Origin of the sequence: Duganella rivi (genome assembly GCF_009857435.1) — a bacterium.
Taxonomy (GTDB): domain Bacteria; phylum Pseudomonadota; class Gammaproteobacteria; order Burkholderiales; family Burkholderiaceae_D; genus Rugamonas; species Rugamonas rivi.
On record NZ_WWCK01000008.1, the window covers coordinates 172485 to 287827 of the forward strand.

Below are 115343 nucleotides of genomic sequence, written 5' to 3' on the forward strand. Positions count from 1 at the left end.
CAGCTGCCCTTGACGCGCAGCGCGGCGTCGAAATCCGGGTTGGCGGCACTCAGTTGAATCACGTGCGCCGAGCGGGTGCCGCTGGTCTGCAAGCGCAGCTTGTCGAGCGAGATGGCGGGCGACACGTAGCGCGTGATCTCCACATCACTGACCAGCGGCACATCGGCGGTTCCAGTATTCGCCATCGCAATCGTATTGCCGAGCGTTGCGCTGCCTTTGATGGTGCCGATTTCTTGCTGGCCGGGGGCGCGCAGGTTGGCGCCGTTGAGGGTGAGCGCGAGGGCGGGGCGGGCGCTGGTGCCGGATACTGTGCCGTTGGCGTGCAGCGCGCCGCCGAACTGCGGCCCGAGCGCGCCAAGCTGCGGCGCGTCGAGCTTCCACTCCAGCTTATCGAGCGCGCTGCCAAAGCTGCCTTTGGCCTGCAAGCTATTGGACGCCAGATGCAAGTCTACATCTGCGCCGCTCACGCTGCCCTTGGCCGCCATCAGCTTGGCATAGCCCGACAACGGCGCATTGGCAAACGTCGACGGCTGCAGGGTCAGATTCACGCCTGCGCGCCAATCGCTGGCCAAGTGCGCATCCGCGCTGAAGACCGCATTCACCGATCCCGCCTGCGCCGCGCCAAACGACGCCGGATTCAAACGCTGCACGCTGCCGTTCATCTTCAACTCCGGCGTGCCTTTGACCACGACCACATCGCCGCCCGCGTGAATCAAGCTATCGGAAGGCCGCTTGGCGGAAGCAAAGCCCAAGCCTTTAGCGTCGGCCTCAAAGCTGCTGCGCGGTGCGTCCATGCTGCCGGTGACCACGCCGCTAGCCGTAATCGCACCGAGCAAATCGCTGCTCACTGCCGACAACTGGCGTGCATCGATCTTCCAGCGCAACTGTTCGCCCGGTGCGCCGAAACTGCCGCTGACGTCCACAGCGTTCTGCGCCAGCAACAGATGCGCGTCCACGCCGCTGATGTGCTTTGCGTCTGCATTCAGCTTGCCGTTGCCGGTTAATGCTTGGCCCATCAACTTGCTGGCCTTGACCTGGAAGCCTGCGGACACTTGCCACGCTGGCGCCAGCGCGCCGTTGGCGTTGACGTCTGCATTCAAGTCCGCAATCGGATAGCCGGTGCCCAGTGCGGACGGGTCGAAATGATCGGCGGTGAGTTTGGCGCTGAAGGCTTGCTTGTCTTTGAGTGCCAGCTGGCCGGTGGCGCTGATGCTGCCTTTCTTCGCTTGCAGGCGCGCTTGATGCAGTTGCAGCATGGCGTCGGCCAGCGTGGCTTTCAGGTCGAGGCGCAGGCCCTTGTCGGCTAGCGCGGCGCTGAGTTCCTGCTTCTTCGGCGTGCTGGTGAGGATGATGTCGCCGGCGATAGCGGTTTTGTTGATGCTGGTGTGGAGGTTCTTTAAATCGACACGGTCGGTGTGCAGCTTGAAGGTGGCGGCATCGATGCCGGCTTCCGGGCCGCTGCGCTGGACTTTGCCGCCGCCGGTGAATTTGCCGGCTGGGCCAAGATCGAGCAAAACGTTGTCCAGCAGGGAGACGGTAAGCGTGCCATCCAGGCGGCCGCTGAAGGCTTGCACCGGCAGGCCGTCGCGATCCAGCGGCGCAGCCTTGCCTTGGTTGAGCAGCGAGAATTGGCCGGAGAGTTTTTGGTCTTTCGCGATGGCGGCGGAGAGCTTGAGGCCGAACTTAGCCTGCGGCCAGCTGGCGTCAAAGCCGGCGGGATTAAGGTCGCGGCCAGTCAGGTCGATGGTGCGCAAGATGATCGGATCAAATGGCGCCAACGCCACCACGGCCTCGCCATTCGCGCCATGCGATGCGCCTTGCGCTTTTAACGTCAGCAGCGCCAGATCGCCGCTAGCCTGCACCGCCAGCCGCGCACCACCCGCAGCAGTTGCGTCGGGTGCGCCGTACACCAGCGTCGCCTTGCCTTGCAGCGCGAACGGTTTTGCGCCGGCGATGGAAGCGTCGGCCTTGATATCGCCAAACGCGGTATGCGCCGACGCTTCCTGCACGCGCCACGCCGTGCGGTCGCCATCCAGCTTGAAGCGCAAACGCTCGATCACATCGCTGCCAGTCTCGCTGGCCAGCGTCAGTTTATCGAGCCGCCCATCGGAGATACTGAGCTTGATCGGCGAGGCCAGCGAGTCAGGCATCTTCGACGGCGTAGACGGCCCGATACTCTGCACCAGCAAGCTGCGCGCATGCAGCTCGCTAATCGTCAGCCCATCCGAAAAATACTGCAGCGGCGACCAGTTGATATCAATCTGCTCCGCCGTCACCACCGTGCCTTCGCTGCGATACACCAGCTTATCGATGTGCATGCGGTGATACAGCGAGCCACTGACGCCGCTGACCGTAATCTGCCCGCCACTGGCATTGGAAATCCGCTGCACCAGCTGCTGCAAGGTCGACTCGCGTCCCAGCAGCCAGAATGCGCCCAACAACAGCGCGGCCAGCAGCGCAAAGCCGATCGCCACACGCCGCGGCCAACGCCGGACTGGCACAACTGGTTTGTCGTCTTGATCAGCCATCAGAAAGTGAATCCCAGCGAGAAGTGCAAACGATATTTTTGAACAGCATGTCCATACGCGACATCGACATTGATCGGCCCGACGGGACTCTTCCAGCGGCCACCGACGCCGTAGCCCGATTTCGGATGCAAAGCGTTTACCGTATCGCCCGCGTTACCGGCATCGTAAAACACCGCCACGCCGTACGCCGGCTTGAACCAGTACTGATACTCTGCGCTGGCCGTCGCCAGATAGCGTCCGCCGGTGGTCGCGCCGTTGACCGGCACGCCCAGCTCCTGGTACGCATAGCCGCGCACCGATTGATCGCCACCAGCGCGGAACAAGTACACCGCCGGCACGCCGCTCTTATCGCGCGACGCCAGCGCACCAACCTCGCCACGGAAAATCGCATTCGACTTGGAACCCAGCGGCAGATACGCCACGCCGCGCAGATAGCCGCGCACAAATGCTTCGTCGGTCAGCAGCGGCAGCAACGCGCCGCCCAGCTGCGCGTTCAAGGCATAGCCCTTGGTCGGGAACAGCAGGTTATCCAGCTTGCGCCACGTGACGCCGTAGGTCAGCGGCAAGCTCTTACTCTGGCTGGACGGCACGCCGCCCACCGTCTTGGTTTCGGTCAGCAGTTCCAGCGTCAGATTACGTTCCAGCAGCGGCGTGCCCCACGCGCGCTTGGCAGCGAGGCTGGCCACGCTGGTCACCTCGCCCGAAATATCGCTGCGCTCAAATGAGGCGCCGATGCTGTCGTTATAGCCTTCCGGCGTTACCGGGAAATAGAAATTGGTGTTGGCGGTTTGCTTCTTGGTTTCCAGCGTCAGCGCGCTTTTCATGCGCAGGCCGAATACCGACAAATCGTCATAAGTCAGCGAAGCGCGGTTACCGGTGTTGGTCGAATAACCGACACCGGCGCTGACGTTCTTGCGCTTGTTCTCCACCACGCGCACCAGCAGCGGCAGCGGCGCCATGACGGCGGCTGCATTCTGCTCCGGCGTCATCGCCGCCGCATCCAGCTGCTCGTTGAGAATCGCGCTCATGTCGCCGCTGACTTCCACGCTGGCGAAGTAGCCGGTGTCCTGCAAGCGCGATTGATACGATTGCAGCGCCGCCTCGCTGTAATAATCGCCCGGATGGATTTGATTCAGATTGCTGACCACCGAAGCAGGGTAGCGCTTCAAACCCTCGATGCGCAGCTCACCGAAACGCATTTCCGGGCCGCTGTCGATCACCACCCGCAGGTTGGCGAGATGCGCCTCCGGGTCGACCGTGGCCTGGCTCTCCACCAGTTGCGCGCGCGGATAGCGCGTCTGCACCACCGAGCGCAGAATCGCGCGCTTGGCGCTTTCCCAGTCCTCCTGCCGGAACACCGCGCCTTTTTTCAGCGACCATCCGGCCTTCAGCGCGGTGGTGTCGAATTGCTTGTCGGCCGGCTGATCAGGATTGGGCGCAAAGCCTTGCAGGGTTAAATCGATCTCGCCAACCCGCACAGGCTCGCCCGGCTCCACCTTCACTCGTACCACCGGCGTGCCGGATTCGCGGTCGACGCGCGCGCTTACAACCGGCGAGTAGTAGCCATCGGTCGCCACCAGCGTGCGGATCTGCTCCGGCGCCACCCGCACCAGCCTTTGCAGCTGTTCGCGGTCGATCCGGTCATTGCCGCGAAAGCGCACCAGGTCGAGGTTATGCTCGAGCAGTTCGCGCACCTCGCGCGGCGCGTCGATATGCACCTCGTATTTGAACCCTTCCGCCGCTTGCGCCGATACGGCCAGCATGGCCGCAACAAGGCCGCCGGATACTTTTGTCACAACTTGTGCCAAAATTCGTGATCCTGCCCATTTTTTTGCTGGCGGTGCCGGTAACATGAGACTCCATAAGGTGTACGCTAGTGAGTATGTTACCGGATCGCCCCAAAAGATGGCGTACTAATAATATTGCATCATCTGGAAAAACTATGCTGCCTACCGATTCCGCCCTCGTCCTGTTTAGCGGAGGTCAAGACTCCACCACCTGCCTGGCCTGGGCGCTGAAAAATTACGCGCGCGTTGAAACCATCGGTTTCGACTACGGCCAACGCCACGCCGTCGAACTGACGGTGCGTCCGCAACTGCTGCAAAGCCTGCGCGAACACTCGGCTGAGTGGAACGCCAAGCTGGGCGAAGATCACATGATCGACCTGTCGCTGATCTCGGCCATTTCGCAAACCGCGATGACCCACGATATCGCCATCGAAACCCAGGCCAACGGCCTGCCCAACACCTTTGTCCCCGGCCGCAATCTGCTGTTCATGACGGTGGCCGCCACGGTGGCGTATCGCCGCGGCCTGACGGTGCTGGTGGGCGGCATGTGCGAGACCGACTTCTCCGGTTACCCGGACTGCCGCGACGACACCATGAAGGCGCTGCAAGTGGCGCTCAATCTCGGCATGGACACCCGCATCAAGCTCGAAACGCCGCTGATGTGGCGCGATAAAAAGCAGACCTGGGAACTGGCGCAGGAACTGGGCGGCCAGCGCCTGGTGGATCTGATCCGCGACGGCACCCACACCTGCTACCTCGGCGAGCGCGGTGCGCTGCACGACTGGGGTTATGGCTGCGGCACCTGCCCGGCCTGCGCATTGCGCGCCCGCGGCTATCATCAGTTCGTGGGCACCGAGGTGTAAATGCCCACCGACACCCAGGCACGGCTGCGCCGCTTGCTGCAGGATCTGCTGTCGCCAGTGATCCTGCCGGCACTGGTGCTGACGGGATGCTTGGGTGTGACGGCGGCGCTGTGGCACAGTGCCAGCACCGATGCCGAACAAGACGCGCAGGCCGATTTCGACGGCCGCGTGCGGGAGCTGGTCAACAATCTCGATCAGCGCATGCAGACCTACGTGCAGGTGCTGTACGGCGTACAGGGCTTGTTCGCCAGCTCGCAGCATGTAGACCGCGACGAGTTCCAAACCTATCTCGCCGGCCAAGACCTGAACCACCACTTCCCCGGTTTGCACGGCGTCGGCTACATGCAGCTGGTGGGGCCGCGCCAGATCGAGGCGCATGAAGCGATCGTGCGGCGCAGCGGCTATCCAGGCTACCGCGTGTTCCCCGCCAGTGAGCGCGAGTGGCATGCGCCCATCGTCTATCTCGAACCGTTCAACGAAAATAACCGTCAGGCCTTTGGTTTTGATGCGGCCTCGGAACCGCGCCGCCGCGCCGCGCTGGAACAGGCGCGCGATTCCGGCCTGCCTGCCATGAGCGGCAAGATCCGGCTGGTGCAGGAAGCCGGCGTGCCGGCGCAGGCAGGCTTCCTGGTGGTGCTGCCGGTGTATAACCATCCGCAGCCGACCAATACGCTGGCCGCGCGCCGCGCCGCCATCAATGGCTGGGTGTATGCGCCATTCCGCGTCGGTGATCTGATGGCGGGGCTGGGCGGCCCGCGCGCTGCTGCGCTGGATGTGGAAATCTACGACGGCGACGCCATCATGCCGGAGGCGCTGATGTATGACAGCGCGCCCAACGCCGGCGACCAGCTGCGCGCCACGCGCCAGCAGATCAGCATCGCCAGCCATCGCTGGACGCTGCGCATCGCGATGCTGCCGGCGCCGGCGACGGCGCGCTACGACAAGGCGCAGCTGACGGGCGGCTTCGGCGTGGCGCTGAGCGTATTGCTGGCGTGGCTTACGTGGCTGCTGGCGCGCGGCCGGGTGCGCGCGCGCGAAGGCCTGGAGCGTAGCCGCGCGCTGGCGGAGGAATTGAAGGAGGGCCAATCGACGCTGATGGTATTGGCCGACAGCGCGCAGCGCAGCCAGGCGGTGTTGCGCAGCATTCTGGACTCCACCATCGACGGGATTTTGGTCGATAACCTGAAAGGCACGGTGCTGAATTCCAACCGCCGCTTCCGCGAGCTGTGGAATGTGCCGGAATACCTGGACTGGCAAAGCGACGGCGCGGTGCTGATGGCGCATATGTGCGCGCAGCTGCGCCATCCCGAATGCGGCTTGCGGCTGGACCAGCCGGCGCAACTGACGCTGCCCGGCGTGCAGCGCGGCACGCCGCTGCAAGAGGAGCACGAGGTGCTGCAATTGAAGGACGGCCGCGTGATCGAGAAGCACACGCGCGGCCTGCAGCTGGGCAGCGAGCCGGCGCGCATCTGGTCGTTCCGCGACATCACCGAGCGCACCCGCGTCGAGCAGCGCGAGCAAACCCGCCGCCACGTGCTGGAACTGCTGGCGACCGGCGCACCGCTGCAAACCATTCTGGAAAGCGTGGTGGCCGGCGTGGAAGCCGACAACGAGGATATGTTGTGCAGCATCCTGCTGCTCGACGAGCAGGGCGAGCATCTGCTGGTGGGCGCGGCGCCCAGCCTGCCGGCTTTCTTCAACGCGGCGGTGCATGGCAAGTCGATTCACAGCGGCTTGGGCGCGTGCGGACAGTCGGTGCTGACGCGCAGCCGCGTGATTGTGGAAGACATCCGCAGCGCGCCGTCATGGGCGGAGTATCGCGACCTGGCCGTGCAGGCGCGGCTCGGGTCGTGCTGGTCTGATCCTATTTTTAGCGCCAACGGCACGGTGCTGGGCACCTTCGCCATCTATCACCGCGAAGCGCGCTTGCCGAGCATTGCCAACAGCGCCTTGATCGAGCAGGGCGCGCGGCTGGCCGGCATCGCGATCGAGCAGGCGCAGGCCGCCGTGGCGCTGCGGGCCGGCGAGGCGCGCTTCCGCAGCCTGTACGACCACGCGCCGGTGGCGCTGTGGGAGCAGGACTGGTCGGCGGTGCGCAGCGCCTTGGCGGAATTTGAATTGTCCGGCATCGATGATTTGGCCGCGTACTTGCAAGCCAATCCTAGCCAGCTGCGGCGACTCGCTTCGCTGGTGCGCATCATGGACGTCAACGCGGCAGCGCTGGAGCAGGTGGCCGCGCCGCCGGGCCGTAAAGACCTGAAGGAATTGACGCTGGCGCAAAACTTCGATGCTGCCGCCATGCCTAATTTTGCGCGCGCGGTGACGGCGCTGGCGCAGGGCCAGCACTTCTTCGCCTGCGAGGGCAGCTTCGAGCGGCTGGACGGCGTGGCGCGTCTCAATGAACTGACCTTGCTGGTGATGCCGGGGCATACGCATAGCCTGGACTTTGTAATCGTCTCCACGCTCGACATCACCGAGCGCCGCCGCATGGACGACGAGCTGCGCGTGCTGGCCACGACCGACTTCCTCACCGGCTTGCCGAACCGGCGCGAGTTCATGGGCCGCTTGCAGGAAGAAGAGGGCCGCTTGCAGCGCGACATCGGCGCCTGCGCGGCGGTGCTGCTGCTGGACATCGATCACTTCAAGCGCATCAACGACGAACACGGTCACGCGGCCGGCGACGCGGTGCTGCGCCAGCTGGCCGACTTGATGCGCGAGTGCCAGCGCAAGATCGATATGCTGGGCCGCATTGGCGGCGAGGAGTTTGCAATCCTGCTGCCGGGTACCGATCTGGATGCGGCGGCGGTATTTGCCGAGCGCCTGCGCCAGCGGGTGGAGCAGACGCCGATGCAGCTCGATGACGGCATGGCACTGGACATCACGGTCAGCATCGGGATTGCGGCGATGGGCGGCAAGGCGCCCGGTGGCGACCCGGCCCTGATCCGTGCCGATCAGGCTTTGTACTGCGCCAAGCGTGGCGGGCGCAACCGGGTGGAATTGATGGACATCGAGGCGGATCGGCCGGGGCTCCCCGCCCCGGCCGCTTCCGGTTGAAACTTCAGACTGGTTGTTGCAGCGTGGCTTGCTGGCGTTGCTTGCGCGGGCGGCTGACGAAGATCCAGTACAGGCCGATCGGGATCAGCAGCGGCAGCAGCAGGGGCGAGACCGCCGCCACCGCCACCACGGCGGCCAGCGCCACACCGAACACGGCCAGGATGCCGAGGCTGGCGAACAGCACGCACAGGAAGATCGCCACGCACACCATGATCACGCCGGCCAGCAGCATCCCCGCGCCGCCGAACGTCATTGCCAGGATGGCGCCCAGCGGGCCGTCAATTTCATCGCCGTCGATGTTGACGGACATGCCGTCGCCAAACACCGACTGCCATGCAGCAATGGCCAGCAGGAAGATCACGGCGGCGAAGATCAGTTTTTTAGCGGTGGTGTTCATGGCGTTCCCCGATTCCTTATGTAGTTGATGCCGTTTGGCATGGTTGAACTGTAGCGAAGCACGGCCGCGCCAACCATCGGATTGCGACAGACCGGCAGATTTGAAGGATGGAACGCAGGTGGGCGGCGACGAGCCGCAGGAGTTGACCGATTGCACCTTGATTTAAAGTCATGGTGGTCTAAACTGATAATCTCACTTGCGATTGGAGGGCATTAACATGGCTTGGCTAGCAATGAGCGAGGGGCAATCGATCCCCTCGGTATGCAAACGTACGAGGCGCCAGCGCAGCGCCCAGCGCTTGTCCGGCGGAGGCCCGAAAGGCCCGCCATCGGCGCCCCCCACCATACCGCCTATCATCATCACGCCGTTCAGCTACCAGACGCCGGAGCCGGCCATCGATCCGCGCATCACGCCGCTGAAGCCGCCCATTACCGAGCGGCCACCTTGCATGACCTGCTGAGGTTGTCTTAGCGCCAAAAGAAAAGCCCGCATGCGTTGCGGGCGTTTGCGCTGGGGACAGCGTGCTTAGGACTGCTTGCGGCGGCGGGCCAGTGCGCCGACGAGGCCGAGGCCGGCCAGCATCATGGCGTAGGTTTCTGGTTCCGGCACGGCCGCGATGTAGGAGTGGTTGTCCGACTCGAACGCGTCCTGGCTGCTGGCGAAGGTCACCTTGGTGATGCCAATGCTGCTGGTGAAGTTCATGTAGAAACCGTTACCTTGGTTGCCGTCGCCCATCATGCTGGCGGCGGCTGCCATTTGCCCGCCGTCCAGCGTCAGCAACACGGTATTGCCGCTGTACAGGGTGACGGTGTTGTAGTTGTCCGGCGAGCCCATGTAGAAACCGAAGTAGCTCACGCCGTAGCCGCCAAAGTTGACGCTGGCCGATGACAACTGGCCGTGGGTGGTACCAACCGAGAAGAAGTCGGTGGGATCGTTGGGCGGCTGGGCCGCGTAGCTGCCGTCGCCCGGATGGGCAATCAGCACGGCCAGGTTGCTGCCATAGTCGGCAAAGCCGCTCGGCAGCACCATGCCGTCAAAGGTGTTGGTGACGAGGCCCGGGCCGGGATTGGATGAGTACGGGCCGCTGGTGGCGTCGTAGCTGACGACAGCGGCATTGGCGCCAAGGGCGGCGGCAGACAGCCCCAAGCCCAGTAAGATTTTTGCGATGGTCATGAACGCTCCTCTATTTTTCACATGGGAATTGGTAATTCCAAATTAATAATAGAAGTGTCCGAATGACAATACAAATTTCGTTTTAGAATGTTTCGTCGGTAAGTGTGTCTTTTAACACGAGACCGTGTCAGAAGTTGTGGCGTACACCCAGCACTACGCCCTTAAGCGTGGCGCCCGGCTGGGCCCCGAGGCTGTTGATGGCAAAGTCGACTACGCTGTTGCGCTGGTTCGACAGGTGGCTGTAGTAGGCGTACACGGCGCTGCGCTTGGAGAAGGTGTAGTCGTAGCCGGCAGTGACGTGGGTGGCGCCGCTATCCGTGCCCTTGCGGACGAAGCCGATGGTGGCGCCATCGCGCGCGCTGCCTCTGCCGTCACCGGCGTGGCCGACGCCGAGCTTGAAGCCGTGGCGACCCATCTGGTGCGTGAGCGACAGGTAGACGTCGTCGCGCTCCAGCGTGCCGGCGGCGGTTTCGTAGCGCAGTTGCTCGGCCGCCAGCGCCACGCGGGTGTCGCCCCAGCGGTAGGCGAGGCCGAGCTTGGCGGCGTGGTCATTGAGGCCGGGGCCCTGGTACTCGTGATGGCGCTCGTAGGCGGCGGTGGCGTACCACGCGCCCTGCTCGTAGACCAGCGCGCCCGAACTGAGCGAGGGCTTGGCGCCGCTGGCCGGGCGTTCTTCGCTGGCGCTCTGGGCCAGCCGCAGTTGCAGGCCGTGCCACACCGGCGTCCAGTAATGCACGCTGTTTTGCTGGCGGCGGTCGAAGGAAGAAACGTCGCTGGTGTTGCTGGCGGTGGCGGCGGCGCCGTTGCCCATGATGCTCATGTAGCCGGCCGTGGTCGGGTAGAACGGATCGAGGCCGGCGGTGGAACCGTTGTAGGGCGTTACCCAGTTGCCCGCGAACAGCGTGCCGGCCGCGCCGCTGATGCCGATGCGGGTGTCTCGCGCGGCCGGGCTGCCGGCGCCGGTATCGGGCGACAGCGTGCCTTCAATCTGGAACAGCACTTTGACGCCGCCGCCCACGTCTTCCTCGCCGCGAAAACCCAGCACCGAGCGGTTGTTGCTCAGCCGCGTGACACGGGCGCCGTCGTTCTGCAAGCTTTCCAGCCCGACGTTGAGGCGGCCATAAATCTGCACTGCCTCTTGGGCGTGCGCGCTGCCGCACAGCGCGGTCAGCAGAACGGGAAGAATCTTGCGCATGGTTGCCGGGTTCCTATTGTTGTTACGGGGCTGGCCCCGTATTATTCCACCCCGACCGATCTTTCGAAACGACCATAAGTATGAGCAACGATTACCCCGAATCAGACGACGCCGAACTGGTGCAGGAAGACCGCCTGTGGCAAGGCAATGGCTGGACTGCCCGCGTGATTAAAAACGAAGACGACGACGGCTGGGCGGTCGCCATGATCAAGGACGGCGAGCCGGAACCGGCGCTGGTCGGCCCATGGACGATGGGCCGCGACAAGAAAAATCCCAAGCCGCTGGATGTCAACGCCTTCAACACGCTGGTCAAGACCGCCAATGAAGTGATCCGCCGCCACGAGCAGCAATTGCACGCACAGTTGCATAAGAACGTCACTGTCGGCACCGACGAAGGTCCGGTCAAAGTTTGTCTCGACATCACGCCGGACGAAGACGACCCGTACGCCACGCTCACCGCGTTTGACTCGTACGGAGAGGAGCTGGCCAAGGTGCGCGTCGCACCGACTTTTAAACTGACAGCAACAAGCGCTTCCGCGTGGATAGAAAACGGCTTCCGTAGACCGTAGGAAACGTGTAAGCGGATGTAACATTCAATCGTGCGAGCCCTGTTTCACAGAGCTCGGCTGCTAAATTTGGATCTCCTTGCGGTGTAATTTTTACATCGTTTCTTTTAAATACAGGAGGTTTAATGAAAACAGCAAAACGCATAGTCAGTGCCGTCGCATTCGCCACGGCATCCCTGCTGGCACAGGGCGCCATGGCGGCCGACGTCAGCACTGAAACCGCGCTCAGCCTGCCCGGCGCTACCACCTACGGCCACGCCTTCAACATCGACAACGCCACCAACAGCTTTGCTGACCGCTACACCTTCTCGGTGGGCGCGGGCGGCATGGTGACCGCTGACGTGTTCTCGCTCGGCGGTACCGACCTGACCGGTCTCGACATTCTCGGCTTGTCCTTGTTCAACACCAGCACTGGTCTGGTATTGAAAGGCACCCAGCTGTCGACCGGCACCATCGATATCTGGAGCCTGAAATCGGCTGCGCTGGCCGCTGGCGACTATCTGTTGCTGGTAAGCGGCACCGTGCTGTCGAACGACCTGGCCGGTTACAGCGGCACAGCCACCGTGACGGCAGTACCGGAACCAGCCACCTACGGCATGCTGCTGGGCGGCCTGGGCTTGATCGGCGCGGTCGCTGCGCGTCGTCGCAAGGTCTAAGCAAACCCGCGTTGTACACCGGGCGGCGTTGCCTGCCCGGCTCCTGACTGCTAGTATTTCCTATGCGCATGCATTGCATGGACACACACATAGGAAAATTGATGGAAAGTCGACTCTCCCGGCTGGAAGCCGTTCAGAACGTGCTGCTCGAAATCGGGCAAAAATCCAGTAGCTGCACCGATATCAGTGAATTCCTGCAAGCCGTGCACGCAGCGCTGGGCCGCATCATGTATGCCGCCAACTTCTTTGTGGCGCTTAGCGATCACGAACGCCCAGCCAATATGGTGCGCTTCGTGTATTTCGTCGACGAGGTCGATGATCCGCCGAGCCGCGATGAGCTGTTCGAGCTGGAGGCCGGCGAATCGCCGACCGCCGCCGTCATCCTGAGCCGCGAAACCATCGTCATGACGGCCGCCGAGCACCACTCCAAGCGCGAAGACAACGCCGGCTTCGGCATCGGCACCGTGGCCGAGCACTGGATGGGCTGCCCGCTGCTCGATCAAAATCACCAGGTGCTAGGCGCAGTGGTGATCCAGAGCTACGACAAGGAACACACCTTTAGCGACGAAGACCAGGCGCTGTTTGCACTGATCGCCAACCACGTCTCCAGCGCCCTGCAAGGTTTGCAGAGCATGGACAGGCTGGAACGCGCCGTGCTCGAACGCACCGCCCAGTTGCAGCACGAAGTGGCCGAGCGCCGCCGCGCCGAAAATATCCAGCGCGGCTTGTACGAACTGGCCAACCTGTCGGCCACGGCCACCGGCGGCAGCCGCCTGAACATGCGCCTGCACCAGATCATCAGCGAGCTGGTGCCGGCCAAGAATTTCCTGATGGCGCTGTACCACCCGGACACGCAGGAAATCAGCATTCCGTATTTCGTCGACGAGAAGGACGAGCAGGCGCCGGTCAAGCGCTTCGATTACGGCGTCGGCATGTCCTCGTATATTTTGCAGCGCAAGCAAGCGATGCTGCTGGATCGCGAGGGCTTCCGCGCACTGATCGAAACCGGCGAGATGGAACACCCGTTGGGCAATGTCGATATTTGCAGCTGGATGGGCGCGCCGATGCTGCTGGGCGACCAGGCCTACGGCGTGATCATCGTGCAGAGCTACGACGACAGCGTGCAATACACGCAGGCCGACCTCGATATCCTTGCCTTCATGGCCAGCCACGTGGCGGTGGCGATTGCGCGCATGCAGGCCGACCGCCAGATCCGCCTGTCGAAAGAGCAGCTGGAAGAGCAAAACGCCGCGCTGGAAAGCGCGCTGACCTCGCTCAAGGACGCGCAGGGCGAACTGGTGCGGCAAGAGAAGCTGGCCTCGCTGGGCCGGCTGGTGGCGGGCGTGGCGCACGAGATCAACACCCCGCTCGGCATTTGCGTGACGGCCACCAGCCACCTGGTGGAAGAATTGAAGCTGACCCGCGAAGACCTCGCCAACGGCACGCTCGATGAGGACGGCTTGAACCAGTTCTTCGAAATCATCGATCAGTCGCTGAAAATCATGACCACCAACACCCAGCGCGCGGCCGCCCTGGTGCGCAGCTTCAAGCAGGTGGCGGTCGATCAATCGTCGGACGATATCCGCAGCTTCAACCTGCGCAAGTATCTGGACGAAGTGCTGCTGTCCTTGCAGCCCAAGCTCAAGGGCAAGCCGATCAACGTCGAGATCAATTGCGAAGACCAGATCAATATGGCCAGCTTCCCGGGGGCGATTTCGCAGATCGTTACCAATATGGTGGTCAACTCGCTGGTGCACGGCTTTGAAGAGGGCCAGTCGGGCAAGATCAAGATCACTGGCAAGGTGGATGGCGATTTTGTCGACTTCGAGTACAGCGACGACGGCGTCGGCATGGATAGCGGCACGCTGGCGCAACTGTTCGATCCCTTCTTCACCACCAAGCGCGGCTCGGGCGGTAGCGGCCTCGGCGCGCACATCCTGTACAACCTGGTGACCGGGGCGCTGGGCGGCACCGTCAAAGTGGCCAGCGCGCCGGGCATGGGCTTGCATTACAAGCTGCGCTTCCCCAAGGTCAAGCGCAAGTAAGTTTACCGAGGTAAGTTTAACGAAACGGCTGGTCTCGTCGCCTGTATGAAGTGACCAGCCTTTCGAGAGACTTACCATGTTCTCCATACCACCCATCAGTTCCACGTATTCCAGCGACGCCTTCCAGGACTTGCTGGATAAGCAACTTGAGCAGATCAAGAAGAACGCCGCCACCATCGACGGCCTGTCCGCGCGCATGGATCAGGACAAGAAAGCCCAGGCCCGCCAGCGCGTGGAAGAAATCAAGAAGGAAATCGAGGCGCTGCGCAAGATGCTGCTGCTGTATGGCGATTCGGACGCCAAGGCAGTGCTGCAGCAAATCAAGCAGTTGGCTAGCGAATTGAAACAGGCGGCCGGCGTGCTGAAGACCTCGTCGGAATCGGGCGTGCCCGATGTCACCACCACGCAGCCGGTGGACGGCTATGCGGCCTATGCGGAGCAGCAAGCGTCGGCGGATGCAGAAGCGGCGACCGCTGCCCCGGCGCCAATCGCCATCCCGGCGACGGATATGCAGCGCGCGAAGGATGACCAGCAGGTGGAATATGTCACCCAGTCGCTGAAGTCATTGAAAGCCATGACCGAGCGCATGGTGAAGAAGCACGAGGGCCGGCTGTAATTACTTCCTGGCCTTGCTGATTTCGACTTCCCAGTCTACGCCCGAGTCTATCTTGTACTTTGCGGCGTAATTGCCTTGGCTGATGGCCACGGCCACATCGAGCAAGCTGTTGAGATACACCAGCGGCTTGCCCTTTGCCACACCGCCAAAAGTGTGTTCAAACGGCGCCATCACCTTGTTGACCTCCTTGCCCTTATGCAGGATGCGCACTTGCACCTTGTCGTGCAGGCCGATGCCCAGTTCGGCAAACAGCGCTTTTGGCACATTCGTCCAAATATTGCCGTACTTGATGTCCAGCACCGGGATGATGCCTCGGATGGTGTCGCCGTTGCGCACCGCTTTTTGATACGGGATCTTGATCAAGGACTCGCTGGGCAGCAGCGGGCCTACTTGCTGGTAGCTGATTGCGCCCGAGGCCAGGCGCGCGCCCACGTAGGCGTACACGTCGCGGCCGTGGAAGGTGTAGGACTCGCCGGAGCCGGCCAGGCGATTGACGGATTCATCGATCTCGCGCAGCTCGGCCACGCCGTCGCGCTCGGCAATGAGGGTGAATTGGCCGTTGTTGGGGCCGACGAAGTAGCGGCCGGCCTTGGTTTTCAGTACCACCGACTTGCGCTCGGTGCCCACGCCCGGATCGATCACGGAGACGAACACCGTGCCTTCCGGCCAGTAGTTCGCGGTCTGGAACAGTCGGTAGCCGCCGACCCAGATGTCGTAGTCTGGAATCTCGTGAGTCAGGTCGGCCACAGTCAGGCTGGCGTCGACACCGTAGGCCACGCCGCGCATGGCGGAGACGGCGCCGTCGGCGGTGCCGAAGTCGGTTTGCAGCACCAGTGCGTTTTTAGCGGCGAAAGCCGGCGCGACCAGCGCGGCTCCCAGGAATAGGGCGGCGAACAGGGCGCGTGCGTGCATGGCGGAGTTAGTCCGGTAGGCGTTCGTTGATGGCTTGGGCTTTGTCGATGTTCTTGATCAGCAGGTCGACGTAGAACGGGTCGAGGTGGTGGCCCGACACTTCGCGCAGGTGTTCGATCACCTTGGCGATCGGCCACGCTTCCTTGTAGCAGCGCTTATGCATCAGCGCGTCGAACACGTCGGCCACGGCGACGATGCGCGCGTACAGGTGGATGTTCTCGCCCTTCAAGCCTTGCGGGTAGCCGCTGCCGTCGTATTTCTCGTGGTGCTGGTGGGCGATCACGGCCGCTGCTTTCAGGATCGGGCGCTGCGAGCCGTCGAGGATGGACAGGCCGACGGCCGGGTGCTGCTTCATGATTTCCCATTCGGCCGGATCGAGCTTGCCCGGCTTCAGCAGCACTGCGTCCGGGGTGGCGATCTTGCCGATGTCGTGCATCGGCGCGGCGTGGCGCAGCACCGCCACTTCGTCTTCCGGCAGGCCGGCCTCGTGCGCCAGCAGGTGGCACACTTCCGACATGCGGCGCACGTGGTTGCCCGCTTCGTTGGAGCGCGATTCGACCACGTCGCCCAAGCGCATGATCAGCTCGGCCTGGGTGTCGGTGATTTCCTGATTCAGCAAGATGTTGTCGAAGGCGATGGCCACGCCGGAGCAGAACACTTCCAGCAGCTTGGTGTCGATCTCGGAGATTTCTTCCACGCCCTTGAGGATCAGCACCGACGCCTTGCCGCTGCTGTTGGGGAAGTAGCCGATGTAAGTGTCGCCCTGCACGCGCGAGATTTTGTTGCTCTTGGCTTGGTCGAGCTGGGCCAGCACATCGTCCGACAGCAGGGTGCCGTCTTCATCGCCGATCTTGGCGAGGATTTCGTAATCGTTCTCGCCGCTGATGGCGGTAGCGCCGCGCAAGCGCAGCAGCATGCTGTGCTCAAGGCGCAGCAGCGCCACCACTTGCTGCAGCAGGCCGTTGGCGAAGTCTTTCAGGTTGCGCTGGCGGAAAATGTGCGAGGAGGCGGCAATCACACGCTCCAGGCCTTCGCGGTAATTGGCTTGCGCGCGGTGCGCTTCTTCCACCTTCATGATGTCGCGGTAGGCGCGCAGCGCGGCGAAAGTGGTGGTGAACAGCTTGGTGCGGTCGAGCTCGGTCTTTTCCTTGTAATCGTTAATGTCGTAATTAACAATCACTCGCTCTTCCGGGGCTTGTCCAGGCTGGCCGGTACGCAGCACGATGCGGGTGAACTGGTTGTCGAGGTCTTCGCGCATCCAGCGCGCGACTTCTAGGCCGCTGTCTTCCTTTTCCATCACCACGTCGAGGAACACCAGCGCGATATCGGTCTCGCGCGACAGCACTTCCTTGGCTTCGGCGCCGCTATACGCGTGCAGGAAAGTCAGGGCGCGGCCGTCGAGGCGGAAGCGGCTCAGCGTCAGCTTGGTGATGTCATGAATGTCCGGTTCGTCGTCGACCAACAGAACTTTCCATGGTGCTAACTTGGGCGAAGCAGAAGACAAAAAAGACATATGAACGAGTTCCGCAAAATGACACGACAGAGATGAATTTTCCGATTGTAGTCTGACCCACAGCCATTAACAACAGGCAATAAATGTTCCTGTTGCTGTGCACAACACTTATTGGGAATTATTGTACGTCGCGGTAATTTTCGACGGCGCGGCGTTAGTCTTCTGTAACGCTTATGTGCGCTCACAACAATACTTCGTTTTTGGCAATATTGCTATCGAAAAACAAAGATTTTTGTAAATATGGTTCACCCCTGTGGCTATCGCATCAGGGTGGTTTGAGCGGGGCATCGCATTGGTGACCGGTGAGTGCATTGTTCTCATAAGTGCGTACCACTACATTAGCGCAACCGAACGCCTTTGCCGTGGCCAGAAAGTAAATCTGTTGTGCGAAGCGTGCCTTGTCGGGAACGAAGGAGCGGGCGCTACCGCCGTCATCGTAGATATTCACGGCATAGCCGACCGCTAATGCATCTGGCTCGCCTGCCAGCTCTTTTTCAATTGTTCTTGTCCATGTCATCATGCATACCGGATGATCCCGCAACCGCATCCTGCCATCGGACATCTCGATCAGGTTTTCCGCCATGTCGACAGTTGCCAGTAGATCGGCGTCGTTGAAAAATCCACTGGCGACGTGGGACAACGGCTTCCCCAGCGGGTTCAAGCGTGCCTGGATCGCGGGCAAATTGCGGATCATATTGCGTACATGCGGCGGAAAGGTTTTAGCGATGTCCTCGGTACGCACTTTGCAGAAAGCGTCTTTTTCCCCTTGCAGCGCGCGTAACAGCATGGTGATAGCCAGCCGTTCAGCCGAGCTTAGCCCCGCTTCCTCCCCTGGGAGCGTGCTGCCCTTGTTACCGGTCCACGAGCGCGGTTCGCGCAGCGGCAGGGCAACACGCGTGAGCTTGGTTCCGGTTCCGGCGTAAATCAGCGTGCCCTGGGTGGTTGCCATTTCAAGCATGGCGAACGTGGGTTGCATAAACGGGTTGCCGGGGGCCGCGCGTTTCCATGCCAGTAGGGGGGCGGGCAAGAATTCATCGGCTAGGGCAATGGTTCGGCCCGAGTTGAAAAAACTCGCTTCAACAGACCGTTGCATCCACTCGAACGAGCGCTGTCCGGCCAGTTGTGGATTGACAGCGGGGTAAGACTTAAAGCGCTCGTAGGTCGGAACCGCCAGCACAATGGTGCCGCCGGCGACGCCAAGCAAGTTCAAACTCGTGTTGCTGTAGCGAATATCGGCGTGGGAGAACCAGGAGTTCATGGGATGGGTGTGAAACGTGCCAAGCGGCGACAAGGGCTGGTTCGCCGGGGCCGCTCGAATTGCCGCGTCCAGCTGGATCAAATTGCGCGACGCTCGCTTTTCCAGCCCCTTGGTCATCGGTAACAAGCGCTCGCGGCTCGGGTCGGCCACCAGCCAACTGCTGTACTCGCGATTTTCCCGCACTGATTTTTCGGTGATCGCGTGTATGCTATCGACCATCTCCGAGGGCAAAATGATTTCGTCGGGAGCCTCACCGGCATCAGCCAACTGGCGCCCCTCGCGGGTGCGTTGCGCCAACACGGAAAATGGTATTTGTTTTGGCGGATTGCGCCACACCGGATCGCGCAGCGCAACGTCCATCAATATGTAAGGCTGTTCCAGCAGGCCCCATGCCTCCGTATCAGGCTTGATTTTGCTGCCAGAGGTCATTGCCCGCAGTAAGCCATGCCGATCAAATAACCAAATGCCCGGTGCATCATAGCCAACGGGCGGGTAAGCTTCCAGGCCCTCGACTGCCCATACGGCCCGACCAGGATAGCGCGCGCGCAGCATTTGTAAATCGCGCAGCGCGCTCGCATCGTCCTGGTGGCGAAACAAAATCACCAGCTGCGTGTCATGGTGATCGGTGGCAGTAGGCCGGAACGAGCGCATCCCCTTGTGCAAATTGTCCAGCAAGTTTTCGCAGGCGGCGCAATTGCTCCGCCACTCGACGGCAATCGCCGGGCGTCCGTCCATCACCCTGCGCAACGGGGTAGCCGGCACGCGCACATATTTGCCGCTAGCGTCAGTGATCAGGTTCCTCACTTGGAGGCGCATCAGGTCGGGAGCGGTAAATTCCAGGATTGGTTGTAACATCGCGGAAACGCTCTCGAAGCCGTTACTGTCACCCACTGCCGGCATCGAACTGGCCAACGTCGGCGCAGCTCCGCGCGACCACATGTCGCAGTGATCGTCGCGCGCTGAGGCGAACGAGGGCTGCGGCCAATCGGGAACGCTGGCGGTAGGGGTGACGCAGGCTAGCGATATTTGCGCCGCCATGCAGCGCAGCGATACGCTGCCATCAGCGTGATCAACGGTGACCGCTTTTACATCGCGCGACAGGAGTATTCCCGGCGGACAGAGCATTTTTGCTTCGACTTCGAATGCGCTGCTTTTGCCGATGCACTGCCATTGACGGCTTTCCTTTACAAATCCGGCCCGGTGCGCCTCTCCGCCGGTTTGACGAAACACCATGCAAGCGGCGTTCATTTCTGCAGCTGTGGGATCATGCTGCACGGCGTAATAGACCGGGTCGACCGCAGCCGCGGCGGCGGCCTGGAACCACCATACCAGAAATAGTAAAAAAGAGTCTAACTTTCGGGGTCTGAGCATACGCGCGCTTTCGAGGTATTTTGACAAGTATAAAGCGCCCGGTTCCTGGCGAGCATAGCCCCAATAAGATTTACAATGAGATATCACCATTTCGCGAGGCGCTTATGCTGTCCGAGGAAGAACTGGCTTTGATCGAGGCGATCCGCGAGTGCGGCAGCTTGTCGCGGGCGGCGACGCGGCTGGGCAAGGCGCCGTCGACGGTGTCGTACAGCGCGCGCCAGCTGGAGGAGCGCTTCGACGCGCTGCTGTTCGACCGGCGCCGCTACCGGCTGGAACTGACCCCGGCCGGCCGCGTGCTGGCCGAGGAGGCGGCGCGCATGATGCAGGAGTCTTGCCGCACCACGCAGCGGATCCGGCAAATCGCCAGCGGCTGGGAAGAGCGGCTGTGCATCGTCAGCGACGAACTGTTCGAGTTTGAAATCCTCGCGCCGCTGATTGCCGATTTCGACCAGCTGCAATCGGGCGTGTCGCTGCGGCTGACCACCGAGGTGCTGGGCGGCACCTGGGAAGCGCTGCGCACCGGCCGCGCCGGTTTGATCATCGGCGCCACCAACGAGCCGCCCGCCATTCAAGGCTTGCGCTGGTTCGAGCTGGGGCAGCTGGAGTGGGTGTTTGCGGTGTCGGCGCGCCACCCGCTGGCGCATGTGTGTGGCCCCTTGAGCCGCGAAACCATCCAGCAGCACCGCGCCGTGGTGGTGGCCGATTCCTCGCGCGAAGGGCAGGGCCGCGCTTACGGCATGCTGAATGGCCAGCCGGTGCTGGCGGTGGCCAGCATGCACGCCAAGATTCATGCCCAAAGTATCGGCCTTGGCGTCGGCTGGCTGCCGCGCAAGCGGGTGGCCAGCCTGCTGGCGCGCGGCGAACTGGTGGAGAAAAAAACCGTCGACCAGCGCGAGCCCAATGTCATGTACGTGGCTTGGCGCGGCGATCTAGAAGGCCGCGCGCTGTCGTGGTGGCTGCAACGCTTGCGAGAGCCGCGACTGGCTGCGGCGCTGCTTGCCGGTCGGGACGTGGGCATGCGCGATTGAGCTCGCCGCAGCTGGCGTAGCTGCGCTGCTGGCCGTAGTTTTGCGCGATGCGGTCAAAGGCGCCGTTGTCGTGCAGGGCGTTGCAGGCGTTCTGCCATTTCTGCGCTTCGTGGTCCGCCATACCGCGCGGCGCGGCCAGATATTGACTGACCGTCTGCACACCCGGGCCGATGCGCAAGTCTTCCACTTTGCCACCGATGCCGCGCTGTTCAAACTGGGCGATGCTGCGCGCCGTGAGCCAGGCATCGATGCGGCCGCTGGCCAGCTTGCGCGCGTTGCTGGCAGCCGAGCTCACGGTTTCAATTTTTTGCAGGCCGGCATGGCGTGCCGCCGATTCCGCCGGGCCGCCCAGCAGCACGCCGACGCGCAAGTGGCGGGCCGCTGCCAGCGAGTTGATGTCATGCGTGGCGCCGGCGCGGGTGACCAGTACCAGCTGGTCGTCGGCCAGCTTGCATAGCCAGCGGTAGCGGTGCTCTGTTTCAGCGAAGCGGGCCAGTGTGGCCAGCGCCTCGGGTTCGGTTTCCAGCATCACTTGGGCGCGGCGCAGCGGCACTGGACGGATCAGGTAATCGCCGCCCATGCGGGCACGCAGCGCCGCCAGCATGTCGTACAGCAGGCCGCGATAGCTGCCTTGCTCGTGGTAGGCAAACGGCGCCACGCCGTTGACGTAGATGTGCACCGGGCCGGACTGGCCGGGCGCTGCCGCGTGGGCCGCGCCGCCTGCCAGTAGCAGCAAGCCCATCGTGCCCAGCAGCGGCATCATCCATTGGTGGCTGTCCATGGCGTCACGCTGCGGCGAGGGCGAGGCGAGGGCTGCTGCTGGCGGTGTTGCTGGTGCGGCGCGCGGCGGCGGTTGCAGCGCGTGCCGGACGCTCGGCAGCAGCAGCCGGCGTATCGGCCGCCAGCTTGAATACGCTGACTGCGGCCACCAGCGCTTGCGCTTGATCCTTGAGGCTGCTTGCAGCGGCGGCGGCTTCCTCGACCAGCGCGGCGTTCTGCTGGGTCATATCGTCCATTGCCAGCACGGCGGTGTTGACCTGGTCGATGCCTTCGCTTTGCTCGCGGCTGGCGTCGGCGATTTCGTGCATGATGTCCGCCACCTGGCCGACGCTGCCGACCACCTCCTGCATGGTGCGGCCGGCGCGGTCGGCCAGTTCGCTGCCTTGTTCCACTTGCGTGACCGAGTCGGCGATCAACTGTTTGATTTCCTTGGCGGCGGCCGCGCTGCGATGGGCCAGGTTGCGCACTTCCGTCGCCACCACGGCAAAGCCGCGTCCCTGTTCACCAGCGCGGGCGGCTTCGACGGCGGCGTTCAGCGCGAGGATGTTGGTCTGGAAGGCGATGGCGTCGATCACGCCATTGATCTCGGCAATCTTGCACGAGCTTTGGCGTATGCCCGCCATGCGCTGCACCACGTCATGCACCACTTCGCCGCCACGGCTCGCGACGCTGCTGGCGGTGACGGCCAGTTCGTTGGCGCGGCGGGCGTGATCGGCGTTCTGGCGCACGGTGGCGGTCAGCTCTTCCATCGAGCTGGCGGTTTCTTCCAGCGCGCCGGCTTGGTGCTCGGTACGCACCGACAGGTCGGCGTTGCCGTTGGCGATTTCGCCCGATGCCACGCCGATGGTTTCGGAGGTGGTGCGCACGTGGCTGACCAGTTCGGCCAGGCGGCCGGTCATTTGTTCCAGCGCGGTCAGCAGCAGGCCGGTTTCATCCTTGGCGGTGGTCTTGGTGATCACGCTGAGGTCGCCGCCAGCTACGCGCTGCGCCATCTGCACGGCTTGCTGCAAAGGGCGGGTAATCGAGGTCGAGATCAGCCACGAGCAGACCGCCACGAACAGCACCATCAGCACGGTCAGCACGGTCATCAGGCTGCGGCTGCTGGCGTAGGTCTCCTCGATGCCGGCCGCCATCACCTGGATGTGGCGGCGCTGCTCGTCTTGCAGCGCTTGCAGGGTGTTGCCGTAGGCGATGGCGGCTGGCTTGAATTGCTGTTCCAGCACCTGATCCGCCTCGGCCGCCTTGCCGTCCTTCTTCAGTTGAATGGCCTGGTTGCGCAGGGCCATGTAGTTCTTGCGCACGGTCAGCAGTTGCTGCCACAGCTGCTTCTCTTCCGGGGTGTCGATGTGCTGCTCGATTTGCTGTTGCAGCGCGTTGGAGAGCCGCGTCGATTCGGCCACTTCGTCGGCAAAGAAGGCAGCCAGGCTGCTGTCGTTGTTCTTGACGATGGCGAGGTTGCGGCGGATGCCGGCGTAGACGATGCGGTTCCAGTCGCTGACCAGGCGCTCGGTAGCCAGCGGTTCGTCCAGCAGCTCGCGGCTGGCATCGGCCACCGCGCTCAGGCGCGACAGCGCCACGCCGACGGCCAGTAAGGCGCACAGCAGGAGTACAGCGAAACCCATCAGCAGGCGCTTGGCAATGCTCAGTTTGCTTAGTATCGACATCATATTCTCCTCAGAAGTGGGACAACCGTGGAGATCAGGCTAGCATCCTCGCCTGAGGCAAAAGATGGCCGAGTCGACAAGCTTTTTCGCTGCCCGCGCAATTTCCCTATGAAATCGCGCCGCACCCCGCCCAACCCGTTCGAATAGATCGAAGGGTTGCAGCGGATTAATGAAACGACGTCTCAGGGCAGGGGCAGGTCGAGCAGGCGGTCGTCATTGGGCTTGGGCGCACCGCGGCCGTCGGTGTTGTTGGTGAGGAGGTAGAGGCGGTTGCCAGGAGCCGCCACGACGTCGCGCAGGCGGCCGAATTCTTTGACGTAGAACTCGGTCGAGGTGCCGGTCGCGCTGAGCGGGATTTTGCGCAGGCGTTCGCCGCGCAGGTTGGCGATGTAGAGGTTGCCGCCGCTGATGGCAATGCCGCTCGGGCTGGCCTCCGAGGTCGGCCATTGCTGTAGCGGGTCGATGTACTTGGCGTTGTTGGCCTTGCCTTCCACTTCGGGCCAGCCGTAGTTGCCGCCGGCCTTGATGAGGTTGAGCTCGTCCCACGTGTTTTCGCCGAACTCGGATGCGTACATGCTGCCGTCCGCCGCCCACGCGATGCCCTGCACGTTGCGGTGGCCGTAGCTGTAGACATAGGAGCCACTGAATGGATTGTTGGACGGCACCTTGCCATCAGGCGTCATGCGCAGGATTTTGCCGGCCAGCGAGTTCAAGTCCTGCGAACGGCTGCCTACGCCCGCATCGCCGGTGCTGGCGTACAGCATGCCGTCCGGGCCGAAGGCGAGGCGGCCGCCGTTGTGGTTGCTGCGCGAGGGGATGCCGCCCAGTAGCAGCTGCGCCGCGCCCAGGCGCGCACTCGTGCCGGAGCCGGTCAGCGGATAGCGTTCGATGCGGTTCTCGGCGCCGGCAGTGAAGTAGGCGTACAAATAGCCGTCGCGCACGGCAATCCCGAGCAGGCCGCCTTCACTGCTGCCGTTGACGCCGGCAATGGTGGCGATGCTGCTGGTGCTGCCGTTGTCGCTCACGGCAAGGATGCGCGCCGTGCCGCGCTCGCTGATCAGCGGGGTAGTACCATGAAACGCAATCGACCACGGCGCTTGCAAGCCAGTAGCCACCACCAGCGGGCCGGACGGCGTGGGAATAATGGGCGGGATCGGCGAGCCGCCCCCTGCGGAACCCGAATCCGATCCCCCGCCGCAGCCGGCGAGGCTGAATAACAGCAACAAGCTTGCCTTGTTCAACATGATCGTTCTCCCTGCGTAATGGCTGCATTATCGGCCGCAGCGGCGGCGGACGCCGCACGGTAGGAGAATGCCTCAGCGCGTGGTCAGCGTCGGCCAGACCGCTTCCGGCACGCGCATGGCCTCGGCCAGATAGTTCACCATGGAGGCGACTTTGGCCGAAACGGTCGAATGCTGGTAGTACACCGCATGCACGGGCTTGTATTTTTCCACCGTCAGGTGCGGCAGCACTTCCACCAGCCGTCCCTCGGCCACGTCCACCGCCGTCATGAAGTCGGACATGCTCATGATGCCCATGCCTTGCAGCGCAAGCTGGCGCAAGGTTTCGCCGCTGGGCGAGGACACGGTCGGCGTGATCTGCACCGGCTTGCCGTCGGGATGCAGCAACGGCCATTGATTCAAAATTTCCGGCTCGCTGAAGCCCAGCAGCTCGTGCCGCGACAAGTCCGCCACGCTTTGCGGCACGCCGTAGCGGGCAAGGTAGCCTGGGCAGGCCGTCAGGCGGATGCGGGTGCGGCCCAGCAAGCGGCTGTACAGCGTGGAGTCTTTCAATTCGCCGATGCGGATCGCCATGTCCACGCGCCGTTCCAGCAAGTCGATAAAGCCCTCGTTGCTGCTGAGCTTGAGCTCGACCTTGGGATGCAGGCTGCGATAGCCGGGCATCAGGGGCACCATCACGTGCAGCATGAAAGGCGTGACCGCATCCACCCGCAGCGGCCCGGATAACTCGCCGCGCCGCTCCATCATGCGCTCCTCGGCGCTGCGCACCGATTCGACGATATGGCGGGCGTCCTTGATGAAGGCGTGGCCCTCGTCGGTCAGATCGAGCCGGCGCGTGGTTCGGCGCAGCAGCGAGGTTTGCAGTTTCTCCTCCAGCCGCGCCAGCAGGCGGCTGATGGACGACACCGGCTGCTCAAGGCGCTCGGCCGCCGCTGTCAGCGAACCGGTGTCCACCACCGCCAGGAATACCGAAAGCTCATCGAGGGCAAGTTTCATTTTTCCATTTCCGGCAAAAGTATTTTGAAGATTATGCGCTTTATTTGGGAAAGTTGCCGACCCATAATGCGTTCATCAGAACTCTCACTTGGCGAACAAAAATGAATACCGCTACTACCTCAGAACGCAGCGCCGCCTTGCCCTTGCTGGCATTGGCGATCGGCGCTTTCGGCATCGGCACCACCGAGTTTGGCCCGATGGGCATGTTGTTGTCCATTGCACAAGGCGTCAACGTTTCGATTCCCACCGCCGGCTTGCTGGTATCGGCTTACGCGATCGGCGTCACCATCGGTGCGCCGTTCATGACCCTGCTGCTGGCGCGCTGGCCGCGCCGTAAAGCGCTGATCGCCCTGATGGCGATTTTCACCGTTGGCAACCTGCTGTCGGCCTTTGCTCCCGGCTATGCCAGCCTGATGGCGGCGCGCGTCATCACCAGCCTGACCCACGGCGCCTTCTTCGGTATCGGCTCGGTGGTGGCGGCCAACCTGGTGCCGCGTGAAAAGCAAGCGAGCGCCGTCGCTGCCATGTTCCTCGGCCTGACCATCGCCAACATCGGCGGCGTGCCGGCCGCGACCTGGCTGAGCGACGCCATGGGCTGGCGCGAATCGTTCGGCGCCATCGGCGCGCTGGGCGTGCTGGCCATGGCCGCATTGCTGATGTTCCTGCCGCAAGGCAGCGCCGGCCAGGCGCCGAACGTGCGCAAGGAACTGAAAGTGCTGCTGCAACCGGTGGTGCTGCAAGGCTTGCTGACCACCGTGCTGGCTTCGGGCGCGACCTTTGCGCTGTACACCTACATCAATCCGGCGTTGCAAGCGTTCACCCACGCCACGCCGGGCTTCATCACCGCCATGCTGGCGCTGATCGGTATTGGTTTCACCATCGGTAACTCGGTGGGCGGCAAACTGGCGGATCGCTCGATCAATGCCACGCTGATCGGCTTCATGCTGCTGGAAGCGGTGGCGATGATCGCCTTCCCATGGCTGGCCAAAACGCCGGCCGGCGCCGCAGTTGGCTTGCTGGTGTGGGGCATTGCCGCCTTCGCGCTGGTGCCGCCGGTGCAGATGCGCGTGATGCGCGCCGCCACCGATGCGCCGGGCCTGGCTTCGTCGGTCAACATCGGCGCCTTCAATCTGGGTAACGCGATTGGTGCAGCGCTGGGTGCGGTGGTGCTGAATGCCCACCTCGGCTATGCGGCAGTGATGTATGCCGGCGCCGGCCTGACCGTGCTGGCCCTGGCGCTGGTGGTATGGGGCGCAATGCAAAAAAACCCGCGCAGAGCCGGGGCTCTGGCGGGCGAAATTACCTAAGGAGTAAAGCAGTTTAGAACGTCAGTGCCGGGAAGCCGGTGATGTAGCCGACTGCCGCGCCGTAACGGTCGCGGTAGTTGGCGCGAATCAGCGGATCGAGCGTGGCCTGCACCTTGCCGTGCAGCGCGGTTTCCCAATCGCCCGGGTGCTGGAAGTTGCTCATGATGTAGGCGAAGCCGTTGATGTCGTCTACCGCGTGCAAGCCGGTCGATTCGGCGCCCGACGGCGTCGACAAGATGCGGGTCAGCGCCTTGGTATCAACGTTGTAGGCCCACAGGAAGTTGTTGACGTGGGTGCCGCTGTCCTCGCCCACGAACAGGGTGCGCAGCTTTTCCGAGAACTTGATGTTGTCCGGGTTGGCCACCTTGTCCGGGTTGGCCAGGTTGCCCAGCGCATCGGCGGTTTTCAAGTCTTCGCTCAGCAGGGCAGGCACGGCGGCCATGTCGACCGGCACCCATTCGCTATTGATGGCGGCGCCGCTGTCGTCCACTTGGCCACCCTTCATATTCAGCGCATACACCGCGCCGGCGCTCGGGCCTTTGATCGAGATGCCGCCCGAACCGTTGGTCATGGCCGAACCGATGGCCGCAATCGCCGAGTAGGCAATCTTGTCCTTGGCGTTGACGGTGGTGCCTTCCATTTTGGTGAAGCCCATGCTGCCGCCTTTGAAGGCTGCGTAGCGGTGGGTTTCGAGGAAGGCCGCGGCCTTCTCCATGCCCGGCACGATCTTGATCCAGTTGAATTTGCCGTTGAACGGAATCTTGGTGTAAGACGCATCCGATGGATCGGCGGTCTTCACGTCCATGATGTCGGCGGCTTTCAGCTTGTCGGCCAGCGCCTTGATTTCAGCGGAGGTCGCGCTGCCCAGCTTGACCCACGACAGCGTGGCCGAGCCGCCGTTGTCGGTGGTTTTCTGATTCCATTTGGCGACGTACAAGGTGCCGCTCGACAGATCCTTGGCCTTGTCGGCCACGAACATGAACAGGCCGCCGTTGGTGGCGTCGTCGCCCATCAGGGTGGTGCGTTCGTCCGGCATCACTTGCACCAGTTCGTGCGAGATGCGGCCCAGGCAGTAGTGCTTCTTGCACGAGCCGGTGCCGTCCGGGTTGACGGTGATTTCCGGCAGGTGGCCGTAGTGGTAAGGGTTGGCCTTGGTGGCGTCGCCGTACAGATTGGTGCTGAAGTTGGCGAACTGGGTGTTGCTGGCGATGGTGGTCGCGTCCGGCTCGTACTCTTCGCTCGACAGGTGGGTATTCCACGGCGAGCGGCTGGCGCCGCAGGTGATCCACAGGCCGTTGGCCGGGCTGGTGTCGACGTTGTGGTACTTCACCAGGGTCAGCGCGCCGGTGGTCTTGTCCTGATCCAGCGTCAGGATGGCGATCGGCGACGGCAGCATGCCGTACACCGAGTCGCCCTTGACGTTGCGGGTGGTGTATTCGAATTGCACCACGGCGAACACGGCGTTGCCCTTGATGTTAGGCACGGTGGTCGAGGCCAGTTTCAGCAGCGAGGTGCCGTCCGGTGCGTCGGAGAAGAACTGGCGCTGGCCGGCATCGGTCTTGTCCAGGATCGGCTTGTTGTTGATGTCCCAGTAGCCGCCGGCCAGGATGGTGCCGCCGCTGCCGTTCGGCACTTGCGCGCCGGTGATGAAGAAGGTTTGGTAAGCGAGGTTGTACGGCACGCTCTTGCCGTCCGAGTACAGCGCCTGCATGGCCGAGGCCACGGTGGTGGTGGCCATTTGCGGCGCATTGGCCAGCGAAGGCGCGGCCATGCCGGAGAAGCTGACCGACATCAGCTGTGCGGCCGGCTGGGCGGTATCGCCGCCGCCGCAAGCGGCCAGCAGCGCGGCAGTAGCGCTGCCGCCGGCCAGCGGCAGCAATGGCGCGCCGGACAAGAATTTGAGGAGGCTGCGACGGGAGGAATCAAGTTGCTCGGTCATGTGTGGCTACCTTGTGATGGTTTGATGGCGGCCGCAATCTTATCGGGAAGGTATGACAGGGCTGTGACACGCTGATTGGTAACAAACTTATTCAGCGCGGGCGCAGGCCCGGGAAAAGGGCTATATTGTTCGCATCTACTATTGCGAAGGAGTCGCATCATGCGCCTGATGAAAAATACCGTGCTGGCGGCATTGCTGGCGTCCAGCGCCGCGTGGGCGCAAGTGTCGGTCACCTACGTCAAGCCGGACGATTACACCGACGTGCCGCGCAGCGTCATCGAGCGCGAGCGCACGCTCAAGGAATTCACCGAGTATTTCAAGACGCTCAATAAGAAGCTGCCCGCCGGGCAGGAGTTGAAGATCGAGGTGCTGGACATTGACCTCGCCGGCCGTCTGTACCCGCGCCGCGCCGGTGACGATATCCGCATCCTGAACGGCGGCGCCGACTGGCCGCACGTCCATCTCAAGTACACACTGGAGCAGGACGGCCAGGTGCTGCGCAGCGGCGACGAGCAATTGTCGAACATGATGTACCAAGGCCGCGTGGGCGGCTACTCGGACAGCGATCCGCTGCGCTATGAAAAGCAAATGCTGGACGACTGGTTCAACAAGGCCATCGTGCCGAAAGTGGCCAAGCGTTAATCGGCGCGGTTCACCTTCGGGAACTTGGCCAGGAACTCCGGCGGCATCGGGGTGACCTGGCTGCTCTTGTAGTTGAAGAAGACAAAGCCATACTTGGCCATCGCCACCAGCTTGCCGTCGCGCGGGCGGGTGATGCGGAAGATGATGTCGCCGCCGTACTGGTTGAAATCCATCACGCCCACTTCAAACACCAGCTGGTCGCGCGCATGCGCCTCGGCGCGGTAGGTGGTGGCCAGGTCGGTGATGATGATGCCGACGCCGTCCGCCCCGGTCTCCTGCACGCCGTAGTCGTACAAGAAGCGCGCCCGCGCTTCCGAGATCATGGAAATCATCGAGTCGTTGCCGAGGTGGTTGGCGCCATTGATATCGGTCACGCGCACCGTCAGCTGGGTGGAGAAAATAAACAACTCGTCGGGGAAATCCAGTTTCAAACGCGCCATGGTGCTGTTCCTGATGTGTGATCCCAACATTTTAACGCACCCGCAATAGCCCTTTAGTGGTACGACCGCGGCCTTGATACTGTGTAGTATCAAAGGTATCTACCATGAAAGGATGCGCGATGATCTACGGTCTTACCTATTTGGGCGTGATCCATACCCTCATCAGCCTGGTGGCGGTTGCTGCGGCAATCATCGCCTTCGTGCGCGATGGCGCCATCCATCCCCACAACACGCTGGGCAAGGTCTACATCTGGACGACGGTGCTGACTTGCCTGACCGGCTTCGGTATTTTTCAACATGGCGGTTTCGGCAAGCCGCACGCGCTGGGCATCATTACCTTGCTGGTGCTGCTGGCGGCGTGGAAAGTCAAGTCGGTCAAGGTCTCTACCGTTTTATATACGCTGACGTTTTTGTTCCACATGATCCCGGCCGTGACCGAGACCACCACCCGCCTGCCGCTGGGCGCGCCGCTGCTGGCAGATGCTGAAGCGCCCGAGTTGAAGGCCATTACCGGCGTGATGTTCCTGATCTTTTTGGCCGGCGTGACTTTGCAGCTACGGCGCTTGAAAGCGCAGGGAAAATAGATGCAATTGGTACATTTCTATGTCACCATGCATGCTAGCCTTTACAGGAGCGAGCATGGAAAGCAGCGCCTTACAGGAACCCGCAGCCGAGCAACGACGCTTGGACGAACTGTCTCGCTATGCCATCACACTGGATGAATCCGACCCCAAGCTGGACTTGATCACTACGCTGGCGATCAAGTCGGTCGGCGCCGATATCGGCGGCATCAGCATCGTCTACCAGTCGCAGATTTGGCTGCCGTCGCGGGTCGGCATGGAGGCGCGCCATGTGCCGCGTTCGGGCTCTTTCTGCACCTGGGTCGTCGGCGCCGCCACCGAGGCTGATTTCTTCGAGGTAGAAGACGCCACCAGCGATGCACGCTTCCGTCTCAATCCACTGGTCACCCACGCACCTTACTACCGCCATTACGCCGCCGTGCCGCTGCTCGGTGCGCGTGGCTATCTGCTTGGTACCTTGTGGGTGATGGGCGCGCGCTCGCGCCGGCTGGGGCTAGAGCAAGTGATGATGCTGCAAGGCATGGCGCGGCTGGTAGTCGATACGCTGGAACTGCGCTATTGCGACGAAGTGACCGGCATGTCCAACCGCCACGTGTTCCTGCATCACCTGCAACTGGGGCTGGAGCAGACGGCGCGCTCGCACGTGGTGGTGGGCTTTGTCGACCTGGCCGGCTTCCGCCGCTTGAACGACGTGTTTGGCCGTGCCCAGGGCGACCTCGTGCTGCGCGAAACCGGCGAGCGCTTGGCCAAGTGGGCCGGGCCGGAAAACCTGGTCGGCCACCTTGGCGGCGACCAGTTTGCGTTTGCCTTGTTCGGAGACCGCGATGAACACGCGGCCTTGCTGGAGCAGCTCAAGGACGTGATCAGCCGGCCGTTCGCGCTGGGGCAGGGCGGCGCCCACGTGCTGCACGGACGGGTCGGCATCGAGCATCACGACACGCCGTACGGCGGTTCGGCAGTGGCCTTGCTGGATGCGGCAGATACGGCGTCGTCGTCCATCGTTGGCCACTTGCAGCGCACCACGGTCAAGGAATACGGCGCGGAGCTGCTGACGCGCTCGCACATGGTGTTTGAATTGCAGGGCGCGCTTGACGGCGAGGCGCGTCACGGCGTGATGGTGGCGCACTACCAGCCACAAGTCGATTACACGCGCGGCGTGCTGATTGGTTTGGAAGCGCTGGTGCGCTGGCAGCATCCGGCGCGCGGCATGGTGTTCCCGAACAGCTTTATTCCGCTGGCCGAAAGCACCGACAAGATCTACCAGCTCGACATGCTGGTGCTGGCGCAAGTGTGCCGCGATATGCGCGCGTGGCTCGACGCGGGCTTGCCCGTGGTGCCGATCTCGCTGAACTTCTCGCGCCGCTCGCTGCTGCATCCGCAAGTGATCCCGGATTTGAAGCTGCTGTTGGCGCGCTACGATATTCCCGGCGAGATGCTGGAGTTCGAGGTGACCGAAAGCCAGCTGCTGGAAACGGTGGAACTGGTGGCGCCGCGCGTGGCGGAGTTCCGCGCGCTCGGTGCACGGATTGCGGTCGATGATTTCGGCACCGGCTATTCCAACCTCGATGCGATCAGCAGCTTCCCGTTCGACCGGCTCAAGGTGGATCGCCAATTCGTCAACGGCGTGGCGGCCAGCGAGAAGGTGGCCGGCTTGTTCCACCTGATTCAAGGCATTGCGGAATTGTTCAAGGCCGAGTTGCTGTGCGAGGGCCTGGAAGAGGAAGCCGACTTGCAATGGCTGGCGCAGCGCGGCGCCGACCGCGTGCAGGGCTGGTACTTCAGCGCGGCGCGCACGCCGGAAGCCATCGTGCGCATTCTGACGCAGCTGCGCGACCGCGCGGCCCATGCCGAGCCGCTCACGGTGGCGCAGCTGCGCGCCTTGCTGCAAGCTTAAATCTGCTCGCTCAGGAAGATCAGCGAATTGCCGCGTGCTTCGGCGGCGGCGCGCTGATTGTACGAGCCACGGTGATTGCAGTTGAAGCCGTGCTCGGCGCCGTCGTAGACGTGAATCTCCACTTGCTCGTTGTCGTCGAAGCGTTCGGCGATGCTCTTCACGGCGTCGAGCGGGATGTGGCTGTCGCTGCCGCCGAAGTGCATCAGTACCGGCACCTTGATTTCAGGCGCGCGATCTAGCGAATTCTGAATGCCGCCGCCGTAGTAGGCGATGGCCGCATCGACCAGGCCATTGGCCGCAGTGTGATAGGACAGGCGGCCGCCGAAGCAGTAGCCGATCGAGGCGACCTTGCTGTTGCCCACCGCGTCGAGGCCGCGCAGTACCTTGATGGTGGCGGCGACGTCTTGCTGTGCCTTGGTGAAATCGGTGGCTTGCATCAGGGCGACGGCGCGTTGCCAATCGTCGCCATCGTAGCCCAGTTCGATGCGCGCGCCCTGGCGCCAGAACAGATCCGGGGCCAGCACCACGTAGCCGTCGGCCGCGTACTGGTCGGCGACGTTGCGGATGTGCTGGTTGACGCCGAAGATTTCTTGCAGCAGCACGATGCCCGGGCCTTTGCCGCCGCGCGGCAGCGACAGGTAGGCGCCGAACTTGCCGTCGCTGGTTTCAATATCGATCCACTGGGAATTGGTTTCCATGGTGCTCCTTCTTGCTGGGTGGTTCAGAAAGCGGCCATCGTACCGTGTTTCGCGCCGGCGTGCTTAGTAGCGTTCGCGCATGTAAATCACCGGGCCGGAGCGGTAGACCCCGAAGGTTTCGCGTCCGCTGGTGCTGGGCAGGTAGATGATGATGCTGTTGCCGTTGGATTTTTTCAGCGTCACATCGACCGAGCCAACGCCGCTCATTGCCATCGCCGGCGGCTCCATGATGAAGGTGGCGATACCATTTTTGAGCGCCATGCCGTCGCCCGGATTGACCAGCTTGAAGGTGTTGGTGTTGGTTGCCGGGCAGACGTGGCCTTTCGGCGTGGTGGTGCTGATGTCGAGCGCCTGTTGGCAGTTGGTGTAGTTGAAGAAGCTGCCGATGCTGCCGTTGCCGCTGTCGTTCACCTGCGGGTTAAACACGTAGCCGCTGGGCATGAAGTACTGGGCATAGACCTTCACCGGCAGCCGCGCCTTCTGCGAGCCGTAGTTGTTACTGATCAGCATACGGCCGCTGACCACGGCCAGCGGCGCTTCCACCGAGCTGGCTGCCGGCGCGCGCTTGGAGCTGACGCCGTCGGTATCGACAGCGCGCAGATAAATGGTCGCAGGTAGGACGTCGGCATCAGGATAGGCTGAGGCGAACTTGAACGACGGCAGGTTGGCGCTGCTTGGCCCCGGATTGGTCAGCCGGCCGACGCCAATGACGTCGGTGCCGATGGCGGCGGCAGGGAAGGTGAAGCGGCCCGGCGTGGCGCCGTTGATCTCGCCGCTCCAGCTGACGGCATCGGCAGCAGGGTTGACCAGCGTGTCGCCGCCCCTGGCGCTCATGGCGCTGAGTGTGATGACCTTGGCCAGCGTGCCGTTGTAGTTCTTGACCAAGGCGTTATTGTTGTACGCTCCCACGGTCAGGAAGTAGAACTGTCTGGAGTGGATGAAGCTGGTGGCCTCGGTGTTGAGGCAGGGATTGGTGCTGTTCGACAGCGTGGCGCAGCTCATGGTGAGGCCGGTGGTGACGCCGGTTGGGAGATCGGCGTTGGCGACCAGCACGGTGTCGAAGTGATCCGGGATGAAGCGGCTCACGTATTGCAGGCCGGTGGTCTGGAAGCTGGCGATCTGCTGGCCAAGGTAGTAGGGATTCACATCCAGCGACGGCACGATCTTGAGGTAGCCCACATCGTCGAAGCTGGCGGTGGTGCTGCTGCTGCCCGATGCAAAGGCCGGGAAGGGCGTGTATGACAGGGCGCCGCCGGTATTGGTGCCGGTGAGGCCGCCGGGCACAGAGGCGGATTCGTTGATGGTGGCGGTCAGCTTCACCTTGGACGGCGTGCTCTCCTTGCCGAAGTTGGTGGTGGCGGCGTTGTTGCTGTTGACGGCGGTGACGGCCAGCGTAAAGGTCTCGCCGGCCTTGGCGAAGACCGTGGTCTGCGCGCTGGCCGCCGTTGCCGGGCCGATGGTAATGGCAGGGATGGCCGGCGGCGCAGCGGTAGGCGGTGTCGCCGCGCGGCTGGCAGTAACCCGCAGCGCGGCCGGCGCGGCAACGAAGCTGCCACTGCCGACCGCCTGGAAGCTGCCGGTGGTGATGCCGCCGGTAAGGCCTACCTGTCCCACCTCGGCATAGGACAGCGTCTGGGTGCCAAGGCCGGCGTTGTTGAAGGTGAACGGCACGCTAACGGCCGCACCGGCGACACCGGCGCCGCAGCTGAGATTCTTCGTTCCTATGGTCACCGGCACATTGGCTGCATTGACCGGATTGCTGAAACTGCACGCCAGATCGACATTGACCGTCTGACCCGTCACCAGCGGCACGCAGCTTTGGTTGCCGGCGGCCGCCGTCAGCGCCTCCACCGTCACCACCGCGCCCGAGACCAACGAAACGTGGTTGGTGGCGGTGACCTTCAAGCCCGAGGTCGCAAACGTCATATTGCAGGCCGCGCCGCTGTTGCTGGCGCCCGTGGTGGTGTTGACGCAGACGGTGGCATTGCCGACGCCGGGAGCGCTTGCGCCCAGCGCGAAAGTGCCGGGATCCTTGCTCTGCACGGTGGCCGCGTTGTTGACGCCGCCGCTGATGGTGAACACCTTGCCGCCCGGCGTGGTGGTCACATCGACGTTGCTGGTGAAATGCGGCGCCGTGCACGACGCATTCGAGCAGGCGGTCACGGTGACCGTCTGCGGCTGGCAGGTCAGCGCCGTGCCCGAGTGGCTGATCTGGAAGTGATGCGGCACGCTGGCCGGCGGCGCACCGCAGGTCGGCTGATAGTTGGGGTCAGCCTTGGTCACGCAGCTGCAACCGGACGCGCCGGAGCCGGTACAGGTGATGGTCTTGGTGACGTTGTTATTCCAGTCGATATAAATCGAATTGACCGCTGCATTGCCGTTGATGACGGCATTGCTGGCGTGGGTGGTGACATTGCGCGCCGACAGGTCGCCGTTGATGGTGGTGCCGGAGCGCATATCGACATCGCCGGTCATGGTGACGCTGCCGTTAATCACCGAGTTGGAAGCGCGCATGGTCAGCGAGCCGCCCGTGACGGTGCCGGTGACAGTGACGCCGCTGCCGATATCGAGCGAGGTGGTGGCGGTGATATTGCCGGTCACCGTGCTGTTGGACGGGCTCAGCGTGACCACCGGCGACGTGATGTTGCCGGTCACCGAGCTGCCCGAGGCCAGCGTGAACGAGGTGCTGGCGGTGACGTTGCCGTTGACCGTCACCGGCGAGGTGGAGGTAATCGTGGTGCCGCTGACATTGCCGCCGACGGTCAAGCCCGAACCCATGGCGATGGTGGTATTGGCGGTAATCGAGCCGCCGATGGTGCCGGGCGAATTGGTCTGCACCGAGCCGGCGCTGAGATTGCCGTTAATCTTGATGGCCGATCCTAAGTCGGCCAAGCCGGTCACGCTGACCGAACCGGTGATGGTGTCGCCGGAATTGGTGCTGATGCTGGCAGCCACCACCGAACCGTTGATGGTGGTGCCGGAACCGAGCGTGAAGCTGCCGCCTGCGGTGAGGGTAGAGCCGCCGGTGCTGACGTTGGCGGGATTGATGCTGGACAGGTTCAGGTTGCCGCTGGTTTGCAGCGCGCCGGTGCCGGCGATGGTCAGGCCCTGATTGTAGCTGGGCGAGAAGCTGGTCATCACCACCGTATAGCCGCTGGCAATGACGACAAAGTCGGTGGCGCCGATGCTGAATCCGTTAGCGCAGTTATAGGTGGTGCCGCTCAGCGTGCACGCAGGGATGCTGCTGCCATTAAAGTTGACGTTGGCCGCCGAGGCGGTTCCCATCAACATGGTCAAAACGATAAGCCACACGGAATAGAAGTTCATAGATCACCTGAGCATGCCTGCCTGAATTATAGGCGGGTATGCTCAGTTTCCGTGTGGCAGTTTTTTAACGTTTTACTTTACCGAAGGCGTCGCCGGCCTTCCACGTCTGCATTTTTGGGGCATTGGCCACTTCGTAGCCAAGATTCAGCGTGAACTGCGCCTGCTGCACCATGCCCGACAAATCCCAGTCGGCGTGGTATTCATCGCTAGGCTGGTGGTAGTCCTGCTTGAAGGCGACCAGGCGGGCGCGGTTTTTCTCTTGATCCGAAACGAAGTCGAAGTAGCCGTCGCCCGAGAACACTGCCGAGCCGACGTTAAACGCCGGCACGCCGGCCTTGGCAAAGCTGAAGTGGTCGGCGCGGAAGTAAGCGCCCGACAGGTCGGGGATGGCTGGCGCCAGCTTCAGACCCATCTTCTTGGCGACCACGGCGGCGGCGTCGTACAGGCTGCTGCGTTCGGCGCCGGCTACGCCGATGTCGCGCGTCTTGCCGACGAAGTTCATCGAATCGAGATTCAGGTCGGCCGTGGTCTTATCGAGCGGCCATGCCGGATTGCGCATGTAGGCGCTGCTGCCGAGGAAACCGGTCTCTTCGCCGGCCGGCCACAGGAAGACTTGCGCACGCTTGGCTGGATGCTGGACGGCGGCTTGCGCCATCGCCAGCAGGGCGGCCACGCCGGAGCCATTGTCGACGGCGCCGTTCCAGATATTGTCGCCTTGCTTGCTCTCGTCGATGCCGAGGTGATCCCAGTGGGCCGAGTAGACCACCGCTTCCGACTTCAGCCTGGCGTCGGTGCCGGGTACGATGCCGACCACGTTGTACTGCTCGATCTGGCGGATCTTGCTTTTGACTTCGGCGTGCATCTTGAGCTTGAGGTCGACCGGGCGGAAATCGCGGCGCTCGGCATCGGCACGCAGCTTATCGAGATCGAAGCCGCCGGCGGCGAACAGCGCGCGCGCCGTGTCTTCCTGCAGCCAGCCTTCCAGCGGATTGCCGCTACCGGCCAGGTGGAAGCGCTCGTGCGAGAAGCTGGTGGCCGGCACGCTCCAGCCGTAGGAGGCCGATGGCGTGGTGTGAATCAGCAGCGCGCCGGCGGCGCCCTGGCGCACCGCTTCTTCATACTTGTACATCCAGCGGCCGTAGTAGGTGTAAGCCTTGCCGCCGAAGCGGTTCGGTTCCTCGGCGGTCGGCTGCGGGTCGTTGACCATCATGACCAGGATCTTGCCCTTCATGTCGACGCCCTTGTAGTCGTCCCACTTTTCTTCGGGGGCGATGGCGCCGTAGCCGACGAACACCAGCGGCGCGTCGATGGTGATGTTTTCCTTGCCGCCCATGGTGCCGATCAGGATCTCGGTGCCGGTGGCCGGGGCCAGAACCTTGCCGTTGTCGGCGGTGAAGCGGGCGAAGCTGCCCGGCAGCAGCTTGCTGCCTTCGGCCTTGACCAGTTGGCGGTAGCTGCCGTCAGCCAGCGGCTTGAGGCCGAGCACGGCGGCTTGCGTCTCCAGGTAGCGCACGGTCAGATCGCCGCCGCGCTGGCCGGTGCCGCGGCCTTCAAACAAATCGTCGGCCAGCAGCGACAGGTGGGCGCGCAGTGGTGCTTCGGCGACGATCGGTTGCTGGGCGTGGGCTTGCAGGGACAAGCCGACGGCGAGGGCGAGAACTGGCAGACGCATATTTACTCCTTGGTGTGAGGCAGAAGGCGGTAATCTTACTGTAAATCCATAAAACAAAGGAGACCTATGAAAACCATCATCATCACTGGCGCATCGGACGGCATCGGTGCGGAAATCGCGCGGCAACTGGCGCGCAAGCACGGCGCGGGCGTGGCGCTGGTGCTGGCGGCGCGCAATGTGGCCATGCTGGAGCAGGTGGCGGCGCAGTGTGCGGCGCTCGGCGCGCAAACGCTGGTGGCGCCGACCGACGTATCGGTGCAGGCGCAGTGCGTGGCCTTGATCGAAGCGAGCGTGGCGCGCTTTGGGCGTATTGATGCGTTGATCAACAATGCGGGCCGCTCGGCGCATGCGCTGTTTTCGGAAGTGGAGAACCTGGCGTGGTACGAGGAACTGATGCGGATTAATTTATGGGGCAGCGTGTGGTGCACGCACGCGGCCTTGCCGCACTTGAAGCAAGCGCGCGGCAGCATTGTTGCGGTGTCCTCGCTGGCGGGGCTGGTAGGAGTGCCGGGGCGCACGGCCTACAGCGCCACCAAGTTTGCCATGAGCGGTTTCTTTGAAGCGCTACGCGCGGAATTGAAGCCGTTCAGCGTGAGCGTGACGACTGCCTATCCGGGCGTGGTAGCAACGCAGATACGCCACCGCGGCTTCAACGCCGCCGGCGGCGCTCTGGGCAGCAGCAGCCTCAAGGAAGACAAGGCCATGCCGGTGGAAGAATGCGCCGGCCTGATCGTCGCCGGCATGGAAGCGCGGCAGCGCGAAGTGGTGATGTCCGCCAAGGGCAAGCTAGGCCGCTGGATGAAACTGATCTCACCGGGGCTGGTGGAAAAAATGGCGCTGGCCGCGCTCAAGGACGACGTGAAGCCGTAGTTTCTTAGCCCCTGAATTTCCTGATTGTAAGCATTTGTAATTCCCGTCAACTGGGCTGTAGGCGGTCGCGTTTTTTGCTCATGCGACACGGGAATTGTCCCGATGCCGAAAACCCCGAAAAGGAAATTCATCATGACCAAAGTAATCGCTTCTCTGATCGCCGGCTTGTTCGCTACCGCAGCTTTCGCACAAACCCCTGCGACCACGCCTACCACGCCTGAAACCAAGCCGGCTGTGGCGGAAAAAACTGAAGCGAAACCTGTCGCTAAAAAGAAAGTCCATCACAAGGCCAAAGAATCCAAAACTGCGGAAGCCCCTGTCGCCGCAGCACCTGTAGCACCAGCCGCACCAGCCGTAGCAAGCAAGTAATTAACGATATAAACCGTATAAATTAAAAGAGGACTGAATCATGAAAAAAGTAATCGCCACCCTGATCGCCGGCCTGTTCGCTTCCGCTGCTTTCGCTCAAGCTCCAGCTGCTTCGGCTTCCGCCTCGGCTTCGGCCGCCGCTTCGACTCCTGCCGCCTCGGCGCCAGCCATGAAGAAGGCAACTCACAAGAAAGAACACAAGGCCAGCGCATCGGCTGCGGCTTCGGCAGCATCAGCAGCTTCGGCTTCCGCACCAGCAGCATCGGCCGCCGCTTCGACCCCGGCACCGGCAGCTTCGGCGCCAGCCGCCAGCAAGAAGTAAGCAGCGCTAGTGCTTGACGTGCCGCCCCGGACCCTCCGGGCTTGGGCGGCGCAAGAGAGAAGACGGATTCCAACTCCGTCTTTTCTGCTTTGGCGTTTACCGATTCAGTTCCTCTAACAGCGTGCGATGGAAGACCACTGGGTCTTCCATCTGTGGCGCGTGCCCCATCCCTTTGAATTCCACCAGCCGCGCTTGCGGTATCTTTTTCGCGGCTTCTTTGCCCAGCACATCGTAGCGGCCGATCCTGGCTTTCACTTCCGGCGGCGCGACGTCTTTGCCGATGGCGGTGGTGTCGGCATCGCCGATCAGCAGCGTGGTCGGTACTTTCAGCAGCGGGAATTCGTACACCACCGGCTGCGTGAAGATCATGTCGTAGATCAGCGCCGAGTTCCACGCCACCACTTTCTTGCCCGGGCCGTTGTTCAGGCCGGCCAGCATGTCGACCCATTTTTCGTACTCGGGCTTCCAGCTGCCGCCGTAGTAGGTGGCGCGTTCATAGGCGCGCACGCTGTCGGCCGACAGTTTCAGCTCGCGTGCATACCATTGATCGACGCTCGGGCCGGGCACGCCCAGCGCTTTCCAGTCTTCCAGCCCGATCGGATTGACCAGCACCAGCCGCGAGACGGCGTCGGGATACATTAGCGCATAGCGCGTCGCCAGCATGCCGCCGGTCGAGTGGCCGATGAACACGGCTTGCTGCACGCCGATGTTTTTCAGCAGGCCCGCCGTGTTGGCGGCCAGTTGCTGGAAGGTGTATTGGTAATGCTCCGGCTTGCTCGATGCGCAGAAGCCGATTTGATCCGGCGCCACCACGCGGTAGCCGGCCTTGCTCAGTTCGGTGATGGTTTGCTCCCATGTCGCACCGCAAAAATTTTTGCCATGCAGGAGGACGGCGGTCTTGCCGTTGGCCGTACCGGACGGCGCCACGTCCATGTAAGCCATTTGCAAGTTCAGCCCCTGCGAGGCAAAACTGTAGCGCTGAATCGTGTGCGGGTAGGCGAAACCTTCCAGCTGGGGGCCGTAGGTGGCGGCGGAGGCCGAGCCGGCCAGCAGGGCGGCGGTGAGCAGGATGCGCATGGTGTGTGACTCCAGTATCGACAAAGTCATTACTATAGGCTTTGCGCGAAAAGCGTGCAGTTTGGGCTTAATTCTTGCAAAAAACAGCCTGTTCCGCCCAGACAGAGTAAACTACGCACAAATTTCTTTCGCAATTCGGCGATTCGAACAATTTTTTGCGAGTGACGCCATGTCTGTATCTCCCGTTTCCCCTATTACTCTTTTCTCTGACCTGAATCTCGGCGCGCCGCTGCTCAAGGCGCTGAACGAAGTCGGCTATGAGTCGCCGTCGCCGATCCAGGCCGCGACCATCCCGCTGCTGCTCGATAACCGCGACGTGCTGGGCCAGGCCCAGACCGGCACCGGCAAGACCGCCGCTTTCGCGCTGCCGATCCTGGCCCGTATTGATATCAAACAGACCACGCCGCAGGCGCTGGTACTGGCCCCAACCCGCGAACTGGCGATCCAGGTCGCCGAGGCGTTCCAGACCTACGCCAAGCACATTCCGGGCTTCCACGTGCTGCCGATCTACGGCGGCCAGAGCTACGGCCCGCAGCTGTCGGCCCTGCGCCGCGGCGTGCACATTGTGGTTGGTACGCCCGGCCGCGTCATCGATCACCTCGATAAAGGCTCGCTCGACCTGTCCAGGCTGAAAACGCTGGTGCTGGACGAGGCCGACGAAATGCTGCGCATGGGCTTTATCGACGACGTCGAGCGCATCCTGCAAGAGACGCCTGAATCGCGCCAGACCGCGCTGTTCTCGGCCACCATGCCGTCGGCCATCCGCCGCATCGCCAACACTTACCTGAACCAGCCGAAGGAAGTCACCGTTGCCGCCAAGACCGGCACCAATGAAAACATCCGCCAGCGCTACTGGCTGGTGTCCGGCATGCACAAGCTGGACGCGCTGACCCGCATCCTGGAAGCCGAGAATTTCGACGGCATGATTATTTTCTCGCGCACCAAGCTCGGCACCGAGGAATTGGCGCAGAAGCTGCAAGCACGCGGCTTCTCGGCTGCCGCCATCAACGGCGATATTCAGCAGGCGCAGCGCGAGCGCACCGTGCAGATGCTGAAGGACGGCAAGATCGATATCCTCGTAGCAACCGACGTGGCAGCCCGCGGCCTCGACGTGGAGCGCATCTCGCACGTGGTCAATTACGACGTGCCGCACGATCCTGAGAGCTACACCCACCGTATCGGCCGTACCGGCCGCGCCGGCCGTAGCGGCGAAGCGATCCTGTTCATCACGCCGCGCGAAAAAGGCTTGCTGAAGATGATCGAGCGCGCCACCCGCCAGCCGATCGGCCAGCTGGAGCTGCCGACCATCCAGGCGGTCAACGATGTGCGTATCGCCAAGTTCAAGCAGCAGATCACCGACACGCTGGCCGAGGGCGGCCTGGAGCAGTTCCAGGCGCTGATCGAGGATTACGAGCAGGAGCACAACATCCCGGCGGTGGAGATTGCCGCCGCACTGGCCAAGCTGTCGCGCGGCGACGTGCCGCTGCTGCTGGATAAGAAGCAGCAGACCCAGTGGGAAGAGCGCCCAGCCCGCGCCGCCTCGTTCGACCGTCCAGAACGCGCCGACCGCTTCGACCGCGGCGACCGTCCAGAGCGTGGCGAACGCAGCGAGCGCTTCCCGAAAAAGGAACGCATCATGCGCGAGTCCGAGCCGGGCATGCGCACTTACCGCATTGAAGTCGGCTACCAGCACGGCGTTAAGCCGGGCAATATCGTCGGCGCGATTGCCAACGAGGGCGGCATCGATTCCAAGAACATCGGCCGCATCGAGATCTACGACGATTACGCCGTGCTCGACATGCCGGACTCGCTGAGCAAGGAAGCGCTGGAACTGATGGGCGGCATCCGCGTGGCCGGCCAAGCTATCCGTATCAGCGTGGACGGCGAGGGCGCACCAGCCCCAGCCGCTAGCCCGGCCCCGGCGCCAGCTCGTGCCGACAAGCCTGCCCGCGCCGAGAAACCGGCCAAGCCGGCCGCTTCGCCGCTGGACCGTACCGTGCGCGCCGCCGCTGACGAGCAGGATGAAGCGCCTGCCAAGAAGAAAAAGGAAAAGCCGGGCAAGCTGTCGGTGCCGATGTCGGCCTTCCGCGTGGAAGTCGGCCGCAACAACGAAATCAGCCCGGCCAACATCGTCGGCGCGATTGCCAACGAAACCGGGCTGGAAGCCAAGTACATCGGCCGCATCGAGATCTTTGACGACCACTCGATGCTGGAACTGCCGGACGGCATGCCGGACGATATGTTCCGCAGCCTGGGCAAGGTCTGGGTCGGCGGCGCGCAGCTGAAGATCAGCCACGCCGACCGCATGCCGCCGGAATCGGCCAAGCACACGCCGCCGAAGAAACCGGCGCCGGGCGCCAAGCCGAAGTCGAAGAAGTACTAATCTCCACGGGGCCGCAAGGCCCCGTTTTCATTCCGGCCACCGTGCACGCGCCCGGTGCGCATCCCTGCTGCATTGCACCAAAATAAAGCTTAACTCGCTTGAAACAGTGACGCGCGACTATTGTTGACATAGTAGAAGGCGGCTGGCCCGCTTATTGCATATGTGATAGCACAATCGTGATAAAAGGCGGCGGCAAAGCGCCTTCAGCCGGAGACTTAGGCATAGGAGTGGGGTAAATGACTTCGTTCAAAAAGCTGTGGACTACGTTTGTGGATGCGCTCAAGCCGGAAGCACTGCGCGAGCCGAATCCGACCGGACTGCATTCGATTTACATCGATACGCGGCCTTTCAACGTTGGTAACTTCTCGTCCCGGGAGCGCTAAAATGTTGCTGCGGAACGATCTGCTGCACTATACGCATCCGTCTCCGCGCACCGTCCGCATCCTCTGGATCGCACCGGGCCAAACCCACGCCTACGTGTTTGACGTGGCGGCCCGCTCGGCGGAAGTCGAGATGATCCAACTGTCGGCGGTGCAAGCCGACATTCGTGCCGGCCACGCCAGCGTGCTGCCGGCCGACCCATACCTGATGGTGGTCAGCCAGGAGCTGCTGCCCGCCAAACACCTGCAGCTGCGCGCCCGCGCCTGGGAAATCATCGAGGGGCTGGTGGCGCAGGAGCCGGAAATTTACGAGGCGCGCCAGCGCGGCCAGATGATCGCGCAGGCCACCGCCCAGCACGGCGTCTCGCATCCCACCATTTACCGCTATCTGCGGCGCTACTGGCAGCGCGGCCAGACGCCCAACGCGCTGCTGCCTGACTACAGCAACTCCGGCGGGCGCGGCAAGGTGCGCCAGTCCTCGGCCGGCGTCAAGCGCGGCCGGCCGCGCAAGAACGGCGCCGACACCGGCCCCGGCCTGAATGCGGATGAGGAGATCCGCCGCACCTTCCGCGTCGCCACGGCGCGCTACGCGGCCGCCAACGCCAAGTTCTCGCGCCTCGGCGCTTACCAGCAGATGCTGCGTGATTTCTTTGTCGATCGCCGCATCGACCCGGACTCGGGCCGCGTGCTGGGCGGCCACAACGGCATGCTGAAAGAAGTGCCGACCTTCGGCCAATTCAATTACTGGCTCGATCACGACGACGACCGCCCGCCGGAGGTGGCGCGCCGCGCTGCCGCCGTGGTGCCGGCCGCGCAGCAGGCCGCGCCGCAGCCGCTGTCGGTCGCCGCGCTGCCGCAAGGCCGTCCCGGCGCCGGCTTCTATCTCGACGCGGTGCGCGCCGAAGTGCAGCTGGTGTCGCGCGCCGACCGCCATCAAGCCATCGGCCGGCCGCTGGTGTACGTGGTGACGGACACCTTTAGCCACATGGTCTGCGGCATCTACATCGGCATGGGCGAAGTGCAGTGGTCGCAGGCCATGCTGGCCTTGGCCCACTGCGGCGCCGACAAGCAGCGCTACAGCCACCAGTTTGGCCGCCACATCGAGTCCGAGCAATGGCCGGTGCGCCACTTGCCGGAAGCGCTGTTCACCCACGCCAGCCTGACGCTGGGCTGGAACGGCGACACGCTGCTCAACAACTTCAACCTGCGCAGCGTGGCCGTGGACAGCGGCCCGGACGAATGGCGCGCGGTGCTGGAAAAACGCTTCCGCCTGCTGGCGCCGTCGATGGACGGCGCGCCATGCCGGCTGGACGGCGTGCTGGATATTGAACAGTTCACGCGCATCGTCATCGATTGCGTCCTGTATTACAACAGCCGGCAGCAGCTGGCCGGCGTCAACGCGAGCCCGCGCCAGTTATGGGATTGGGGCCGCGAACATCGCGGCGGTGGATTAAAGATTTATCCTGAACACTTGATCCATTGCAGCCTGATGCCGGTGGCGCAAGCCAGCGTCACCAGCGACGGCATCGCCCTGTTCAATAGCCTGTACACCTGCGCCCGCGCGGTCGGCGAGCGCTGGTTCGAACGGGCGCGCTTGCGCGGCGCGTGGCAAATCAAGGTGGCTTACGATCCGGCCAACCTGGACATGGTGTATTTGCTGGATCCGGCCGCACCGCTGCAATTCCACGCCTGCCACCTGGCTGACGCCAGCGCCGCCCACCTGCACTTGTCGGCAGCGGAAATCGCCCGCCTGCCGCGCGTGCAAACCTCGCCTGCGAATACGCCGCTACGTACCACTACGCAGCATTATCGCAGCTTCGTTAGCTGATCTCATTCTCCGATAGATAACGGCGCGATCCAGCGCCGTGCATACCACCAAGGCCCCGTGCATCGTTTAGGTGCGGGGCCTTTTTCTTTGGTGGAATCGTTTCTACGCAGCGGAGAAGCCCGATGAATAAAGTCTGTTCTCAAGCCGCGCCGCCGCAGGTGCATAGGCAAGGCCCAAGCCCTGCATGAACACACATTGTTTTATATCGTTTATGCCGTTTTGTAAGGGAGTCCCTGATATCCGAAACATGTTTATTTTTTGACTACGTTGTGGCACGCCGCTTGCTACAGAGGAACTATGGGTTAGCAAGTCGCCCAAGGATCTTTCAGCAGACTGGTGAGGAAGCAGATGGACAGTAAAACAGTAAAACCGTTTAAATCGTTTAGCTCATTTACAAGGAGAGATTTCTTATATCGTGCCGCAGCTGTCGGCGGCACCGGCTTGCTCTTGAACACCATGAACGCGTGGGGCATGGGCATCGCTTCCACCGCCTCTGCACCGCCGGCGCTGAGCGGCAGCGGCAAAGGCAAGAAGGTATTGATACTGGGCGCAGGCCTGGCCGGCATGACCGCCGCTTTCGAGCTGGAGAAGCTGGGCTACAAGGTGCAGATACTGGAAGCGCGCGCGTTTGCGGGCGGCCGTTGCCAGACTGCGCGCAAGGGTTTCAGCCTGACGGAGTTGGGCGGCGAGAAGCAAACCTGCGCTTTCGACGAGGGCCACTACATCAACCACGGCCCATGGCGCATCCCGATGCACCACCAGTCCACGCTGCACTACACCAGGCTGTTCGAGGTGCCGCTGGAGGTGATGATCAACGAAAACGACCACGCCTACGTTTACTCGGAAAACGCCGGCCCGTTTGCGGGCAAGCGCGTGCGCATCAAGGAAGTGAAAGCCGATATGCGCGGCCACGTATCGGAGCTGCTGGCCAAGTCGGTCAAGAACCACTCGCTGGATCAGGAACTGACCGCCGACGACCAGCGTCTGCTGCTCGACTATCTGGCGCGCGAAGGCGCACTGACGCCGGGCGACCTGCAATACAAGGGCCGCAGCGGCCGTGGCTACGCGGTCAATCCGGGCGCGGGCCTGAATCCGGGGCCGGGCACGCCGTCCGATCCGCTGGGTTTCAAGGATTTGCTGGCCTCGAAGCTGGGCCAGGTTTACAGCGCAGTACATGATTTCCCGATGCAGGCCACCATGTTCCAGCCGGTCGGCGGCATGGACGCCATCGCCAAGGCGTTTGAGAAACGCGTCGGCAAAAATATCCGCTACAAGGCGGAAGTACAAACCATCCGTCAAAACGACAAGGGTGTCACGGTGACCTACAAGGACACCGGCACCAACAAGGTCAGCGCCATCAGCGCCGACTACTGCCTGTGCGCGATTCCGCTGTCGGTGCTGCGCCAGATCGATACCGATTTTTCGGACAAATTCAAGAAGGCCGTCGCCGCCGTGGCGTACGCGCCGGTAGGCAAGATCGGCTTGCAGATGAAGCGCCGCTTCTGGGAAGAGGACGACCATATCTACGGCGGTCACATCATGACCGACCTGAAAGCCATCAACACCATTTCGGTGCCGTCGTACGGCTTCCAGAAGAAGAAGGGCGTGCTGCTCGGTTACTACCAATATCAAACGCAGGCAATCGAGATCAGCGCCCTGTCGCCGAAAGAGCGCGCCGAGTTTGCGCTGGCGGCCGGCCAGAAGATCTTCCCGCAATACACGGAGAACTTCGAGAACGCGTTCTCGGTGGCGTGGCACCGCGTGCAGTACAACCTGGGCGGCTGGGCCGAGTGGACGGAGAAGACCCGCGCCGCCGCCTATCCAACGCTGGTGGAGGGCGAGGGCCGCATTCTGCTGGCCGGCGAGCACCTGAGCTATCTGACCGGCTGGCAGGCCGGCGCGATTGAATCGGCATGGCAGCAGATCGCCAAGATCCATGAAAGGGCAAGCGCATGAAGGAGGCGTTGATCAAGGCCGCCATGGTGGTAGTGGCGGCGTTTGCAGCGGCGGCATCGTCGCCGTCGCGCGCGCAGGAGATGGATGGCAAGTCGCTGTTCCTGAAGAATTGCGCGGCCTGCCATCAGGCCAGCGGCAAGGGCATTCCCGGCGCCTTCCCGGCGCTGGCAGGCAGCAAATTCGTGCAGGGCAAGGGCAGCGAGGTGGCCACCGTGCTGTTGAAAGGACGCGGCGGCATGCCGGACTTCAGCGACTCGCTGAGCGATCGCGATATCGCCACTGTGCTGACTTTTGTGCGCTCCAACTGGGGCAATAAGGCCGAGGGCTTGAGCGAGGCCGATGTCGGCACGCTGCGCACCGCGCTCGGCGTCGACCCGTTTGGTAATTCCGTGATGTCAAACAAACACTGAGAGAGATGAAACCCATGAAAAAAGTACTCGCCACCTTGTTGATCGCTGCCGCCAGCGGCACTGCATTTGCCGCGCCGAAGGCCGACATCGTGCGCCACAAGATTCCGAATTCCGATTTTCCGATCGCGCTGGCGGTGACCATTCCGCCGACCGCCACCATCCACTTCATCAGCGGCCAGGTGCCGGCGGTGGTCAACAAGGATGTGGCGGGCGACACCATCGAGGCCTTTGGCGACACCAAGACCCAGTCCGAGACGGTGCTCAAGAAGATCAAGGAGATCCTGCAAGGGATGAAGCTGGAGATGTCCGACGTGGTGAAGATGCAGGTGTTCCTGGTCGGCGATCCAGCCAAGGGCGGCAAGGCCGACACCAAGGGCTTCATGGAAGCCTACACCCAGTTCTTCGGCGCCACGGCTCAGCCCAATCCTCAGCCTAACCTGCCGGCGCGCGCCGTGGTGCAAGTGGCAGGCCTGAGCAATCCGGGCTGGCTGGTGGAAATCGAAGTGGTCGCCGCCAAAAAATAAGAATTTTCAGAGTTGTTGTTTCGGGTCTTACTTTTCTTTTCATTCAAAAATGGGGATTTAAATATGCATAAGGCCACACTTAAGATCGGCGTAGCAGCCGTACTGTCGACGCTGGCGTTTGGTGTCTACGCAGCCGAAGAGGATGCAGCAGCTGCGGCCGATGCAGCCGCCTCGCCTAACGCCGGCTCGGTGATTGTGACGGGTACGCGCTCGAGCGGCATCAAGGTTGAAAACAGCGCATCGCCGATCCAGGTTCTCGACTCGGCCTCGCTGTCGCGTACCGGCCAGCCGGACTTGATCCAGGCGCTGGCGCAGAACCTGCCGTCGTTCACGGCGCAGGCCTTCGGCGGCGACACCGCCAACCTGACGCTGTCGGCCCGCCTGCGCGGCCTGAGCCCGAACAACACGCTGGTGCTGATTAACGGCAAGCGCCGTCATGGCACCTCCAACCTGGCCGTGCTGGGCGGCCCATACCAGGGTGGCGCTGCCGCCGACTTGAACTACATTCCGGTATCGGCGATTGACCACATCGAGGTGCTGCAAGACGGCGCCGCCGCGCAGTACGGCTCGGACGCGATTGCCGGCGTGGTCAACATCATCCTGAAATCGAATAACCACGGCGGCACCGCCACCGCCACCGGCGGCGGCTACGTCGACGGCGGCGGCCGCACCGCCGATGCCTCGGCCAACATCGGCCTGGAGCCGTTTGAAAATGCCTACCTGAGCCTGACCGCCGAATCGAAATATCACGGCTACAGCGACCGCGGCGGCCTCGATCCGCGCGTGATCAATCCAGCCAACATGGCGGCCTATCCGGGCATGTTCCAGCACCCTGACTACCCGCACGTCAACCACATCTCGGGCGACGCGCAGTACCACCTGAACGTGCTGGCCGCGAACTTCGGCTACGACATCGACGCCGACACCCAGTTCTACACCATCCTGACCGCCGGCCGCAAGGAAGCGCGCGCGTTCGAGAACTACCGCCTGCCGAGCCGCCTGCCGAAGATCTATCCGACCGGCTTCTCGCCGAAGGAAACCATGAAGCAGGAGGACTACGGCCTGACCGTCGGCATCAAGGGCAAGGTCGCCGGCTGGAACACGGATCTGAGCACCACCTATGGCCGCGACCGCGCGCAAATCGGCGTGGCCGATTCGGGCAACGTCTCGCTGTTCAACGACACCGGCTACACCCCGACCGTGTTCAAGGCCGGCGAATTCATCGCCAGCCAGCTGACCACCACGCTGGAAACCAGCAAGGAATTCGACATCGGCTGGGCCAAGCCGCTGAACGTGGCGGCCGGTATCGAGCACCGTATCGACAAGTATGAAATCGTCGCGGGCGACGAAGCGTCGCGCTACAAGGAAGGTTCGCAGTCGTATCCGGGCTTCTCGCTGACCGACGCCGGCAGCCACCGCCGCACCAACAAGGCCGCCTACATCGACATCGCCGGCAACCCGATCGCCGACCTGACGGTGGACGTCGCCGGCCGCTACGAGCACTTCAGCGACTTCGGCAACGCCAAGGTCGGCAAGCTGACCAGCCGCTACGACTTCTCGCCGGTGGTGGCCGCGCGCGGCACCTTCTCGAACGGTTTCCGCGCGCCGACCCTGGCCGAGGAATACTACTCTGCCACCAACGTCGGCCCGACCACCGCCTTCGTGCAGCTGGCGCCAAATTCGGCCGGCGCGAAGCTGGTGGGTGTGGACGGCTTGAAGCCTGAGCGTTCGACCAACTTGTCGCTGGGCCTGGTGCTGAATCCAGCCAAGGACGTGGCGATCACGCTGGACGTGTACCAGATCAAGATCCGCGACCGTATCGTCGGTTCGGGCTCGCTGTACGGTTCGGGCGGTTCGGTCAACTCGCCGGCGGTGGTGGCCGCGATCAAGGCCAACGGCAACGTGCTCGATAGCACCGTGAGCCAGACCGGTATCAACATCTTCTCGAATGCGGTGAACACCCGCAGCCGCGGCCTGGAGTTCGTGACCACGATTAACTCCAACTACGGCACCGCGGGCAAGGTGGATTGGTCGATCGCCGCCAACTACAACAAGGTGGAAGTCACCAAGATCAACCAGGCGCCGGCCCAGCTGCTGCCGCAAACGCTGCTGGACAAGACCGCGATCTCGGATCTGGAAACCGCATCGCCGAAAATGCGCGTGAACCTGGGTGCGCTGTGGAAGGTCGGTAACTGGACGGTCAACCTGCGCGAAGCGATCTACGGCAAGGCCTCGGAATACGGCACCGAGGACGGCGGCGTGTACCACCTGACCGAGATCAAGCCTAAGCTGATCACCGATCTGGAAGTGGGCTACAAGATCAACAACTCGTGGTCGGTGGCGGTGGGTGCGAACAATCTGTTCAACATCTATCCTAACGGCGTGAATCCGAACCTGCTGGCCGACCAGCGCGCGGCAGGCGACAACGCGGCAGTGACCATTCTGCCATCGTTCTCGCCGTTCGGCATCAACGGCGGCTACTACTACGCACGCGCCAACTACAAGTTCTAAGCGGGGGCTTAGTCTGTTTGGGGTCGTCCTTCGGGGCGGCCCTTTTTTTTGCTTTGAAAGCGCGCGGCACTAACCCAACCCGCACACCGCTGCGGCCAGGGTCAGACCCCTGCGGGGTCTGACCCTTTCGTTCGGGGTACTATTTTGGATAGCAGTCAGGCGCCAACGAGTATCTGTTGCGAGTCCCCCGTTCTGGCGAACTTTTTTTTCGTGTGGCTCGCGTGGCTCGTGTAGCATACGCGCATGCAGAAAAATATTCCGATGTCTTTGCAGGATTACCTTGCCCTCAGTGGGCCGGAGCCCACGCGCGTGGTGGCGTATGGCGATGCGCCGTCGCAGTTCGCGGAGCTGTTCGAGCCGGCCGGCCCGGGGCCGTTCCCGGTGGCGGTGATTATTCATGGCGGCTGCTGGACTAAGCATTTTGGCGGCATCACGCAGATGCGCAATATGGCCGGCGATCTGGCGCAGCAGGGCATCGCGGTGTGGAACGTCGAGTATCGCCGCTACGATGAAGAGGGCGGCGGTTATCCCGGCATGTATCTCGATGTGGCGACAGCCATGGATCGCTTGCGCATGCTGGCCAGCGAGCATCGGCTGGATTTGTCGCGTATTGTGCTGGTCGGCCATTCGGCCGGCGGGCACCTGGCGCAATGGGCGGCGGCGCGCGCCAGGCTGCCGCGCAGCAGTCCTCTGTACGTGGCCGATCCGCTGCCGGTGCCGGTGGTGATCAGCCTGGGCGGCCTGGCCGATTTGCGCAACGAGGCGGCGCTGATCAAGACCAGCTGCGACCGCGATATGGCGCAACTGGCCGGCGTGGCCAGCGCCGAGCGTCCCGATATTTTCAGCGATACTTCGCCGGCCGAAACGCTGCCGTCCGGCGTGCGCACGGTGCTGATCCACGGCGAGCACGATGACATCTCGCCGTTGCGCGTGGGGCAGGATTACGCGCGCCGCGCGCAGGCGGCCGGCGATGCAGCCGAGGTGCTGGTGCTGCCCGGCGGCAGCCATTACGACGAGGTGGCCGCTACCTCGCCGGCGTGGGCGATTGTCGGCGGCCAGATTCGCAAGGCGCTCAGCTTGGTTTAGACCACTGCTTGCGACGACTGGAGATAAAACATGTACTCTCTGCGTTGATTTACACGGCGTTTTGCTGCTAATAATTGTACGTTACAGTTTGCATAGCTCAAGTCCGCCTGTTGTGTTAGCCAAATGCCAGAGACATCTTTTGCAAAACGTGTGCCGTAGATGTGGAGTAATCAGATAGCTTTCGGGGAAGTTTAAGTTCTGTCTGACGGATCTGTCCCTGCTGAGAGGAGAAGCTGAGGCAGTTGTAGCGCTTATGATGTTAAGGGGACACACCGCAGCGATGTGTTTGCATGGCAGACGCATGCCGCTCGCAAGTAGTTAGTGAAGAGTTCTGCAAACCGTGTTCAGGACTTTAATATTCGTTGTACTTGCGGGCGTCACCGCGAACGAGCTGGACAGGGTATTTGATGCTATTAAGGTCAAGTTTTTCGAGTGCAGAATCATATAGTTCGATATCCATCTTATCGGCGAGTAGGACTAAATACAGAAGCACGTCAGCAAGCTCGTGACGGATGGCTTCTAGCTTCTTTGCGTCCTTTAGTTCATCAGCATTACCGGTATGTAACCACTGAAAATGCTCCGCCAGTTCAGCCGCTTCTACAACCAGCGCCATTGCCAGGTTTTTTGGCGTATGAAATTGTTGCCAGTCACGATCATAGGCAAATTGGCGCACACGCTGTTGCAAATCTGCCATTTTATCAATGGGAGGAGAGGTCATGATTTGCATACTAGCACGACAGCATAAATATTTCATTTTTTGTTGGCATATAAATCACCATGTGCGACAATTGTTTAATGTATATCATTTTTGATAACTCGCAACAAGTTTTCGATCCTATCATCTTCGTATATTTAATTCATTTTTTAAATATTATTTTTAATTTTGAAAATGCAAACGATAAATTTGGAAAATTTTCTCGATATTGATTTGGGTGACGGGTTTTTCGATACGCTTAAATTGGATTATGATGGGTTTGAAAACTGGTTTATTAAAAAGAGGAATAGCGATACTTTCGCATACACATTCCGAAGTCCTATTGATAATAGTTTGGATGGTTTTCTTTATCTAAAGGAAGAGCATGAATCAATAGTGGACGTTATTCCTATTCTAGCTCCTTCACGTAGGCTGAAATTGGAACTTTTAAGATAAATCCTCATGGCACCAAATTGGGTGAGAGGTTCATTAAAAGAGTCTTTGATATTGCCTTAGAGAGAAATTTAGATTCACTCTATGTTACGGTTTTTGAAAAACATGGTGCATTGATCGAACTTTTTGAGAGGTATGGATTTGATCGGGTTGGAATCAAAAAATCTTCTTCGGGGATGGAGATTGTGCTTGAGCGTCGGCTTGATAAAATTAAAAATGATGTTGTTTTAGATTATCCACGTATACCCATTGGCGCAAGAAGGCACTTTGTAATCTCAATCTATCCGCAGTGGCATAGTCGACTTTTGCCTGATTCCTTGTTAAAAACGGAGAATCCTAACATTCTTGAAGATGTTTCTCATTGCAATAGTATTCACAAAATATATTTGACTGCTATGACGGGAGTAAAAGATTTAGTGCGTGGAGACACATTATTGATTTATCGTACACAGGAAAATGGTTCTGCATACTTTACTTCAGTAATAACCTCACTTTGCGTAGTTGAGGAAAGTGTGCACATTTCCAGCTTTAAAAGTTGCGACGAATTTATAAAATTTTGCAATCCTTATAGTATATTTTCTGAAGATGAGTTAATAAAATTTTACATTCAAAAAAATATCCGTGGATAATTAAATTCATGTACAATATAGCTTTGAGAAAACGTATTAACAGAAAAACTCTTTTGGAGGAGGTCGGCCTCCCATCAGAAGTGTATTGGGGTTTTTTTCAGATTACCACATCTCAACTTAAAGCCATTTTGAAAAATTCGGGGGATTATGAAAAAGCGCGTTCTCTTGTCTATTCATCCTGAGTATGCTGAGGCGATTTTGTCAGGGCATAAGGAATTCGAGTTTCGGAAAGTTCTTTTTAAAGAAAAGGTAAGCGAGGTTGTAATCTATGCGACCGCCCCTGTGTCGCGTGTTATTGGCTCTTTCGAGGTGGAGGATATTTATTCTGCATCCCCTAATGAGATTTGGGAGCGGTCTAAAGATTTTTCTGGTGTAAGTCGTGAGTTGTTCAATAATTATTTTCATGGAAGAAATTTGGCACATGCAATAAAAATTGCAAAGCCTGTGAGATTTTCTAGACCTAAGCTCTTGTCTCACTACTTGAAATCTAACGTTCCACCTCAATCTTTTTGTTATATTTAAACTATGGCGACTGGTTCTGATCCATTTTATGGTTGTTTGTGTTTGGAGACTGCGAGTAATGTTAATGGCCCAATTCCTCCCATCCGATCGCGGCGGTCACTTGGTATTTTGCTGCCAGAGATTCATTTTAATATTTGGGAAAAAGATGCTGGGGATGGCCCTCTTCTTGACATTGGATTAATGCTATCTGTTGATGAACCTGCTGAGAGAATTGAAATATTTTTGCCGTGGGTATTAGACGTAGCCGAAATTGAAGATCTTTCTGCGAGGGTTCTGGCTCGAAATGGTGTTTCAGCAATTTTTAATGAGTCGTGGACTACGTCTTCTACGCCTAATAATCTTGGTGGATATGTCACCAGAGATGATGGTTCAATATTTACGATTGTTCCTTTTAGCCCGGTAGTTCTGCCGAGAAATCATAATTCTAATTTATTTAATTCGGTAATTGTTGATGTTGCGCAACTGAAGACGATACCATCAGTCTTTTCTACTAATCGAGCTTTAGATCAAATATATGTTCGATTTCGAGTAAAAAAAGTGCCCCCAGAGTTCTATCAGGTAGGTATTGATCAAGGGGATGTCTTCGGTGGTGGTGCGCTTAATCGAACAGATATAATCGATTTCAGAATGAATGTTCGTCGAGGTGTTCCTCCGGGTCTTGAGACACTTGTTAAAGGTAGATTTCTTGAATTTTCCAAGGTTCAACTTTTTTTGATGAAGCCGCGCGATCAAGACATAGTTTTCGAGGATAAGCTATTCAAAGCATGTCGTTCTTTGGAGGACGAAAAATTTTGGGCAGAATATATACTGCCTGCTGGTGCGACACAGTCTCAAATTAAAAAAAGTTTGAAGCAGGTTCAAGGTAGTCTTGGTTATCAGTGGAAAAAAAGTGCTCCCGCTTCTGTTTCTGAAATTTCCGAATTTGGCATGCTTGCACGGTTTAAGTCTTTTAAAATGAAAAAGCGTACTATTACGTTATTTTTGATTCTTGCTTTAGGTATTGGTGTATTAGGAAATCTTGTTTATGACTTCGGAAAATCGATGATTGAAGAGAAATCTGAAAGAGAAAATAATCCATAAATAATAATTTCTGATTTTTCGAACTGTTGAACAGCGCTAAAGAGGGTATAAAATGAAGATTATACTAAACCAAAAGAGTGTTTTGGCCTCGCCGAAATTAATGGAATCTTTTTTTCAGCTTGCCCAGGATGATATCGAATTCCTTAGGGGATCCTATCCGAATTTTGACAAATGGCTTTCCACAAAGGTCTTTCCAGGAATAATGAGCGGCGAAAGGACATTAGTTTTAGAGCAAAGAGGTAGCCATTCTGTCGGACTTTTGATAGTGAAGCATACTGCTAATGAGAAAAAGTTATGCACTTTGCGAGTCCGGCCCGAGTTCGAGTATAGTGGGATGGGGGTACGTTTATTTAATTCGGCTTTTGAAATTCTGGAGACATCTCATCCTTTATTGTCGGTTTCAGAAACTGCATTGCCGAAATTTTCTCGTATTTTTGAATATTTTGGCTTTTCTTGCGAAAAAGCCTATCGGAACCTTTATCTTCCAGGTGTTCAGGAGTTGTCGTATAACGGAATACTTAATAGTGAAGAAATTCAGGGTAAAGAGCGTGAGAGATGCCAACAATCTTTTGCGTCCAAAAGAGATGATTTGCTTATTTTAGTGTAACAAGGTAGCTGCATATCAGTTCCTCAAGGAATTTCATATGCCGCACTTCCAATTCATGTGTGTAACGGTGGTGAAGGTAGCACCGCCGTTTGCGCGTTTCATCCCCGTTTTTCTACCGTTTGTCGCACGGCGCGCGCGCGTGGCGGGGACGGTGGCTATAGTGGCGGCACTATAACTCACAGGACACGCCATCATGCGCCGCACTCTCATTGCCCTCGCCACGCTTTCCATTCTCGCCGGCTGCGCCGTTATCGTGGTGCCGGACGGCGACGGCAGCGTGCATTACAAGTCCGCTTTCAGCAGCGATGCGGTGCAGGGCAATGGCCAGAATCTGGTCGAGAGCCGCCAGGTCGCGACGCTGGACGGCATCGATATCAACGGCCCGATGGTGGTGGAGATCCGCGTCGGCCAGGCCACGTCGCTGCAAATTGAAGGCGACAGCAATATCGTGCCGCTGGTGCGCACCGACGCCAGCACCGGCACGCTGCGCGTTTGGGTGGACGGTAATATCCGCACCAGCAATCCGCTGCGCCTGACTTACACCACGCCGACTTTAAAGCAGTTGTCGGCCAACGGTTCCGGCGCGATGAATGTCTCCGGCCTCAATGGCGGCCCGCTGAATGTGTCGATGAACGGTTCGCGCTCGGTGCAGTTGAGCGGCTATGTCAGCCGTCTTGAGGCGCGCCTGAATGGCTCCGGCGGTTTGAATGCGTCCGGTCTCGATAGCCAGACCACCAGCGCGCGCCTGAGCGGCTCCGGCCGGCTGGCGCTGGGCCGTGTCAACGGCGACGCGCTGAATCTGGAGGTGCACGGCTCGGGCAGCGCTAGCGCCAGCGGCAATGTGCGCAATATGACGGTGCGCCTGAATGGCTCCGGCGGCGCCGACCTGGCCGGCCTGACCAGCCAGACCGCGGAACTGAACACCAACGGCTCCGGCAGCATTTCGGCCGCCGTCACGCAGTCGGTGGTGGCGTCGGCCAATGGCTCCGGCAGCGTGACCGTGTACGGCAATCCGGCGCAGCGCACGGTCAGCGGCAAGCACGTACGGATCGTGCAGTAATCAACGCACTTTAGCGCACTTTAAAGAACGCCATCGAGCTTTGTAGCTGCTCCGCCTGCGCGCTCATTTCTTCGGCGGTGGCGGCCAGCTGTTCGGAGCTGGAGGCGTTCATTTGGGTGGTCTGGCTCAGTTGGCTCATGGCCGAATTGATTTGGCCCGCGCCGGCCGATTGTTCTTCCGACGCCGCCGTGATCTCCTGCACCAAGTCCGAGGTGCGTTTGATATTCGGCAGCATGGTGTCGAGCAGGGCGCCGGCTTTCTCCGCCAGCGAGACGCTGCCCGACGCCACTTGTTCGATTTCCTGCGCCGCCACCTGGCTGCGTTCGGCCAGTTTGCGCACTTCGGCCGCCACCACGGCGAAGCCTTTGCCATGTTCGCCGGCGCGTGCCGCTTCGATGGCCGCGTTCAGCGCCAGCAGGTTGGTCTGGTAGGCGATATCGTCGATGATGCCGATCTTCTTGGCGATCTCGCGCATCGCCGTGACGGTGGAGCGTACTGCTTCGCCGCCTTCGCCCGCTTCCTGCGCGGCCTTGCCGGCCATGCTGTCGGTGACCTTGGCGTTCTCGGTGTTCTGCGAAATGGAGGCCGACATCTGCTCGATGGCGGCGCTTGATTCTTCCGCCGCCGCGGCCTGCTCGCTGGCGCCTTGCGACAGCGATTGCGCGGTGGCGCTGACTTGTTCCGAGGCGCTGGCCAAGGCCTCGGCGCCGTCGTTGACTTCGCCCACCACGCGCTGCAGGTTGCCGACCATGCTGTTCATCGCCGCCAGCAGGCTGGTGGTGTCGCCCGGCTTGACGCGTACTTGCAATGCCAGGTCGCCATTGGCCACGCGGTTGACGATGTCGGCGGCGTAATCGGGTTCGCCGCCCAGTTGCTTGAGCAGGGCGCGCGTGATGAAGGCGGCAATCAGCGCTACCGCCACCAGCGTGCACACGGCGATGATGATGGCGTTGCGCACTGCCGCCTGCTTGGCGGCCACCGCGCGCTCGGCGCCTTGCTTGCCCAGATTGACGTTGTAGTCGAAATGTTCGTCGATGCTGGCCTGGAAGGCCTGGATCGTCGGGAACGCCTGCTCTAGCAAGTCGCGCGCCTTGTCGTTGTGGTTGAGGCGCGACTGTTGCAGGGTCGCGTCGATTTGCGGTTGCACCTTGGCCCACGCGTCCTTTTCCCGCGCCAGCAAGCCCTTGTCGTTGTCGTCCGAGATCAGGCCTTCGTACTTCTTGATGTTGTCGTCGACCCGCACGCGCATTTCGTCGACCTCCTTGTCGAGCGCCGCGTTTTTTTTCTCGTCGGTGTTCAGCACGTGCTGCGTGACGCGGATACGCATGCGCAGGAAGCTTTCACGCAAGCGGTCCAGCGTGACGAGGCTGGGCACGGTGTTTTCGGTGGAATAGTTGGCGGCATCGTAGACTTCATCCATTTGGTACAAGCTGGTAGCCGCCAACAGCACGATGCCGGCCAGCGCGGCCCCCGCCAGTAATCCCATCTTCTGCGCAACGCTTAGTTTCATTGCTTTCCCTCCGGGTTGTAAGTGGCTTACGCGGCCGCCACTGCCGTACCTCCTTGTAACCTTTGGATCAGGGCCGGCAGCGGCACCGGCCGCGCGTACAGGTAGCCCTGCATGCTGCTGCAGTCGTGGGCGATCAGGAAGTCGGCCTGCGCCTGCGTCTCCACTCCTTCGGCCACCACGCGCAAGCCGAGATGGCCGGCCATGGCCAGGATCGATTGCACCAGCGCCTTGCTGCTGGCGTCTTCCGGCGTATCCATCACGAAGCTGCGGTCGATCTTCAATTCGTACAGCGGCATTTTCTTCAGGTAGGCCATGCTGGAATAGCCGGTGCCGAAATCGTCGATCGAGAAGCGCAGGCCCATCTCGGTCAGCTGGTGCATGCGGGCGATGGTGTCGTCCATCTTGTCGATCAACAGGCCTTCGGTCACTTCCAGCACCAGCAGGCGCGCCGGCGCGCCGGTGTCGGCCAGCACGCGCTGCACTTGTTCGACAAAGTCGTGCTGGCGGAACTGGGTCGGGCTGACGTTGACCGACAGCGGCATGGCCAGGCCGGCCGCCTGCAACCGCAGCACCGCTTCGCAGGCCTGGCGCAAGGCCCAGGCGCCCAGTTCGACGATCAGGCCCGATTCTTCCGCCACCGGGATGAAGACGTTCGGCGGCACCATGCCGCCGTCGGCTTGCGGCCAGCGCATCAGCAGTTCGCCGCCGATCACGCGGGCGTTGCGGTCGACCTGCGCCTGCACGTGCATTTGCAGTTCGTTGGCGGCCATGGCGGCGGCCAGGTCGCGTTCCAGGGTCAGGCGGCGCTCGACCTGCGCCTGCATCTCCGATTCGAAGAAGGCGATGCCGTTGCGGCCATCGGACTTGGCGCGGTACATGGCGGTATCGGCCTCGCGCAGCAGGTCGTGCGCGGTTTGCTGGCCGGCTTCGCCGCGCGGCAGCATGGTGACGCCGATGCTGGCGGTGGAGTTGTAGGTCTGGCCTTCGATGTCGAAATCCTGGCCGATGGCGCTGCGGATTTTTTCCGCCACCGTCAGCGCCGCGTGGGTGGCGCCGGCCAGCTCGTGCGACAGGTGGCCGAGCAGCACCACGAATTCGTCGCCGCCGATGCGCGCCACGGTGTCGGCCTTGCGCATCAGTTTGCTGAGGCGGGCGGCGGCGTTGCACAGCAGGGCGTCGCCGATGGCGTGGCCGCGCGCGTCGTTGATGGTCTTGAAGCGGTCAAGGTCGATGAACATGACGGCGCTGTAGGTGCCGCCGCGCTCGGAGCTGGCCAGCAGCTTGTCGATGCGATCCATCAGCAGGCGGCGGTTGGGCAGGCCGGTCAGCACGTCGAAGAAGGCCAGGCGGTGGATGTCGTCCTGCGATTTCTTGCGCTCGGTGATGTCGCGCTCGACCGCCACCCAGTGGGTATTGACGCCGCCCTCGTCGGCAAACGGCACCAGCTCGGTCTCGACCCAGTAGGCTTCGCCGCTCTTGGTGTAGTTGAGCAGCTCGGCACGCACCGGCTCGCTGCGCGCCATGTGGCGCTCGATTTCCTCGACCACCGACGGCTCGGTGCCGGGGCCGCGTAGCAGGCGCAGGTTTTGGCCGATCACCTCGTCGCGGCGGTAGCCGGTGCGGCGCTCGAAGGCCTCGTTGACGAAGATGATGTGCTGCGCGGTTGCCGGGTGGTCGGCGTTCTTGTCGACTTCGGCGATCAGCACCATGTCGTTCAGGCGCGCCACTGCGGCCGAGGTCAGGCGCAGCTCGGCATTGAGCAGGGACAGTTTATCGAGCGAGCGCTCGAGGTGCTGCAGCAGCACCGCGCACGACAGCGTCAGCACCGCTGTCATGAACATGAAGTTGATCGAGATGATGGCGGCCTTGAGGAAACCGTAATCGGGCAGGCCTTCGAGGTGCAGGTTGGCGTTGTCTTCAAAGCCCAGCACCATCACGGCCAGGCCGGCCATGACCAGCGTCCACAGCGCCGGGCGCAGGCCGAGCAGCAGCGCCGCCAGCACCGGCACCGCCATCAGGTAGATCTGGCTGACCGGGCCGACCTTGAGCAGCAGGGCAATGCCGAGCACGAAGGCCACCGCCAGGAAGTTGACCACGCGCGCGGTGTAGGCCAGGCTGCGCCAGCGCCAGATCACGCCGACCCAGACCAGCGCCACGCTGTCGACGATGGCAATCGACCACATGCCCTCGCTGACGGCCAGCAGCACGCTGGGCACAGCCGTGGCCAGCCCCAGGATGAACACGACCAGTAGCAGTTTCGCAAAGATTTGCGCGCGCCAGTGCGCTATGTCATTTGCCACGGCCACGGGGACCACCTCCAGGTGCGTTTGCGGTTCTTATCTGATGCAACCGATAGTACCCGCATTCGCACCTCGTGTCACCGTGGCAATTTATCAGTCGCCGGCCTTGACGCTGCCGATCCCGGCCACGTCCTTGTTGACGGTTTTCGGGTGGCCGTAGTAGGTCAGGCCGCCGATGCCTTTGGCCACGGCGTTCAGCAGTTCGGAGGCGTACACGCTGATATTGCCCACGCCTTCGAACTGGACGTCGACGCGCTCGGCCTGCAGCTTGCGGGTATCGACCTCGCCCACGCCCTTGGCGGCCAGGCGCAGGTACTTGACCTTGCCGTTGGCGGCCAGGTGGCCGGCGCCGAGGTAGCTGATGTCGAGGCGGTCGGTGTTGACGTTGTTGAGCAGGGTCTCGCCGGCGCCTTCCACCTTGACCCGGCTCAGCGAAGGCACGGTGATAGTGATGGTGGGCGCGCCCTTGGACGAGCTGAATTGCTTCTCCGGCAGCGAGATTTGCAGCTCGTTATCGATGACTTCGGTTTTCAGCAGGCTGACGAATTTGTCTTCGCCGCTGACCACCACCGACTGCTTCTTGCCCACTTCCACCTTCATGGCAAACGCGCCCTTGGCGTTGATGGCAATGAAGCCGGGCAGGGTGCGCGTGGCTTCGGCAGCGTGGGCGGCGGACAAGCCAGCAAACAAGGCGGGGATCAGGACGGCGACAGCGGTACGGCGCATGATAATTCCTCGGTAAAGTTAACAAATTCGACATGTTAATTTTACTGAAGTTTTATCCTGCGCCGCGAAGTTTGCGATGAACGGTCGAAATCGCGGCGTGTGTTGCGCTAGTGCTACGCTCGCAGGCGCGCGAACAGGCGTTCGATGTCGATTTCCTGGATCAGCAGGTTGCCCTGGTTGGCCTTGATCAGGCGCGGCGCCAGCGCGCTGTCGCCGCCGCCCAGCGGCGACTCGGTCATGTCGATGGTGTCGAACTGCTGCACCGAGTGCAGGTCGTCGACCAGCAGGCCGATGGTGCTGGCGCCCTGGTGCACCAGCATCACCTGGCTGTTGTCGGTGACCGTGCCCGGCTTGCCGGTGGCCAGCAGCGCCAGGTCGAACACCCAGACGAAGTGCTTCTGGCCGCCGGCCAGCGGCACGTCCAGCATGCCGAGGCGGGCCGGGTGGCCGGCGCTGGTGGTGCGCTGCACCTTGGCGAACGGCACCGCTTCCTGGATCTGCGCCGCGCGCAGCGCCATCAGGGTGCGGCCGGCGTAGAAGATGGCGAAGTCGGGGCCGGTGTCGCGCAGGCGCTCGATGCGCACGCTGGCGCGCTGCGGCAGCTCGTGGCGCACCGGCCCGAAGGCTTGCAGCAGCACCGCGATCACCGGCTGCTCGACGCCGTCCACGGCGCGGAATTCGCGGTAGCCGGCGGCGCGGGTGCAGGCGGCAATCACGTACTGGCCGTCATGCTGGAGGATGCGGGCCACGCTGGCCGCGCCCTCGGCCGCCTGGGCCAGCAGGCCGGTGTCGAATTGCAGCAGGTCGCCCGGCGCGCAGGCGGCGTCGGTGCTGGACAGCACGCGGCCTTCCGGCGTGACGAAGTAGGCGCGCATATTGGCGCGGCCGGCCACGCCGCTGTGCAGCATGTTGAGCAGCTCCGGCTTGGTGTCGAACACGATGCCGATGCCGCCGATCACGGTGGCGCTTTGCTCCGGGTGGCGGATCGCCGCGTGGTAAGTGTAGGCGTGCTCGCCGCCGTACAGCGCCGACGGCGCGAACGGTTCCGGGTAGTGATCGAGTTCGCTGCGCAGCGCGCACACGCGGCTCAGCGTGTCGCTGCCGATGCTGCTGCCGACCGCGTCCTGGTCGCCGGTGCTGGCGATGATGCGGCCGCTGCGGTCGTAGACGAACAGGCGCGCGTACACGGTGTACAGGCTGTTGATGTAGCGCAGCACTTCGCCGATGGCGGCGGTTTGCGCGGCCGAGGGTTCGGCCAGTCCGCGGCGCAGCTGGGCCGATAAGGCCCACCAGCGGCAATCGTTGGCGCGCTCGTACAGGTTGCGGTCGAGCATGTCGACCAGCAGCTGCGAGGTCAGCCCGGCCTCGCTGATGCTGGAGGCCAGCACGGTCTGGTACAGATCCTGGATCGAGTGCGAGAACAGCGCGTCGCTGCGCTCGCCGGTCTCGGTGATCTGGTCGAGTACGGTATTCAGCTTGTTGATGCCGCCGCTGTGGCTGCCATCGGCGTTGACCTGGTCGTTGGCGGCGCTGGTGACCTTGCCGTTCCAGACGATGCGCTCGATGGTGCGGGTGGTCTTGGTGACGGAACTCATCAGGTCGTGCAGCGAGGGGCTGAAGGCCTGCGCGTGCGACAGCAAGCCTTGCATCAGCGCCGGCTCGACCTCGGCCAGCGAGTTCACGCCGTGGTCGCGGAAGGCCAGGTCGACCGGGATCATCAGCTGCGCCTTCCAGCCGCTCGGGCCGGGATAGCCCTGGTAGCCGGCCGAGCAGAAGGTGCGCACCAGGTATTCGCGGCCGCCGAACATCAGCAGCTGCGGGTGGCCGTCGGCGTTGGTCGGCACGCGCACGCCGGCCGGGATCCACAGCGGGTCGGCGCTGCTGATCACGCGATCGTGGGCATCCAGCAGCAGCATGTTGGCGCGGTGCGAGGGGTCGCGGTAGGCGGCAAAGATGGCGTCCATCTCTTGCTCGAAGTTAAAGCACAGGCACAGCACGCCGGCCGGTTCGCCGGTCTCGGGATGCAGCATGCGGTGCGAGTAGACCAGCGCGCGCGATTTGCCGGGACGCAGGTCGGTGGCGCGGAAGGTTTCGAGGTAGCCGCTGGCATCCAGCGTGGCTTGCAGCAGCGGGTCGCGGCTGTAAGTCACGGGCGTGGCCGGATCGGCTTGCACCAGCACCCGGCCTTCGAGGTCGAGCAGCAGGATTTCGTCGTAGACGGTGTACTTGTCGCGGTAGTCGGACAGGCGCTGGCGCGCCTGCTCGCGGTCGTCGTCCAGACCGGCGACAAAGCGGCACAGCTCGACGTCGGTGGCGAGGAAGCCGACATCAGCGGTGCGCTCGAACAGATTGCGCACCAGGATGTCGATCGCGTAGCGCGCCTGGGTGCCGAGGTCGGCCAGCACGTGGCGCACCTTCTCTTGCACCAAATTGGCCACCAGCGCTTGCTCCAGGTGCGCAAACCCGGTGCGGGTGGCCACCATGGCCGGCAGCAGCAGGCGCGCCTCGGCCGGGCAATTCATCTTGGCGGACGACTCGATCAGCCGCCACATCTGGTTCAATTCCCGCAGGGAGAGTTCGCAGCGGGCAACGTCGGGCATATGGGGTAGGAAGCGGCCCGAATTAGCTTCATGGTAAATGGTCATTACGTTCAGCTAGACACAAAAAATAGTCTTAGAGCAATTAATGTGCCAAGGAAATATCTATGTTCCATGAAAAACGCCATCCGCTGGGGATGGCGTAGGCTGGGCGCTGCGGCTGAGGGCCGGCTTATTTGTTGCTCAGGCATTCTTTCATGAAGGCCTTGCGTTCATCGCCTTTTTTGCCGGTGGCGTCGGCATTACATTTTTTCATCTTGTCCTGCTGGGTCAGCTTGGGCGCTTCGGCGGCGGGCTTGGCGCTCAGGCACTCCTTCATGAAGGCCTTGCGTTCATCGCCCTTTTTGCCGGCGGCGTCGGCATTACAAGTTTTCATCTTGTTCTGCTGGGCGGTCGGCTCGGCCGCGTACACGGCGCCGCTGAGGGTAAGGATCAAGCTGGCTACGAACAGTTTTGTCATGGTCACTCCAGTGGTTGGACGGCAGCTTTACTATACGACAGCGTTGGCTAGCCGTCACTACCCGCCATACGGCGTGTACTCAAAACCGTTACCGATCACGCCGATCAGCGCGGCCTGGTTTTCGGCGCTTTCGCTGAACGAGACCAGCACTTCGGCGCGGGTGGCGTTGTTGTGTAGGGCATCGAACCAGTATTGCTGGCCGGCGACGTCCGGCGCGCGGTGCAGCACGTTGTTGTACAGCAGGGTGACAAAGCCGGCGTCGTCAACTGCCGCGCCGCCGTTGCGGGCAATGAATTCGGCGCTGGCGACGAATTGGCTGGCCACCTGTTTCAGGCTGCTGCCTTGATCGAGCGCCTTGATCCAGTAACCGAGTCCCGCTTGGTCGGGTGTGCGGCCAAAGGCGGCTTGGTACAGGCGGTAGGCCTGGCCGCCGTTGCCATCGATATCGAGCGCGATGGCCTTGGTGTTGAACAGCAGGCGTTCGACATCGACCAGCGTGTCGCTGGTGGTGGCGCCGAATTGGTAGTTCACCACGGCTTGGTTGCCATTGCGCGTGACGCGGAAGAACGAGTCGGCGTCGCTGTAGACCACGGTATCGATGCCGGCGCCGCCGTGCAGGGTGGCGCCGTTGTGCTGGCCTAGCAGCAGGTCGTCGCCACTACTGCCGCCGGCGGCGAACGGCGTGGTGGTGATGGTGTAATTTTGCAGGCCGTCGAAAGCGACTCCGGCGGCATTGACGAGGGCGCCGCTTTCGATGCTGAGCTTGTAGGTCATGCCCGGCTTCAGGTGCGGTATGGGCAACGGGAGTACCAGCGTGGTATTGAATCCCGCGCTAATCTTGTATTGGCTGATGGAGTAGGTATTGCCGGCCTCGTCGACGAGCTTGATCTTATTGTCGCCGATGAGGCGCAGCGCTTCGTTGAAGTTCAACACAATCTTGTCAGTGAGCTGGTGCAGGCCGGCTTCGCCGCTGGTAGAGGTCAGCAGCTGCGGCTTGGCCGGGATAGCCTGCGCCGAAAGCACATAACTGTCGGTGAAGGTCGTGCTGCTGCCCTTGTTTTGAACTTGCACGTAGTAATCACCGCTGCTCTTGACGGTATAGCCGAGCGTGGTGCTGGCGCGGATCGCGTTGCTGGTCGTCATAAGGTTATGCTTACTGTCAAACAGCATCAGCGGTGCGTCATAGACGGCGCTAGAGCCGTTGCTCTTGGCTGCGCCTTGCACGTCGAACTGATAGGTGACGCCTTCTTGCAGCGAGACCTTGAACCAGTCGCTGTCGTCGACGTAGTTAATGACGCCGCGCACCGATCCGCCCACAGCCAGCGCGCCGATGGTAGTGGAGGCGAGGCCGGCGCCGTAATCATCGGCGCCGAACTTGGTGCCTATCAACTGGTACGCAAGGACGGGCGCGCCGCTCTGGCCGCTGATTTTAAAGTAGATGTCGCCGCTGCTCGTCGCCGTGATTAAGGTGGTGTCGCCATTGCTGCGCACGTAAGCGCCTTGCTTGTCGGTGACGTCCAGGCTTAGCCGCCATGAGTCATTGGGCACCACGTCTTTGAGCTCGATGGCATAGGTCTCGCCGGCAGTGACGCTCATCTTGTAGTAGTCGATGTCGCTGGAGACTTCCAGCGCGCCATTGACGGTGGCGCCGGCCGGCATAACAGCGGCGCTGACCGGGGTATTGCCGACATCGTCGCTCTGAACCAGCGTAGCCCCAAGCGAGTAGGCACCGCCGCTGGTTCCGATCTCAACGTAGAACTTGCCGCTGGTGGCGGTGGTGTACGACAGTAGCGGCGCGCTGCTGTATTCGCTAGTCGTGCTTGCCAGAGTATTGCCTTGAGCATCGACGATCTTGACCGTGGCCGAGTAGTAGCCGAGGCCACTGTTGTTGTAGCCTGACGGGCGCTGCAGGATCACGCCATAGGTCTGTCCTGCCGTCATGTTGAGCGCAAACCAGTCGCGGTCAGCGTACGATTCCAACGTACCGAGCGTGGTGCCGTTGAGCGTGAGATTGCCGGCGCTGGTTGTATTCGCGCCGAAATCGTCTTTGGCGAGCGTGGCGTTCAACAGATAGGACGCCGGCGTGCTGCTGGCGCTATTGATGGTGATGTAGTAATCGCCATCGGCGGAGGGCGTGAAGGGGGTGGTGCCATACTGCCAGTTCAGGCTGGTGGCGATGTTGGGGCCTTGGATCTTAAGCCATGCAGAGGCGTTGGCGCTGCTGCTGGTATCGGGCGAGAGTTGCAGCTCATAGGTGACGCCGGCCTTGAGCGTCAGCTTGAACATATCGATATCGTTGGCGAACGCGCTCACTCCGCGCACTGGCGTGTTGAGGGCGATGGCGGTCGCGGTGGCCGCTGTGTCGCCGTAGTCGTCCAGCGTGCCGCCGCTGGCGGCCAGCGTATAGCTGCGTTGATAAGTCTGATCGGCATAGAGGTCGCTCACCTTGACGGCATAAGTGCCGCTGCTTTTGGCGATAAAGGTCAACTCGCGGGTGTTGGTGGTGGACGTGTCGGCGCCGACGCTGTCGACTAAATTGCCGGCCGTGTCATAGAGCTTGAGCACGAGTCCGTATGAGTTATTGACGCCCTTCAAGGTCACGGTGTAAGTGCTGCCGGCCTTCAGATCGAGATTGAAGCGGTCGGTGTCGCCAGCGTATTCAATCTTGCCACTGACTTCAGCACCCACTTGCAGCAGGCCGGGCTGGACGCCGTTGGCGGTGTAGTCATCGGTGCGCAGCAGCGAGTTGAGGTGGTACTCGCCGGCGAGGTTGCCACTGATGGCGATGAAATAGTCGGTCGCCACCGCCGTCTCCACCGGGTAGCTGTCCACTGGCTTGCCGTTGATGTCATAGATCGCAATGCTACTGGTTGCGATGTCGTCGCGCGACCAGCTGAATGCGTAGTGCTGGCCCGGCTCGGCGTGGAATCTGTACCAGTCGGTATCGCCTGCCACTTCACAGCTGCCTTGCACGCTGCTGCCGGCAGTGAGGACGGCAGTGGTGTGGATGTCGGCGCTAATCGCGTCGGGTGGCTTGATGGCGGCCGTCACTTTGTAGGGGCCAATGCTGTAGCCGACATCCAGATAATAGTCGCCGCTGCGGGTCGGGGTAAATTCAAAGGCAGGCCCGCTGATGTACTTGCGTCCACCGGCGCCGGCCAGCGGCGTGGTGCCATCGCCGATCGACAGGTACATGGTGCCGACGTCGCTGATGTCGAGTGGATTTCTCGCACCGAGTAGGCTGAAAACGTAGGTGGTGCCGGCCGTCAGCGTGGTCTTGAACCAGTCGGCATCGTAGAGGTAATCAAGGTTGCCGATGGCTGAACCGCCGATGGGAACCACGCCGGTGGTCTTGGTGTCGTTGCTGTACTCGTCGTCTTGATAGGCCATGGGTTGCGGTGATGATAGGAGAGTTGCATGTTAGCATCTTCGTAAGCTTGTAAATCTCTCACATCATCACCGCAGTTGGTTTAGTCGATGCCGCCCTCCACAAACACCACGGTGCTGCGCGGCGGGATGGTGAAGCTGCCGTTGCGGCTGTTGTAGACCGCGCCGTTGGCCGGACGCAGCAAGCGGTGCACGCGCAGGTAGCGGCCGGCCAGTTCCGGCACGTTCACGGTTTGCGCGCTCTTGGTGACGTTGAACACGGTGACCACCGACTGGTATTTGGCGCCCTCGTAGCGGCGGCCGTCAATGCTCATTACGATCACGCCCGCCGTTTGCGCCGGCCCGGTGTTGTGGAAGCGCAGGCGCTCCGACACGTCTTGCGCGCTGCGCAGGCGGAACAGGCTACTGTCTTGGCGGATCGCCAGCAAGTCGTTCATGGCGTTACGGGCGCTGATGATGGCTTGCGTGTCCGGCTTGATCAGCGGGTTGGCCAGGATCGGCGACATCAGATACCAGTTGCTCTGATTGACCGCTGCCAGCGGCAGGCCGACGCCGAAGTTGTTCGACTGGTAGCTGTAATCAAGCTGGTTGAACCAGTCGCCGGCGTCGTAGCTATCGCGATCCATTGACTTGGAGCGCAGGATTTCCTGACCGGCGTGCAGAAACGGTACGCCTTGCGACAGCACGGTGATAGCCGCGCCCAGATTCTGCGCGCGCACGCGGTCGGCCAAGCTGGTGTTCTGCGGCAGCTTGTAGGCGTTGAGGTCGAACAGGGTCTGGTTATCGTGCGCTTCGACGTAGTTGATGGTTTCCGCCGGTTGCGCGGCAAAGCCCGCCTGCTGGCCGAAGTAGTCGATCTCCGAGTTCTTGCGCACCACGCCATAGCGGTCGGTAAAGCGGTAGTCGCGCAGGGTGCCGGACAGCGCTACCTTGGCAAGGTCGCCCAGGCGCAGCAAGTCGTCCTTGGTTTGCGACGAGTGGCCGTTGTTGTCGTCGTAGACGCCGTTGATCAAGCCTTGCTGGCTGAGCAGGGCGTCGCCGCTGTCGCAGCAACCGCCGCCGCGCACGGTGTCGCGGATGCGGTCGTTGAACGAGCCGATGCCGCTGCCGTACATATTCGCTTGCCGTGCTTGCACGAAGCGGCTGTCGTTGGCGACCGTGCCGAAGTTCCAGGCCTCGCCGTACAGATAGATGTCGCGGCCGGCCGCCTGGTTGACGGCGGTTTGCAGCTGCTTCATCACGGCCAGCGGCGTGAAGCCCATGATGTCGAAGCGGAAGCCATCGACCTTGTAAGCGCGCGCCCAGGTAGCGGTGGAGTCGATCATCAGCTTGGCCATCATGGCGTTTTCCGAGGCGGTATCGGCGCAGCAGCTATCGTTGGTGATACCGCCGCCGGCATTCAGGCGGTAGTAATAGGTCGGGACGATTTTATCGAGCACCGACAGCGGGCCTTGCTGCGAAGCGCTGGTGTGGTTGTAGACCACGTCCATCACCACCCGCAAGCCTTGTTCGTGCAAGCCTTGCACCATGGCGCGGAATTCGCGCACACGCACCGCGCCGTCGTTGGCGTTGGACGAGTAGCTGCCTTCCGGTGCGCTGTAGTGGACAGGGTCATAGCCCCAGTTGAAGCAGTCGCTGCCGCGCGCCGCTTCTACTGCCGCTTGCTGTTCGGTGCCGTTGGCGGCGGCGTTGGGAATGCTCGGCGTGCTGCAACCAGTTTCGTTGACGCTGGCAATGTCAAACGTCGGCAGCAGGTGGATGTGGCTGAGGCCGGACTTCTGCATCTGGCGCAGGTGGCGCATGCCGTTCGATTGCTCGTCGGTGAAGGCCAGGTACTTGCCGCGGTGGGCGGCCGGCACGCTCTGATCGTTCACGCTGAAATCGCGAATGTGCAGTTCGTACAGCGAGATGTCGGTCGGGTAGGCCAGGCGCGGCGGGTGGTGGATATCCCAGCCGTCCGGCTTGAGCGCGCGGCTGCTGAGATCGGCGACAAAGCTGCGCTGGCTGTTGGCGTTCAGGCTGAACGAGTAGGGATCGGTCACGGTGTTGTTGACCAGCGTGTTGCCGGCCCAGCGCGACAGCACTTGCACGTTGTAGGTGTAGTAGTAGCGGTTGACCCAGCTAGTGTCCGGCGCGGTGTAGCTCCACACGCCGCTGGCAGCGTCGCGCACCATGGCGCGAGTAACAGTGGCGGCAGCGTTGGCGTCCGGGTACAGATTGAGGCTGACCGATTTAGCAGTCGGCGCCCAGACGCGGAAGGTCGGTGCACCGCCGTTGCGGGCATAGCTGACGCCCAGCGTGGTGTTGGTGGCAGCGCCGGCAAACACGCTGTCGAGCATGCCGCTCAATTGCAGCGAGGTCACTTGCACCAGCTTGCCAGCGCTGTCGAATTGGGCGATGGCGAATTGGTTGCTGGCCTTGGCTGCGATGGTGGCGGCATCGCTGGACGACATGCTCAGCGCGGTAGCGCTGGCGAGGTGCGGATACTTTTGCTGGAGCGCGCTTGGCAGACTGGCGGCGCTGGTCAGCACGATGCTGCCATCGGCGCCGCTGACGCCATCGACGCCCGAGCCGAGGCCGCCGTTAGCGGCGTAGTACAGCTTGTAGCTGGCGCCGCTGACGGGCACGCCGGGCCATGCGAGGGTAGAGGCGGTCAGCCAGTGCGCGTTGGCGCTGTTCAGGTTGCCGAAGCTAATGGCGGGCTGGCTGTTGTAGACGGTGCAGTCGCCTTCCAGCAGCCAGACTTCCTGACCGGCAGTGGCGATATTGCTGGTGAAGTTGGCTGATTGGTCGTTGCCGCAATTCTTGTTGCCGCTGCCGTCGGTGACCAGGAACCAGATCGCCGACTTGCCGGTGTTGACCGGAATATCGACGTAGCCGCCGAAGCTGTCGGACTGGTTCATCATGAAGCGGGTGGTGATCCAGGCCGAGCTCGGGTTGAGCGGGCCGTCCCACGAGTAGACGCCCCACTGGTCGGTATCGCCCTGCGTGCGGTGGAAGTGCATGCGGATATTGCCCGCTGCGACCGGGCTGGTGGTGATGGCAGCGGCGCCTTGCACCGTGCGGCTGCCGAGCGCCTTGGCGGCTGGCATAGGGGCATCAGCTTCGCCGCCACCGCCGCAAGCCGCCAGCGCCGTGAGCGTGCCCGTGGCAAGGGCGAGTTTCAGCCGTGAAACTAAACTACAGTTAAGTTTCATACATAGTCTCCATTGTTGTGTAGTGATCTAGCCTCCAATCTTCTATGGACTGGATGGGTTTGTAATATTACTACTTAAAAAATATGGAAATGATAAATATTTTTCAGGCGTGTGGTGTGGCCGGTACACGCGGGCTCGTCTACTTGCACTGGATTTGTATTTGATGCTGCCCGGCCTTCGTCCCCTTGCTGTAAGTGAACTTGCACTCCTGGGTATCGTCCGGCAGTTGCCGGGATAGCGTCACCTGGTTATGTTCGCCATAGGTGCATTGCAGCCATTTCCCTTCAGGGAAAGCGCCGTCCAGCGAGTAGGTGTACGACCACGTTCCCTTGCTCCGGGTCTCCTTGAAGTCCGCAAGATCTCCTTTCATTTCGGGCGGGCCGGCCATGGGCGCGGCGGCGTGAAGGTACATGGGGGAGGCGACGTAGGGGATCCAGCCGGGCTTGGCGTGGATCACTTGTAGTCCCTCGGCGGGAATGGCGTCCGGGCATTCAAACGATGTGGCGGGTGTTGCCAATAGTGGCGCGGGTACAGAGAGCGCTAAAGGCAACGCGCCGATCATCAATTTTCTGAGGTGCATAGGTCTTCCTTTCGTTACTCGATAACGAAGAAGGCGTCGGCGTTGTCGCTCGGACGTATATAGGCACCATTCCTGGTTTTGCCGCGACTAGGAATGAAGCGCGACGATATCTGCGTTTTCTTTTCGTTCTTCCACTGATCCATGATCCATATGCCGTTGGACGCGTGGCGGAGAAAAAAAGCGGCGTGATTGCCATGGGCTAAGCGCGGGTATCGGCCGTTGACGAACGTGGCGATTGCGGTTCCCTTTTTGAGATCTTTGCTGTCAAGGACATGCGCACCTTGCTGCCAAGCCGTAGTCACAGGTACTTTGGCGTAGTGCTGAACCAGCGCTACGCATTGATGTGAGCCGACAAGCGGCGCGCCTTCGAGCGCATCAACTTTTGAATACGTGTAAGACATTTTCGCCTCCTCATGTTGAAGTTAGGAAAAACTGTCTTTACTGTATTTCTGATTTCCTCTTGGGATATTGAACTGAAACAAGTTCCTCTTTGCTTGGATGAGGGCCGTCCGCTGCGCCACGCAGTACAACGCCCGGCGAGGGTTGGACCCTGCCGGAGCGTCGTAAATTCCGCTTCCGTCTTGAAGACGTGGCGTTTGATTGAGCTTAGAACTCTTGCACGGTTGGGCGCAGGACGATTTCGTTGATGTCGACGTCGGCCGGTTGTTCAATCGCGTAGGCGATGGCGCGGGCCACGGCGTCGGCTGGAATCGCCTGCTTGTAGAACTCCTTCACGAAATTCGAGCTGGCTTCGTGCGAGCTGCCCAGCTTCAGTTCGGAATCAACCGCGCCCGGTTCAATGGTGGTGGTGCGGATGCTGCCGCCCACCTCATGGCGCAAGCCTTCCGAGATCGCGCGCACGGCGAACTTGGTGCCGCTGTACACGGTGCCGCCCGGGCTGAACACTTTGATGCCTGCCACCGAGGCCACGTTGATGAAGTGGCCGCTGTTCTGCTTGCGAAACTGCGGCAGCGCGGCAGCGATCCCGTACAGCACGCCTTTAACGTTGATATCGATCATGCGATCCCACTCATCGACCTTTAGTTCGTCCATCGGCGCAATCGACATCAGGCCGGCGTTGTTGATCAACACGTCGACGCGGCCGTAGATGCGCACGGCGGTGTCGATCAGCGCTTGCACTTGCTGCTTGTTGGTGACGTCGGTGGACACCACTTCAGCCTTGCCGCCAGCAGCGCGGATTTCACCGGCGATCTGCTCCAGCTTGTCGGTACGGCGCGCACCGAGCACCACGGAAGCGCCGCGCGCGGCCAGGTAACGGGCGGTGGCTTCGCCAAGACCGCTGCTGGCGCCGGTAATCACAACGACTTTGTTTTCGATGTTGTTCATTTCAGGACTCCTTGTGGTTGGTTGATGAAGCAAGTATAGGGAGCCTGAGTATGGGAATAAATGGAAATGATATGATTTGAGAATTCCATTTTTTGGAACTATAAAATCATGCTGAACCGATTGGAAATGCTGCGCATCTTCGTGGCCGCCGCTGAAGCGCGCAACTTCAAGGAAGCCGCCACGCGGCTGGGGATTTCGCCGCAAGCCGTCACGCGCGCGGTGCAGGATCTGGAAGCGGCGCAAGGCGAGCTGCTCTTCCACCGCAACACGCGCGGCGTCCAGATCACCACCTACGGCGAGCATCTCGCCACGCAAGCGCGCGACAGCGTGCAGCGGGTGGACGCGTTATTCCAGTCGCAATCGGCGCAAGAGCCATCGGAAGGATTGGTGCGGCTCACCGCGCCGGTGGGATTGGGCCGGCGCCTGATGCTGCCGGTGCTGCTGGCGCTGGGCCGCGACTATCCGCTGCTGCGTTTCGATATCCAGTTCAGCGACACCCACTCGGACGTGGTCGATGAACGCATCGACATCGGCGTGCGCTTCGGCGCCATGCACGACAACCGCTACGTCGCGCGCCGCGTCGCGTCGCCGCCGTTCCGCACGGTCGGCACGCCGGAACTGATCGCGCAGCACGGCAAGCCGAAAAACCTCGAGCAACTGCACCAGCTGCCGACCACCTCGCTGCGCGACCTCAGCACCGGCCGGCCATGGCCGTGGTACTTCAGCGGCGGCCAGCACATCTCGCCGGTCAACCCGCGGTTTTTGAGCAGTGATTCGGAAGCGGAATTTGACGCCATCATGGCCGGTATCGGCTTTGGCCAATTACCCGGTTTTATGGCCGATGAACACATCGCCAGCGGCAAGCTGGTGCCGGTTCTGCAAAAATTGCAGCCGGAGGCGTGGGATATTTACGTCTACCGCCCCCAGCGCGGCCCGGTGCCGCCGCGCATCCGGCTGGTGTTCGACCAGCTGGTGGCGGGGCTGGGCGGCTAGAACTTACGCGGCGCGTGCACCCGCGTCCGGGCGGCCGCAGTAGCGCTCGACGTAGGCCTGGTGGGTCGGCAGCTGCACCACGGTACGGTCGATGCGGCCCTTGATGCTGCCGAGGAAGGCCTTGAGTTCTTCGTCGCCCATCAAGTCGGCGGTCTGGTGGTGCGACTTCGGCATGATGCCTTGGCCCAGCATCACCTGGATCCACGAGTTTTCCGCAAACAGCTCGTTCGGAATGCGGAACACGCGGCCGGTTTCCTTGAACAAGTCGATGCGGTGCTTGAGCGAATCAGGAATGCTCATCTCGCGCGCATCGATCCAGAACTGCGAATCGGTGCGGTTGTTGACGTGGTAGTGCAAGATGATGAAATCGCGGATGTGATCGATCTCGCGGTTGCACTGGGCGTTGTACTCATCGATATCGGCCTGCTGGATGCCGTCCGAAGGGAACGATTGCATCAGGCGAATCACGCTGCGCTGGATCAGGTGGATGCTGGTCGATTCAATCGGCTCCAGGAAGCCGCTCGACAGGCCGATGGCCACCACATTGCCCTTCCAGGTATTGCGGCGCTGGCAAGGCTGGAACTTGATCACGCGCGGCTCGATCAGCGTCTTGCCTTCCACATTGGCCAGCAGCTGCTTGCGCGCGGCGTCGTCGTCCAGGTAGCGGCTCGAATACACGATGCCGTTGCCGACGCGGTGCTGCAGCGGAATGCGCCACTGCCAGCCGGCCTGGTGCGCCATCGAACGGGTCAGCGGCACGGCGTCGCCGACCGAGGTGGTTTGCACCGCGATCGCGCGGTCGCAGAACAGCCATTGCGACCAGTCTTCCACGTCTTCCTGCATGGCCTCGCCGATCAGCAGGGCGCGGAAGCCGGTGCAGTCGATGAACAGATCGCCTTCAATTTCCTGGCCCGAGGCCAGCGTGACCGAGCGCACGTCGCCGTTCGGATGCTTGGCGTAGCTGACGATCTTGCCCTCGATGCGCTGCACGCCGCGCGGCTCGCTCAGGCGGCGCAGGTACTTGGCGTAGCGGCTGGCGTCGAGATGATAGGCGTAGTTCATGCCGTTGTTCGGCAGGTGGGCAAAGCGGTTTTCCATCGACGCTTTCAGTTCCAGGCAGTAGTCGCCGTAGTCGCTGGCGACGCCGCGCTCCACGCCCTTGTGCCAGAAGTGCTGGAAGCCGGCCGTCCAGTGGTCGGTGCCGGTGATGCCGAACGAGTGGATGTAGTCTTGCTTGACGTTGCGCCACGATTCGAAGCTGATGCCGAGCTTGAAGGTCGCCTGCGTCTCGGCCATGAATTCCTGCTCGTTGATTTCCAGTACGTTGTGGAAGTTCATCAGCGTTGGAATGGTGGCTTCGCCCACGCCCACGGTGCCGATTTCTTCCGACTCGATCAGCTTGATGTCGAGCAGCTTGCCCAGCACCTTGGAGATGCCGGCAGCGGCCATCCAGCCGGCGGTGCCGCCGCCGCAAATGACGACGCGGCGCACGGGTTGGCGATTGTTCGGGTCACGCATATTCAGGGTCTCCTTAGCGGTTTAGTCTTTTCAGTAATTGGGTGCGCAGGGCGCGCGCGCCGTCGGCGTTGAACGGCGCCAGCACGCCGCGTGCATGCGGCGGAATATGGGCGGCCGTTTCTTCGTCGGCCTCGAAAATGTAGTGGCGGAAGATTTCCTGCCACGCCTTGCGCTGCTCTGGCGGCAGGTCGCGCATGGTGAGGAAGGCCGCCATCAGGGCGTTGGTCGGCGTGTCCATGTAGTCGGGCGACTGGCGCCACCAGTAGTTGACCAGCACATTGAACGGCGACAGCGCCTCGATGTGATGCCACCACATGCTGGGAATGAACAGCGCATCGCCCGGCCCCAGTTCGGCCACCTGCGCGTGCTTGAGCGCTTCGGCAAACCTGGGAAACTTGTCGAAGTCCGGCTGCAGGAAATCGACCAGGCTGACGGCTTGCCCGGCCGGCGTGAAGTCGACCGGGCCGACGTACAGGTTCTCCAGCTGCTCCGGCGGGAACAAGGTGAAGCGGCGCTGGCCGGCCGCCACCACCGCCACATTGTCGGGCAAGTCGTAGTGGGCGGCGATGCGGCTGCGGTTGCCGATCCAGATGCTGGCCAGCGCATCACGGTGGCCCAGGTTCAGATCATTGAACTGGCGGAAGCCGGGCAGGCAGGTGTCGATGGTGGTGGAACCGACATACACGGTCGGCGCCGGATTCATGTGGCGCTTGTTTTCGATCTCATCGAGCACGCCATTCAGCTTGGCGTGGATGGGCTGGAAGTTAAAGCCGCTCAGATCGTCGTTGTAGAAAAAGCGCCCGGCCGCTTCCGGCGGGCCGAGCATGGCGCCCACGGTGGCGCCCTGGTAGTAGCGGCGCAGGTAGTCGCTGCCGGCGCGGTCGGATTCCAGCGCGGCGCGCACCATCGGCCAGCCCGACGCCAGGCCGCGCAGCACCACTGGCGTGGTGGCGGTGAGGATGGCGTCGGTCAGGTCGTTCGGCCCGAGGCCGCTGACTTCACGGATGGCTTCAGGCATGGAGGGTGGCGTTCTTGCGGTCGATCAGCATGCGGAAGTTGGACAGCGACGCCAGCACCATGTAGATCGGCGCCAGATAGCCGGCTTCGTGCAGCTTGCCGATGTGCTCGCCGCTGAGCGCTTGCAGGCGGTCTTCGTTGATGGTGTAGAAGCCGACCAGGCGGTTTTGCGAGCCGTCGTTCAGTTCCACGTCCAGCACAAAGCTTTCCAGCAGTTCGAATTGCAGCAGCGCGGCCAGGAAGCCGGCCGATCCCTGCAAGCCCTGGTGGATGCCAAACAGCAGCGAGTTGCTGCGTTCGAGGAACTCGGTGCTGCCGCCGTGCGGCTTGAAGATTTCCTCGCCCTCGGTCAGGCTGACGCGCGGGTGGTTGATGTCGATATTGACCATCAATTCGTCGCCGCTGATGCCGATCATGAACGGCTGGCGCTCGATCATCATCGGCAGGTAAGGCGCGTCCCAGCGGTCGCCTTGCAGGAACAGGTTCTCGCCTTCCTGGAAACCGAACAGCGCGACCGGCTCGAAGCCGAGGCCGTCGATGGTCTTGCGGAATACGATGGGGAAGCAGGCTTGCACGTCGCGGAACTCGGACGGGAAGGTAACGGCCGACATCACGTTGTCGCCGAATTCGGCGCCGCGGCGGGTAATCACGCGCACATCGCGGTGCTCCAGGTTGTTCAGTAAAACTGCTTTCGTCATAAAAATGTCTCTTTTCTAGATTTTTTGCAAGCCGTGACGCTTGATGTGGTTGATCAGCGCGCGGTTGTCAGGCAGCGCGCCCAGCATTTTCCCGGTCAGCTCGGCGGCCTCGTGGAAATAGTGATCGGCCATGGCGGCCTGGTGCGGCTTGGGGGCGCGGCTGAAATCGCTCTTGAAACCCATGCCGTACAAAATGTACTGGTAGCTCGCGGAAGGGAACACTTCCTCGATGCGGTAAAAGTCGCCGCGCGACGGCGCCCGGTGCTGCCACAGGCGCAGCAGGTCGGCCAGGCGCTCCGGCAGCCTGGCCGGATCGGTGTTGTCGCGCCAGTAGGGCGTGTCGCGCCGCTGGCTCAGCACGTAGTGCAGCTTGAGGAAATCGATCACCCGTTCCCAGCGGTAGGTGAAGGCTTCGTTGAAGCGTCTGGCAACAATGTCCATGGTCGCGCGCGTGGCCGGCAGCTCGTCGCTGACCATGGCGGCCGACATTTCCACGATCGCCAGTGCCGATGCTTCCAGCGGCTCGATAAAGCCGGCCGACAGGCCGATCGCCACGCAGTTGCGGTGCCAGAATTTTTCGCGGTAGCCGGGCGCGAAGCTGAGCTTGCGCGGTGGCGGGATCTCGCTCGGGCCGCCAGTGGCGGCGATGTAGGCGCACAGTTCGGCCTCGGCCTGCTCGTCGCTGATGTAGCTGCTGGCGTAGACGTGGCCGACGCCGCGCCGGCTCGGCAGGCCGATGTCCCAGATCCAGCCGGCGCTCTGCGCGGTGGAGCTGGTTTGCGACGCGATCGGGTAGTCCTCGCTGGCGTAGGGGATTTGCACCGCCAGCGCCGAGTCGTTGTACAGCACCTGGTGCTGCGGGATCAGCGGAATGCCGTAGTGCTGGCCCAGCAGCAGCGACTGCATGCCGGTGCAATCGATGAACAGGTCGCCTTCGAGCGCGCCGTGTTTCTGCGTTTGCAGCGAGGCGATGTCGCCGTTCTCATGCGAGTTGATGCCGACCACGTGATCGGGCACATAGTGCACGCCGAGCTTTTCCAGGCAGTGCTTGCGCAGGAAGACGCCGAACTTGCCGGCGTCCAGGTGGTAGCCGTAGTTGGCCACCGCCGCGTACTCGGGCGTGACCACCTGCTTGGGCGCGCGGCCCTGCACGCACAGGTGCGGCTGGAAGCTGACCAGGTCGGCAAACGGCACCTGGCCGTGCTGCGCCTGCCACTGCTGCGGCAGATCGACCTCGCCATAGCCCTGCGGCAGCACAAACGGATGGAAGTAGTAGTCTTGTTCGCCGCCGTTGACCCAGCGGTTGAAGCGCGAGCCCTGCTTAAAGGACGCATCGCACTCGCGGAAGAAATCGGATTCGGACACGCCGATGCGATGCAGCGTGTCGCGCATGCTCGGCCACGTGCCTTCGCCCACGCCGATCGGCGCGACGTCGGGAGATTCGATCAAGGTGACTTGCACGCCGGCAGCCGCGCCATGGTCAGCGGCAATCAGTCCTGCAGTCATCCAGCCGGCAGAGCCGCCGCCGACGATCACGATACGTTTCAGCATGCTTGCCTTATTACGTAATAGGTTACACAAAGTTTAACCGAAAAAAGGCCGCTGACGAAGCAGCGGCCTTTTCGTGGTATTAATGCAACGTTTAGAACTTGTAGCGGGCGCCTATCATGTAACGCGGGCCGCCTTGCGACACCGATTCCAGCTGCTGCTTGGTACGGCTATGCACCCGGGTGATCTCGTTGGTGACGTTGATGCCTTCCAGCTGGAAGCTCAGCTTGTCGTTGTAAGCGTAGCTGATGCTGATATCGAGCTGGCCGTACGGTTCCACGTACTGCGGATTCGGGCCCGAGCCGTCGAAGGTCGACGACAGGAACTCGCCGCGCCAGTTGTAGGCCACGCGGCTGGTCCACTTCTTGTCCTCGTAGATACCGATCACGTTGTACGAGTTCGACAGGCCGACCAGCGCGAACTGCTCGCCGAGCTTGTTGTTGTCGTAGCGCAGGCCCGAGTGCACATAGGTGTAGTTGGTCGATACGCCAAAGCCGCTGTCGCCGAACATATGCTGCAAGTTGATCTCGGCGCCGCTCAGATTGGCCTTCTTCTGGTTGGAGAAGGAGGTGATCTGGAACTGGGCCACCGGATCGCTCGGCTGGCCGATGATGGTGCCGGTGGCGTTGCCCAGTGCATCGTCCGGGCCGCGCGTCACGCCTGCGGCGGTCGGGTGGTTGCGGAAGATGTAGTTGCGGATGCAGGTGGTGTCGGTATTGGCGCAGCCCTTGCCCAGCGCCTCGTTCCACAGCGCGCCGCCGACCGGCGTGTGCAGGTTGAACGGGGTGGCGATGATGCGCGACTGGCCGGCGTAGTTCTCGAGGTTTTTCTTGAACAGGCCCAGCGAAACGAAGTTCTGCTTGCCGTAGTACCACTCGTAGGACAGATCGAGGTTTTTCGACTTGACCGGTTTCAGCGCTGGATTGCCTTGCGAGCCGGTGCCGCCGTCGGTGCGCACCAGCGAGTTCAGCGTGGTGCCGCCCTGGATCTGGTCGTAGCGCGGACGGCCGATGGTTTCACCGTAGCTGAAGCGCAGCTTCTGGTCCGGCGTCAGCTCGATGTCGGAGTCAAAGCTCGGCAGCACATTGTTGTACTTGCCGCCCAGCGTGGTGAAGGTCGGGTCGCCGAAGGTGATCGGCAGCTCGTTCTGCGATACCCAGCGGATGTCGACGGCGGCCGGCACCAGCGCGGTCGAGAGCACGTCGGTCTTCTCGTAGCGGACGCCAATCGAAGTGTGGATCGGCAGCGCGGTATCCCAGTCGGTGTTGAACTGCAGGTACAGCGCTTTCGATTTCTCCTCGGTGCGGGCATCGTTGTCGAAGTAAGTCTTGGGCAGGTACATGCCCGGCAGGCCGGACGCGGTGGCCGCCAGCTGGCGCACCTGGGCGAAGTTAAAGGTGTAGAAGTTGTTGAACAGGTTGGCGTTGTTGCTGCCGCCGATCTGGTCGAAGTACTGGCGCACGGTTTCCGGATGCCAGACACTGCTTGGGTAGTCGGATGGCTTGGTGGCGCCGCCCCAGGTATCGCGCTGGTTGTTGGAGAAGGCCGAACGGTTGTCCACCTTGGTGTAGTTGAGGCCGAACTTCAGCTCGGACGCGTCCAGCACTTTCCACGCGCCCTTGACCTGGGTTTGTTCCACTTCGCCGCGCATATAGGAGTTGGTGAACACCGAACCGGTCACTTGCTGGCCGGCCTTGACGAAGTCGGCGCCGTCGATGCTCAGCACCGGGAAGTCCTTGCTGAAGTCCACGGTGGTGTTGCCGCGGCTGAAGCTGGCGGTGCCCAGCGTGTTGCTGGAACCGAACGGGCTGTCGGCGCCCGAGGTGGCGGTCGAACGGTGGGTGTCGAGGTCGAAGCGCAGATCGCTGCTTGGCTTCCACACGGCGTTGAAGCCCACCGACTTGTTCTGCGTCTTGGTGGCAAAGTCGGCCGCGCCCATGGCGATGTCGCTATTGGCCACGAACTCCTTGTAAATCAGCGGGCTCGATGGCGAACCGGCAGTCCACGAGCTGCTCGACGGGCCGAAGTTGAACCAGGCCGACAAGTCGTTGCGCTTGGTCTGGATCTTGTTTTCCGAGTAGGTGTAGTCAAGCGTGGTGACCAGGGTGCTGCTAGGCTTGTATTGCAAGGTCAGCTGGGCGTTGGTACGCTGGCGCTTGACGCCGTTGAAGTTGTAGTTCAGGTTTTGCGGCACCGAGTACAGCTGGGCGCCGGTCGGACGGTTGGTGACGGTGCAGCCCGGGCAGTCGGCGCTTGGGCCGTTGGGGATGGTGCCCCAGTTGTTTTCGTCGCCGCGGAACGGGCCTTTCCAGCCATTGGAGACGGCGGCGGTGTTGTAGCCGAGGTTGCGTTCCTGGTAGCTACCGGTCAGCGCCACGCCGAAGGTGTTGTCGGCGAAGGTGTTGGAGTACAGGCCCGAGACTTCCGGCGTGGCCGAACGGCTGGCCTTGACGTCGCCCGGCAGGTTGTCGTTCGAGGTGTCGTACACGCCCTTGATGCCGACGCTCGAATGCAGGCCCGGACGCTCGAACGGACGCGCCGTCATCACGTTCAGGGTGGCGCCGATACCGCCGGTCGGCGACTCGGCACGGCTGGTCTTGTAGACCTGGATCTGCGAAATCGCTTCCGACGCCAGGTTGGCGAAGTCGAAAGCGCGGCCGTTCAAGTCGCCCAGGTTCGAGGTCGGCATCTGGCGGCCGTTCAACAGCACCATGTTGAAGTCGGGGCCGACGCCGCGCACGGTGATCTTGGAACCTTCGCCGATCGAACGGTCGATCGACACGCCCGAGATGCGCTGCAGCGACTCGGCCAGGTTGGTGTCCGGGAATTTACCGATATCTTCGGCCACAATGCCGTCGACGATACCGTCGGAATTGCGCTTCAGGTTCAGCGACGATTGCAGCGATGCGCGCAGGCCGGTAACGACCACGCTTTGCGGTTCCGCTTCAGCGGCTTTTACCGGTGCTTCCTGCGCGTGGGCGGCTGCTGCGCAGGCGCTGGCGACTGCCAGGCTCATTAATGTCTGTCGTGCCTTAGGATAATGCATAGTATCTCCTGTGTTTTTATAAACAACTACGGCTGCTCTACCACTTGGAAAGCTTTCCAATACCATGGCAAATATAGCATTCAACAAAAATCAAAGTCAATTCGCAGCGCAGCACCAGAGCGGTAAACTTGGCGTAAACCGGCCCAAGTGAGGCAAATTGGCAACGTTTCCAATTGTTGACATGAAAGAGGGTGAATGCGATTATCTGGGAGCGTTTCCACGAGAGAGACCCCCGGATGACACACCGCACCTGCTTGACCCTGGCAGCGCTGCTGCTGGCGGCCTATCCCGCCCACACGGCCGCCGCCGCGCCCCAGTTCGCGTGGCCGCACGGCGCCCGCGCCGCCGTCAGCCTGGCCTATGACGACGCGCTCGATTCGCAGCTCGACCACGCCATTCCCACCCTCGACCAGTACGGCCTGAAAGGCAGTTTCTACTTGCAGATGTCGAATCCGGCCGTCGACAAGCGCCTGGCCGACTGGCGCCGCGCGGCCGCCAACGGCCACGAGCTGGGCAACCACAGCCTGTTCCACCAATGCTCGCGCAAGGCGCCGGGCCACGACTGGGTACAGCCGCAGCGCGACCTCGACACCACCAGCGCAGCGCAGATGCAGGATCAAGTACTGCTGGCCAACACCATGCTGTACGCCATCGACGGCAAGCGCGAGCGCACCTACACCGTGCCGTGCGGCGACGTGCTGGCGGCGGGCAGCGATTATTTGCCGGGGCTGCGCAGCGGCTTTGTGGCGATCAAGGTGAGCGGGGCGGCGGTGACGCCGTCGATGCAGGGACTCGATCCCTACGCGGTGGGCGTGGCCGCGCCGGAAGGCTGGACTGGGGCGCAATTGATAGCCGTGGTGGAGCAGGCGGCGGCGCGCGGCACCATGGTCAACTTCACCTTTCACGGCATCGGCGGCGACTACCTGAGCACCAGCGCGCAGGCGCATGAAGAACTGGTACGGTATCTGGCCGCGCATCGTCAGTTATACTGGACTGATACTTTCCTGAATATTATGACTTACGTGAAAAAACAAGAACGTGGCGACCATTAAAGACGTGGCCCGCCTTGCGGGCGTGGGACTGGGCACGGCATCGCGCGTGGTCAGCGGCAAGGGCTCGGTATCGCCGGCAACGCTGGCCAAGGTGCGGGCGGCGATTGACGAACTGGGCTTCCGGCCGTCGCACGCGGCGCGCACGCTGCTGTCCGGGAATAGCAAAATGATCGGGGTCTACATCCCGGTCTTGAGCGGCACCTTCTACACGCCGATTTTGCAAATCATCGACACCGAGCTGCGCGCAGCCGGGCTGCACATGGTGGTGGCCTTCGGCGCCGGCCTGGGCGGCGCGCGCCAGCAGGCGATCGAGGGCATGGCCTTCCTGGTCGAACGCGGCTGCGACGGCTTGATCCTGATGACCAACGTGCTGCAAGAAGAAGACATCAGCGCGCTGGGGCCGCGGCCGACGCCGATGGTGGTGCTCAACCACCACTTCGACAGCATCGCCGGGCAATGCTTCACGGTCGACCACACGCTGGGCGGCAAGCTGGCGGCGCGCACCTTGCTCGATCACGGCCATCGCGACATCGCGCTGGTGTCGGGGCCGGCCAGCCTGCCCGACAACGTGGTGCGGGTGGCGGCCTTCAAGCGCGAGCTGGCGGCGGCCGGCGTCGATACCGCCACGATCTGGATGGTGGAAAAAGACTTCTCTCCGGCCGGTGGCTGGTCGGCGGCCAAGGAACTGGTGGAATCGGGGCGGCGCTGCACGGCCATGTTCTGCGCCAACGACGAGATGGCGGCCGGCGCGCTGTCCTACTTCCAGGAAGCCGGCATCCGCGTGCCGCACGAGATCTCGGTGATCGGCTACGACGACACGCCCAGCGCCGAATTCTCGGCGCCGCGCCTGACCACGGTGCACATGCCGTGGCGCGAGATGACGCAAAACGGCGTCAGCGATCTGCTGAACCGCTGCTACGGCCTGCAGCGCCCGGTGACCCGCAACTACCCGGTCACCATGACCCTGCGCGCCTCGCTGGCCCGCGCTGGCGCTGCGCCGTCTTGAGATCGCCACGGGCGGGCAGTTTGATCCGGCCTGAATAATGCGGCGTCAACTATTGCTCTGAGGCAATCCGATGCGGTATTGTGTGGGCTCTTAACGATAGGAGCCCGCCATGACCGCAGCCAAACTCGAGATTCCTGACGCCATCGTTGCCGCCCTGGGCGACTGGGTACAGCAGCAGGCCGAGGCGGCGGGCGCGGGGCCGCGCGCCGCGCTGGCGCGCTCGGAGCAGGAACTGCAAGCGGCGCGCGACGAACTGGGCGCCGCCAGCGCCGCGCGCGAGGCCGCCCAGGCGCTGGCCGCCGAGCGCAACGAAGAAATCGAGCAATTGATGGCCGAGCTGCGCAATGCCCGCGCCATAGCCACCGACGCGCTGGTCGGCAAGGCCAAAGACCAACTGGCAATCGACGGCAAGGACGCCCAGCTGGCCGACTTGCGCGCGCAGATCGAGCGCAATGTGGCTGCGGCGGCGGCCCTGTCCGACGCCCGTCTGCAAGCCGAGATGGAACTGGTCGGCGCCGTCACCGCGCGCGACAACTACGCCGCCGAAATCAAAGACCTGCGCGCCCGCCTTGCGGCGCGCCAAACCGAGCGCGCATAATCCTATCGGCCAGGCAATAAGTGATATAAAAATGAAATGAAGATTTTTATTTTGGAAACGAATCTCACTGCTAATATGGCTGGACCATACACAATAAGAGGGGAGATAAAAAATGAAAGCCTTCGTACGAAAGACCATGCAGGCGGCCGTGCTGGCCACCACCATGCTGGGGGCGGCGGCCTTTGCCGCTCCGCCGCCTGGCCACGGCCCGGCCGATCCGCCGGACTGCAGCATTGCCTTCAACGGCGACCTCAAGGCCGTGGTGGTGAGCGATTGCAGCGGCTTTGTCGAGCACAACCAGATCAAGGGCTCGGCCGACGCCACCGCGGCCGGCATGCTGGCCGACCTGGGCGTGCTCTCCGACGGCCACTTCCTGGCGGCGGCCAGCGTGTCCGGCACCACGCTGACCTTTAGCCAGGCGCTGTACGGCGTGACCGTGATCGGCCTGCACATCGGCGGCGGCTCGGACGGCAACGTCAAGGAAAGCTCGGCCTTCTTCAAATTCGACGCCGGCACCACCGGCATCCACAGCGTGGACACCCGCTTCACCTCGCTCTCCAACGGCGGCTTGTACCTGACCAGCGCGGTGCCGGAGCCGGAAACCTACGGCATGCTGCTGGCCGGCATCGGCCTGATTGGCGTGCTGGCCCGGCGCCGCCGCAAGGCCTGATCAGCGCAGCTGCTTCAGCATGGCCAAGGCGACCGCCTTGGCCGACTGCGGATTCTGGCCCGAGATCAGCTCGCGGTCTTCCACCACGTTCTCGCTCCACGGCTTGGCTTCGACGAAATTCGCGCCGGCCGCCACCAGGCCGTCTTGCGGGAACAGCTTCATCTGGCCGCCGTTCAGGAAGCCCTTGGCTTGCTCTTCTTCCTCGTTGGTGAAGGCGGTCATCTTGTAGCCCTGGTAAATCCACTGCGCTGGCTGCGGACGCTGGCCGGCTTCCAGCTGCGCCACATAGCCGCGCGCATCGGGGATGGCTGACAGCAGGGCGATGGTGCCGTGGCAGGTCAGGCCGGTCACCTTGTTGGCATGGTGGAAGCTGGCCAGCAGCTCGCCCAGGTTCCTATCCTTGAGCAGGTCTTGCATCGGGATGTGGCCGCCCGGCACGAACACGGCGTCGAACTTGTCGTAGCCGATCTGCTTCACCTGCGCCAGGCTGATGGCGGGCGAATTGGTCTTCGAGGTCAGCTTGAGCGTGGCCAGCAGCGCCTTGCTCTCCTGGCGCGCCTGCTCGTTGCCGCCCCAGAAATTGACATCATCCGACTTCTGGTCAGCCGACGGCGCCTTGCCGCTCGGCGTGGCAAACACCACCGTGTGGCCGGCGGCGATGAAGGTTTGTACCGGCTCCATCAACTCATTGAGGAAGAAACCGGTCTGCATCACCTTGCCGTCCTTGAGATCGAGTTTGTCTTGATCGGACACCACCACCAGCACCGTGCCGGCGTTAGCGAAATGGGCGGAAGCGGCCAGCAGGCCGGCGAGTATCGTCTTAGTCATTTACAGCTCCTGGATTGAAGCGGGCGGGGCGCCCACCGATACCGGCAGGTTATTGCGCGCATCGGTGGCTGTAAATATGCTGGAATTTACTTCACTTGTTACATTGGGTAATTTGTTGCTGGCCTATCTACAGCTGGATGCATGATGCATCTCATGCTAGTCGCGACTCTGGTTTGGGTGAGGTGCAGATTGCACTACACTTTAAGCATCTGACTGCGAGGATCGCATCATGGCTATTTTGACCGTTACCACAGGTGGGCAAGTCACCTTGGAAAAAGAAGTGCTCCAGCACTTGGGCATCAAGCCCGGCGACAAGATCGAACTCGACCTGCTGCCAGATGCCAAGGGCATGCTGAAAGCTGCACAACCGGCGGGAACCATCAGCGACTTTATCGGCCTGCTGGCCGGCCGCAGCCAGAAAATTGCCACGCTGGAGGAGATCGAAGAAGCCGCTGCGCAGGGATGGGCGGGTGAAAAATGAAGATCACTGTTGACACTAACGTTCTCGTGCGTGCTGTCGTTCAAGACGATCCTGCACAAGCGCAGCGTGCAGCAGCCATCTTGTTAAATGCAGGATTGATTGCGGTGACCCTGCCTGCCTTATGCGAATTGGTCTGGGTGCTGCGCAAGGTCTATAGTTTCAAGCTGGCAGATTTGGAGCTGGCAGTACGTGCGCTAATCGCAGCGGCAAACGTTGAGATCAATCGGCCAGCTGTAGCAGCTGGATTGGCTATGTTAGACGCAGGAGGAGACTTCGCTGATGGCGTGATCGCCCATGAGGGTAACGGACTTGGCGGCGAGACCTTTGTTTCCTTTGATAAGAAGGCAATCAGCCTACTGGCCACGCAAGGTCAATCCGTTCGCCTGTTGTAGCAATGCGAAAAGAATCGAATTTCCGACATAAGGATATCAAGTCCGCAGCAGATAGCATAGAGCTATCTGCTCGGCGGGTACTTTGGAGTATCCAGAAATATTGAATAGTTTTCAGTATAGTATTTCTCGACACCGGCAAGAAATGATCGCGAAACGCTGGTGTTTTTGAGCGCACGGCGCGCCATTGGCTGCCACCATCCACTGTCGTTAAATGAAATGTACGCCGCGACCAGTCCCAGCGAATCGTGAGGACAGTTTGCGCTAAGTCGGCCGAAGCTTCGATCGATGAGATCAGCTGGCATCATATCTATCTGGATTGGGTATAAAGGCCCAATGCTTCCAGCATGAACATCAATCACATTAGCGGCGTGCATTCCTCTCCATTGATCCTCCGGGCTAGTGTCAGAAACTACTAAATGGACAACCGCTGAATAAGGAACTCCATGAGTGAAGATTGCGTTGGCCTGAGAAAATCCAAACTCATTTGGCGCCTTCCCTTGCCTTGCATATTTTGCGCGAACTACCTTGATTTCTATTGCAAGCGTGTCGGAGAGAATCAGGTTGTCATCAGCATATGGAATAATTAAGAGATCAATATCGCCGGGAAACGTCACATCAGGAGCGATGGCGGCTGTTGGGACAACCGGGGCGATCATAACTCCACTTCCTTTGCCCATTTTTCAAAATGGCGTGGCATTAGGCCTCGATAGCAAAGCCCGAAAAGACGACGATTGGCCATGAGCGCTAGTGTAACGGCAAGTTCGTCATTCTTTTCGACTAGCTTCTTAGGTATCCAGAATATTTCTTGTTGATCTTGAAAGAGGGGCGGGCGACGAATCAACTTAACGCAGTAGGTATCCATGATCAAACAGTTAATGCGTTTGAGATAGGGACAAGATACTCCGAGCTTGCTTTGGCGCGCGACAAAATACTGAACGATCTGGAATGTCGCGGTAAAAAATCATCCAAAAACAAAAACGCCACCCGAAGGTGGCGTTTTTGTTATGAATTCTTGGTGGCCCGGGGCGGAATCGAACCACCGACACAAGGATTTTCAATCCTCTGCTCTACCAACTGAGCTACCAGGCCAAGGGCACGCATTATAGCGACCGCCAAGCGGATTTGGCAAGTCCCTGAATCCATTTTGTTGACAGCCTTATGGTCGACGTATAAATTTGACCGATTAGGCAATCTTACCGAAACAGGGACACTATGAAGAAGGCAGCTTGGTTGATGGCAGGTTTGGCAATGGCCGGAGCAGCACAGGGCGCGCAACTGACGCCGGTGCAGCAGCAGATGCGCGCGATTTACCAAGAGCTGGTGGAGACCAATACCACCAACTCGGTGGGCTCCTGCACGCTGGCCGCGCAAAAGATGGCCAAGCGTCTGAAAGGCGGCGGCTTCAAGGATGCCGAACTGCAGCTCATCATCCCGCCCGGCGGCCCGAAAAAGGGCAACCTGGTGGCGCGCCTGAAGGGCGACGGCAGCAAGAAGCCGCTGCTCTTGCTGGCCCACATCGACGTGGTGGAAGCCAAGCGCGAAGACTGGGAGCGCGATCCGTTCAAGCTGGTCGAGGAAAACGGCATGTTCTACGCGCGCGGCGCCTCGGACGACAAGGCCATGGCCGCCTCCTTCGTCAACAATATGATCCTGTACAAAAAAGAAAAGCTGCCGCTCAAGCGCGACATCATCATGGCGCTGACCTGCGACGAGGAACTGGTGCCATCCGACTTTGACGGCGCCGAATACCTGGTCAAGCACCACCGCGCGCTGATCGACGCCGAGATCGCCCTCAACGAAGGCGGCGGCGGCCTGCTGGACAAGGACGGCAAGCCGGTGCGCCACGGCATCCAGGCCGGCGAGAAGATTTACCAGAGCTTCCAGCTGGAAGTGACCAATCCCGGCGGCCACAGCTCGGCGCCGTACAAGGACAACGCGATCTACCATCTGGCCGACGGCCTGTCGCGCCTCGGCCAGTTCTCGTTCCCGTTCAAGTTGTCGCCGGTCACGCGCGCTTACTACGAGCGCATGGCGCAGATCGAAAAAGGCCAAGTGGCCGAGGACATGAAGGCAATCCTGCAAGACCCGCCCGATCAAGCCGCGCTCGATCGCCTGTATGCGGTCAGCCCTGGGCACAATTCCACCGTGCGCACCACCTGCGTGGCGACCAAGGTCGAAGCGGGCCACGCCGACAACGCCTTGCCGCAGCGCGCCCGCGCCAATGTCAATTGCCGCATCCTGCCGGGCGAACCAATCGCGGAAGTGCAGGCGACTTTGCAGCGCGTGGTGGCCGACGACAAGATCAAGATCACCCGCATCGGCGATGGTGTCGACGGCCCGATGCCGCCGATGACGCCAACGCTGATGAAGGCCGTCGAAGAGATCAGCAACGATATGTGGCCGGGCGTGCCGGTGATTCCGACCATGTCGACCGGCGGCACCGATGGCCGCTACCTGAACAACGCCGGCATCTGGACTTACGGCGTGAGCGGCATGTTCCACGGCCCGGAAGGCAGCGGCGCGCACGGCTTGAATGAGCACATCCGCGTGAAGTCGCTGTACGACGGTCAGGAATATTTGTACCGTCTCGCCAAGCGCCTCGCCACGGAACAATAAAAAAAGCCGCCCAAGGGCGGCTTTGCTTATTCCGGCACGATGATGCGCCAGCGCCACGGCTTGAGGAATGCCGGGCCTTCATCGCCGGCCAGCTTGTACTTTTGCAGCTGGCCGGTGGTGTTGATGATCACGCGCACGTGATTCGCGCCTTGCTGGCGCTTGAAGGCAAACAGCTTGTCGTTGCCGACGTCCAGCAGCTGCACCGCGCCGCCGGCCGTGCCGTTCCACAGCGCCGGGTTCTGCTTCTTCAGCGCGTTGAGGCCCGCGAAGAACAATTCCAGCTCGATGTTGTTCCACTCGATAGTATCTTTTTCAAAGAACGCCAGCTTCTTGTCCAGCCGCGCTTCCTGGCCGTTGTAGACCAGCGGGATGCCGGGCAGGGTGTAGCTCAGCACCGCCATCGCGCCCCATGCCGGGCCATACAACTCCTTGTCCGTGCCTTCCCACGAGTTGAGATCGTGGTTGTTGGTGAACTGTAAGCGGTATGCGTCGCGCGGATAAGCCTTGGCGGCCGTGCTGACGTATGTACGCAGCTCGGCGGCGCCAGCTTCGCCTTTACCGATCTTCTTCATGATGGCGTTCAGCGGCCAGTCGTAGCTGGCGTCGAAGGCCTTGTCGTGCAGTCCGGCGTCGTCCCACTCGGCCAGCATGAACACCGGCTTGATCTTGTCCAGCTGCGCGCGCGCCTGGTTCCAGAATTCGGTCGGCACCAGGCCAGCGGCATCGGCGCGGAAGCCATCCACGCCCACGTCCTTGACCCAGAACGCCATGGCCGCCGTCATGGCCGGCCACAGTTCCTTGTTGCCGTAATCGAGGCCGATCACGTCCGTCCATTCCTCGGTTTCGCCGGCGATGTTTTTAAAACTGACCGAGGCGATTTCGCCCTTGTCGTTTTTCTTGTACCAGTCCGGGTGCTGCGTGGCCCATGGATGATCCCACGCCGTGTGGTTGCCCACCCAGTCGAGGATCACGTGCATGCCCAGCGCGTGCGCCTGCTTCACCAGCTTGCGCACGTCGTCGATGCTGCCGAATTCCGGGTTGACGGCGCTGTAGTCCTGCACCGCGTAGTAGCTGCCCAGCGTGCCCTTGCGGTTCTTCTGGCCGATAGGATGAATCGGCATCAGCCAGATGATGTCCACGCCCAGCTGCTTGAGGCGCGGCAGGTCGGCCGTGAACGCGTTCAGCGTGCCGTCCTTGCTGTACTGGCGCAGGTTGACTTCATACACGTTCGAGCTGCGCGTCCACGCCGGGTGTTTGACTTCGGCGTGGGCGGCGGTGAACAAGGTCGCCAGTATCAGCGAGGCGGCAAGCTTTTTCATAACTCTCCTGTTTATTGTTTCAGGGTGCGTTCAAACAGCTGGTAGATGCGGCGGTATTCGTCGTACCACGCTTCCGGGTGCACGAAGCCGTGACGCTCCAGCGGATACGAAGCCAATTCCCAGTTATCTTTTTTCAGTTCGATAAAGCGCTGGGCCATGCGCACCGAATCTTGGTAGAACACGTTATCGTCGATCATACCGTGAGCGATCAGGATGTGGCCTTTCAGTTTGTCGGCGTATTCAATCGGCGACGACACCTTGTACGCTTGCGGATCGAGTTCCGGCGTGTTCAGGATGTTGGCGGTGTACTCGTGGTTGTAGGTCGTCCAGTCGGTGACCGGGCGCAGCGCCGCGCCGGACTTGAATTGATCCGGTGCGCGCAGCAGCGCCATGAAGGTCATGAAGCCGCCGTAGCTGCCGCCGTAGATGCCGACGTTGGCGGCATCGCCCTGGTGCTTGGCCACCATCCAGTTCAGGCCATCGACGTAGTCTTCCAGTTCTGGATGGCCCATCTGGCGATAGATCGCGGTGCGCCAGTTGCGGCCATAGCCCAGCGAGGCGCGGTAGTCCATGTCCAGCACGATGTAACCCTTCTGCACCAGCAGGTTGTGGAACATCTGCTCGCGGAAGTAGACCGGGTAGCGCTTGGTGACGTTTTGCAGGTAACCCGCGCCGTGCACGAACATCACGACTGGATATTTTTTACCGGCTTCCAGGGTGGCAGGGCGATACAGCTTGGCCCATACCGGATCGGCGCCGTGGGTCGATGGCACGGCGACGATTTCCGGCTGAATCCACTCGCGCGCCTTGAACTCGGCGGTGCGGGTGTCGGTCAATTGCGTGATCGCGCCGCCGCTGCTGGCGACGGTGCCGATCTGGGTCGGCATGTAAGCGGTGGAGTAGCGCACCAGCAGCTTGCGGCCGTCCGGCGACAGCGAGAAGCTTTCAACGCCGCCCAGCGAGGTCAGTTCTTTCAGCGCGCCGTCCTTGGTGTTGGTGGAGCAGACTTCATAAGTGCCCGGCAGTTTAGGGTTGCACATGAAATAGGCGGTCTGGCCGTCGCTCGACCACGTCACGCTGGACTCTTCCCATTTGCCCGAGGTGATCGCGCGTGCCTTGCCGTCCGGGCCTTGCAGGTAGAGGTGCGAGTAGCCGCTTTCTTCCGACTCGTACCACAGCGTGCTGTTGTCGGGCTGCCAGCCAAAGTCGTTGCCGCGGTTGTTGACCCATGCGGCGTCGCTCAGGCGGTGCAGCGGTTTCAGTTTGGCTGCGGCCAAGTCCACGCCGGCGATCCAGCGATCCTTGTTGTCGATGGCTTGCGCCATCACGGCGACGCGCGCGCCGTTGGCGCTCCAGCGGATCGATTCTTCGCGGCCTTCGAAACGCACGCCGCGATTGCCTTTCAGCGCATCGAGTTTTTGCGCCGCGCGCATCTCGGCCAGCGGGTCGGTCTTGATGCCCGGCAGATCGTCCAGCGACAGCTCGGTGACCTTGCGCGTCGCCACGTCCACCAGTTTCAATTGGTGCTGCAGCGGGCCCACTTCGCTTACGCGCTTGCGTTCATCATCGGTTTCTTCGTAGCCCGATTCGGTGACGTAGCGCGGCATCTTGCCAACGCGGCGCTTGTCGCCATCCTTGACGGCGGTGACCACCAGCAGGTAGCGGCCGTCCGGCGACAGCGAGCTGGTTTCGATGGTGACCTTGTCTCCGAAGTAGATCGGCAGCGGCGCGCGGGTGGCGTCGGCGGCGCGGTCGGCGTTGCGCTGGTCGCGCGTTTCGTCTTTCTCTTGTTTGATGCGCGCCAGCGTGGACATCAGGCGCAGTTGCATGTCGCGGCGGAAGTCGGCGTCCGGTGCGGCTTCAGGATCTTTGGCGGTGCGCAGCAGCGCGACCGGCGACACTAGGCGCTCGGCGCGGCTCCAGCTGAACCAGTCGGCGCCCACGCGGAACTGCACGTGGTTGCCGTCGGCCGCGTATTGCGCGTCCGATGCCGGCGAGGTGCCGCGCACGATTTGCGTCAGCGCGCCGGTTTTCAGGTCGCGTTCAAACAGGTCGCCGTTGCGCAGCACGATGGCGCGGGTGCGTTCGCGGTTGTAGACCACGTCCGCGCTATCGAGGTTGGCCAGCTGTTTTTCTTCTACCAGTTTCACGCCGCCGGTGGCCTGGTAAGTGTCGCGCACAGCGGAGCCGGTGCGTTTTTGCTTGAAGTAGACCTGGCGGCTATCCCAGCCCCACCATGCCGATTCCACCGGATTGCCGATCCAGTCTGGATTGGCCATGGCTTGATCGAGGGTGATGGGAGTTGGTGCGGCATTCGCGCCGGCGGCGATGGCGGTCGCTAAGAGAGGCAATACAAAACGCATCGGTAGTTTCGCTTGTAGGTTGGGTAATCGGGAGCGCCGGATCGCGGCACGTCCACGATTCTAGCCCATGAACTAGCTGCGAGCCATCTTGTCGGTTTGGCCATGGCCGGCATCGGGGCCGCCACGGCGCGGCGCCAGCCGCAGTGCCCATAGCAGGATGGCGCCCGCCGCCAGATACAGCACGATCAGCGCGGCCAGCATGGCGGCGCTGCCGCCCCAGTGCAGCATGTGCTCACTGAGCATGGGGCCCAGCGCGCCGCCGAGCAAACCAATGCTGCCCACCAGCGCGATGCCGGCCGCGGAACGGCGGCGATTCAGCATGCCGGTGAGGATGGCGACCAGCAGCGGCGCCGCCGCAGCAATGCCCAAGGTGGCCAGCGTCAGCCCGGCCAGCGACCATGCGAGGCCGTTGTCGGCGGCGATGGCCAAGCCCAATCCACCAGCAGCCAGCACCATGCTGGCGACGAAATGGCCGCGCCGTTCACGGCGGCGGTCGGAGTCGTAGCCGATCAGGATCATGCCGGCGATGCCCGCCAGATTGGGCAGGGCGGTCAGCAGGCCAAGCTCCGTATGGCTTCCTGCGCCCCAGTGCTGCATCAGCATCGGAGACCAGAACAGCAGCGCATAGCTGGCGCCGATCAGCAGCAGGTTGGATAAGGCCAGCAAAACGATAGACGGTTCGCGCAGCAGCGACCAAATGGTGGCGAATGGCGAGGGCTCTTCTTCCTCGCCGTCTTCGGCGGCGCCGCCGTTCAGTGCATCCTCGTCGCGCTCCAGGTCTTGCGCGATCATCTGCTGTTCAAACGACGACAGCCAGTTGGCGTCCGCCGGTTTGTCATCGAGGTAGAAGTAGGCGACCACGCCAAGCAGCACGGCCGGCAAGCCTTGCGTCACCAGCATCCACTGCCACGCATCGAGCACGCCGTAATCGCGCAGATGCTTTAGCGTGACGGCGCACAGCGGCCCTGCCACCACGGCCGCCAGCAGCGCGGCGGAAGCGAAGATGGCAAACACGCGCGCGCGGCGCGAGGCCGGGAACCAGTAGGTCAGGTAGAGGATCACGCCGGGGAAGAAGCCCGCTTCCAGCACGCCGAGCAAAAAGCGCAGCACATAGAACTCGACCGGTTCGCGCACGAAGGCGACGGCGGCGGCGATCGCGCCCCAGCACAGCATCATGCGCAACAGGGTTTTGCGCGCGCCGACTTTTTCCAGCAGCAGATTGCCGGGCAGGCCGCACAGGCAGTAGCCGATGAAGAAGGCGGCCGCGCCGAAAGCATAGACTTGTTCACTGAAATCGAGACTGGCGCCCATTTGCAGCTTGGCGTAGCCGACGTTGACGCGGTCGAGATAAGCGACCAGGTAGCACAGCATCAGCAGCGGCAGCAAACGCCAGCTGATCTTGCGGTAGATGGCGGCCATGCCGGCCGCGCCGCGCAAGTGCAGGATACGGGCGCCGTGGTTCATGCTGGTAGCCATAATAGTTCCACGTCAGGCGATGCAAGGTCGGTGGCGGGATTGGTCTGCATATTGGCGATATTAGCTGCACGATATGGCATACGCAAGCTTTAGAATCGTACGCTGGAACTCAAAACAACAGTGCCCAAAATGGTGCGCTTTTAACGGGGAAAATGAATGATGCTGAAGCGGATCTTGTTGGCTGTATCGCTGGCGATAGCGGCCATCGTGGCGGTGGTGGGCTGGAATACCTTGCGTCTTACTTCACGCCAGATCGAGGTGAAGCCGCTGGCGCCGCTGGCGCTGGAGCGCGACGCCGTCGCAGCGCGGCTGGCCGGCGCGCTGAAGTTCCGCACCATCTCCGATGCGTCCAGTGCCGACATCAATGCCGACGAATTCACGCGCATGCAGGCTTACCTTGCGCAAGCCTTCCCGCGCTTGCACGCCACCCTCAAGCGCGAGATGGTCGGCCAGTCCATGTTGTACACGTGGCAGGGCAGCGATCCGCAAGCCAAGCCTGTCCTGTGGCTGGCGCACCAGGACGTGGTGCCCGTCGCTCCGGGCACGGAAGCCAATTGGCAGCAACCGCCGTTTGACGGCGTGGTGAAGGACGGCTTTGTCTGGGGCCGTGGTTCGTGGGACGACAAGGGCAGCCTGGTAGCGCAGATGGAAGCAGTGGAGACGCTGCTGGCTGCCGGCTATCAGCCGCGCGGCACCATCTACCTGGGCTACGGCGCGGATGAGGAAGTCGGCGGCCGTCGCGGCGCGGTGGAAATCGCCAAGCTGCTGAAGGCGCGCGGCATCAAGCTCGATTACATTCTGGATGAGGGCATGCTGGTCACGCAGGGCATCATGAGCGGCATCGCCAAGCCGGTGGCGCTGATCGGCGTGGCGGAGAAGGGCTACGCCAGCGTCAATCTGTCGGTGACGACCGCGCCGGGCCACTCGTCGATGCCGCCGCAGAAAACCGCGATCGGAGCCATGAGCGCGGCGCTCACTGACCTCGAACGCAAGCAGATGCCGGCCGAACTGACCGGCGTGGCGCGCGATATGTTCGACATCATCGCGCCGGAGATGCCGGGCTTGAACCGCGTGGTGCTGTCCAATCTGTGGCTGTTCGCGCCGGTGGTCAAGCAGCAGCTGGCGCAATCGGCCGGCACCAACGCCATGCTGCGCACCACCACCGCGCTGACCGTAATCCATGCCGGGAACAAGGACAACGTGCTGCCGGGCCGCGCCGATGCGGTGGTCAATTTCCGCGTGCGTCCGGGCGACACCGTGGCCGGCGTGATGGATCACGTCAAGCAAACGGTCAATAACGGGGAAGTGCACGCTGAGCTGGATGCGGGATCGTCGGAGCCGTCGCCGGTGTCGCCGGTGAATTCGGCGCAGTACACGCTGATCAACCGCACCATCCGCGAGGTGTTCAGCGATGCGGTGGTGGCGCCGGGAATCGTGATCGGCGCGACCGATGCGCGCCACTACCGCGAGGTCAGCGATCACGTGTACCGCTTCTCGCCGGTGCGCGCGGGCAAGGAGGATTTGCCGCGCTTCCACGGCACCAACGAGCGTATCGGCGTCGACAACTACCTGGAAGCGGTGCGCTTCTACGTGCAGTTGGCGCGCAACGGCGCGGCAGCTTAAGCGGCTGCGCCGTTGGCCACGTAGTGACGGGCCGGACGCAGTTCCGGCCGCGAGGCGGCATCGTCATCGTCCTGGGCGAGGAACTTGCTGCCGATTTCAAACCACTCTTCGCTGGAAATCACCTTCTGCGCCAGCGGCAGCAATTCCTGCTCTTCCTTGTCGAGCCGCTTGAGCAGATTCTGGCAGTACAGATCCACCGTCTTGCACAGGAACTTGCCCTGCGACGCGCTGCGGCGCATGGCGCGGCGCAGGCAGCGGTAGACGGCGTTGAGCATGGCGCTGCCGCGCTGGCTCAGGTTTTCAAGATCGTTGAGCAGGGGCGCGCAGGCTGGTTCGGCGGCGCGCACGGCCGGCATCAAACACGCTTCCACTTTGCGCTGGTGGCGCGCTTCGGCAAAGCTGGTCAATTGTTTGAGCTGCGATTCAATGAACACAGGATCGATTTCCTGCGGGCGGCGCGCGATCAACTGCACGTAGTGCAGCAGGCGCGAGATGAAGTGACGTTCTTTTTTTTGTTCGATAGACAGTGTCAGCAAGACATAGGTGGCAGTAAGCATAGCGTTTCCCGTATTTCGTGTGACTAGGCTGCGCGGGGCTGTCGCAGAGGGGCCTTTGAAGCTAATACCTTAGCTTGCATCACGGGCTCATACAACGCCGATTTACAATTGTTCACAACTAGTTGTGAGGCAATACAAAGCGAAGCATTACCGGCTGGGAAAACGAATTGCGCACACGTCATGCCGGCTGGATCGTGCGCTTTTTCACCTGACTGAGTACTCGATTATGCCTTGTTTTATTGCTTGAAAATACGCGATTTATTGCAGATTTCCGAAATTTTTTCTATCGGCGGCGGCCACTTTGGGCCGCCGTCTCAATGCTGCGCTGCGGCGTATTTACACAGCGCGCGGCTCGCCGAGGTAGGCGCTGCGCGGCGCGGTCAGGCCGGCCTTGACCTGGTGCGAGATGGCGTCGGTCAGCACTTCATCTTCGTTAGCTTGCAGTGCGGTGACGATGGCGGCGGCGATGTCGGCCGGGGCCGATTTTGGCGCGTCGATGCCGGCGGTCATGTCGGTGTCCATGTAACCCATGTGGGCGGCCAGCACGTGGGTGTTTTGCGCGCGCAGCTCGCCGCGCAGGCTGTTGGTCAGGCCCCAGGCCGCTGCCTTGGAGGCGCTGTAGGTGCCAGTGCCTGGGAAGCTCAGCCAGCTCAGCGCCGACAGAATGTTGATGATGGCGCCGCCGCCATTGCGGCCCAGTACCGGCGCAAACGCGTGGCTCAGGGCCAGCGGGGCGAAGAAGTTGACTTCCAGTTCGTCGCGCGCGGCTTGCAGGGCGTCGGGCGTAGTGGCGCCGCTGCCGGTGGAGATGCCGGCGTTGTTGATCAGGATGGTCAGGTCAGGGATGGCTTGCACGGCGGCGGCGATATCGGCGGCGTTGGTGACGTCCAGCTTGATCGGCGTGACGCCGGCGATGTCGACCGAAGCAGGATTGCGGGCAGCGGCATACACCTTGCGGGCGCCGGCAGCGACAGCGGCTTGCGCCAGGGCTTTGCCCAAACCACGGTTAGCGCCGGTAACGAGGACGACGGAGTCTTTGAAGTTCATGGTATTTCCTTTCGAGGTTAAGTAAAAAACTACAATATGACCGGTCGTCTTAAAAACGGCCGAAAAAAAATTTAACTCAAAATGCGGCCCAGCACCACGCGGGCGAAGCGTTCCAGCGGCTCGCGGCTTTGCTCGGCCTTGGCGCGCATGACGGCGCCTTGCCATGCATCGTTGACGAAACTGGCCAATTCCGTGGCTGGCGCATCGGACTTGATGCTGCCGTCTTGCTGGCCTTCGGCGATGACCGCCGCCAGCACCGCGCTGGAGCCGTCGAATGCTTCGCGCATGGCGCTGCGCATGGCCGGGATCTGGTTCGACAACTCGGTGCTGAAGTTGCCTAGCAGGCAGCCAAACTGGAACTCGTTGGCGGCGTTGCCTTCGATCATGCGCGCAAAATACTGCTGCAGGCGTTGCAGCGGCGGCAGCGAGCGGTCGCGCAGCAGGGCCGTCATCTGGCCCACGCCTTCCGTGTAGCGTTGCAATACTTCCAGCCCCAGCGCTTCCTTGCTGGTGAAGTGGTTGTAGAACGAGCCCTTCGGCACACCGGCAGCGTCGGTGATGTCTTGCACGCTGGTGGCGTTGAAGCCCTTGCTGTGCAGGAGTTGCAAGCTGGTGGTGACGATTTGCTCTTTAACGTTTGCTTTAGCCATGTCTGCAATATGACCGGTCGTCTTAAATAAGTCAAGAACTTTTTTCGATGGCGCGATAAGATATTCGTTGTCAACTTTGAAAGGAGGGAGCCGTGCGCAAGATAGTCATGACGCTGCTGCTGGGTTTGCCGCTTTGGGCGCAGGCCGGGCCGCTGGAATTGAAGATGTGCATCTTCGACCATCCGTTTCCTCCGATGACCTATCCCGATGGTTCCGGCCAGGCGCAGGAAGTGTTGCGGCGCGCTTCGCGCTTGCAGCCGGTGCAGATCAATACCGTGGTGGCGCCGCGCTTCCAGTGCATGGAGCAGCTGCGTACCGGGCAGGTGGACGCCATGCTGGCCGCCTTCATCGAGGAGCGCACCTCGTACAGCGCGTTCCCAATGAAAGATTCGCAGCCCGATGCCAGCCGCGCCGTGGGCGAGTTGAATTTCTCGGTATCGCGCCGGCGCGGCGGTTCGGTGGAGTGGGACGGCAAGCAATTCGTCAACCTCGGCCGCCAGCCGGTGGGCACGCAGCCGGGTTTGCTGCACGTGTCCTTGCTGCGCCAGTTGAACGTGGTGATCGATGACAGCGCGAGCAGCCCGGAACAAGCGTTTGCCATGCTGGCGCAAAACCGCGTAGCGGCGGTAGTCACCCAGCAAGGTGAAGGCGAAGCCATCATCTCCCGCAAATACAAAGGCGACATCGAAATGCTGGCCACGCCGCTGGTGACGACGCCGCTGTACCTGATCGTCAACAAGGTGTTCTACCAGAAGCACCAGGCGCAAGTGGATGGCTACTGGGATGCGGTGCGGCAGGTGCGCAGCATAAAATAGCTAGCCTGGCTTAAGCCGTTGACTAAGGCCCCAATGGGCCAAGCTTACTCCAGGGCCGCGGTCAGCACCTCGCTTAGCGGTCGCACCGGCGCATCGATCAGGTTTTTCAGTGCAGGGTCCGGTTGGTCGAACACGCCGGTCGCTGCCGCCGTCAGCCAGTCGCTGAACAGGTGGGCCGTGTGCAGCGGCAGGCCGTCGGCGACGCGCTCGGCGACATACTGCTCCGGCGTGATGGCGGTGTAGGTGATGGGCACTGCGAGCAATTCGGAGTAGAGCTCGGCCAACATGTGCATGGAGTAACAGGTTCCGGCATTCAAGCGGATGGTGCTGTTTTCGTGCCCGCCCAGGGCCAGGATTGCTGCGCAGGCGGCGGCCAGGTCTTCTCTGCCGGTTAGCGGGATTTTGCCTTCGCCCGCCGGTAGGCGCATGCCTTTGCGCACCACGCGGTCGCCGACCAGCGCCGGTATCCATTCCGCTGCCGGCGGATAATGGATGATGGTGTAGGCCATGCCGGACGCGCGCAGCAGCTGTTCAGTGGCGATATCACTCTCGGTCACGCCATCGATGTCCGCATGCACGCCCTCGCGCCGCTGCAGCGCCGGGTACACCACGTGGCGCACACCTACGGCCTGGGCAGCGCGGATCGCGTTATCGTGCAAGGCCAGGCGATCGCCTCCTGCCTTGGCGGATACCAGGAACAGCCTGTCGACGCCGCGCAATGCCGCCAGCATGCCGGCATGGTCGCCATAATCCGCCCCCCGGACTTCCAGACCCTGCGCCGCCAGGTTGGCCGCCCGCTGTGGATCGCGCGCGCCGGCGACGAGACGATCAACAGGCACTCTCTTCAACAACGCTTTAAGAATACTGTCCCCCAGGCGGCTCGTCGCTCCGGCAACCATTATTCGACCCATCATGATGCGAACAGCCCCTCAAATGAAAGAAAGCCCGAGGTTAGCAGCCCACTGTCGAGGCGGTGGTAAAGAGTTGTAATTTACGAAAATTTACCTTTTTGCAGGCGCTGGCTGGATTCCGGGGATATTGCGTAAAGTAACAATCTGACGCCGGGCGCGGCTCTCTTGGTATGATGTCCGATGCCCGGCCACAAGCCGGTATTTTTCTAATAACATCGGAGAATCCCGAATGAGAATTCCACTGCTGCTGTTGGGCGCCGCGATGGCGTCCAGCGCTGTGGCCGCGCCGCGCGGCTTTACTGTAGAAGACCTGGTCAAGATGGAGCGCGTCGGCAGCCCAGTGCTGTCGCCCGACGCCAGCCGGGTGGTCTACACCGTGCGCACCACCGATCTCGATAAGAACCGTGGCAACACGCAGCTGTGGCTGCTGGACTTGCGCAATCCGAAGGCCGCGCCGCAGCGCTTGACGCAAGCCGCCGCCAGCGCCACCGATCCAGAATGGTCGCCGAACGGCGACGCAATTTACTTCCTGTCGGGCCGCTCCGGTTCATCGCAGGTGTGGCGCTTGCCGCTGACCGGCGGCGAAGCCGCCAAGGTCACCGATCTGCCGCTCGACGTCGATAATTTCCGCCTGTCGCCGCAGGGCGATCGCCTGCTGTTCAGCATGGCCGTGTACCGTGATTGCGCCGACCTCGCTTGCAGCAAGAAGCGCGCCGATGAGCAAGCCAAGGTCAAGGCCAGCGGCAAGGTCTACGACAAGCTGTTCGTGCGCCACTGGGATACCTGGGCCGATGGCCGCAACAATGTGCTGTACTCGGCGCCGATCGACGCCAGCGGCAAGGTCAGCGCCGAGCCGGTCAGCCTGAGCGGCAAGCTCGACGGCGACGTGCCGTCCAAGCCATTCGGCGATCACGATGAATATCACTTCAGCCCAGACGGCAAGACCGTCGCCTTCTCGGCCCGCATCGCCGGCCGCACCGAGGCATGGTCGACCAACTTCGACGTCTACACCGTGCCGGCCACCGGCGGCGAGCCAACCAACCTGACCGCCGATAACAGGGCATGGGACACCAAGGCCATCTACTCGCCGGACGGCAAGACCTTGGCTTACGTCGCCATGGACAAGCCGACCTTCGAAGCCGACCGCTTCCACCTCGTACTGATCGACGTGGCAAGCGGCAAGAAGCGCACCATCGCCGACAACTGGGATCGCTCGATTGCGGACTTCCGCTGGACGCCAGACAGCAAAACCATCTTCGCCACTGCCGATGATGTCGGCCAGCACCGCCTGTTCGCTATCGACGCCGCCAGCGGCAAGGTCACGGCGCTGACCAACAAAGGCTACGTCAGCGGTTTCGACGTGGTGAAAGACACCGTGGTCATCGCGCAAGCGAATCTGTCCTCCGGCGCGCAGCTGTACAAATTCAAACTGGGCACGTCCGGCGAAAAGGCCGAGCAGCTGACCAAGCTGAATGAAGCGGCGCTGGCCGACGTCAAGTTCGGCGAGTACGAGCAGTTCTCCTTTGTCGGCGCCAATGGCGACACGGTCTACGGCCACGTCATGAAGCCATGGAACGCGCAGCCGGGCCAGAAATATCCGGTGGCGTTCCTGGTGCACGGCGGCCCGCAAGGCAGCTTCGGTAACTCGTGGAGCTATCGCTGGAATCCGCAGGTGTACGCGGGTGCCGGCTACGCCACTGTGTTCATCGACTTCCACGGTTCGACCGGCTACGGCCAGAAGTTCACCGATTCGATCAGCGGCGACTGGGGCGGCAAGCCGCTGGAAGACCTGCAAAAAGGCCTGGCCGCGGCAGTGCAGAAGTTCCCATGGCTGGATCGCCAGAACAGCTGCGCGCTGGGCGCATCGTACGGCGGCTTCATGATGAACTGGATCGCCGGTAACTGGTCGGATGGCTTCAAGTGCATCGTCAATCACGACGGCGTGTTCGACACCCGCGGCATGGCTTACTCGACCGAAGAGATTTGGTTCACCGAGTGGGAAAACGGCGGCCCTTACTACGACGTGCCGGAACTGCACGAGAAATTCAATCCAGCGCTGAAAGTGAAGAACTGGAAGACGCCGATGCTGGTAGTGCAGGGCGATCTGGACTTCCGCATTCCGACCGCGCAGGGCCTCGGTACGTTCACCGCCTTGCAGCGTCAAGGCATTCCGAGCAAGTTCCTGTTCTTCCCGGATGAGAATCACTGGGTACTGAAACCGGCCAACTCGGTGCTGTGGCATCACACCGTGATCGACTGGCTCGATACCTACATCAAGAAGTAAGCATTCCGCATAACGCCCGCAGTTGCGGGCGTTTCTACATTTTGGATCATCACATGAAAAAATATTTGATCGCAGCGGCGGTCGCGCTGGCCGTGAGCGGCGCGCATGCCGGCGCAACGGCGCCGCGCGCTGAAAATCCTTATCTGTCGCAGCAAGACGCCGCCGCCCGCGCGGCCCGCGTCAGCAACGTCGATTACACGCTGGACTTCACGCTGACCGGCAAAGAATCCTTCGCCGGCACCACCACCTTGAGCTTCGATTTGAGCGACGCCTCGCAGCCGCTGACCATCGATTTGGACAAGGCCACCATCACCAGCCTGACCGTCAACGGCAAGACCGTCGCGCCGCAATACAACCAGTGGTTCATCACGCTGGCGGCGCAAGACTTGGCGGCCGGCCGCAACACCGTCACCATCGCTTACACGCGCCTGCACAGCACCAACGGCGAAGGCCTGCACCGCATGGTCGATCCGGTCGATGGCCGCGTCTACACCTACTCGCACTTTGAACCAGCGGCGGCGCACCAGATGTTCCCGGTGTTCGATCAGCCGGATTTGAAAGGCACTTACCAAGTCACCGTCAGCACGCCGGCTGACTGGGTGGTGTCATCCACCATGCGCGAAAGCGGTGTGCAGGATGTCGACGGCGGGAAAAAATGGATCTTCCCGCGCTCGAAAAAACTGAGCCCGTATAACTTCGCCATGCACGCCGGCCCGTACAAAGTATGGGAAGACAATAGCGGCAAATATCCTATGCGTTTGTTCGCGCGCCAATCGGTTGCGGCGCAAGTGTCGCCGCAGGACTGGTTCAAGTACACCAGGCAGGGCCTGGGTTTCTTCGATCAGTACTTCGGCATCCCTTACCAGTTCGAGAAGTATGACCAACTGCTGGTGCCGGACTTCCTGTACGGCGCAATGGAAAACGCCGCCGCGATCACCTTTGCTGAAGGCAGCTTCCTGCACAAGGAAGAGATGACCACGGCGCAGAAGCAATCGCTGGCCAGCGTCATCATGCACGAGATGGCGCACCAGTGGTTCGGCGACCTGGTCACCATGAAGTGGTGGAACGGCTTGTGGCTGAACGAGAGCTTCGCGTCCTTCATGGGCACTTTGGCGACTGCCGAATCGACCGAGTTCACCAACGCGTGGCAGGCTTTCTACTCCAGCGGCAAGCAAGCCGCTTATGTGCAGGATCAGCGCGTGACCACGCACGCGATTGAAACGCCGGTGCCGTCGACTGCGAACGCCTTCGATAACATCGACGCCATCACCTATTCGAAAGGCGCGTCGACCTTGATGCAGCTGCGTCACTTGCTGGGCGCGGAAGTGTTCCGCCAAGGCGTGCACAATTATCTGGTCAAGTACCAATACCGCAACGCCACGCTCGATGATTTCATCGGCAGCCTCGGTGAAGCAGCGCAGCGCGACTTGAGCGGCTGGACTAAAGAGTGGCTGTACGAAGCGGGCGTGAACACCATCGCCGCGGACTTCAGCTGCAAGGCCGGCAAGGTGACGTCTTTCACGCTGAAACAAAGCGCGCCGAATGCGGCGCTGCCGACGCTGCGCGAACAGCGCGTGCAAGTGGCTTTGTTCCAGTTGGGCGCGCGAGGTCTGGCGCTGGGCAAGAACGTCGCCGTCACCTACAAGGGCGCGAATACCGAAGTGCCTGAACTGAAAGGCGCGGCGTGCCCGGATCTGGTCTATCCGAACTATCAGGACTGGGGCTTTGTGCAAGTGCAGCTGGATAAAAAATCCTTCGCCACCGCGCAGTCCAGCCTTGGCAAAGTAGAAGATCCGCTGCTGCGCTCCATGCTGTGGCAAAGCCTGTGGGACGGCGTGCGCGCCGCCAAGCTGCCGCTCAACGCCTTCCTCGACACGGTGCTGGTCAACGCGCCTGGCGAAAAGGATTACACGCTGCTGGGCGGGATCACGGAAAAGATCGCGGCATCCCAAAACTATCTGAATGCGATGGGCCCATCGGCTTACCGCAGCAAGGTTGGCCTGAAACTGGAGCAGATGGCATTCGCCGCCACGCGTGCCGCCACCGACAGCAACTTCCAGCGCCGCTGGTTCTCCACCTACCTGAACCTGGCCAGCAGCCCGGCCGCGCTCAAGCAGCTGGCGTCCATCCTTGACGGCACGCTGGTGGTGCCGGGCCTGAAGGTGAGCCAGGACGTGCGCTGGGATATCGTCACGCGCTTGAACCGCTACGCCTATCCGGGCAGCGCGGCGCTGCTGGCGGCCGAACAGGAACGCGACAAGTCCGACAGCGGCCAGCAAGCGGCCATCGGCGCCGCCGCGATCCGCCCGGACGCCAAGGTCAAGGCCGAATGGCTGGCGACGATCACCGATCTGCAAACCAAGCTGCCATTCTCGAAAGTGCGCACGGCGATGGGACACCTGTATCCGAGCGAGCAGGGCGCGCTCAACGAGCAAACTGCGGCGCAGCGCCTGGCTGATCTCGGCAAGGTGGATAAAGCCGCCGGCCCGGTGTTCATGCGAGCCTACGGCGCGGCCATGTTGCCGGCCACTTGCACCCCGGCCAGCGTGCAGCGCCTGGAGGCGGCAATTGTTAAATTGCCGGATTTGTCTGCGGGCATGAAGCGTTCCCTAATGGTAACAAAACAGGAGGATGAACGCTGTGTTGCCATCAAGGAAGCAATGACAATATTTTAATCGGAGACTTGTCAGACCACCAAAAGCCAGCCGCTCAGGCTGGCTTTTTTTACGTCTAAACGAAGAAATTTTTGCACATTTACAACGGAAATCGGGCAATTACAGCATATTTTCATGACAAGCCGATGACATTGCTTTCATAGTGCTAGCAAGATTTTATTTGGTTTTAATAAAGATAAATAAATAATAAACGTTAATATTTCATTACTTGGATCAAGGCCATTGTTTATATTGAATGTTACTTTTTAAAAAAAGTAATCAGGGCTTAGTTCGGCAACCGACCGGGCAGGCCGTGGCTCTACCACCTTCACCACAAGGCAAAGAAATATGAACAACTTCTTGCAGCTGAAAAAAACGGCGGCGCTTGCGATTGGCGCCTTGGCGCTGATGAGCGCCGCGCCGGCCATGGCCGACACCATCGATTTCGAATCCCTCGAATCCAACACCTACGACGGCCTCAACACCTTCGACGCCGGCGACTACCACTTCGCCGTGATCGACTCGCCGAAGTACGGTCCGAACGGCACCGGCTTTGCCGGCGCCATCGGCAACGGCAACGACCCTTACCTGTGCGCGATTGCCGCCTGCCCGTCCGGCAACACCGGCATGTACTACCTCGGCGTCAACGACGGCAGCGTGAACATTTCGCGCGGCGACAGCAAGACCTTCAGCCTCGGCACCATCGACTACGCTTTCCTGGCGCCGGTCGACAATCTGCCTGGCTACTCCTACGGCCAACTGACCGTAACCGGCATCACCACCGGCGGCGGCAAGGTCAGCTACTCCTTCGATTTCCCTGAACTGGTTGGCGGCAACTCGCCCTTCCTGACCGTGGATCTGGCCAGCAAATTTGGCAACGCCCAGTTCAGCAGCGTAACCATCGGCTCCTGCGTGTTCACCGCCACCGATTGCGTCAACCCATCCGACAACCAGGCCCAGTTCGCCTTCGACAACCTGACCTTGGCGCCGGTGCCGGAACCGCAAACCTACGCCATGCTGGGCCTGGGCCTGGCTGCGATGAGCTTGGTGTCGCGCCGCCGCGCCAAGCAACACAACCACGTTTAAGCAGGGGACTACCACCATGAAATTGAAACTTCGCCCTGTGACCACCGGCGTGCTGCTGATGCTGTCGGCGCTGGCCGCCAACGTCCACGCTGAAGCCGAGCGCAAATCCTACATCGTGCAACTGGTCGACAAGCCAGTCGCCACCTACACCGGCCAAGTGTCCGGCCTGGCCGCCACCATGCCGGTGCAAGGCCAGCGCCTGAACGTCGATGCGGCCGATGTGCAGGCTTACATCAGCTACCTCGAAACCAAACAGAACGACGTTATCAACACCGTCGCCAACGCCGAAGTGACCCACAAGTACGACGTGGTGTTCAACGGCTTTGCCGCGCTGCTGACCGACGATGAAGTGCGCGCGCTGAAGAAAAACAGCGGCGTGGCGGCGGTGACCGCCGACTCCGTGATGCAGCTCGACGACGCCTACGTCAACAGCTTCATCGGCATCGACAAGGCCGGCGGCCTGTGGGAGCAACTGGGCGGCAAGGGCGCGTCCGGCGAGGACATCATCATCGGCATCGTGGACGGCGGCATCTGGCCGGAAAACCCAAGCTATGCCGACCGCGTGGACGACAATGGCAACCCAAGCCACAGCGGCTCGACGCTGGTGTACAACGCACCGCCGGCCAGCTGGAAAGGCAGCTGCGATACCGGCGAGGGCTTCAGCGTGGCCAACTGCAACAACAAGCTGATCGGTGCGCGCTTCTACAAGCAAGCGTCGCAAACCCTGCACTGGACCGAGTTCAACTCGGCGCGTGACTCGGTGGCCGGCACCGAGGGTTCGGGCGGCCACGGCAGCCACACCTCGAGCACGGCGGGCGGCAACGACAACGTGTCGGTGCTGACCGGCGGCCTCAACCTCGGCAAGACTTCCGGCGTGGCGCCGCGCGCCCGCATCGCCGCCTACAAGGTTTGCTGGACCGACGGCGTGACCGCCAAGAACGGCTGCGCCACCGCCAACAGCGTGGCGGCCATCAACCAGGCGGTGAAAGACGGCGTCAACGTCATCAACTTCTCGATCGGCCCAAGCGCGGGCGGCGGCACCTTCAACGAAGCGACCGAGCAAGCCTTCCTCGGCGCGGCGGCGGCGGGCGTGTTTGTTGCGGCCTCGGCTGGTAACTCGGGCCCGACCGCAACCGCACCGGCGCCAGTGTCCCACATCAGCCCATGGCTGACCACGGTCGGCAACTCGACCCACGACCGCATCTACCTGGCCGACGCGGCACTGGGCAACGGCGCAGTCGTCACCGGCGCATCGAGCAACGCCAATACCAATGCTGCACCGCTGATCCTGGCCAAGGACGCCGGCTTGCCTAACGTCGACCCGCTGCAACTGTCGCAGTGCTTTGGCGCGACTGACGGCCTGACCTCGCCGCTGCTGGATCAAGCCAAGGTCACCGGCAAGATCCTGGTCTGCGACCGCGGCAACAACGTGCTGGTCAACAAGAGCGCCAACGCCAAGACCGCCGGCGCAGTCGGCGTGATCATCGCCAACGTGGAAGGCGGCAACGCCACCATCCTGAACCAGCCGCACACCGTGTCGACCATCCACATCACCAAGGAAAACGGCAAGATCGTCAAGGACTACGTGCTGGCGACCGGCGGTTCGGGCAGCAGCGCGCTGGGCAACCTGCGCGCCACCATCGACAACAGCGTCAAGGCGCCGATCATGAACGGTTCCTCGTCGCGTGGCCCGAACGTGGCTAACGCCAACATCATGAAACCGGACGTGACCGCACCGGGCACCGACATCCTGGCCGCCGTCACCGCCGGCCTGACCAAGGATCAGCGCAATGCCGTGGCCGCAGGCGGCGCCGCGCCGATCAGCGACTGGGCGTTCTACACCGGCACCTCGATGGCCTCGCCGCACGTGGCCGGCGTGGCAGCGCTGCTCAAGCAACGCCACCCTGACTGGACCCCGGCTGCCATCAAGTCGGCGCTGATGACCACCGCCTACAACACCTTCACCGACGGCTTGACCAGCGGCGTCGCGTGGGACGCGACCGCCAAGAACACCGGCACGCTGCCATGGGGCCAAGGCGCCGGCCACATCGCGCCTAACTCGGCGGCCGATCCTGGCCTGGTGTACGACATCGCGCCGGTGGACTACGCGCGCTTCCTGTGCGGCCAAGGCTTGATCTACAGCCCGGCACAGTGCACCGCGTTCGGCGGCTCGCTGGCGGCGCAAAACCTGAACCTGGCTTCGCTGACTGCCGGTAACGTGCTGGGTTCGATGACCCTGACCCGTACCGTCACCAACGTCGGCGAGACCGCCGCCACCTACAACGCCAGCGCTTCGGTGCCTGGCTATAAAGTAGAAGTGCAACCGTCGCAGCTGGTACTGGCCGCCGGCGCCAAGGCCACCTTCACCGTGAAAGTGACCCGCGTGGATGCGCCGATCGATACCTGGACCTACGGCAAGCTGGTCTGGAGCGACGGCACCCACACCGTGCGCAGCCCACTGACCGTGCGCGGCAGCGCGCTGGCGGCGCCAACCGGTGTCTACAGCGAAGCGGCCAGCGGCAGCAAGATCATCACCGTTGGCACCGGCTTTGCCGGCAGCATGAGCGCGGTCAAAGGCGGCCTGATTCCGGCGACCAAAGAAAGCCGCACCGTGGCGCAAGGCAGCAGCTTGTCGACCGCCAATGCGCAGTGCGCTGCCGGTGGTTCGGTGGGCGTCAACCTGCATAACGTCAGCATCCCGAGCGGCACCATTGCAGCACGCTTCTCGCTGTACGATGAAGAAGTGCAAGGCACCACCTCGGGCCTGAGCGACCTCGACCTGGTAGTCATCAAGGGCTCGACCATCGTCGGCAGCAGCGGTGGCGATACCGCCAACGAGTCGGTGCAGTTGCTGAACCCAGCGGCGGGCGACTACAAAGTGTGCGTGATCGGTTACGCGCCGCGCGGCGGTTCGGCCACCTACGCTCTGTCGAGCTGGCTGGTGCAATCGACCTCGACCGGCGGTAACTTCAAGGTCAACGTGCCAAGCTCGGCGACCATTGGCGGTACTGCCAGCGTGGGCATCAGCTGGTCGGGCCTGCCGGTTGGCAAGCGCTATGTTGGCGCGGTGAACTTCCTGTTGGGCGGCGTCAAGCAGGGCACTACCGTAGTGGACGTCGACACCACCGACCCGCTGCCGCTGTTCCAGAACTCCCGCGCGAAAGAATCGCTGGCGTTCTAACAGCGCAAGCTAGTCCCTCCCAAGCACGCGTGCAGTTTGACGCGGGCTTTTTTCATCTGGCGTCGGGACGGCCGCCGGGGCCGAAGGCAGGGCGTTCGTTGATCACGCACTGGCCGGCATTGCAGCGCGCGCCGGGATCGCTGACCACCGAGCAGGTCGACATCATGCCCAGCCGCTTGTCGTCGGCGCGGCGCGCCTCGGCGTGCTGCTGGACGCGGGCTTTGAGTTCGGCGCCGTCGCTGTTTTTGCTCGACCAGGCGAGGTAGTGTTCCGGCCCGCCGCAGGCCTTGGAGCCAACGCCGAGGCTGTGGCATTGGCTGTTGTCGTCGCAGCGCAAGTCGCTGTTGGCGGCCAGCACGCGCTGCCACAATTCCGGCGTCGTGGCCGAGCCAGGCGGCGCGGCCGAGGCCTTGAGCCGCAGATCGGGCTTGGCTTCCGGCTTGGCCGCGGGCGACTGCGCGCCGGCGCAGGCAGTGAGCAAAAGCAAGCTGGCCGCAGCCAGCCGCAGGGAGAGGGAGGAAGGTAGGATATTCATGCTTTCATCATGATCCAAGCCCGGGCTGATTGCAAGGAGGCTGCGCGGCAATCCAGCGTATCAGTTCGCGACCGAACACACGCGTGCGCGCGGTGTCGATCTGGCGTTTCTTGTAGGCGTCGTGGCTGGCCGGCCCGCTGAGGCTGCGCTGGTAGCTGGCCTCATCCATGAGCTGGATTTCGTACTCGAAGAAAAAGCCGACGTCGTAGTCCTGCTCCGGCGCGGCGTCCAGTTGCTGCACGTGGATCATCTTGCGCACCGTGACCTGGATGCTGTTGAAGCCGACACCGCTGTGCGGATTGTCGCAGCGGGTTTGCGGCTGGGCGATTGCGGCCAGTTCGGCGTCCATGGTGCGCAGCAGGTCTAGCGGGTACTCCTTGCTGTGCTCCAGCTGTGCGCGGTATTTGCAGAACACCTGTTTGGCGGCGTCCAGATCGAGCAGGGTGTTGCGGGTGCGTTCGGCGTCTACATTGGTCACCGACAGCAAGTGCGCGCGCTGCAAGGTACGCAGGGCCAGCAGGCATTCGCAGCGGGTGGCAAACACCAGCCGCACGCCAAGGTGGTCGAAGATATCGGCGGCAAGATAGGCGGCTTTTTGCAGCAGCTTGAGCAAGATGCTGTTGCGGCCCTTGTTGTCCTTGCGGTCGTAGTGCAGCAGCGGCAGGCAGACCTCGCCGTCGGTGAGGAAATGGCGGTCGCCGTCGTGGCGGATCACCTCGTCCAGCGTGCCGAACACCTGCGCGCGGATGGCGTGGAAGTGGCGCAGCTTGAGGTTGTTGTCGATGTAGAAAATGCCGTGCATGACTTTCAGCACCGCGCACGACCACATGCGCCGCGCATCCACCAGCTGGCCGCGCAGCGAGGCGTAGACCAGCAGTTGCAGCGGATCGTCCGGCTCGGCCACCTCGGGCGGGATCAGATGGGCCTGCGCCGGTTCGAGGAAGCTACAGCGGATGAAGGCCACCGCCTCCACATGGGCGCGGCGGATCAGCGCAATGGCGGCCGGCTGTTCAAGGTCGAAGCCATACTCGCGCACGAATTGGTGCGCATCGTGTAAATTGCGCAGGGCCAGCGCGCCAAGGTCTATCGCCGAGATGCCGTTGGCGATCGCGTTCAGATAAGTCCAGTTGAGCGATAACTTGCCTTCGCTCTTGAGCGAAGCTTGCAGTTCCGTCATGTCTCCTCCACCGCATTACTTTTATAATAAGAGGTTGTCGGTTGGAACTATAATAGCGCCTTTGCTTGCCACTATCAGTATCATGACACTACCCCGCACTGCGCGCATCGCCATTCTGGTGCCGTGTTACAACGAGGCGCTGACGATTGCGAGTATCGTGCGCGATTTCAATGCTTGTTTGCCACACGCACAAGTCTATGTCTTCGATAATAACTCCACCGACGGCACCGCTCAGGTCGCGCGCGAAGCGGGCGCCATCGTGCGCAACGTGCCGGCGCAGGGCAAGGGTAGCGTGGTGCGGCGCATGTTTGCCGACATCGAGGCGGATGCTTATGTGATGGTCGACGGCGACGATACGTATGACGCCAGCGTGGCGCCGCAGCTGGTCGAGCGCCTGCTGGCCGAGGGACTGGACATGGTGGTTGGCAACCGCGTCAGCACCGAGCAGGCGGCCTACCGCCCGGGCCACCGCTTCGGCAACGCCATGCTGACCGGCTTTGTGTCCTTTATTTTTGGCCGCACGTTTACCGACATCTTGTCCGGCTACCGCGTGTTTTCGCGCCGCTATGTGAAGTCGTTCGCGGCGCACTCGGCGGGTTTCGAGATCGAGACCGAGCTGACCGTGCACTCGCTGGAATTGCGCATGCCGGTGGCCGAGGTCTCGACCATTTACAAGTCGCGCCCGGAAGGCTCGGTCAGCAAGTTGAATACTTACCGCGACGGTTTCCGCATTCTCGGCACCATCTTCCGGCTGTTTAAGTCGGAGCGGCCGTTGGCGTTTTACTCGATCTTTGCGACGATCAGCGCCTTGCTGTCGGTGATCCTGGCTGAGCCTATCGTCAAGACTTACTTGCAGACCGGACTGGTGCCGCGCCTGCCGACCGCAACGCTGTGCGCGTCGCTGATGCTGTTTGGCGTGATTCTGCTGGTATGCGGCATCATTCTTGATGCGGTGACCAAGGGGCGTATCGAGCAGAAGCGCTTTGCCTACCTGGCGCAGCCCGGCCCGAGCCTGGATAGCGATGCGTAATTTCCTCGCGCGCCGGGCGCTGCTGCTGGTGCCTTTGCTGTTGGGTCTGTTGTCGCTGAGCAGCGGGCAGGACGACGGCTGGGACATGCGCAACTACCACCTGTACAACGTCCATGCGCTGCTCAACGGCCGTATTGGTTTTGATTTGTCGCCAGCCGGCTTCCAGAGCTATTTCAATCCGACGCTGGATCTGCCTTACTACTACCTGAACCAGTGGCTGCCGCCGCGCGCGGTTGGCTTCGTGCTGGGCGCGCTGCATGGACTGGCATTTGTGCTGCTGGTGGGCATTGCCCGCCAGTTGCTGGGCGCGGCGGCATCGCGCCGTTCGGTGTTGCTGCTGGCCTTGGCCGGCGTGTTTGCGCCGGGCTTCCTGAGCGAGTTGGGCAACACCATGGGCGACAACGTGAGCGCCTTGCCGGTGCTGCTGTCCGTCTACCTCGTGCTGCGCTATTGGGCGGCGCTGCCGCAGTGGAATGGCCGCGCCGTGCTGGCCTTGGTGGCCGCCGGTGCGGCGATGGGCCTGAGCGCCGGTCTCAAGCTGACCAATGCGACCTACGCCGTGGCCATGTGTGCAGCCTTGTTCGCAGCGGCGCCCGTGGCCGGTTTGCACTTGTGGCAGCGCGTGCGCCTGGCGTTCGTGTTTGGCGTTGGCGTGCTGGGCGGCGTGGCGACGACGGGCGGCTGGTGGTTCCTCAAGATGTGGCAGACCTTCGGCAACCCGGTCTTCCCGCAATTCAACAACGTTTTCCACAGCCCGCTGGCGCCGGAGAATGGCGTGATCGACGTGTTCTTCCGCCCGCAAGGCTGGCTGGAGAATGTGTTCTGGCCATTCATCTTTGCGTTCAACACGCGGCGCGTGTCGGAGATTCCGCTCAAGCTGGCCGTGTGGCCGGTGCTGTACGTGGTGCTGCTGGCCGTGCCGCTGGTGTGGCTGTGGCGCCGCCAGCGCCGCGCCGCAGCTACCGCCGCAAGCGGCATCACGTCGGCATCGCCGTCGCTGGCCCCGCGCAGCGTGTTCCTGCTGACCTTCATCGCATTGGCTTATCTGGTCTGGATGCGCATGTTCAGCATCTACCGCTACCTGGTGCCGCTGGAGTTGCTCGCGCCGTTGGCGATCTGGCTGGCATGGCAATACATCGCCCCGCGTGCGCAACGCTTGGCCGCAGTGGTGCTGGCCTTGCTGGCAGTTGGCGTTTTCCCCATCGCCAACTGGGGCCATGCCGAGTGGGGCGATACCGCCTTCAGCGCCGAGATCCCGGTTATCGACCAGCCTGCCGACAGCATCGTCTTCTTCGCCCAGCCAGATCCACCGTCTGGCTGGATGGCGACCTTCTTGCCGCAGCAAGTCCGCGTAATCGCCCTGGGCACCGGCCTGCCGGAGTCGCCGGCGTGGCGCGCCCGCCAACTGGCCGCCATCGCCGAACGCCCAGGGCCGCACTACCTGCTATTGAGCGCCGCCCGCAACGACCGCGACGGCACCCGCCTGCGCAAGCTGGCCGTTGCCCAATGGCTGGGCTGGACTGCCGACGCAGCCGGCTGCGGCAAGCTGGAAAAAGTCATGCAGCGCGTGCGCCTGCAAGTCGAACTGCGCCGCTTGTCCACCGGCGGCTGCACCTTCGACCTGTTGCCGCAACACGGCATCGATTTGGCTGCACTGGATCGCGCCACCATCGCGCAGGCTGCCGAGCGCTTGCAGCAATATGGCCTGCAACTGGATGCGGCCAGTTGCACCACGCACCGGGCGGCGGTCGGCGCCGAGCCGCGTCCTTTCCTCTGGTGCCGCGCTGGCGTGAAGGATCACGCTGCCGCGCGATAGTGTCTAAAATGGCAGCCAGTTCAACTTGTTTGCGGAGACTGCATGTCTTTTCTGATTGTTCTTGCTGCCCTGGTGTTCCTGATGCTGGCCGCGTATCGCGGCTACAGCGTGATTCTGTTTGCTCCCATTGCCGCGCTGGGCGCGGTGCTGCTGACCGACCCGGGCGCGGTGGCGCCGGTGTTCAGCGGCATTTTCATGGACAAGATGGTGGGCTTCGTCAAACTGTACTTCCCGGTGTTCCTGCTGGGCGCGGTGTTTGGCAAGCTGATCGAGCTATCCGGCTTTTCCGAATCGATTGTGGTGGCGGCCATCAAGTACATCGGCCGCACCCGCGCCAACGCGGTGATCGTGCTGGTGTGCGCGCTGCTGACGTATGGCGGAGTGTCGTTGTTCGTGGTGGTGTTTGCCGTCTATCCGTTCGCGGCTGAGCTTTACCGTCAAAGCAATATTCCCAAGCGCCTGATGCCGGGCGCAATCGCGCTGGGAGCGTTCTCGTTCACCATGGATACCTTGCCGGGCACGCCGCAGATCCAGAACATCATTCCGACCACCTTCTTCAAGACCACCGGCTGGGCGGCGCCGTGGCTGGGCGTGATCGGCTCCATTGCCACGCTGGCCGCCGGCCTGGCCTTCCTCGAGTGGCGCCGCCGCAGCGCGATGGCGAAGGGCGAGGGCTATGATAGCGCCGCCGCCCCGGCCGCTGCCGACCCGGCGCCGTCGGCGCCGGCACGGGCCGGCTTGCCGCATCCATTGCTGTCGCTGGCGCCGCTGGTGCTGGTTGGCGTCGCCAACTTTACGCTGACCAAGCTGATCCCCGGCTGGTACGGCGACAGCTACGCCCTCACGGCCGACGCCTTGCCCGGCCTGCACGCCACGGTCACTGTGCCGATCAAGTCGGTGATCGGCATCTGGGCGGTGGAGGGCGCGCTGCTGCTGGGCATCCTGCTGACCGTGGCCACCGCCTTCGGCCGCATTCGCCTCACCTTTGCCGACGGCACCAAGGCGGCGGTCGGCGGCGCGCTGCTGGCGGCCATGAACACCGCCTCCGAATACGGCTTTGGCGGCGTGATTGCCGCGCTGCCGGGCTTCCTGTCGGTGAGCGAAGCGCTGCGCAGCGTGCCCAATCCGCTGGTGAATGCGGCGGTATCGGTTACCTCGCTGGCCGGCATCACCGGCTCCGCCTCGGGCGGCATGAGCATCGCGCTGGCGGCCATGTCGGATCAGTTCATCCGCGCGGCGGAAGCGGCGCAGATTCCGCTGGAGGTGATGCACCGCGTGGTGGCCATGGCCAGCGGCGGCATGGACACGCTGCCGCACAACGGCGCGGTGATCACCCTGCTGGCGGTCA

Annotated in this window: 89 protein-coding genes and 1 tRNA gene (2 of these 90 cut by a window edge); 45 read left to right on the plus strand and 45 right to left on the minus strand. The window is 62.0% G+C overall.

Annotated features, from left to right (window positions below; all coding sequences use genetic code 11):
* Both GTP45_RS25790 and GTP45_RS25795 read right to left on the minus strand, forming a co-directional pair.
* Positions 1-2528, minus strand: partial view of a translocation/assembly module TamB domain-containing protein gene (locus GTP45_RS25790; RefSeq protein WP_161016690.1) — the 5' portion only. 1876 nt of this gene lie to the left of the window's left edge; 2528 of the gene's 4404 nt are visible here — the first part of the coding sequence; its start codon is at positions 2526-2528; the stop codon falls past the left edge of the window.
* Positions 2528-4291 (minus strand): autotransporter assembly complex protein TamA, encoded by a 1764-nt coding sequence (locus GTP45_RS25795; protein WP_229258662.1) that lies wholly within the window; start codon positions 4289-4291, stop codon positions 2528-2530. The genes GTP45_RS25790 and GTP45_RS25795 overlap by 1 nt, the downstream gene beginning before the upstream one ends.
* Before the next feature lie 179 nt (positions 4292-4470).
* Here GTP45_RS25795 and queC point away from each other — a divergent pair, with 179 nt between their 5' ends.
* Positions 4471-5178, plus strand: a complete 708-nt coding sequence (gene queC / locus GTP45_RS25800) for a 7-cyano-7-deazaguanine synthase QueC (RefSeq protein ID WP_161016692.1) — start codon at positions 4471-4473, stop codon at positions 5176-5178.
* Positions 5179-8232, plus strand: coding sequence for a CHASE domain-containing protein (locus GTP45_RS25805; protein WP_161016693.1), 3054 nt, complete (start codon positions 5179-5181; stop codon positions 8230-8232).
* Between the two features lie 4 nt (positions 8233-8236).
* Here GTP45_RS25805 and GTP45_RS25810 read toward each other — a convergent pair whose 3' ends face one another.
* Positions 8237-8629: a hypothetical protein gene (locus GTP45_RS25810; protein ID WP_161016694.1), complete on the minus strand. Its 393-nt coding sequence runs from the start codon at positions 8627-8629 to the stop codon at positions 8237-8239.
* 217 nt (positions 8630-8846) lie between these two features.
* On the opposite strand from GTP45_RS25810, the gene GTP45_RS25815 reads away from it, so the two are divergent.
* Positions 8847-9089 (plus strand): hypothetical protein, encoded by a 243-nt coding sequence (locus GTP45_RS25815; RefSeq protein ID WP_161016695.1) that lies wholly within the window; start codon positions 8847-8849, stop codon positions 9087-9089.
* A gap of 65 nt (positions 9090-9154) precedes the next feature.
* Here the strand turns inward: GTP45_RS25815 and GTP45_RS25820 are convergent, their stop codons facing one another.
* The gene (locus GTP45_RS25820) at positions 9155-9802 is read right to left on the minus strand and encodes an Npun_F0296 family exosortase-dependent surface protein (RefSeq protein ID WP_161016696.1); all 648 of its coding nucleotides are present in this window, start codon (positions 9800-9802) and stop codon (positions 9155-9157) included.
* A 127-nt stretch (positions 9803-9929) separates the two neighbouring features.
* Complete coding sequence (locus GTP45_RS25825) at positions 9930-10997, minus strand: porin (protein ID WP_161016697.1); 1068 nt, start codon at positions 10995-10997, stop codon at positions 9930-9932.
* 80 nt (positions 10998-11077) lie between these two features.
* On the opposite strand from GTP45_RS25825, the gene GTP45_RS25830 reads away from it, so the two are divergent.
* The 4 genes from GTP45_RS25830 to GTP45_RS25845 all read left to right on the plus strand — a co-directional run bounded on the left by GTP45_RS25830 (position 11078) and on the right by GTP45_RS25845 (position 14880).
* Positions 11078-11566, plus strand: a complete 489-nt coding sequence (locus tag GTP45_RS25830; protein ID WP_161016698.1) for a hypothetical protein — start codon at positions 11078-11080, stop codon at positions 11564-11566.
* A 122-nt stretch (positions 11567-11688) separates the two neighbouring features.
* The gene (locus tag GTP45_RS25835; RefSeq protein ID WP_161016699.1) at positions 11689-12219 is read left to right on the plus strand and encodes an FxDxF family PEP-CTERM protein; all 531 of its coding nucleotides are present in this window, start codon (positions 11689-11691) and stop codon (positions 12217-12219) included.
* Positions 12220-12320: 101 nt separating this feature from the next.
* On the plus strand, positions 12321-14264 hold the full coding sequence (locus tag GTP45_RS25840) for a GAF domain-containing sensor histidine kinase (RefSeq protein ID WP_161016700.1): 1944 nt from the start codon (positions 12321-12323) through the stop codon (positions 14262-14264).
* Between the two features lie 76 nt (positions 14265-14340).
* The gene (locus tag GTP45_RS25845; RefSeq protein WP_161016701.1) at positions 14341-14880 is read left to right on the plus strand and encodes a hypothetical protein; all 540 of its coding nucleotides are present in this window, start codon (positions 14341-14343) and stop codon (positions 14878-14880) included.
* Here the strand turns inward: GTP45_RS25845 and GTP45_RS25850 are convergent, their stop codons facing one another.
* The 3 genes from GTP45_RS25850 to GTP45_RS25860 form a co-directional block, all read right to left on the minus strand.
* Positions 14881-15792 carry an SAM hydrolase/SAM-dependent halogenase family protein gene (locus GTP45_RS25850; RefSeq protein ID WP_161016702.1) on the minus strand — a complete coding sequence of 304 codons (912 nt, stop codon included), beginning with the start codon at positions 15790-15792 and terminating at the stop codon, positions 14881-14883.
* A 7-nt stretch (positions 15793-15799) separates the two neighbouring features.
* Complete coding sequence (locus tag GTP45_RS25855) at positions 15800-17305, minus strand: response regulator (RefSeq protein WP_161016703.1); 1506 nt, start codon at positions 17303-17305, stop codon at positions 15800-15802.
* Positions 17306-17570: 265 nt separating this feature from the next.
* Entirely contained in the window at positions 17571-19961 is a 2391-nt protein-coding gene (locus GTP45_RS25860) for a hypothetical protein (protein ID WP_161016704.1), read from the minus strand.
* Between the two features lie 77 nt (positions 19962-20038).
* Here GTP45_RS25860 and GTP45_RS25865 point away from each other — a divergent pair, with 77 nt between their 5' ends.
* Positions 20039-20962, plus strand: coding sequence for a LysR family transcriptional regulator (locus GTP45_RS25865; RefSeq protein WP_161016705.1), 924 nt, complete (start codon positions 20039-20041; stop codon positions 20960-20962).
* 785 nt (positions 20963-21747) lie between these two features.
* Here the strand turns inward: GTP45_RS25865 and GTP45_RS25875 are convergent.
* The 3 genes from GTP45_RS25875 to GTP45_RS25885 form a co-directional block, all read right to left on the minus strand.
* Positions 21748-23409: a methyl-accepting chemotaxis protein gene (locus tag GTP45_RS25875; RefSeq protein ID WP_308494624.1), complete on the minus strand. Its 1662-nt coding sequence runs from the start codon at positions 23407-23409 to the stop codon at positions 21748-21750.
* A 179-nt stretch (positions 23410-23588) separates the two neighbouring features.
* A complete protein-coding gene (locus GTP45_RS25880; RefSeq protein ID WP_161016707.1) occupies positions 23589-24650 on the minus strand; it encodes a PQQ-dependent sugar dehydrogenase in 1062 nt (353 codons plus the stop codon).
* A 72-nt stretch (positions 24651-24722) separates the two neighbouring features.
* The gene (locus GTP45_RS25885) at positions 24723-25643 is read right to left on the minus strand and encodes a LysR family transcriptional regulator (RefSeq protein ID WP_161016708.1); all 921 of its coding nucleotides are present in this window, start codon (positions 25641-25643) and stop codon (positions 24723-24725) included.
* 101 nt (positions 25644-25744) lie between these two features.
* Between GTP45_RS25885 and GTP45_RS25890 the strand changes: the two genes are divergently transcribed.
* Positions 25745-26950 (plus strand): MFS transporter, encoded by a 1206-nt coding sequence (locus GTP45_RS25890; RefSeq protein WP_161016709.1) that lies wholly within the window; start codon positions 25745-25747, stop codon positions 26948-26950.
* Between the two features lie 13 nt (positions 26951-26963).
* Here GTP45_RS25890 and GTP45_RS25895 read toward each other — a convergent pair whose 3' ends face one another.
* Positions 26964-28889, minus strand: a complete 1926-nt coding sequence (locus GTP45_RS25895) for a PhoX family protein (protein WP_161016710.1) — start codon at positions 28887-28889, stop codon at positions 26964-26966.
* A 159-nt stretch (positions 28890-29048) separates the two neighbouring features.
* On the opposite strand from GTP45_RS25895, the gene GTP45_RS25900 reads away from it, so the two are divergent.
* On the plus strand, positions 29049-29531 hold the full coding sequence (locus GTP45_RS25900) for a DUF3016 domain-containing protein (protein WP_161016711.1): 483 nt from the start codon (positions 29049-29051) through the stop codon (positions 29529-29531).
* On the opposite strand, the gene GTP45_RS25905 is transcribed toward GTP45_RS25900, so the two are convergent.
* Positions 29528-29971 (minus strand): thioesterase family protein, encoded by a 444-nt coding sequence (locus GTP45_RS25905; RefSeq protein ID WP_161016712.1) that lies wholly within the window; start codon positions 29969-29971, stop codon positions 29528-29530. The genes GTP45_RS25900 and GTP45_RS25905 overlap by 4 nt on opposite strands.
* 119 nt (positions 29972-30090) lie before the next feature.
* On the opposite strand from GTP45_RS25905, the gene GTP45_RS25910 reads away from it, so the two are divergent.
* Both GTP45_RS25910 and GTP45_RS25915 read left to right on the plus strand, forming a co-directional pair.
* Positions 30091-30555, plus strand: coding sequence for a hypothetical protein (locus GTP45_RS25910; protein ID WP_161016713.1), 465 nt, complete (start codon positions 30091-30093; stop codon positions 30553-30555).
* A gap of 55 nt (positions 30556-30610) precedes the next feature.
* Complete coding sequence (locus GTP45_RS25915; protein ID WP_161016714.1) at positions 30611-32446, plus strand: GGDEF domain-containing protein; 1836 nt, start codon at positions 30611-30613, stop codon at positions 32444-32446.
* Here the strand turns inward: GTP45_RS25915 and GTP45_RS25920 are convergent.
* The 3 genes from GTP45_RS25920 to GTP45_RS25930 form a co-directional block, all read right to left on the minus strand.
* Positions 32443-33144 carry a dienelactone hydrolase family protein gene (locus tag GTP45_RS25920; protein WP_161016715.1) on the minus strand — a complete coding sequence of 234 codons (702 nt, stop codon included), beginning with the start codon at positions 33142-33144 and terminating at the stop codon, positions 32443-32445. The genes GTP45_RS25915 and GTP45_RS25920 overlap by 4 nt on opposite strands.
* Before the next feature lie 63 nt (positions 33145-33207).
* Positions 33208-36471, minus strand: coding sequence for a polymer-forming cytoskeletal protein (locus GTP45_RS25925; RefSeq protein WP_161016716.1), 3264 nt, complete (start codon positions 36469-36471; stop codon positions 33208-33210).
* Between the two features lie 64 nt (positions 36472-36535).
* A complete protein-coding gene (locus tag GTP45_RS25930; RefSeq protein WP_161016717.1) occupies positions 36536-38143 on the minus strand; it encodes a M28 family peptidase in 1608 nt (535 codons plus the stop codon).
* A 66-nt stretch (positions 38144-38209) separates the two neighbouring features.
* Between GTP45_RS25930 and GTP45_RS25935 the strand changes: the two genes are divergently transcribed.
* The 3 genes from GTP45_RS25935 to GTP45_RS25945 all read left to right on the plus strand — a co-directional run bounded on the left by GTP45_RS25935 (position 38210) and on the right by GTP45_RS25945 (position 39704).
* Positions 38210-39013 carry an SDR family oxidoreductase gene (locus GTP45_RS25935; RefSeq protein ID WP_161016718.1) on the plus strand — a complete coding sequence of 268 codons (804 nt, stop codon included), beginning with the start codon at positions 38210-38212 and terminating at the stop codon, positions 39011-39013.
* A 132-nt stretch (positions 39014-39145) separates the two neighbouring features.
* Positions 39146-39382 (plus strand): hypothetical protein, encoded by a 237-nt coding sequence (locus GTP45_RS25940; RefSeq protein WP_161016719.1) that lies wholly within the window; start codon positions 39146-39148, stop codon positions 39380-39382.
* 40 nt (positions 39383-39422) lie between these two features.
* Positions 39423-39704, plus strand: coding sequence for a hypothetical protein (locus GTP45_RS25945; RefSeq protein ID WP_161016720.1), 282 nt, complete (start codon positions 39423-39425; stop codon positions 39702-39704).
* 96 nt (positions 39705-39800) lie between these two features.
* Here GTP45_RS25945 and GTP45_RS25950 read toward each other — a convergent pair whose 3' ends face one another.
* The gene (locus tag GTP45_RS25950; protein ID WP_229258645.1) at positions 39801-40781 is read right to left on the minus strand and encodes an alpha/beta fold hydrolase; all 981 of its coding nucleotides are present in this window, start codon (positions 40779-40781) and stop codon (positions 39801-39803) included.
* A gap of 169 nt (positions 40782-40950) precedes the next feature.
* Here GTP45_RS25950 and GTP45_RS25955 point away from each other — a divergent pair, with 169 nt between their 5' ends.
* From GTP45_RS25955 to GTP45_RS25990, 8 genes are all read left to right on the plus strand, one after another.
* Complete coding sequence (locus tag GTP45_RS25955; protein ID WP_161016722.1) at positions 40951-43164, plus strand: DEAD/DEAH box helicase; 2214 nt, start codon at positions 40951-40953, stop codon at positions 43162-43164.
* A gap of 236 nt (positions 43165-43400) precedes the next feature.
* Positions 43401-43547 carry a hypothetical protein gene (locus GTP45_RS25960; protein ID WP_161016723.1) on the plus strand — a complete coding sequence of 49 codons (147 nt, stop codon included), beginning with the start codon at positions 43401-43403 and terminating at the stop codon, positions 43545-43547.
* A gap of 1 nt (position 43548) precedes the next feature.
* Positions 43549-45372 (plus strand): TnsB C-terminal domain-containing protein, encoded by a 1824-nt coding sequence (locus GTP45_RS25965; protein WP_161016724.1) that lies wholly within the window; start codon positions 43549-43551, stop codon positions 45370-45372.
* A 348-nt stretch (positions 45373-45720) separates the two neighbouring features.
* A complete protein-coding gene (locus GTP45_RS25970; protein ID WP_161016725.1) occupies positions 45721-47328 on the plus strand; it encodes a flavin monoamine oxidase family protein in 1608 nt (535 codons plus the stop codon).
* On the plus strand, positions 47325-47738 hold the full coding sequence (locus GTP45_RS25975) for a c-type cytochrome (protein ID WP_161016726.1): 414 nt from the start codon (positions 47325-47327) through the stop codon (positions 47736-47738). The genes GTP45_RS25970 and GTP45_RS25975 overlap by 4 nt, the downstream gene beginning before the upstream one ends.
* Positions 47739-47752: 14 nt before the next feature.
* Positions 47753-48262, plus strand: coding sequence for a RidA family protein (locus GTP45_RS25980; protein ID WP_161016727.1), 510 nt, complete (start codon positions 47753-47755; stop codon positions 48260-48262).
* A gap of 63 nt (positions 48263-48325) precedes the next feature.
* On the plus strand, positions 48326-50773 hold the full coding sequence (locus GTP45_RS25985) for a TonB-dependent receptor plug domain-containing protein (protein WP_161016728.1): 2448 nt from the start codon (positions 48326-48328) through the stop codon (positions 50771-50773).
* A gap of 243 nt (positions 50774-51016) precedes the next feature.
* On the plus strand, positions 51017-51859 hold the full coding sequence (locus GTP45_RS25990; RefSeq protein WP_229258646.1) for an alpha/beta hydrolase: 843 nt from the start codon (positions 51017-51019) through the stop codon (positions 51857-51859).
* A 352-nt stretch (positions 51860-52211) separates the two neighbouring features.
* On the opposite strand, the gene GTP45_RS25995 is transcribed toward GTP45_RS25990, so the two are convergent.
* Complete coding sequence (locus GTP45_RS25995; protein WP_161016729.1) at positions 52212-52577, minus strand: nucleotide pyrophosphohydrolase; 366 nt, start codon at positions 52575-52577, stop codon at positions 52212-52214.
* 449 nt (positions 52578-53026) lie between these two features.
* On the opposite strand from GTP45_RS25995, the gene GTP45_RS28460 reads away from it, so the two are divergent.
* The 5 genes from GTP45_RS28460 (at position 53027) to GTP45_RS26020 (ending at position 56904) form a co-directional block, all read left to right on the plus strand.
* Positions 53027-53635: a GNAT family N-acetyltransferase gene (locus GTP45_RS28460; RefSeq protein ID WP_217363391.1), complete on the plus strand. Its 609-nt coding sequence runs from the start codon at positions 53027-53029 to the stop codon at positions 53633-53635.
* A 147-nt stretch (positions 53636-53782) separates the two neighbouring features.
* Positions 53783-54157, plus strand: coding sequence for an ASCH domain-containing protein (locus tag GTP45_RS26005; RefSeq protein WP_161016730.1), 375 nt, complete (start codon positions 53783-53785; stop codon positions 54155-54157).
* 3 nt (positions 54158-54160) lie between these two features.
* A complete protein-coding gene (locus GTP45_RS26010) occupies positions 54161-55237 on the plus strand; it encodes a hypothetical protein (RefSeq protein WP_161016731.1) in 1077 nt (358 codons plus the stop codon).
* A 52-nt stretch (positions 55238-55289) separates the two neighbouring features.
* Positions 55290-55844 (plus strand): GNAT family N-acetyltransferase, encoded by a 555-nt coding sequence (locus GTP45_RS26015; RefSeq protein ID WP_161016732.1) that lies wholly within the window; start codon positions 55290-55292, stop codon positions 55842-55844.
* 193 nt (positions 55845-56037) lie between these two features.
* Positions 56038-56904: a head GIN domain-containing protein gene (locus tag GTP45_RS26020; protein ID WP_161016733.1), complete on the plus strand. Its 867-nt coding sequence runs from the start codon at positions 56038-56040 to the stop codon at positions 56902-56904.
* A 10-nt stretch (positions 56905-56914) separates the two neighbouring features.
* On the opposite strand, the gene GTP45_RS26025 is transcribed toward GTP45_RS26020, so the two are convergent.
* From GTP45_RS26025 to GTP45_RS26070, 10 genes are all read right to left on the minus strand, one after another.
* On the minus strand, positions 56915-58414 hold the full coding sequence (locus GTP45_RS26025) for a methyl-accepting chemotaxis protein (RefSeq protein ID WP_161016734.1): 1500 nt from the start codon (positions 58412-58414) through the stop codon (positions 56915-56917).
* A 26-nt stretch (positions 58415-58440) separates the two neighbouring features.
* Complete coding sequence (locus tag GTP45_RS26030) at positions 58441-60714, minus strand: putative bifunctional diguanylate cyclase/phosphodiesterase (RefSeq protein WP_371874523.1); 2274 nt, start codon at positions 60712-60714, stop codon at positions 58441-58443.
* Between the two features lie 93 nt (positions 60715-60807).
* Complete coding sequence (locus GTP45_RS26035; RefSeq protein ID WP_161016736.1) at positions 60808-61440, minus strand: GIN domain-containing protein; 633 nt, start codon at positions 61438-61440, stop codon at positions 60808-60810.
* A gap of 113 nt (positions 61441-61553) precedes the next feature.
* On the minus strand, positions 61554-64085 hold the full coding sequence (locus tag GTP45_RS26040; protein WP_161016737.1) for a chemotaxis protein CheW: 2532 nt from the start codon (positions 64083-64085) through the stop codon (positions 61554-61556).
* Between the two features lie 124 nt (positions 64086-64209).
* Positions 64210-64497 (minus strand): PsiF family protein, encoded by a 288-nt coding sequence (locus GTP45_RS26045; protein ID WP_161016738.1) that lies wholly within the window; start codon positions 64495-64497, stop codon positions 64210-64212.
* A gap of 57 nt (positions 64498-64554) precedes the next feature.
* A complete protein-coding gene (locus GTP45_RS26050; protein WP_161016739.1) occupies positions 64555-67887 on the minus strand; it encodes a DUF4214 domain-containing protein in 3333 nt (1110 codons plus the stop codon).
* A gap of 80 nt (positions 67888-67967) precedes the next feature.
* On the minus strand, positions 67968-71081 hold the full coding sequence (locus tag GTP45_RS26055) for an alpha-1,6-glucosidase domain-containing protein (protein ID WP_161016740.1): 3114 nt from the start codon (positions 71079-71081) through the stop codon (positions 67968-67970).
* Between the two features lie 139 nt (positions 71082-71220).
* Positions 71221-71661: an STY0301 family protein gene (locus GTP45_RS26060; RefSeq protein ID WP_161016741.1), complete on the minus strand. Its 441-nt coding sequence runs from the start codon at positions 71659-71661 to the stop codon at positions 71221-71223.
* A gap of 14 nt (positions 71662-71675) precedes the next feature.
* Positions 71676-72062, minus strand: coding sequence for a BPSL0067 family protein (locus tag GTP45_RS26065; protein ID WP_161016742.1), 387 nt, complete (start codon positions 72060-72062; stop codon positions 71676-71678).
* A 205-nt stretch (positions 72063-72267) separates the two neighbouring features.
* On the minus strand, positions 72268-73008 hold the full coding sequence (locus GTP45_RS26070; protein ID WP_161016743.1) for an SDR family oxidoreductase: 741 nt from the start codon (positions 73006-73008) through the stop codon (positions 72268-72270).
* Between the two features lie 108 nt (positions 73009-73116).
* On the opposite strand from GTP45_RS26070, the gene GTP45_RS26075 reads away from it, so the two are divergent.
* Positions 73117-74001 carry a LysR family transcriptional regulator gene (locus GTP45_RS26075; protein ID WP_161016744.1) on the plus strand — a complete coding sequence of 295 codons (885 nt, stop codon included), beginning with the start codon at positions 73117-73119 and terminating at the stop codon, positions 73999-74001.
* Positions 74002-74004: 3 nt separating this feature from the next.
* On the opposite strand, the gene GTP45_RS26080 is transcribed toward GTP45_RS26075, so the two are convergent.
* The 5 genes from GTP45_RS26080 to GTP45_RS26100 form a co-directional block, all read right to left on the minus strand.
* A complete protein-coding gene (locus GTP45_RS26080; protein ID WP_161016745.1) occupies positions 74005-75519 on the minus strand; it encodes a tryptophan halogenase family protein in 1515 nt (504 codons plus the stop codon).
* A 13-nt stretch (positions 75520-75532) separates the two neighbouring features.
* Positions 75533-76537, minus strand: coding sequence for a cupin-like domain-containing protein (locus tag GTP45_RS26085; protein WP_161016746.1), 1005 nt, complete (start codon positions 76535-76537; stop codon positions 75533-75535).
* Positions 76530-77234 carry a SapC family protein gene (locus tag GTP45_RS26090; protein WP_161016747.1) on the minus strand — a complete coding sequence of 235 codons (705 nt, stop codon included), beginning with the start codon at positions 77232-77234 and terminating at the stop codon, positions 76530-76532. Before GTP45_RS26090 ends, GTP45_RS26085 begins: the two co-directional genes overlap by 8 nt.
* A gap of 15 nt (positions 77235-77249) precedes the next feature.
* Positions 77250-78785, minus strand: a complete 1536-nt coding sequence (locus tag GTP45_RS26095) for a tryptophan halogenase family protein (protein WP_161016748.1) — start codon at positions 78783-78785, stop codon at positions 77250-77252.
* Between the two features lie 91 nt (positions 78786-78876).
* A complete protein-coding gene (locus GTP45_RS26100) occupies positions 78877-81798 on the minus strand; it encodes a TonB-dependent receptor (RefSeq protein ID WP_229258647.1) in 2922 nt (973 codons plus the stop codon).
* A gap of 266 nt (positions 81799-82064) precedes the next feature.
* Here GTP45_RS26100 and GTP45_RS26105 point away from each other — a divergent pair, with 266 nt between their 5' ends.
* The 4 genes from GTP45_RS26105 to GTP45_RS26120 all read left to right on the plus strand — a co-directional run bounded on the left by GTP45_RS26105 (position 82065) and on the right by GTP45_RS26120 (position 85154).
* The gene (locus GTP45_RS26105) at positions 82065-82880 is read left to right on the plus strand and encodes a polysaccharide deacetylase family protein (protein WP_161016750.1); all 816 of its coding nucleotides are present in this window, start codon (positions 82065-82067) and stop codon (positions 82878-82880) included.
* Complete coding sequence (locus GTP45_RS26110) at positions 82867-83886, plus strand: LacI family DNA-binding transcriptional regulator (protein WP_161016751.1); 1020 nt, start codon at positions 82867-82869, stop codon at positions 83884-83886. The genes GTP45_RS26105 and GTP45_RS26110 overlap by 14 nt, the downstream gene beginning before the upstream one ends.
* A 109-nt stretch (positions 83887-83995) precedes the next feature.
* The gene (locus GTP45_RS26115; RefSeq protein ID WP_161016752.1) at positions 83996-84484 is read left to right on the plus strand and encodes a hypothetical protein; all 489 of its coding nucleotides are present in this window, start codon (positions 83996-83998) and stop codon (positions 84482-84484) included.
* A 112-nt stretch (positions 84485-84596) separates the two neighbouring features.
* Complete coding sequence (locus GTP45_RS26120) at positions 84597-85154, plus strand: PEP-CTERM sorting domain-containing protein (RefSeq protein WP_161016753.1); 558 nt, start codon at positions 84597-84599, stop codon at positions 85152-85154.
* Here the strand turns inward: GTP45_RS26120 and GTP45_RS26125 are convergent, their stop codons facing one another.
* Positions 85155-85982: a type 1 glutamine amidotransferase domain-containing protein gene (locus tag GTP45_RS26125; RefSeq protein WP_161016754.1), complete on the minus strand. Its 828-nt coding sequence runs from the start codon at positions 85980-85982 to the stop codon at positions 85155-85157.
* A gap of 229 nt (positions 85983-86211) precedes the next feature.
* On the opposite strand from GTP45_RS26125, the gene GTP45_RS26130 reads away from it, so the two are divergent.
* Together GTP45_RS26130 and GTP45_RS26135 are read left to right on the plus strand one after the other, a co-directional pair.
* Positions 86212-86463 carry an AbrB/MazE/SpoVT family DNA-binding domain-containing protein gene (locus GTP45_RS26130; RefSeq protein ID WP_161016755.1) on the plus strand — a complete coding sequence of 84 codons (252 nt, stop codon included), beginning with the start codon at positions 86212-86214 and terminating at the stop codon, positions 86461-86463.
* A complete protein-coding gene (locus tag GTP45_RS26135) occupies positions 86460-86855 on the plus strand; it encodes a type II toxin-antitoxin system VapC family toxin (RefSeq protein ID WP_161016756.1) in 396 nt (131 codons plus the stop codon). Before GTP45_RS26130 ends, GTP45_RS26135 begins: the two co-directional genes overlap by 4 nt.
* Positions 86856-86917: 62 nt before the next feature.
* Here the strand turns inward: GTP45_RS26135 and GTP45_RS26140 are convergent, their stop codons facing one another.
* Together GTP45_RS26140 and GTP45_RS26145 are read right to left on the minus strand one after the other, a co-directional pair.
* Positions 86918-87511 carry a hypothetical protein gene (locus tag GTP45_RS26140; RefSeq protein ID WP_161016757.1) on the minus strand — a complete coding sequence of 198 codons (594 nt, stop codon included), beginning with the start codon at positions 87509-87511 and terminating at the stop codon, positions 86918-86920.
* A gap of 357 nt (positions 87512-87868) precedes the next feature.
* Positions 87869-87944: transfer RNA gene (locus tag GTP45_RS26145), tRNA-Phe, on the minus strand.
* A 144-nt stretch (positions 87945-88088) separates the two neighbouring features.
* Here GTP45_RS26145 and GTP45_RS26150 point away from each other — a divergent pair.
* The gene (locus GTP45_RS26150; protein ID WP_267876223.1) at positions 88089-89471 is read left to right on the plus strand and encodes a M20/M25/M40 family metallo-hydrolase; all 1383 of its coding nucleotides are present in this window, start codon (positions 88089-88091) and stop codon (positions 89469-89471) included.
* 26 nt (positions 89472-89497) lie between these two features.
* On the opposite strand, the gene GTP45_RS26155 is transcribed toward GTP45_RS26150, so the two are convergent.
* The 3 genes from GTP45_RS26155 to GTP45_RS26165 all read right to left on the minus strand — a co-directional run bounded on the left by GTP45_RS26155 (position 89498) and on the right by GTP45_RS26165 (position 94629).
* Complete coding sequence (locus GTP45_RS26155) at positions 89498-90790, minus strand: alpha-amylase family glycosyl hydrolase (protein WP_161016759.1); 1293 nt, start codon at positions 90788-90790, stop codon at positions 89498-89500.
* Positions 90791-90801: 11 nt separating this feature from the next.
* Positions 90802-93153, minus strand: coding sequence for a S9 family peptidase (locus GTP45_RS26160; protein WP_161016760.1), 2352 nt, complete (start codon positions 93151-93153; stop codon positions 90802-90804).
* A gap of 72 nt (positions 93154-93225) precedes the next feature.
* Positions 93226-94629, minus strand: a complete 1404-nt coding sequence (locus tag GTP45_RS26165) for an MFS transporter (RefSeq protein ID WP_229258649.1) — start codon at positions 94627-94629, stop codon at positions 93226-93228.
* A 159-nt stretch (positions 94630-94788) separates the two neighbouring features.
* Between GTP45_RS26165 and GTP45_RS26170 the strand changes: the two genes are divergently transcribed.
* Positions 94789-96252 (plus strand): M20 family peptidase, encoded by a 1464-nt coding sequence (locus GTP45_RS26170; RefSeq protein WP_217363398.1) that lies wholly within the window; start codon positions 94789-94791, stop codon positions 96250-96252.
* On the opposite strand, the gene GTP45_RS26175 is transcribed toward GTP45_RS26170, so the two are convergent.
* The 3 genes from GTP45_RS26175 to GTP45_RS26185 all read right to left on the minus strand — a co-directional run bounded on the left by GTP45_RS26175 (position 96249) and on the right by GTP45_RS26185 (position 98506).
* Positions 96249-96809, minus strand: coding sequence for a hypothetical protein (locus GTP45_RS26175; RefSeq protein WP_161016762.1), 561 nt, complete (start codon positions 96807-96809; stop codon positions 96249-96251). The genes GTP45_RS26170 and GTP45_RS26175 overlap by 4 nt on opposite strands.
* A gap of 336 nt (positions 96810-97145) precedes the next feature.
* Positions 97146-97856, minus strand: a complete 711-nt coding sequence (locus GTP45_RS26180; protein ID WP_161016763.1) for an SDR family oxidoreductase — start codon at positions 97854-97856, stop codon at positions 97146-97148.
* 71 nt (positions 97857-97927) lie between these two features.
* Positions 97928-98506 (minus strand): TetR/AcrR family transcriptional regulator, encoded by a 579-nt coding sequence (locus GTP45_RS26185; RefSeq protein ID WP_161016764.1) that lies wholly within the window; start codon positions 98504-98506, stop codon positions 97928-97930.
* 92 nt (positions 98507-98598) lie between these two features.
* On the opposite strand from GTP45_RS26185, the gene GTP45_RS26190 reads away from it, so the two are divergent.
* On the plus strand, positions 98599-99321 hold the full coding sequence (locus tag GTP45_RS26190; RefSeq protein WP_161016765.1) for a substrate-binding periplasmic protein: 723 nt from the start codon (positions 98599-98601) through the stop codon (positions 99319-99321).
* Between the two features lie 44 nt (positions 99322-99365).
* Here the strand turns inward: GTP45_RS26190 and GTP45_RS26195 are convergent, their stop codons facing one another.
* On the minus strand, positions 99366-100235 hold the full coding sequence (locus GTP45_RS26195) for an NAD(P)H-binding protein (RefSeq protein ID WP_161016766.1): 870 nt from the start codon (positions 100233-100235) through the stop codon (positions 99366-99368).
* Between the two features lie 226 nt (positions 100236-100461).
* Between GTP45_RS26195 and GTP45_RS26200 the strand changes: the two genes are divergently transcribed.
* The 4 genes from GTP45_RS26200 to GTP45_RS29230 all read left to right on the plus strand — a co-directional run bounded on the left by GTP45_RS26200 (position 100462) and on the right by GTP45_RS29230 (position 109437).
* Positions 100462-102516 (plus strand): S9 family peptidase, encoded by a 2055-nt coding sequence (locus GTP45_RS26200; protein WP_161016767.1) that lies wholly within the window; start codon positions 100462-100464, stop codon positions 102514-102516.
* Positions 102517-102569: 53 nt separating this feature from the next.
* Positions 102570-105191 (plus strand): aminopeptidase N, encoded by a 2622-nt coding sequence (gene pepN / locus GTP45_RS26205; protein WP_161016768.1) that lies wholly within the window; start codon positions 102570-102572, stop codon positions 105189-105191.
* Positions 105192-105518: 327 nt separating this feature from the next.
* Entirely contained in the window at positions 105519-106256 is a 738-nt protein-coding gene (locus GTP45_RS26210; RefSeq protein ID WP_161016769.1) for an NF038120 family PEP-CTERM protein, read from the plus strand.
* Positions 106257-106272: 16 nt separating this feature from the next.
* Complete coding sequence (locus GTP45_RS29230; protein ID WP_308494625.1) at positions 106273-109437, plus strand: S8 family serine peptidase; 3165 nt, start codon at positions 106273-106275, stop codon at positions 109435-109437.
* A 52-nt stretch (positions 109438-109489) separates the two neighbouring features.
* Here the strand turns inward: GTP45_RS29230 and GTP45_RS26220 are convergent, their stop codons facing one another.
* Both GTP45_RS26220 and GTP45_RS26225 read right to left on the minus strand, forming a co-directional pair.
* Entirely contained in the window at positions 109490-109972 is a 483-nt protein-coding gene (locus tag GTP45_RS26220; protein ID WP_161016770.1) for a hypothetical protein, read from the minus strand.
* Between the two features lie 7 nt (positions 109973-109979).
* A complete protein-coding gene (locus GTP45_RS26225; protein WP_161016771.1) occupies positions 109980-111149 on the minus strand; it encodes a TIGR04552 family protein in 1170 nt (389 codons plus the stop codon).
* A gap of 82 nt (positions 111150-111231) precedes the next feature.
* On the opposite strand from GTP45_RS26225, the gene GTP45_RS26230 reads away from it, so the two are divergent.
* The 3 genes in view from GTP45_RS26230 to GTP45_RS26240 are tightly spaced (at most 42 nt apart) and all read left to right on the plus strand, a layout consistent with a single transcriptional unit that may run on beyond the window.
* A complete protein-coding gene (locus GTP45_RS26230) occupies positions 111232-112179 on the plus strand; it encodes a glycosyltransferase (protein WP_161016772.1) in 948 nt (315 codons plus the stop codon).
* Complete coding sequence (locus tag GTP45_RS26235) at positions 112172-113995, plus strand: hypothetical protein (RefSeq protein ID WP_161016773.1); 1824 nt, start codon at positions 112172-112174, stop codon at positions 113993-113995. The genes GTP45_RS26230 and GTP45_RS26235 overlap by 8 nt, the downstream gene beginning before the upstream one ends.
* A gap of 42 nt (positions 113996-114037) precedes the next feature.
* Positions 114038-115343 carry the 5' portion of a GntP family permease gene (locus GTP45_RS26240; protein WP_161016774.1) on the plus strand. It continues 110 nt past the right edge of the window, so only the first 1306 of its 1416 coding nucleotides appear in the window; its start codon is at positions 114038-114040; its stop codon lies off the right edge, out of view.

Excerpts from the sequence above, each read along its gene's own strand:
- GTP45_RS25795 (WP_229258662.1), bottom strand. The coding sequence starts at position 4,291 with ATGCTGGCCGTATCGGCGCAAGCGGCGGAAGGGTTCAAATACGAGGTG.
- queC (WP_161016692.1), top strand. The coding sequence starts at position 4,471 with ATGCTGCCTACCGATTCCGCCCTCGTCCTGTTTAGCGGAGGTCAAGAC.
- GTP45_RS25805 (WP_161016693.1), top strand. The coding sequence starts at position 5,179 with ATGCCCACCGACACCCAGGCACGGCTGCGCCGCTTGCTGCAGGATCTG.
- GTP45_RS25810 (WP_161016694.1), bottom strand. The coding sequence starts at position 8,629 with ATGAACACCACCGCTAAAAAACTGATCTTCGCCGCCGTGATCTTCCTG.
- GTP45_RS25815 (WP_161016695.1), top strand. The coding sequence starts at position 8,847 with ATGGCTTGGCTAGCAATGAGCGAGGGGCAATCGATCCCCTCGGTATGC.
- GTP45_RS25820 (WP_161016696.1), bottom strand. The coding sequence starts at position 9,802 with ATGACCATCGCAAAAATCTTACTGGGCTTGGGGCTGTCTGCCGCCGCC.
- GTP45_RS25825 (WP_161016697.1), bottom strand. The coding sequence starts at position 10,997 with ATGCGCAAGATTCTTCCCGTTCTGCTGACCGCGCTGTGCGGCAGCGCG.
- GTP45_RS25830 (WP_161016698.1), top strand. The coding sequence starts at position 11,078 with ATGAGCAACGATTACCCCGAATCAGACGACGCCGAACTGGTGCAGGAA.
- GTP45_RS25835 (WP_161016699.1), top strand. The coding sequence starts at position 11,689 with ATGAAAACAGCAAAACGCATAGTCAGTGCCGTCGCATTCGCCACGGCA.
- GTP45_RS25840 (WP_161016700.1), top strand. The coding sequence starts at position 12,321 with ATGGAAAGTCGACTCTCCCGGCTGGAAGCCGTTCAGAACGTGCTGCTC.
- GTP45_RS25845 (WP_161016701.1), top strand. The coding sequence starts at position 14,341 with ATGTTCTCCATACCACCCATCAGTTCCACGTATTCCAGCGACGCCTTC.
- GTP45_RS25850 (WP_161016702.1), bottom strand. The coding sequence starts at position 15,792 with ATGCACGCACGCGCCCTGTTCGCCGCCCTATTCCTGGGAGCCGCGCTG.
- GTP45_RS25855 (WP_161016703.1), bottom strand. The coding sequence starts at position 17,305 with ATGTCTTTTTTGTCTTCTGCTTCGCCCAAGTTAGCACCATGGAAAGTT.
- GTP45_RS25865 (WP_161016705.1), top strand. The coding sequence starts at position 20,039 with ATGCTGTCCGAGGAAGAACTGGCTTTGATCGAGGCGATCCGCGAGTGC.
- GTP45_RS25875 (WP_308494624.1), bottom strand. The coding sequence starts at position 23,409 with ATGATGTCGATACTAAGCAAACTGAGCATTGCCAAGCGCCTGCTGATG.
- GTP45_RS25880 (WP_161016707.1), bottom strand. The coding sequence starts at position 24,650 with ATGTTGAACAAGGCAAGCTTGTTGCTGTTATTCAGCCTCGCCGGCTGC.
- GTP45_RS25885 (WP_161016708.1), bottom strand. The coding sequence starts at position 25,643 with ATGAAACTTGCCCTCGATGAGCTTTCGGTATTCCTGGCGGTGGTGGAC.
- GTP45_RS25890 (WP_161016709.1), top strand. The coding sequence starts at position 25,745 with ATGAATACCGCTACTACCTCAGAACGCAGCGCCGCCTTGCCCTTGCTG.
- GTP45_RS25895 (WP_161016710.1), bottom strand. The coding sequence starts at position 28,889 with ATGACCGAGCAACTTGATTCCTCCCGTCGCAGCCTCCTCAAATTCTTG.
- GTP45_RS25900 (WP_161016711.1), top strand. The coding sequence starts at position 29,049 with ATGCGCCTGATGAAAAATACCGTGCTGGCGGCATTGCTGGCGTCCAGC.
- GTP45_RS25905 (WP_161016712.1), bottom strand. The coding sequence starts at position 29,971 with ATGGCGCGTTTGAAACTGGATTTCCCCGACGAGTTGTTTATTTTCTCC.
- GTP45_RS25910 (WP_161016713.1), top strand. The coding sequence starts at position 30,091 with ATGATCTACGGTCTTACCTATTTGGGCGTGATCCATACCCTCATCAGC.
- GTP45_RS25915 (WP_161016714.1), top strand. The coding sequence starts at position 30,611 with ATGGAAAGCAGCGCCTTACAGGAACCCGCAGCCGAGCAACGACGCTTG.
- GTP45_RS25920 (WP_161016715.1), bottom strand. The coding sequence starts at position 33,144 with ATGGAAACCAATTCCCAGTGGATCGATATTGAAACCAGCGACGGCAAG.
- GTP45_RS25925 (WP_161016716.1), bottom strand. The coding sequence starts at position 36,471 with ATGAACTTCTATTCCGTGTGGCTTATCGTTTTGACCATGTTGATGGGA.
- GTP45_RS25930 (WP_161016717.1), bottom strand. The coding sequence starts at position 38,143 with ATGCGTCTGCCAGTTCTCGCCCTCGCCGTCGGCTTGTCCCTGCAAGCC.
- GTP45_RS25935 (WP_161016718.1), top strand. The coding sequence starts at position 38,210 with ATGAAAACCATCATCATCACTGGCGCATCGGACGGCATCGGTGCGGAA.
- GTP45_RS25940 (WP_161016719.1), top strand. The coding sequence starts at position 39,146 with ATGACCAAAGTAATCGCTTCTCTGATCGCCGGCTTGTTCGCTACCGCA.
- GTP45_RS25945 (WP_161016720.1), top strand. The coding sequence starts at position 39,423 with ATGAAAAAAGTAATCGCCACCCTGATCGCCGGCCTGTTCGCTTCCGCT.
- GTP45_RS25950 (WP_229258645.1), bottom strand. The coding sequence starts at position 40,781 with ATGCGCATCCTGCTCACCGCCGCCCTGCTGGCCGGCTCGGCCTCCGCC.
- GTP45_RS25955 (WP_161016722.1), top strand. The coding sequence starts at position 40,951 with ATGTCTGTATCTCCCGTTTCCCCTATTACTCTTTTCTCTGACCTGAAT.
- GTP45_RS25960 (WP_161016723.1), top strand. The coding sequence starts at position 43,401 with ATGACTTCGTTCAAAAAGCTGTGGACTACGTTTGTGGATGCGCTCAAG.
- GTP45_RS25965 (WP_161016724.1), top strand. The coding sequence starts at position 43,549 with ATGTTGCTGCGGAACGATCTGCTGCACTATACGCATCCGTCTCCGCGC.
- GTP45_RS25970 (WP_161016725.1), top strand. The coding sequence starts at position 45,721 with ATGGACAGTAAAACAGTAAAACCGTTTAAATCGTTTAGCTCATTTACA.
- GTP45_RS25975 (WP_161016726.1), top strand. The coding sequence starts at position 47,325 with ATGAAGGAGGCGTTGATCAAGGCCGCCATGGTGGTAGTGGCGGCGTTT.
- GTP45_RS25980 (WP_161016727.1), top strand. The coding sequence starts at position 47,753 with ATGAAAAAAGTACTCGCCACCTTGTTGATCGCTGCCGCCAGCGGCACT.
- GTP45_RS25985 (WP_161016728.1), top strand. The coding sequence starts at position 48,326 with ATGCATAAGGCCACACTTAAGATCGGCGTAGCAGCCGTACTGTCGACG.
- GTP45_RS25990 (WP_229258646.1), top strand. The coding sequence starts at position 51,017 with ATGCAGAAAAATATTCCGATGTCTTTGCAGGATTACCTTGCCCTCAGT.
- GTP45_RS25995 (WP_161016729.1), bottom strand. The coding sequence starts at position 52,577 with ATGACCTCTCCTCCCATTGATAAAATGGCAGATTTGCAACAGCGTGTG.
- GTP45_RS26005 (WP_161016730.1), top strand. The coding sequence starts at position 53,783 with ATGAAAAAGCGCGTTCTCTTGTCTATTCATCCTGAGTATGCTGAGGCG.
- GTP45_RS26010 (WP_161016731.1), top strand. The coding sequence starts at position 54,161 with ATGGCGACTGGTTCTGATCCATTTTATGGTTGTTTGTGTTTGGAGACT.
- GTP45_RS26015 (WP_161016732.1), top strand. The coding sequence starts at position 55,290 with ATGAAGATTATACTAAACCAAAAGAGTGTTTTGGCCTCGCCGAAATTA.
- GTP45_RS26020 (WP_161016733.1), top strand. The coding sequence starts at position 56,038 with ATGCGCCGCACTCTCATTGCCCTCGCCACGCTTTCCATTCTCGCCGGC.
- GTP45_RS26025 (WP_161016734.1), bottom strand. The coding sequence starts at position 58,414 with ATGAAACTAAGCGTTGCGCAGAAGATGGGATTACTGGCGGGGGCCGCG.
- GTP45_RS26035 (WP_161016736.1), bottom strand. The coding sequence starts at position 61,440 with ATGCGCCGTACCGCTGTCGCCGTCCTGATCCCCGCCTTGTTTGCTGGC.
- GTP45_RS26040 (WP_161016737.1), bottom strand. The coding sequence starts at position 64,085 with ATGACCATTTACCATGAAGCTAATTCGGGCCGCTTCCTACCCCATATG.
- GTP45_RS26045 (WP_161016738.1), bottom strand. The coding sequence starts at position 64,497 with ATGACAAAACTGTTCGTAGCCAGCTTGATCCTTACCCTCAGCGGCGCC.
- GTP45_RS26050 (WP_161016739.1), bottom strand. The coding sequence starts at position 67,887 with ATGGCCTATCAAGACGACGAGTACAGCAACGACACCAAGACCACCGGC.
- GTP45_RS26055 (WP_161016740.1), bottom strand. The coding sequence starts at position 71,081 with ATGAAACTTAACTGTAGTTTAGTTTCACGGCTGAAACTCGCCCTTGCC.
- GTP45_RS26060 (WP_161016741.1), bottom strand. The coding sequence starts at position 71,661 with ATGCACCTCAGAAAATTGATGATCGGCGCGTTGCCTTTAGCGCTCTCT.
- GTP45_RS26065 (WP_161016742.1), bottom strand. The coding sequence starts at position 72,062 with ATGTCTTACACGTATTCAAAAGTTGATGCGCTCGAAGGCGCGCCGCTT.
- GTP45_RS26070 (WP_161016743.1), bottom strand. The coding sequence starts at position 73,008 with ATGAACAACATCGAAAACAAAGTCGTTGTGATTACCGGCGCCAGCAGC.
- GTP45_RS26075 (WP_161016744.1), top strand. The coding sequence starts at position 73,117 with ATGCTGAACCGATTGGAAATGCTGCGCATCTTCGTGGCCGCCGCTGAA.
- GTP45_RS26080 (WP_161016745.1), bottom strand. The coding sequence starts at position 75,519 with ATGCGTGACCCGAACAATCGCCAACCCGTGCGCCGCGTCGTCATTTGC.
- GTP45_RS26085 (WP_161016746.1), bottom strand. The coding sequence starts at position 76,537 with ATGCCTGAAGCCATCCGTGAAGTCAGCGGCCTCGGGCCGAACGACCTG.
- GTP45_RS26090 (WP_161016747.1), bottom strand. The coding sequence starts at position 77,234 with ATGACGAAAGCAGTTTTACTGAACAACCTGGAGCACCGCGATGTGCGC.
- GTP45_RS26095 (WP_161016748.1), bottom strand. The coding sequence starts at position 78,785 with ATGCTGAAACGTATCGTGATCGTCGGCGGCGGCTCTGCCGGCTGGATG.
- GTP45_RS26100 (WP_229258647.1), bottom strand. The coding sequence starts at position 81,798 with ATGAGCCTGGCAGTCGCCAGCGCCTGCGCAGCAGCCGCCCACGCGCAG.
- GTP45_RS26105 (WP_161016750.1), top strand. The coding sequence starts at position 82,065 with ATGACACACCGCACCTGCTTGACCCTGGCAGCGCTGCTGCTGGCGGCC.
- GTP45_RS26115 (WP_161016752.1), top strand. The coding sequence starts at position 83,996 with ATGACCGCAGCCAAACTCGAGATTCCTGACGCCATCGTTGCCGCCCTG.
- GTP45_RS26120 (WP_161016753.1), top strand. The coding sequence starts at position 84,597 with ATGAAAGCCTTCGTACGAAAGACCATGCAGGCGGCCGTGCTGGCCACC.
- GTP45_RS26125 (WP_161016754.1), bottom strand. The coding sequence starts at position 85,982 with ATGACTAAGACGATACTCGCCGGCCTGCTGGCCGCTTCCGCCCATTTC.
- GTP45_RS26130 (WP_161016755.1), top strand. The coding sequence starts at position 86,212 with ATGGCTATTTTGACCGTTACCACAGGTGGGCAAGTCACCTTGGAAAAA.
- GTP45_RS26135 (WP_161016756.1), top strand. The coding sequence starts at position 86,460 with ATGAAGATCACTGTTGACACTAACGTTCTCGTGCGTGCTGTCGTTCAA.
- GTP45_RS26140 (WP_161016757.1), bottom strand. The coding sequence starts at position 87,511 with ATGATCGCCCCGGTTGTCCCAACAGCCGCCATCGCTCCTGATGTGACG.
- GTP45_RS26150 (WP_267876223.1), top strand. The coding sequence starts at position 88,089 with ATGGCAGGTTTGGCAATGGCCGGAGCAGCACAGGGCGCGCAACTGACG.
- GTP45_RS26155 (WP_161016759.1), bottom strand. The coding sequence starts at position 90,790 with ATGAAAAAGCTTGCCGCCTCGCTGATACTGGCGACCTTGTTCACCGCC.
- GTP45_RS26160 (WP_161016760.1), bottom strand. The coding sequence starts at position 93,153 with ATGCGTTTTGTATTGCCTCTCTTAGCGACCGCCATCGCCGCCGGCGCG.
- GTP45_RS26165 (WP_229258649.1), bottom strand. The coding sequence starts at position 94,629 with ATGGCTACCAGCATGAACCACGGCGCCCGTATCCTGCACTTGCGCGGC.
- GTP45_RS26170 (WP_217363398.1), top strand. The coding sequence starts at position 94,789 with ATGCTGAAGCGGATCTTGTTGGCTGTATCGCTGGCGATAGCGGCCATC.
- GTP45_RS26175 (WP_161016762.1), bottom strand. The coding sequence starts at position 96,809 with ATGCTTACTGCCACCTATGTCTTGCTGACACTGTCTATCGAACAAAAA.
- GTP45_RS26180 (WP_161016763.1), bottom strand. The coding sequence starts at position 97,856 with ATGAACTTCAAAGACTCCGTCGTCCTCGTTACCGGCGCTAACCGTGGT.
- GTP45_RS26185 (WP_161016764.1), bottom strand. The coding sequence starts at position 98,506 with ATGGCTAAAGCAAACGTTAAAGAGCAAATCGTCACCACCAGCTTGCAA.
- GTP45_RS26195 (WP_161016766.1), bottom strand. The coding sequence starts at position 100,235 with ATGATGGGTCGAATAATGGTTGCCGGAGCGACGAGCCGCCTGGGGGAC.
- GTP45_RS26200 (WP_161016767.1), top strand. The coding sequence starts at position 100,462 with ATGAGAATTCCACTGCTGCTGTTGGGCGCCGCGATGGCGTCCAGCGCT.
- pepN (WP_161016768.1), top strand. The coding sequence starts at position 102,570 with ATGAAAAAATATTTGATCGCAGCGGCGGTCGCGCTGGCCGTGAGCGGC.
- GTP45_RS26210 (WP_161016769.1), top strand. The coding sequence starts at position 105,519 with ATGAACAACTTCTTGCAGCTGAAAAAAACGGCGGCGCTTGCGATTGGC.
- GTP45_RS29230 (WP_308494625.1), top strand. The coding sequence starts at position 106,273 with ATGAAATTGAAACTTCGCCCTGTGACCACCGGCGTGCTGCTGATGCTG.
- GTP45_RS26220 (WP_161016770.1), bottom strand. The coding sequence starts at position 109,972 with ATGAATATCCTACCTTCCTCCCTCTCCCTGCGGCTGGCTGCGGCCAGC.
- GTP45_RS26225 (WP_161016771.1), bottom strand. The coding sequence starts at position 111,149 with ATGACGGAACTGCAAGCTTCGCTCAAGAGCGAAGGCAAGTTATCGCTC.
- GTP45_RS26230 (WP_161016772.1), top strand. The coding sequence starts at position 111,232 with ATGACACTACCCCGCACTGCGCGCATCGCCATTCTGGTGCCGTGTTAC.
- GTP45_RS26235 (WP_161016773.1), top strand. The coding sequence starts at position 112,172 with ATGCGTAATTTCCTCGCGCGCCGGGCGCTGCTGCTGGTGCCTTTGCTG.